The sequence below is a fragment of the Nonomuraea angiospora genome, assembly GCF_014873145.1.
In the GTDB taxonomy this organism is placed as follows: domain Bacteria; phylum Actinomycetota; class Actinomycetes; order Streptosporangiales; family Streptosporangiaceae; genus Nonomuraea; species Nonomuraea angiospora.
The window spans coordinates 7210901-7321939 of the sequence record NZ_JADBEK010000001.1; the positions used below are offsets into that span (position 1 = coordinate 7210901).

A 111039-nucleotide genomic window follows, 5' to 3' on the forward strand; every position below is an offset into this window, starting at 1 on the left:
AGTCGAGAATGGTCTCCCCGCTCGGGCCGGTCAGCACCGCCACCGGGCTCAGCGTCTCCGTCCGGCGCACGGGAGGACCGCTGGGGGCGACCAGCCGGGCCGGGTCGTGGGCGAGCACGTCGGCGGGCAGCCAGGCCGAGTCGTCGAAGCCGGGCTCGGACCAGCCGTCGGGCAGCAGCCGGGCGTCGTGCTTCTCCCCGTCGTAGAGGCTCGTGGCGGTGATCGGACCGGTGGCGCAGCGCCAGGAGCCGTCGGTGACGACCGTCTCCGCCGTGCCGTCCTCGTAGGCGATCTCGAGCTGGGCGATGATCGCCGTACGGTCGCCGTAGACGCCGGTCGTGCCGCCCAGGAACCCGATGCGGCCCCGGTACCAGCCGTCGGCCAGGGTGGCGCCGATGGCGTTGGCGCCCCGGCGCAGCAGGGTGGTGACGTCGTGGGTGCGGTAGCGCAGGCGGTGGCCGTAGCTGGTCCAGCCGGGGGCGAGCACGTCGTCGCCGACGACGTGGCCGTTGATCTCGGCCTCGTACAGGCCGTGGGCGGTGACGTAGAGGCGGGCGCGGGCGATCGGGGCGCGCAGGGTGAAGTCGCGGCGCAGCAGGAGGGCGGGGCCGTCGGGCGGGCCGAGCAGTCCGGGCGGCGGTGCGGCGGCGCCGGCCTGCCAGTCGGCGGGTTCCAGCAGGCCGGTCTCGGCCCACGACCATTCGCTCCAGTCGCTCGCCTTGCCGTCGTGGCCGTGGACCCGTACGCGGGCGCCGCGCCGTTCGCGCGAGCCCAGCGGCCCGCCGGGCCAGGGCACGAGCACCGACTCCTCCGACTCGACCCGGCCGCTCGCGGTGCCGTCGCTCAGCTCGATCTCGTAGGCGGCCTGCCGCCAGCCGGGGAGGCCGGTGGTGACGGTCCACGACAGGCGGGGCGCGTTCTCGCCGATGCCGAGCGGGTCGCGGTGGTGTTCGAAGGTGGGGGCGTGGACGTGCGGAGAGGTCATGTCATCCCTTGATGGCGCCGGCGGTCATCCCAGCGACGATCTTGCGGTTGAAGAAGATGAAAAGGAGCAGCGGCGGGATCGTGATCAGCACGATGTCCATGAACAGCAGGTTCCACTGCGTGCTGTACTGGCTCTGGAAGTTGTAGAGGGTCACCTGCACGGTCGCGTTGTCGTCGCCGGGCAGGAAGTACAGCGGGTTGACGAAGTCGTTGAAGACCGCCACCGAGCTGGTCACGATCACGGTGACGGTGACCGGCCGCAGCAGCGGGAAGATCACCCGGAAGAACAGGGCGAGCCCGGTGCAGCCGTCGATCTGGGCGGCCTCGTCCAGCTCGCGCGGGATGGCCGCCACGAACGCGCGGAAGAGCAGCACCGCGAAGGACAGGTGGAAGGCGACCTCGATGAGGATCAGCCCTGGCAGCGTCTTGAACAGGCCGATGGCCTGCAGCAGCCAGATCGTCGGCACGATCGCGGGTGGGATGATCAGCCCGGCCAGGACCAGGAAGTTCGCCAGCGACCCGATCCGGCCCGCGCGGCGTTGCAGCACGAACGCGGCCATGGCGGCGAAGAGCACGATGAGCGTGACCGACACGACGGTGAGGATGGTGCTGTTGAGGTAGGCGCGCAGCAGCACGTAGTCACGCGCCTCGATCACCTCCAGGAGGTTCTGGACGGCCCGCCACTCGTTCGGCCAGGAGAAGTCCAGGTCCGCGGACTGGAGGGGATCCTTGACCGCGGTCAGCAGCATGAACGAGAACGGGACCAGGAAGACCACGGCGGCCCCGAGCAGCGCGATCCCCTCCGCGCCGAATCTCTTGAGTGCTCTCACGAAGTCACCTGCCTCTTGGCCAGGAAGCGGTTCAGGGGGACGACGACGGCGGTCACGACCACGAAAAGGATCACGTTGCCCGCGGTGGACAGGCCGAAGAAGCCGGCCTGGTACTGCTTGTAGATGATCGAGGCGATGGTGTCGCTGGTGAAGCCGGGTCCGCCGCGGGTCATCGTCCAGATGAGGTCGAAGGAGCGCAGGCCACCGATGAGGGAGAGGATGATCACCGAGTACGTGGCCGGCCAGGACAGCGGGAGGGTGACGTGGCGGAAGCGGTGCCAGGCGCCCCCGCCGTCCACGGCGACCGCCTGGTAGTAGTCGCGCGGGATGGACATGATGCCGGCGATGTAGATCACCGTGGCCAGGCCGACGCCCTTCCACACGTCCACCAGGGCGACCGAGAGCAGGGCGGTGCCGGCGTCGCCGAGCCAGTCGGGGCCGTCGATGCCGACCACGGCCAGGGTCTTGTCGACCAGGCCGGTGTCGGGCCTGAGCAGGGCGCTGAAGGTGATGCCGACCGCGACCGTGGAGACCAGGACGGGGAAGAACACCACCGAGCGCAGGAAGCCGCGCAGCCGCAGCCGCGAGGTGAGCAGCACGCCGAGCAGCAGCCCGAACACCACCTTCAGCCCGGAGGTGAGCACGGCGTAGACCAGGGTGTTGGCGAAGCCGGCGCGCAGGTTCTGCTCGGCGAAGAAGTCGCGGAAGTTGTCCAGACCGACGAAGGTGCTGTCGAACAGGGTCCAGCGGGTCAGCGCGAAGTAGAACGCCATCGCCGTCGGCACCAGGAAGATCACCAGGTAGACGACGGCGGCCGGCAGGTACAGCCCGTACGGGTAGGCCGCGTTCCGCCTCGCGTGGGGTCGGGGCAGGGCGGGGCCGGGCACCGTTCGGGGCCCGGCCTCCTGCTGGGTCACCATCCGGGGAGCCCCAGTTGCTTGGCCTGCTTGTCCACGTCCTTGTCGTACTGCGCGGCGCCCTCGGCGGGCGGCGTCAGCCCGGAGCCGACCGCGACGGTGATCTGCTCCAGCGACGGGCCCTTGACCGGCGAGACGAACTCCAGAGCGGAGGCCGTGGCGCCCTTGTCGAGGTAGGCCTGCAGGTCCTTGGCCGCCTGGATGGCGTTGTCCGGCAGCTTGGCCCCGTTGACCCGGTACGGTCCCGCGGGCTGGACGGCCTTGCTGATCGCGTCCGTGCCGGCCGGCGAGGCGATGAAGGCGAGGAACTTCTTGGCCGCGTCGAGGTGCTCGGTGGTCTTGGCGATGTAGACGCCGGGCGGCTCCCAGACGGTGGCGCCATTCTTGGCCGCGTCGGCGCCGGGGACGCCGAAGAAGCCGACGTCGGTCGCGGCCTGCGGCATCGTGGCCACCAGCGGCGGGATCTGGGAGCTGGTCATCGCGTAGTGCGCGCCCTTGCCTTCGACCAGCAGCTTCATGCCCTGCTCCGCGGTGGCCGAGCCGAAGCCGTCGTTGAGGTAGCCCTTGGCGTGCACCTCGGCCAGGTGATCGAACCCGGCCCTGGCCGCGGGAGTGGTGGCGAACTTGGCCTTGTTGGCCGTGTAGTCCCGCGCGAAGGCCGGGACCGCGGCCTGGACGTTGTAGTAGTCGCTGAGCAGCAGCAGCTGCGAGGTCCAGGTGTCCTTGAACGTGGAGATCACCGGCGTGATCCCGGCCGCCTTGATCCTGTCGTTGTTGGCCATGAACTCGGCCCACGTCCTGGGCACCTGGAGGCCGAGCTGGTCGTAGACCTTGCGGTTGTAGAGGATGCCGCCGCCGCTCATGCTGCCGGACGGCACGCCGTACACCTTGCCGCCCTGGGTCACGGCGGGCAGGTATTCCTTCTGCACGTCGGCCAGCACCGGATCGCCGGTCAGGTCGACCATGGTCTGCGCCGGGTTGAGCGCCTGGAGCAGGGAGCCCGAGTTGTACCAGAACACGTCCGACATCTCGCCGGTCGAGAGCCTGGTCTTGATGAGGTTGTCGCCTTCGGTACCGCCCGGCCGCGTCTCGGTCTCAATCTTGATCTTGGGGTTGGCCCGCATGAAGGCGTCCGCGAGCCCCTTGGCTCTCGCCGTGGTCGACGCGCCGTTGTCGATGAGGAAGGACAGGGTGACGGTGCCGTCGGCAGCCGGCCCGGAGTCGGATCCGCAGGAGGTCAGTGCCGCCGTGGTCAGAACGGCCAGGCCCGCTGCGAGCATGCGGTGAGAGGTCTTCACAGTGCCCCTACAGGTCGTTGAATCGTTTTAACGGGCCCCCGATGCGAGTTAACGTAGCCGTTACGCCACCGGCGGTCAAGGAAAAACGTAGACCGGTCTACGGGCATGTTTCCTCTAAGAGGCTTCGTATCCCACAACGAATGTAAACCGGTCTACGCGGGCGTACAATCGGCCAGGACTCGGATTCGAGAAGGGATGCCCATGGTCGCGCCTGAGCGACGACGAAGAGTGACCATCTCCGACGTGGCGAAACTCGCCGGGGTCTCCAAGGCGGCGGTCTCGAAGGTCATCCGCAACGACTACGGGGTCAGCGAGGCCATGCGGGACCGCGTCAAGCGGGCCATCGACGAGCTGGGCTACCGCCCCCAGGCCGCCGCCCGCGCGCTGCGCGGACGGTCGTTCACCATCGGCGTGCTCATGCAGCACATCGGGATCCCGTTCTACGCCGAGATCATGAGCGGTCTGGTGGAGCAGCTCGAGGAGTCCGACTATCAAGCGATCATGATCCAGGGCGGCACCCGCGCCAAGACCGAGGAACGGGCCATCGACGCCCTGATGGACCGGCAGGTGGACGGCATTCTCATGATCGCCCCGCTCGCCGGCCGCACGCAGCTGGAGCGGGTGGCCCGCGAGATCCCCACCCTGGTGCTCGGCCGGCACGATCGCTCACCGGCGTACGACTCGATCGTCGACGACGACCGTACGGGCTCCGAGCTCGTCATGGAGCACCTGATCGCGCTCGGTCACCGTCGCATCGGGCACATCACCTTCCACGAGGACCACGGACAACCTGCCGACCACAAGCCGCACCTCAGGGCCGAGACCTACGAGCGCGTGATGCGTGACCACGGGTTCGCCGACGAGATCGCCGTCGTCGCGACCTCCTACTCCGAGGAGGGCGGCTATCGCGGCGCCCACGAGCTGCTGAGCCGGTCCCCACGTCCGACGGCGATCTTCGCGGGCTCCGACGAGTCGGCGCTCGGCGTCCTGACCGCGCTCCACGAGGCCGGGCTCTCCGTCCCGGACGACGTCTCCGTGGCCGGCTACGACAACACCCGGCTGGCCGCCCATCCCAACATCGCGCTGACCACCGTCAACCAGGACGGCGCCGTCATGGGCCGGACGGCGGGGCGGCTGCTGCTCGAACGCGTCGAGGGCCGCGCCGCCGCCGTCCACTTCTCCGTCACGCCGAGTCTGGTCGTGCGTCGCTCCACCGCGCCTCCCGGCCCGGGCGCCTGACGGCCTATGAGCAGGTGATGCCGGTCGGGCCGGCCGTGGACGGGCCGTTGGCCTGGTAGCCGAAGGTGGCCGTCGCGCCCGCCGCGAGGCTCGTGGCCCAGGTCGGCGCCTTGATCGTCCACGTGGCGCCCGACGACGTGACGGTGGACCCCCAGCCGTTGACGAGGGTCACGCCGGGCGGCGCGGTCCACGTGATCGTCCAGTTGTTCCAGGCCGTGGTGCCCGTGTTCTTCACGGTGACGTTGGCCGTGAAGCCGCCCTGCCAGGAGCTGGCGACCTGGTGGCTCACGTCGCAGGAGACGCCGGTGCCGCCCGTGGGCGTGACGGTGGGGGTCACGGTCGGGGTGACCGTCGGGGTCGGCGTGGGCGTGGAGGTCGGGCCCTGTGAGGTGGTGTAGGTGACCTTGGTGTACGCCGCGCCGCACGGGCTGCAGGCCGTCGGCAGCGAGAAGCTGTACACGCGCCCGCCGTTGATCAGCGTGTCCGTGGCGTCCCGCACCCGGATCTGGAACTGGCCGGCTCCCGACGTGGTCCCGCCGATGACGTAGGACTGGCCCATGTCGCCGTTCATCTGGGCCGGCTGCCAGGCGCCGTTGGCGTAGTACTCGACGCCGTGGATGCCGTTGGCCAGGTGCGAGACGGAGATGGCCGGCCACCAGACCTGGGCGCCCTGCATGAACCCGATGTTGATGTCGCCGCTGTAGTTGGGCGCGGGGACGAACGACCAGGTGACGTGCCGGTTGTTCCAGTGGTTGGGGTACATGTCCCCGATCGCGCCGCCGTTCTTCACGAACCGGTTGAGCGAGTCCTTGGACAGGTCCAGGTGGTAGGGGTCGTCGCGGCACCAGCCGTTGGAGTCACCGCAGCTGTCGGCGACGAGCATGGTCAGCTTCGCGCCGTTGTAGGCGTCGGAGACCCAGGAGCCGTTGCGGCAGAACGCCTGGTTCGGCGCGCCGTCGTTGGTGCCCGTGCAGTAGTCGCTGATCTCGACCTGCACGTAGCGGCCGCAGTTGAGGCCGTTGTTCCATGACCCGGCCTTGCTGAGGTTGGCTCCCGTCAGCGGCCGGGGGTAGAAGGCGTAGTCGCCGGGGGTGTTGTAGACGTTGAGCGCGACGAAGTCCTGCGAGTCGAGGTTCGCCTGGGGCAGCCCGCAGCCGCCGTACGGCGCGCCGAGTCCGTCGAAGTAGGTGGCGTTGCCGGTCACCGGGCCGGGCGGGTCGCTGACCGCGCCGGCGGACTGTTCGGTCAGGGACACGAAGGCGCAGAGCACGACCAGGAAACCGGGAAGCAGGATGGCCGGCAACCGGCGACGAACGTAACTCATCGGACTCCCAACCCAGAAAGGTTCGGATCGACTCTTTCCGCGGAGCTACGGCCGGTCAAGGGCGGGCGATCGCGACCTGGGCGAACACGCCGGTAAGCCTGTAACTTTCATCGGCCCGCTATGCCACCGCGCCGTCCACGAGCTGCTGGACCCGCGCGGGGGTGTAGATGCCGTCGACGAGCAGCTGCGCCAGGCCGAGCACGCCCGCGTGCGGGTCGAGGTCGCTGCGCACGATCTGCAGGTTGCGGGTGGCCAGCGGGAGCGAGCGCCGGTAGACGATCTCGCGGATGCCGGCGAAGAGCTGCTCGTCGGTGTGGGCGAGCTGGCCGCCGATGGCGATGACGCGCGGGTTGAACAGGTTGACCGTGTCGGCGATCGCGCCGCCGAGGATGCGGGCCGCGCGCCGGGCGAGCCGCACCGCGACGAGGTCGCCGCTGCGGATCAGGCGTACGGCGTCGTCCACGGTGGTCACGTCGCGGCCCGCCTCGCGCAGGTCGCGCACGATGGCCCAGCCCCCGGCGTACGCCTCGACGCAGCCCGCGTTGCCGCACCGGCAGATGGGCGGCTCGGCCACGTCGTCCACCGTGACCTGGATGTGGCCGACGTCGCCGGCCGCGCCGTCGGCGCCGCGGTGCACCTTGCCGCTGGCGATGAGGCCGGTGCCGACGCCGGTGCCGATCTTGAGCATGAGCAGGTGGGGCACGTCCGGGTAGCGCAGTCGCTGCTCGCCGTACGCCATGGCGTTGACGTCCTTGTCCACCAGGACGGGGCAGTCGAAGCGGGAGCGGAACCAGCCGGGGATGTCGTAGCGGTCCCAGCCGGTCATGATCGGCGGGCTGACGACCCGTCCGGTCTCGAAGTCCACCGGGCCCGGCACGTCGAGACCGATGCCGAGCACCTCGCCGGGCTTGCGCCTGGCCGCGGCGAGGACCTCGGTGAACAGCTCGTCCACGATGGTGAGGATGGCCTGCGGGCCCGCCGTCACCTCGGCGCGGACCTCGCGCTCGGCCCGCACCTCGCCGGCCAGGTCGCACACGGCGGCCCGCAGGCCGGTCGCGCCGATGTCGGCCACCAGCAGCACCCCGCGGTCGCGGTTGACCACGAACTGGCCCGCCGGGCGGCCGCGGGTGCGCGCCTCCTCCTCGGCGGGCATCAGCAGGCCGGCCGCGAGCAGGCCGTCGAGCCGCTGGTTGACGGTGGTGCGCGACAGGCCGGTGTGGCGCATCACGTCGGCCTTCGTCAGGCCGTCGGGAGCGTCGCGGAACAGGCTGAGGATCTCGCCTGAGCTGGCTCCCCGCCACACGCCGGGCAGGCTCGGTGCATCCATAGGGGTCACTCTAGCTATGTCTCCCACTAGACGGAAGTTAGCCATGTTTCGACATAAAAAGTCGAAAGGGGTGTTGCAATCTAACGGAAACACTGGTTACGGTCATGCCATCGACGCTGAAAGGGGCATCCGATGATGGCCAACACCCGAGGTCGCCGCACCGCGGCCCTCAGCGCGGCTCTCGCTGCGGGCGCGCTCGCGCTGGCCGCCTGCGGTTCCGGCGAGACCACCGGGGCCACCCCCGCGGCCGGGGAGGCGGGCACCGCGGCCCCCAAGATCGCCGCGGTGATCAAGGGGCTGGACAACCCGTTCTTCCAGACGATGAAGCAGGGCATGGACGACCAGGCCGCCACCGCCAAGGTGCCGGTCACGGTCCAGGCGGCCAACGCCATCACGGACACGACCGGCCAGGCGGACAAGCTCAACGGCCTGGCCGGGCAGGACTTCTCCTGTTACGTGGTCAACCCGATCTCCGGCACCAACTTGGTCCAGGGCCTGGCCCAGCTCTCCGCCCAGAACAAGACCGTGGTCAACATCGACAGCCCGATCGACGCGGCGGCGGCCAAGAGCGCGAACGTCAAGCTCGCGACGTACATCGGGACCGACAACGTCGAGGCCGGCAAGACGGCCGGGCAGCGCATGACCGAGCTGCTGGCCGACGGCGGCAACGTGGCGGCCATCGGCGGCATCGCGGGCGACGTGACCAGCGGCGCCCGGGTCGAGGGCTTCCAGCAGGGCCTCGGGCCCAAGGTCAAGATGGTGCAGACCGTCGCGGCCAACTGGGAGCGGCAGACCGCGCTCACCGCCGCCACCGACGTGTTGCAGGCGCACCCCGACCTGGCCGGATTCTTCGTCGCCAACGACGACATGGGGCTGGGCGTGGCGCGCGCCGTCGCCAACGCGGGCAAGGCCGGCAAGGTCAGGGTCATCAGCGTCGACGGCATCAAGGACGCGCTCAACGCGGTCAAGGCGGGCACCCTGGACGGCACCGTCGCCCAGTACCCGTACGCGATCGGGCTGATGGGCGTGGAGGCGTGCCAGGCGGCGGCGGCCGGCAAGACGCTGCCCGCCAGCGTCAAGGCCCCGGTCGAGCTGGTCACCAAGGACAACGCGGACAAGGCGCTGGCGGCCACACCCAAGCCGTTCGGCAGCTACGACGACCCGTTCGCGTCCCTCATCAAGTAGCGCCTACGCCGTCCTGCCCCGGCCGTCCGGCCCGGTGGGACGAGGAGTGACAGACATGGCAAACGCAACGCTCGCGGCCCGCGACGGAGAGCACTGGGCCGCGAAGCTGAAAGACGTCGGGTTCTGGGCGGAGTGGGCGGCCCTGGTCGGACTGGTCGTCCTGGTGATCGTGTTCCAGGCGCTCAACCCCACCTTCCTCAGCCCCGGCAACATCACCTCCATGCTGCTGGCCGCCGCGATCCTGATCGTGCTGGCCGTGGGCCAGACGTTCGTGATCGCCACCGCCGGCATCGACCTGTCGATCGCCTCGGCGATGACGCTGGGCGCGGTGGTCTTCGGCCAGGCGTACACGGCGCAGTGGGGGCTGGCGCTCTCCTGCGTGGCGGGCGTGCTCGCCGCGGCGTTGGCGGGCCTGGTCAACGGCATGCTCACCGCCTGGGGGAAGATCGCGGACTTCATCGTGACGCTGGGCATGCTCTCGGCGGCCTCCGGTCTGGCGCTGATCCTCTCCGACGGCAAGCCGGTCACGATCATCGACCCGGCGCTGCTCGCCCTGTCCACCGGGCGGGTGGGGATCTTCGGCTACTCGTTCCTGATCGCGATCGCGGTCGCGATCGTGGCGCACGTCGTGCTGTTCCACACCAGGTTCGGCACCCACGTGCTGGCCACCGGCGGCTCGCCGGAGTCGGCCAACGCGATGGGCATCAGCACCCGGCGGATCAAGATCGCCGTCTACACCATCAGCGGCGTGCTGGCCGGGGTGGGGGCGCTGCTCCTGGTCGCCCGCGTCGGCGCGGCCGAACCCGCCTCCAACACCTCCTTCCTGCTCAACTCCGTGGCCGCGGTCGTGCTCGGCGGCGTGAGCCTCTTCGGCGGGCGGGGCACCATCATCGGCCCGGTCATCGGCGCGCTGCTGCTGGTCGCGCTGGTCAACGGGCTGACCCTGCTCGGGGTCTCCCAGTTCTACCAACCGCTGGCCGTCGGCGTCGTCGTGGTGCTGGCCGCCCTGCTCACAAGGTTCCAGCGATGACCGAGAACGGCACTCCCCTGCTCGAGACCCATGACGTCTCCCTGGCCTTCGGCAGCGTCCGCGCGCTGGCCGACGTCTCCCTCACCCTGCGCCGTGGCGAGATCACCGCGCTGGTCGGCGACAACGGCGCGGGCAAGTCCACCCTCGTCCGCTGCATCTCCGGCATCCACCGGCCGCAGAGCGGGCGCATCGTCTTCGACGGCGCCGAGACCGACTTCCGCTCCCCCGAGGACGCCCGCGAGGCGGGCATCGAGACCGTTCACCAGAACCTCGCGCTGGTGGAGGACCTCACGGTGTGGCAGAACCTGTTCCTCAACCGCGAGATCGTCCGCAGGTTCGGCCCGGTCGCCCTGCTCGACCGGCGCGCCATGCAGGCCCGCGCCCGCGAGATGGTCTCCACGCTCGCCGTCAACGTGCCCGCGGTGAAGTCCCGGGTGCGCCGGCTCTCGGGCGGCCAGCGCCAGGCGGTGGCCATCTGCCGCGCCGCCGGGTTCAGCTCCAAGCTCGTGATCATGGACGAGCCCACGGCCGCGCTCGGCGTGCAGGAGACCGCCCGGGTCGAGGAGCTGATCCTCAGACTCCGCGACGAGGGCCACGCGGTCCTGCTCATCAGCCACAACTTCGCCCAGGTCATGCGGCTCAGCCAGCAGGTGTGGGTGATGCGGGCCGGGCGGTGCGTGGGCGGGCGGCGTACGGCCGAGACCACCGGCGAGGAGATCGTCGCCCTGATCACCGGCGCGCTCAGCAACTGACTCACGCCCCAGAAAGGCAACCCATCCAGATGACCACCAATCCCATCGGCGTCCACGCTCTCGTCTGGGTCGGCGACACCGGCCCGGCCTCGCTGGCGTACGCGATCGACAAGACCAAGGCGACCGGCTTCGACCTGCTGGAGATCTCGCTGCACGACTCGCCGAACCTCGACGTCGCGGCGGCGCGCGAGGCCCTGCGTACGGCGGGGCTGGGCGTGGCCTGCTCCCGCGGCCTCGCCTTCGACGCCGACGTCTCCAGCGACGACCCGGCCGTGGTCGAGCGCGGCGAGAAGCTGCTGCACGACTCCCTGGCCACCACCCGCGAGCTCGGCGGCACCCACTTCACCGGCGCGCTCTACAGCGCGCTCGGCAAGTACGGCCGCCCGCTCACCGAGGCGGGGCGGCGCAACGTGGTCGCGGTGCTGCGCCGGCTGGCCCAGGAGGCGAGCGGCCACGGCATGACGCTCGGCCTGGAGATCTGCAACCGGTACGAGACCAACGTCATCAACACCGCCCGGGACGCCCTGCGGCTCGCCGACGACATCGGCGAGGACAACGTGCTGATCCACCTCGACACCTACCACATGAACATCGAGGAGGACGACCTCGTACGCCCCGTGCGCGAGGTCGGCGACCGGCTGGGCTACGTCCACATCGGCGAGAACCACCGCGGCTACCTCGGCTCCGGCCACCTGGACTTCACCGCGTTCTTCCACGCCCTGGGCGACATCGGGTACCAGGGGCCGATCACCTTCGAGTCGTTCTCCTCGGCGGTCGTGATGGAAGGGCTCTCCAACGACCTGGCCATCTGGCGCAACCTGTGGGACGACGGCGAAGACCTCGCCCGGCACGCCCGCGCCTTCATCGCCGGCCGGCTCCACACCAGCCGAGCCCGATGAACCTGGACGACCTCCTCGCCCGCGCCCGTGCCTGGAGCGGCCGGCGGGCCCTGCTGGGCATCACCGGCGGCCCCGGCGCGGGCAAGACCACGCTCGCGGTGACCCTCACGCGCCTGCTCCGTCAGGAGCCGCCCCCCGGCCTCACCCCCGACTGGGTGGCCCACGTCCCGATGGACGGCTTCCACCTGGCCGACGTCGAGCTCGACCGGCTCGGCCGGCGCGAGCGCAAGGGCGCCCCCGACACCTTCGACGCCGCCGGCTACGCCGCGCTCCTGCGCCGCCTGCGCGAGGACGAGGAGGACGTGGTCTACGCCCCCGCCTTCGAGCGCGACCTGGAGCAGCCCATCGCCGGCAGCATCCCGGTCCCGCGCGCCGCCCGCCTGATCATCACCGAGGGCAACTACCTCCTGCTCGACGAGGGCGACTGGGGCCGCGTGCGGCCCTGGCTGGACGAGGTCTGGTACTGCGATCTGGACCACGCCGAGCGCGTGGACCGGCTGGTCACCCGGCACATCCGCTTCGGCAAGCCGCCGGAGCACGCGGTGAGCTGGGTGGCGGAGGTCGACCAGCGCAACGCCGATCTGATCGCCACCACCAAGCCGAAGGCCGACCTGATCGTCCCCGACGCCGTCATCCGGTCGATCGAGCATCCCGGGGGCATGTGAGCGGCTGATACCTCCGGCACGGGCCGGATGCTTGCCGGATAAATCTTGAAAAAACTTCCGGGCGCGTGTCGAAAACGCCTCCCCCCGTTCGCAGCCTGTCCAGAGGGCCGGACGGACCGGCCCCGCCGACGCGAGGTTGACGACCATGACCCGGCAGCTTGCCCACTCCACCGCCCGCCCCCTCTCCACCCATCGCCTGCTCCTCGGCTGCGGCGTCGTCGCCGGCCCGTTCTACGTGATCGTCGCCCTCGCCCAGGCGTTCACCCGGCAGGGCTTCGACCTGGCCCGCCACCCGTGGAGCTTTCTCGCCAACGGCGAGCTCGGCTGGATCCAGACCGCCAACTTCGTCCTCACCGCCCTGGCCACCATCGCCGCCGCCGCCGGACTGCGCCGCGCGCTGGCGCCCGGCCGGGGAGCCCGGTGGGCGCCGGTCCTGGTCGGCGCGTTCGGCGCCAGCATGATCGGCGCCGCGATCTTCCCCGCCGACCCCGCGATGGGCTTCCCCGCCGGGACCCCGGAGGGCCCGGGCGTCGTCACCCTGTCGGGTACCCTGCACCTGGCCGCCGGCGGCGTCGGGTTCCTGTGCCTGGTCGCGGCCTGCTACGTCATCGCCTCCCGGCAGGCCCGCGAGGGCCGCGCGGGCTGGGCCCTGTACTCCCGCGTCACCGGCACGCTGTTCCTCGGCTCGTTCGTCGGCATCGCGAGCGGGGGCGGCGTCGTCTGGGCCAACCTGCTGTTCGTCGCGGGCATCGTGGCGGTCTGGAGCTGGCTGTCGCTGCTGTCGCTGGACCTCTCCCGCGCCTGACCTTCCCTCCCCACCCATAGAGAAAGGAAATTTCACCATGCGCTACCTGGTCACCCTCAGAGTCGCCGCCCAGCCCGACGGGCCGCCGCCGGCCGAACTCATGGAGGCCATCTTCAAGCTCGGCCAAGAGGCCACCGAGGCCGGAGTCATGCTCGACAACAGCGGCCTGGCCCCCAGCTCCGAGGGGGCGCGGGTCGAGGTGAGCGGGGGCCGGCTGACCGTCAGCGACGGGCCGTTCGCCGAGGCCAAGGAGCTGATCAGCTACGCACTGTACGAGGTCAGGAGCAAGGAGGAAGCCGTGGAGTGGACCACCCGCTTCGTCAAGCTGCACCGTGACCTGTGGCCGGGATGGGAGGGCGAGTCGGACGTGCTGCGGCTGTTCGGGCCCGAGGACTTCGCCCCACCGGCCTGACCCTGCGCCCATCCGGCCGCGGCCGTGCGCCGCGGCCGGATGCGGTATGCAGGACGCATGACGGCAGCCGATTCGCACCGGGCGGTGGAGGCGGTGTGGCGGATCGAGTCCGCCCGGGTCATCGCCGCCCTGGCCCGCATGGTCAACGACATCGGGCTGGCCGAGGAGCTGGCGCAGGACGCGCTGGTGGCCGCGCTCGAAGAGTGGCCGCGTAAGGGCGTACCCGACAATCCGGGCGCCTGGCTGACGCTCACCGCCAAGCATCGGGCCATCGACCAGTTCCGCCGCCGCGACACCTACCAGCGCAAGCTGCAGGAGGTCGGCCGGGACATGGAGCTGCGCCAGGAGTCGGCGGAGGCCGAGCTCGACGACGCCCTCGACGACCACATCGGCGACGACCTGCTCCGCCTGATCTTCACCGCCTGCCATCCCGAGCTACCCGCCGAGGGCCGCCTCGCGCTCACCCTTCGCCTGCTCGGCGGCCTGTCCACGGCCGAGATCGCCCGCGCCTTCCTCGTTCCCGAGCCCACCGTCGGGCAGCGCATCTCGCGGGCCAAGCGCACCCTCGCCGACAAGCGGATCCCGATCGAGCTGCCGCCGCCCGCCGAGCTGCCCGCCCGGCTGGCCTCCCTCCTGGAGGTCATCTACCTGATCTTCAACGAGGGGTACGCGGCGACCGCCGGCGACGACTGGATCCGCCCGTCGCTGTGCCAGGAGGCCATGCGCCTCGGCCGCGTCCTGGCCGGGCTCATGCCTGCCGAGCCCGAGGTGCACGGGCTGCTCGCGCTCATGGAGATCCAGGCCTCGCGCATCCCGGCCAGGACCGCCCGTGACGGCTCGCCCATCCTGCTGCTCGACCAGGACCGCAGCCGCTGGGACCGGCTCCTGGTCCGCCGCGGCCTGGACGCGCTGCGCCGCGCCGAGGAGCTGGGCACGCTCGGGCCGTACGGGCTGCAGGCGGCCATCGCCGCGTGCCACGCCCGCGCGCTCACCCCGGAGGCAACCGACTGGGAACGCATGGCCGCCCTCTACCGGCTGCTGGCCCACCTCACGCCCTCACCGATCGTCGAGCTGAACCGGGCGGTGGCGGTCGGCATGGCGTACGGGCCCGAGCGCGGCCTGGAGATCGCCGACGGCCTCCGGGACGAGCGCGCCCTGCGGGAGTACGCGCATCTTCCCGCTGTCCGCGGTGACCTGCTGGCCAAGCTCGGCCGGGCCGAGGAGGCGGCCGAGGAGTTCCGGCGCGCAGCCGGGCTGACCCGGAACGCGCGCGAGCGCGACCTGTTCCTGGAGCGCGCCGCCGCGCTGTCATAGGCGCCGTGCGGAACCCGAGCCGGGTCATTTCACGGTCACGATGATGCGCTGGTAGGCGGTCAGCGCCGGGCTGCCGTCGTCCTTCACCTCGACGATGATGTGGATGGTGCTCCCCGGCCGCGCGTCCGCCGGCACGGTGAAGCTCGCCTTCGAGGAGTGGCGCCCCGGCGCCGCGCCCTCTTCGGTGGTGATCTCGACGGCGCCCTGGTGGCTGCCCGCCTCCTGGTACTGCCACCAGCGGGAGCTGAGCGCGTCTCCGTCGGGATCGGTCGCCCTGGCGGAAAGGCGCACTTTCTGCCCGGGCCGCGCGGTGAGGTCGCGGCGCCCGGCCGGCAGGGTGACCTCGGGCCGGTGGTTCGCGGCGCGGTAGTCGGGCGTCACGCTCCATCTCAGGCGCGCGGCGAAATCGAGCTGCGCGGCCTCGAACCAGCGGGCCGCCGGATAGTCGGCCGGCGCGTTGCCCTGCGGGTCGTGGTCCACGGCTCTCGAAGCGAGCCATTCGGACGGATCGTCGGGGTTCTGCTCCTGGCGGCCGCCCCATCCGCCGTAGCCGCCCTTCTCGTAACCGCGCAGACCGTTGTCCACGAGGTTCATGAAGTTGGAGGTGTCTCCTTCGGAGATCCAGGAGCCCTTTTCCTGGATGGGCATCCAGATCTTGTAGCCGCGTGCGCGTAGCTCGTCCTCGCCCAGGTAGGACAGGCCGAAGTGATCCCAGACGTCGCCCTGCACCATCTGCTTCCCGTCACCCCAGATCCGGTACAGCTCGCCGAAGGGCCCCTTGCCGGACACGTTCTCCGCCGTCCACTGGGCCGACAGGTATTTCGCGTGCTCGGGAAGGACCGTGCGGCGGGCGAAGTAGCCCCAGATCGTGGTCGCCACGTCCCGTGCCTCGATGTCCGGCCAGTTGGGGGCGATGTAGTCCTGATAGGTGGCGTCTTGTGAGCCGAACTTGGTGATGATCGCCTTTCGGGACACCTCACGGCGGACGCGGTCCCACCGGGGCGTTCCCTCGTACTGCTCCTGGATCGATTTCAGCGCGCGGGCGATGGTGCTCGTGCCTCCCCACGCCTGCAGGTAGACGGGGCCGCCCTTGCCGTCGAGCAGAACGTCCTTGATGAGGTTCGATCCCGGGGTCTCCTTGGAGATGTCCCCTTCGAACTCGACGTTGCCCACGCGGATCTTGGAGAACAGGCTGCGGGGGTCGGGGTAGTCGCGGTCATGGCGTACGAGGTTGGGATAGACCTCGGCGTACGCCTTCACCGCGGTGTGGATGAACTGCTCGTCCCGCGCCCACCGCCACGACGTCTGCGGGGTGGTGTATTCCCGGCCCGGCAGGAAGAACTCCGTCCCCTTGCCGTCGCCTTTCCAGTGGAACCGGCTGCTGGCGTAGACGAGCCCCTCGGTCGTCACCTCATTGCTGTAGAGCAGGTATCGGATCAGCGAGTTGGCGTCGTCGAGTTCGGGGTCGGCGGTGACGATGGTCCTCGGCCGGGGGCTTTGGGTGACGGCTTCGGCCGGGGTCGCCGTCAGGCCCGCCGTGACCGTGAGCAGTAAGAAGGTCCCGAGAGATCTGCGTATCCACTGACGTGCCATGCTCTCTCCTGCCGCGCAATGTCCTGTTATGAATATCTATTCACAAGCGACTGGACATTATTCACGTTACGGAGCGTGCGCATTCATGTCAATGGCGGCCGGCCTCACGCCCCGCCGGTGGACCGCGCACCTGCCCACGCCTGCCTCAGTGAGCAGTTGGCCAGGTCTGATGCCGCCATATAACGTTACGAACCCAAGCCGAAAAGGGGTCGCTAGGCGTGCCAGAGGGCGGCGAGCTGCCGGGTGGCCAGGCGGGACGGGACGGCGCGGAGCAGCGCGTCGCGCAGCCAGGCGGCGATGCCGGTCCGGGAGGTCAGCCGCGACTGCCGGGACGCCGCCCGCATGATGCGGTTGGCGCTGGGCCTGCGCTCGGCGTCGTAGCGCAGGAGCCGCCCGGCGACGTCGGCCGGCTCGGCGCCGGTCAGGTGGCGGGCCAGCGCGGCCGCGTCCTCGAAGGCCTGGCTGGCGCCCTGGCCGAGGTCGGGGGGCATGGCGTGCGCGGCGTCGCCGAGGAGCGCGATCCGGCCGGCCGCGAACGAGGGCAGGGGCCCGGCCAGGCAGGCGATCGGGTCGACGTAGACGTCGCCGGGCGGGGTGGCCTCGATCAGCGCGGTGACGAGGGGGTGCCAGTCGGCCATCAGGGCCAGCATCCGCCGGCGCGCCTCGGTCGCGTCCGGCGGCGTGCCGTCCAGGGCGGAGTCGGTGAACCAGTAGAGACGGTCCTCGCCGACGGGGAACAGCCCGAACATCGCCCCGCTGCGGCGGTCGACCAGCTGGGCGGCGAGCAGGTCCGTGGCCAGGCCGGCCGGGCGGGGCAGCATCCCGCGCAGGTCGAGCCGGCCGGTGCGCCGTAACCCGGGGTGACCGGGGAAGAGTTGTGCGCGCAGCTTGCTGCCGATGCCGTCGGCCACGATCACGGCGTCCGCTCTCACGACGGGGCCGCCGTCGCCGATCACGCTCACCCCGGTGGCGTCGGGCTCCAGACGCTCGACGGAGGTCCCGGTACGCACCAGGTCGGCGGGCAGCGGCGCGCGCAGCGCCCGGTGCAGCTCCGCCCGGTCGAGGATGGCGGGCGTCCCGACCTCCTGCTGCGCGCGGGCCAGGTCGGTGATCAGCAGCGGCCGTCCGCGCCAGTCGCGCAGCCCCCCGGTGGTCGCGTGCATGACGTGCCCGCGAACCTCGCCGGCCAGCCCCACCGCGTCCAGCGCGCGAAGCCCGTTGGGCATGACCACGATCCCGGTGCCGGCCTCCCGGAGCTCGGCGCCCCGTTCGAGAACTGTCACCTCATGACCCAGGCGGTGCAGCCCCACCGCGGCCGCGACTCCTCCGAGCCCGGCGCCGACCACCACGACCCTCATGAGACCTCCCATTCACTACGATCGTACTAGTACGGTTATTGGTATCATGGCCGCATGCCGCCCACGAATCCAGCCCGTCGCCAAGCCCTGACCGATGCGGCCATCGAGCTGCTGGCGTCGTCGGGCGCGCACGGGCTGACCCATCGCGCGGTGGAGAAGGCGGCGGGCCTCCCGCCGGGCACGGCCTCCAACTATTTCCGCAGCCGGGAAGCCCTGCTGGTGGCCGCCGCGGAGCGCATCGTCGAGCTGCATCACGCCGACACCGACCGGGCCGTCGAGCGACCGGCGACCCTGGTCGACCTGCTGGCGGAATCGCTGCTCACAGCGGCGACCACCCTGCGCCACCGCTACCTGGCGATCTTCGAACTGCGGCTGGAGGCAGCGCGCCGGCCGGTGCTCGCCTCGGCGCTCGCCGGCCTGGAGGACGCGGCGGTGCCGGTCACCGCCGGGCACCACGACCAACTCGGCCTCGCCATCCCGCGCGAGAAGATCCCCGCCATGATCGCGCTCTATGGAGGTGCGCTGTTCACCCTGGTCAGCGCGCCGCCGGGGAGCGTCAGCAGGGACGCCGTCCGGAACGTGGCGCAGGTCATCCTGTATGGTTGTACGGAGGAAAAAGGTCAATCCGGGGCAAAAACTATCGGGGGCTCCGGCCAATAAAAAAATGACTCCTCACGCTGCACCAGAAGCGTGTGATAGAGTGGCCCGAGTTGCAGTTGCGGTACCCATGAGGACTTTGTGCGCGCCCGACGGAATACAACCTTCGGGCGCGTTTTGTTTGCCGGTCATTTCCGGATGGGCTCATGGTTTCCTGCACTTATCTAAAGGAGATCTACATGGCTACCGGAACCGTGAAGTGGTTCAACTCTGAAAAGGGCTTCGGCTTCATCGCGCAGGACGGCGGCGGCGCCGACGTCTTCGCGCACTACTCCAACATCGTGTCCAACGGCGGCTACCGCGAGCTGACCGAGGGCCAGAAGGTGTCCTTCGACATCGTTCAGGGCCAGAAGGGCCCGCAGGCGGAGAACATCGTCTCGGCCTGACGTAGCGGCGCACGTCCGAAAACGGGCTCGCACCCAGCTGGGTGCGGGCCCGTTTTTTTCTCAGGGATTCTGGAACTCCACCTCGGGATCGGCGGCGGACGGGCCGTCCAGCAGCGGCTGGTGCTCGCCGCGTAGCTGCTGGTCGAAGAAGGCGCCCACATAGGCCGTGGTGATCTCGCCCGATCGTTCGCCCGAGAGCGGGGCGGTGGGGTCGACGACTCCGGCCTGCCCGCCGAGGATCGGCAGGTCGATGAAGGTGAAGTGCCCGGAGCCGGCGACCGTCAGCCAGCGCTTCCAGCCGTCCAGCCGCTGCCAGGCCAGCGGCCAGGTCGTGTCGACGGTGTCGGGCGAGTGCTGGGCCTTGGTGCCGAGCATGAGGAAGGGCCGCTTGCCGAGCCCGGACCGCGGGACCGGCGCGAAGAACGAGCCGTCCATGTCCACCCCCGCGCGGATGCGGCGGTCGGCGGCCATGGCGACGGCGGCGGCGTTGCCGCCCAGGGAGTGCCCGGCGGCGCCGATCCGCCTCGGGTCGACCATCTTCCAGCGCTTCCAGTGGGTCAGCTCGCCGAGCACGAAGGAGAGGTCCGCTCCCCGGCCTTCGGCGGCCTTGGCCATCAGTTTCTTCTCCGCCTCGTCGGAGGGGGCCCGCTCGATCGCCTCGCAGGCGAGGCAGGTCAGGGTGCGGCCGCCGGGGAAGGCGGTCCCGTACGACTCGTAGGCGTGGTCCACGAGCGCGACGACGTACCCCTTGGACGCCAGCTCCTCGGCGAGCGTCGTCAGGGTGGCGCGGTTGAGCGTGAAGCCCGGCGAGAGCAGCACCAAGGGGTGCCTGCCGCCGATCGGGCGGGCGCCGGAGCGGGCGTTCACGCGCACGCCGGCGAGCTGCTCGGCCTCGAACCTGGTGTCGAGCCTCAGCCCCTTGAGCAGGAGCCGGGCCTCGTCGAGGGTCATGTACGGGGCGGGGCTGCCGCCGGTCGAGGCGGGGTAGTACATCGACACCATCAGCTCCCGCCCGTCCGCGGTGGGCACCCACGGGTCGGGACGCTTCCTGTCGACGAGGTGCAGGGTGTCGCGCCCGACCGCGTACTGCCCGGTGGGACGGGGAATGGAGAGGGCTTCCGCGGCGGCGGAGGCCGCGGAAGCCGGAAACACGGCGCCCAGCAGGGCGACGATCGCGATCGCAAGACGGGATCTCATCATGGGCAGGAGCGTAGGAATGACGCCTCTGTCGCAGACACTCCCGAAAGGCCCGTTGACCCCCTTACTTTCGTCAACCTATTCGCCGGCGGCGCTCCGGTACTCGGCGGCGAGGGCGATCGTCTGCTGCGCGGTGTACGGGTCGAAGGTGCGCAGCGCCCGGGCGTCCAGGCCGGCCAGGAGCCGGGCGGCCCGCTCGGGGTCTCCGTCGCGGCGGACGTACTCCTCGTCCTGGAACCGGATCGACGGGCGGGCGGCGTCGAGCGCGGCGGTCCGGACGATCGCCGCCACGACCGGGTCATGGCTCCCGGTCTCGGCCTGGCGGCGCTCGCGTACCCCTTGCAGCGCCTCGCCCGCCGAGGCGAGGGCGTCGGTGCCGCCGAGGGCGAACCACGCGCCCACCTCCGACGCGTGCAGCACCTCGGCGTCGCGCTCCTCCGCCACGCCCTGCGGGGGCGTGATGCGCACGCGCAGCGGCTCGCCGGTGACCACCCACTGCACGGGCTCGCCCGCCGGGTCGCGGGCGGGGAGGCCGAGGACCGGCGTGATGTCGTATTCGCCGGGTTCGGCGAAGGTGAAGCCGGCCGAGCCGAAGGTGAGGTTGAGGTTGTTGCTGATCGCCCCGCCGGGCGGGATGGTGAGCGTCGCGGTGGAGTCCATGGCGGCCATGCACCGCTGGGCGATCGGGGTGAACGCGGTCGGGTCCGCCGGCGGGTCGCTGCGGCGGCGCACCAGGATCTCCAGCGGGCCGGCCTTCGGGTCGAGCACCCAGCGCTCCACCTCCAGCTCCGCCGCCGTGCGGTTCTCCAGGGTGACCTTGAGGAACACCGGCTGGCCGAAGGCGAAGACCGCCCCGGAGTCGGGCGCGGCGAGCGTCAGCCGGTAGCCGTCGAACGGGATCTCGGGCGCGTACGGCGAGTGCCCACCGCCCCCGTCGGCCCAGTAGCGGACCGAGTGGAAGGGCTCGCCCCCAGGGATCAGCGCCGTCAACGGCCCGTGCCGGAGAAATGTCAGCTCGTCGGCGTCGAAGGTGAAGCCGAACTCCCGCCAGTAGTCCTGCTCGTGCCCGCCGCCCAGGTATCGCCAGTCGTAGTTCATGAAGGAGGTCGAGTCGGCCCGGCCGACCACGCGCTCGAAGCGGTGCGCGAGGTTGAGCGCGTGCCCGAGCTCGTGCACGATGGTCCTGATGATCTTCTGATCCCTGGTCGCCCCCTGGAACCCGGCCGTGAAGACCGCCGCGCCCTGCCGCTGGAGCAGCCCTTCGGCGTCGAACATCACGCCGGCCAGCCCGGGGATGGCCGCCCGGGACAGCAGGAGCAGATGCAGCTCCCACGCCCTGGCACGCAGCGACGCGTCGCCCGTGATGAGCATGAGATCGCTCAGCATGGTGTAGAGCAGCGAGTCGTCCCAGGCCCCGGCGATCCCGGCGGGGATGGGGCTCTGCCGCCCGACGTCCTTGACCGCGAACCCGGCGGCCCGCAGGCAGCCGTTGACCGTGCGCTCCACGCCCTGGAAGATCACCGGGCTCGGCGCCGGGACGTTCTGCTCCAGCTCGATCTCCAGGCCCAGCTCGCGCAGCGCGTCGTCCTTGCGCTCGACGGGCACGACCACCTCGGTCTGAGTGGGCAGCCCGTTCAGCGGGGCGTCGAGGACGAACGTGACCGACCCGCCGTCGGCCTGCGCCGCCTGGGCCAGGGCCAGCGACCCCGTCGTCTTGCCGGCGGGAGCGGCCTGCCAGATCGCCGGCCACGTCCCGTCGTCGAGCGCGACCTTGGTGCCGGGCGCGGTGCGCGCCGACGCCAGGTATGCCTTCCGGCCGTCCGCCGCGACCTGGAACACGTCCGCGCTGATCACCCCCGAGCCGTCCGCGTCAACCCGCAGCGTGACCGAGATGCCGCCGCTCTGCCCCTCGTAGCGCCCGTCCCTGATCATGGGATCTCCTCGATGTCGAATGCACCGTTCCAACGATGGGGCACGACAGGCCGGGACCGCATGAGTATCCCCTACTCAACCGCCGCCTGGCCGACGGAGGCGATGGAGCGGTCGTCGTCCACCAGGAAGCCGCCGGACTGGTGCCGCCAGAGCCGGGCGTACGGGCCGTCGGCCTGGAGCAGCTCGGCGTGGGAGCCCTGCTCCACGACGCACCCCCGGTTGAGCACGACCAGCCGGTCCATCCGGACGACGGTGCTCAGGCGGTGGGCCACCACGAGCGCGGTGCGGTCGCGCATCAGGTGCCACAGGGCCTCCTGGACGAGGATCTCGCTCTCGGAGTCGAGGGCGCTGGTGGCCTCGTCCAGCAGCAGGATCGGGGCGTCGCGCAGGATGGCGCGCGCGAGCGCGAGGCGCTGCCGCTGGCCGCCGGAGAGCTTGACGCCGCGCTCGCCGACCAGGGTGTCGAAGCCGTCCGGCAGGGACTCGGCGAACTCCGTGACGTGCGCCGCCCGCGCCGCCGCGAGGATCTCGGCGTCGGTGGCGCCCGGCCGGGCGAAGGCGATGTTGTCGCGCACCGACCGGTGGAACATGGCGGGTTCCTGGGGGACGTACGCGATGAGGCTGCGCAGGTCGGCCTGGCGCAGCCGGGAGATGTCCTGGCCGCCGATCAGGATCCGGCCCGCGTCGACGTCCATGAGGCGCAGCAGCAGCCGGGTGAGGGTGGTCTTGCCGCCGCCGGACTGGCCGACCAGGCCGATCTTGGTGCCGCTGGGGATGTCCAGGTCCAGTCCCTCGAACAGGGGCGGGGCGCCGCCGTGCGAGAACCTCACGTGCTCGAAGCGCACGCCCGAGTCGGCCGGGCGCAGCGGCAGCGGGTCGGCGGGGTCGAGCACGGTCGGCGGCACGAGGAGCAGCTCGGTGAACTGGGCGGCCTCGGTGAGCACGCTCTCGATCCGCCGGTAGATCTGGTTGAACTCGAACATGATGCTGATCGCGCTCGTGTAGTAGGTGAACGTCACCACGATGGCCTCCACGCCCAGACCGCCCCGCAGCATCACGGCGAGGAGCAGGCCGACGGCGCTGGTGAGGACGGAGATCGGGGCGACGACCGTGTCCACCCGTAGATTGCCGTAGTCCCAGGACCGCAGCGCCAGCCGCTGCTGCTCGGCGATCCTGGCACGGTGCTCGGTGGCCTCGCGGTCCTCGGCGGCGAACGCGCGGACCGTCTCCATGTTGGCCAGCACGTCGGCGACGTGGCCCGACACCAGCACCCTGGCGGCCTCCCGCTCGTCGACCAGCGCCTGGCGACGGCGGATCAGCGGGGCGACGAGCACGCCGGTGACGATGATGAGACCGATGAGGACGAGGACCAGCAGCGGGTGATACTGCCACAGCACCACCGAGGCGAAGGTCAGCGGCACCAGCTTGGCCATGATCGAGAAGGTGAGCGTGTCGGCGAAGTCCTCGAACCGGGAGGAGAAGCCCAGCACCCGCTTGGTCAGCGAGCCGGCGAAGTTGTTGTGGAAGAACGCGGCGTCCTTGGTCAGCAGCTCCTCCATGCCCACCACGCCGAGCCGTTCGATGCCCCGGGCGTCGGTACGGTTGAGGAAGTGCAGCCCGATCCGCCACAGCACCTCGCCCGCCAGTAGCAGCGCGCCGAAGGCGAGCACGTACGGCAGGAGCTCGGCGACGCCGCCCTCCTCGCCCGCGGCCAGGCGCCCCACCAGCCCGGCCACCGCCAGCGGCGCCAGGTAGGACAGGCAGATGTTGCCCAGCGCCGGCATCGTCAGCGCGGTCAGCGCGACCCACCGCTGGCGGACCAGCTCACCGCCGTAGTAGCGCAGTGCCAGCAGCACCGCCGACCTTCGCCCAGACAGAGCGCCTGGGGATTCCTGAAGTGATTCGAGCACAGCCATCCGCCCCTCCCGAACGCAGACACCGCCCCGTTCATGCTGCCGTCCGGGGGTACGAGGGAGCGAACGATTTTCCGGCCGCCGCCCCCTCGTACGACGGGGGTTTACTGGATTGCCCCGGATTGGGAGAGAAGGTCCTGGTACCAGGTGTCGTACGGGCGGTTGGCCGCCGGGTAGTTGGCGAGCGGGCTGGTCGCGTCGCCGGCCGAGTCGAAGTCCCAGCCCCGTACGATCCGTCCCGCCTGCCGCGCCGCGGTGATGAACGAGGACTGCGTGGCGGGCGCGGCGTAGAACAGCGCGCCCTGCTGGAGCTCCGCGCTGTCGCCCTGCTGGAACTCGTCGAAGGCGACCTGCTGGTAGCGGATGCGGTCGCCGGTGTACCTGTCGGTGTCGATGCGCAGGGTCTGCGACGGGGTCGGGCCGTCGGCGCCGGTCCACACGCGCACGCGTGAGGTGCCGCTGGCCGAGGTGGTCTTGTCGTAGCGGGCGTCGGAGGTCTTGGCGTTGCCGCTCCACGAGACCGACATCGCGCCGGCGTCGAGCACGCCGTCCCAGTTCCAGTTCTGGCTGCTGCTCTGGCTGCGGTGGATCTCGCGCAGCCGGGTGCCCGCCGGATCGGTGAACCTGATCGTCGGCAGGACGCCGTCGTCGTACTTGCGGCTGGCCGACCAGGAGATCTCGCCGTCGGCGCCGAGGCGGCCCACGCGGTACCACAGCGTGGTCGCGGTCTGGGACTGGTGGACCTCGACCAGGTCGCCGTTGTCGTTGAGGGCGACGGCCGGGGTGACGCCGCTGTCGTACCTGCCGTGGCGCAGCCAGGTCACGCGGCCGTCGGCGCCGTACGTGCCGGACCAGTACCAGAGGGCGCCCGCACCCGAGTCGTGCACCTCCACGACCTGGCCGCGGCCGTTGATCGCGACGGCCGGGCTGGAGCCGACGTCGCGCTTGTACAGGGTGCGGGTCGTCCCGTTGCCGGAGATCAGGGGCAGCACCCGGCCGCGCAGCGCGTCCACCGTCGGCGGGGTCGCCGGGTAGTCCTTGGCCCAGAGCAGCCGCGGGCCGAAGACGGAGACGAGCTCCTGGTTGAGCGCCGCCAGGTTGCCGGCGGCGTACGAGGGGTTGTCGGTCAGGTCGTCCTTGACGTCGAGGGCGACGACGATCGGGGCGGCGGTGGGATGCTGCGCGGACCAGGTGTTGATCGCGTTGAGCCAGTCGCGCAGCAGGTTGGAGGCGGGGTTACCGGCGTGGTCGACCTGGTTGCCCGGGGAGTCGTGGCCGATGGAGTAGTCGTTCGAGGTGGCGTAGCCGTTGTCGTGTATGTCGAGTTCGATGAAGCGGATGCCGTGGTCGAGCTGGTAGGCGATCGAGTTCCTGGCGCCGGAGATGTTGCCCGAGTAGCTGTTGTGCGTGGCGCGGAAGATCGCCGAGGGTAACGGCGGGTCCGCCTGCGCCTCGGCGGGTCCGCTGATCAGCAGTGCGGCCGCGGCGATGGAGAGCGCGGACAGGACGGTTCTTGATCGGAGCATGCTCTGATCATCACGTCGCGGATCTTTCCCGACAATACGGCTGCCGAGGCGGTTCAGGTAGGGCTGGCCCTACCACGTACACGCCCGTGCGCAGGGTCGATGCGTCATGGGCCCGGCTCGTAGCGTCTTCCCCATGAGAACCCTCCAGCGCCGCCTCGCCACCGACACCCGCTACACCCTGCTCGGCCTCCCGCTCTCCGTCGCCTCCTTCGCCACCACCGTCATCGGCGTCTCGGCGGGTCTGGGCAGCGCGGTCGCCTTCGTCGGCCTGCCGGTGCTGGCCACGACCGCCGGCGCGGCCAGGCACCTCGCCGACCTCGAACGCGTCGCGCTCCCCGGCGTGCTGGGCCACCCCGTCGCCCGCCCGGCGTACGCGCCCGTCCCCGAGGGCGCGGGCTGGTTCCGCCGCGTGATGAACCCGCTGACCAGCGGGCAGGCGATGATGGACCTGCTGCACGGGATCATCGCGCTGCCGTTCGCGCTGGCCGCCTTCGTGCTCAGCGCCGTGTGGTGGGCCGGGGCCATCGCCGGCCTCACCTTCCCCGTCTACGGCTGGGCCATCGCCCGGATCCCCGGCGCCCTCGAGAACGGGCTGCCCGAGTGGCTGGGGCTGGCCGCCACCCCCACGACGTTCGTGCTCGTCACCACGGCGGTGGGCGCGCTGTTCGCGCTGACGCTGGTGCCGGTGGTCCGGATGGCCGCCCTGCTCAAGGCGGGCGTGGCGCAGACCATGCTCACCCGCGCCGTCCACCCGGAGCCCGCCCCGACCCGCGAGCCCGCCTGGGTGATCGCGCGATAGCACGCGAGCGGTCAGGCGCGCAGCACCTGGACCACGCGTACGCCGCTGAAGACCCCCATCGCCAGGTGCGCTCCGACCAGGGCGATCTGGAAGAGCCGCAGGGAGGCGGTGAGCCGGGGGTCGTCGTAGCCGCCGTCGTAGAAGCCGGAGACGAACGCGAGAACGCCCGCGATCGCGAGCAACCCGGCCGAGACGGCGGCGACGCCGCGGTTGCGGCGGGTGGTCCCGAAGGCCAGGACGGCCTGGACGATCATCATGGGGAGCGGCGCGGACAGGCGCGCCTCGGAGCCGAGCGCGTCGAGGAGGGTCGGGCTGAGGCCGGTTCCCAGTGAGATCAGCGCGCCCGTGACGTCCATGACGAGCAGCAGGGCGACGAAGGCTGGAACGGGTCGGTTCATGGTGATTCCTCCGTGTGTCGATGGATCCACCATGGGTGCCCGGCTGTCCGCGTTTCACGAGGCCACGGTCATGATCTCGACGGGACGTCCGGTCCCGGCCGGGCGGGACGTGACAGTCGGGACATCCTGTCCCGTGACCTGCGCACGCTCGGCGGGCACAATGGCGCCGTGTCACCACGCGACAGGCGGGCCAAGGCGGGCGCCGCCGCCGGCGCGGCCCTCACTCTGGGCCTCACCGCGGCCGGCATCGTGCTGCACGTCGCCGACGGGCGGACGCCCGGCAACCCCGACCTCATGGCGTGGTGGCCGATGAGCGCGACGGCCGCCTGCTCGTACGGACTGATGGGCGCCTGGCTCGCCGGCGCGCGCCCGCGGCTCGTCATCGGCTGGCTGCTGCTGGCCATCGGTCTCCTCCAGGCGATCAGCCTCGCCGGCCCGCAGTACGCCGTGCACGCGCTGGCGCTCGGGCATCCCCTGCCGGGCGCCGAGGCCGCGCTGTGGGTCGGCAACTGGACGTGGCGCACCGGGCTCGCCCTCATCGCCCTGGTGCTGCCGCTGCTGCTGCCCGACGGGCGGCTGCTGGGGCGCGGCTGGCGCCCGGTGATGTGGCTGGCGGCGGCCGGCGTGCTGGCGGCGAGCGTGGACGCGGCCAGGACCGGCTACGCCGTGGACGCGCCCAGCCTGGTCGGCACCTACCTGCGTAACCCCGTCGGCGTGGACCGGCTGCCGCCGTGGCTGGGGCTGGCGGTGAACGCGATCCCGGCGACGGCGCTGGCGTTCGCCCTCGTGTGCCTGTGGCTCAGGTGGCGCGAGGGCGGCCTGGCGCAGCGGCAGCAGCTCAAGTGGATCGGGCTGGGGTTCGCGGCCACGGTGGTGCTGTTCGGGCTCGGCTTCCCCCTCGGCCCGGTGGTGACCGCGGCGGCGATGCTGCCGCTGCCGCTCGGCTGCCTGGTGGCGGCCATGCGGTACGGGCTGTGGGACGTCGACGTGGTCGTCAGCCGGTCGCTGCGCTACACCCTGTTCCTGCTGTGCGCCCTGGTCGGATACACCGCGCTGGTGGACCTCCTGAGCGGCGTGCTCGGGCGCTCGACCGGCGCGCCGCTGGTCGCCGTGGCGGTGGTGGCGCTGGCCGGCCGCCCGTTGGAGGGCCTGCTGCGGGGCCGGGTCAACCGGCTGGTCCACGGCCGGCGCGAGGACCCGTACGCGGTGCTGGCCGGCATCGCCCGGCGCTTGGACGCCGCCCGCGACGCGCACGTGGTCGGCGCCGAGCTGCTGCCCGAGATGACCCGCACGGTGGCCTCGACGATGCGCCTGCCGTACGTGGCGATCGAGCTGGCGGACGGCGAGCGCGTCGCGCACGGGAGCCCCGTGACGGCGACCGAACGCCTCCCCCTGCGTTACGGCGGGGCCGACGTCGGCACCATGCTGGTCGGCCACCGCGCCGACGGGCTGAGCCGGGCCGAGCGCAGGCTGCTGGCCTCCCTCGCCGCGTCCGCCGGGGTGGCCGTGCACACGGTCGCCCTGACGCGGGACCTGGTGCGCTCGCGCAAGCAGCTCGTCACCGCGCGGGAGGAGGAGCGGCGGCGGCTCTACCGGGAGCTGCACGACGGCTTCGGCCCCCTGCTGGCCGCGGCGGCGCTGCAGGCCGAGACCGCCCGCGACCTCATCGGCGAGGACCGGGCGGCGGCGACGCGGCTGCTGGACAAGGTGGTGCCGCGGCTGCGCGGGGCGGTGGACGACGTCCGCGGGATCGTGCACGGCCTGCGCCCGCCCGCACTCGACGATCTCGGCCTGCCGTCGGCCGTGCGCGAGCTGGCCGGCCGGTTCGCCGGCGCGCGCCTGCGGATCGACGTCGAGATCGTCGAACCCCTGGATCCGGCGCCGGCCGCCGTCGAGGTCGCCGCGTACCGCATGGTGGCCGAGGCCCTGACCAACACCACCCGCCACGCGGGCGCGGCCACGGCCCGGGTCGAGCTGCGGCGCGAGGCGGACGACCTGCGGGTCGTGGTCGAGGACGACGGCCGTGGCATGCCGCGGGCGCCGGTGCCGGGCATGGGGGTGGCGTCCATGCGGGCCAGGGCGCGCGAACTCGGCGGTGACCTGACCATCGGCGCCGGGACCGGTGGCGCCGGGACCCGCGTCGAGGCCCGCCTGCCGCTGCACACGCGCGGCGAGATCGAGCTGACCGAGGAGGTGCCCGCGTGAGGGTGCTCGTCGTCGATGACCATCCGCTCTACCGGGAGGGACTCATCACCGCCCTGGAGTCCCTGCCGGACGTCGAGGTGGTCGGGGAGGCGCCCGACGGGCACGAGGCCGTCCGGCTCGCCGCCGAGCTGACGCCGGACATCGTGGTGATGGACCTCAACCTGCCCGCGCGCGACGGCGGGCCGGCGCTCAACGGCATCGACGCCACCCGCGAGGTCGTCCGGCACCGGCCGGAGACCGCGGTGCTGGTCCTGACGATGCTGGACGGCGACGACTCGGTGTTCGCGGCGATGCGGGCGGGCGCGCGGGGCTATCTCGTCAAGGGTGCCGACCGGCAGGAGATCGCGCGGGCGCTGCGGGCCGTCGGCAGCGGCGAGGTGGTCTTCAGCGCGGCGATCGCGGGGCGGGTGCTGTCGTGGTTCGCCTCCGGCGGCAGGGCCGCGACCACGCCGTTCCCCGAGCTGACCGAGCGCGAGCGCGAGGTGCTCGACCTCGTGGCCCGCGGGCTGACGAACGCGGCCATCGCCAAGCGGCTGTTCCTGTCGGACAAGACGGTCCGCAACCACGTGTCCAACGTCTTCACCAAGCTGCAGGTCGCCGACCGCGCCGAAGCCGTCGCCCGGGCCAGGGACGCGGGCCTGGGCACGGGCGGCTGATGTGCTGCGGCCCGCCGTCATCCGATCCCGGGCGTGTGGTCAACTGGCGGCATGACTGCGGAGAGCTGGGACGGGATGGGTGTGCGTGAGCTGGGCCGCACGGGGCTGCGGGTGACGCCCGTGGGGATCGGGCTGGCCGCGCTGGGCCGGCCGGCGTACATCACGCTCGGCCGGGAGGAGGACCTCGGCGCTGATCGCAGCGTCGCGGCGATGTGGGCCCGAAGCTGGGCGGTCCTCGACGCGGCGCTGGCGGCCGGCGTGCGGTACTTCGACGTGGCCCGCTCCTACGGCTGGGCGGAGGAGTTCCTCGGCGGCTGGCTGCGCGAGCGCGCCATCGCGCCCGGGGCGGTGACCGTGGGCTCGAAATGGGGGTACGCCTACGTCGGCGGCTGGCGGATGGACGCCGAGCGGCACGAGGTGAAAGAGCTGTCCGCCGGGCAGTTGCGACGGCAGCTCGACGAGACCCGGGAGCTGCTGGGCGAGCACCTGTCGCTGTACCAGATCCACTCGGCCACCGTGGAGAGCGGCGTGCTCGACGACCAGGACGTCCTCGCCGGGTTGCGCGACCTGCGCGCCTCCGGCGTGTCGGTCGGCCTGTCCACGACCGGCCCGCGCCAGGCGGACACCATCGACCGGGCGGTCGAGCTCGGCCTGTTCGACACGGTCCAGGCGACCTGGAACCTGCACGAACCGTCCGCCGGCCCGGCCCTGGACCGGGCCCATCGCGCCGGGCTGGGGGTGATCGTCAAGGAGGGCGTGGCGAACGGCCGCCTGACCGCCCACGCCGCCCCGGACCCGCTCGCCCGCGCCGCCCGCGAACGCGGCCTCACCCCGGACACGCTGGCCCTGGCCGCCGTCCTGGCCAGGCCGTGGGCCGGCGTGGTGCTGAGCGGGGCCGCGTCGGTGGAACAGTTCCACAGCAATCTCGCCGCGGTCCGCGTCGCCTGGGACCCGGACCTGGACGAGCGGCTCACCGTACTGGCGGAGGATCCCGAGACCTACTGGGCGACCCGGGGCTCGCTGACCTGGCAATGACCGCTGGCGGCCGGTCGGCTCGGGAGGGCGGCTGGTCGGCCGGGAGGCCGTTGCGGGTGGCGAGGGCGCGCATGGCGGCGCTGCGCCCTGCACGGCCTTACCCGACGGGCCGGCGGGCTCGCGCGGCGTCGAGGCGGCGGCGGGCCAGCTCCGTCGCGGCCCGGGCGGGGGTGACGTCGCGGTGTTCGGCCTCGCGGAGCAGCTCGGTGACGGTGTGCTCGATGGCCTCGACGCGTACGCGGGCCTCCTCGGGGCTCTCGTGACGCAGCTCCACGGCGAGCGCGTTGATGGCGCCGCCCGCGCTGACGACGTAGTCCGGCACCCAGACGATGCCGCGCTCGTGCAGCAGGTCCGCGACGGGCTCGGCGGCGAGCTGGTTGTTGGCCGGCCCGGCGATGGCGGCGCAGCGCAGCTCCGGTACGACGTCCCCGGTGAGGATGCCGCCGAGCGCCGCCGGGACGAGGATGTCGGCCTCGGCCGTGAGGGCTTCTCCCGGCGAGGTCCAGGTCGCGCCGAGCTCGCGGGCCCGGGCCCGCTTGGCCGGGTCGATGTCGCTGACCAGGAGTTCGGCCCCCTCCTCGGCGAGCAGGCCGGCCAGGCGGAGGCCCACGCTGCCGAGCCCCACCAGCGACACGCGCGCGCCCTTGAGTGCGGGGGTGCCGTGGAGGCGGTGGCGTACGGCGCGCAGGGCCGCCAGCGTGCCCAGCGCCGTGGCCGGTGAGGAGTCGCCGCTGCCGCCCTGCTCCACCGGCCGGCAGAAGACATGGGCGGTACGTTCGCCGATGACCGCCATGTCCTCGGGGCTCGTCCCGACGTCCGGGCCGGTCGCGTACGTGCCGTCCAGGGACGCGACGGCGTCCGCCACGTCCTCCAGCACCCTTCGGCGCAGCCCCGGATCCAGCTCGGTGCCCTCGGGAACGGCGACGACGGTCTTGCCGCCGCCGTTGGCCAGCCCGGCCACGGCGCACTTGGCGGTCATGCCGGCCGACAGGCGCAGCGCGTCGGTTAGCCCGTCGCGCCAGTCGGCGTAGCGCCAGACGCGGCATCCGCCCACCGCCTGGCCGAGCGCCGTCGAGTGGACGGCGACGATCACCGGCAGCCCGGAGCGCGGGCCGGTGCGGATGGCGACGTGTTCGTGGTCGAGTTCGGGCACGGCCCCGGTCCTTCCGGTCGAACGGCATCAGGGCTCAAGCGTCCGCCACAAGCCGGCACGCGGGCCCCTCGGCCCGAACGAACGGCCGGAAATCGGCGCGACCACGCGAACGAGACGAACTTCGTTTGGCGATCGGGCGGCTTCGCCGACCGAATGGCGAGACATCGGATGAACGATCCCGCCGGGCGCCCCCAGGCCCGGAAAGATTCCGGAAATCGGCGATATAGCTCCGATCTAAGGCATTGACGTCCGACACCTCGCAGGGTCATATCGGTTGTAACACCCTACGGAAGGCAGGTACGCATATGTCCCAGCCGAAAGAGCAGGGCAAGAAGCAACCTCGCAGGATCCACGAGAAGAAGGTCAGGACCCGCGGCGAGGAGACGACCTGGCACAAGCCGGACTACCAGGTCGTCGAGGCCTCCATGGAGATGACCGCGTACTTCCTGGCCACCCGGTAACCGGGCGCCGCCATGCGACTGCAGGTGCTCGGCACCGCGGCCGGTGGCGGCGTGCCCCAGTGGAACTGCGCGTGCCCCGGCTGCTCCGGGGCGCGCGCCCATCCGGGCCGCCGCCGACGTCACGCCAGCCTGGCCGTCCAGCTCGACGACGGCGCCTACGTGGTCAACGCCACGCCCGACATCGCCGAGCAGATCGAGTCGTGCGCCTGGCTGCGCCCGGGGCCGGGCCCCCGCGAGTCGCCGCTGAAGGGCGTGATCCTCACCGACGCCGAGCTCGACCACACGATCGGCCTGCTCAGGCTCAGGGAGGCCGACGCGCTGGAAGTGCGCTCCACCCCGGTCGTACGGCACGCGCTGCGGCCCTTCGCCGAGCTCCTGCGCCCCTACCTCCAGCTGACCTGGGCCGAGGCCGCCGCCATCCCGGTGTCGGGCAAGCGCCCCCGGTACGCCGCCGACTCTCCCGAGGTCGAGGCCACGGGCTGGGTGTCGGCGCTGCGCCTCGGGCCGCTGGTGTACGCGCCCGCCATGGGGGTGTGGCCGGACGAACTGGACGAGGCGTTCCGGCAGGCCGAGTGCGTGATCGTGGACGGCACGTTCTGGGACGACGAGGAGCCCCGCCGTACCGGGATCTCCGCCAGGACCGCCACCCAGATGGGCCACCTGCCGATCGAGGCGACCATGGAGCGGCTCTCCAAGCTGCCCGGCCGCCGCCTCTACACCCACCTCAACAACACCAACCCCCTCGTGGACCCGGCGGCCGAGCAGCACGAGGTGCTCGCCGAGCTGGGGATCGAGGTGGCCGCCGACGGGATGGTGATCGACCTTTGAACGGCTTCGAGGCCGAGCTGCGCGCCGTAGCGGAGAAGCGCTACCACCACCTGCACCCGTTCAACCAGCGCATGCACGCGGGCGAGCTGACCCGCGACGAGCTGCGGGGCTGGATACTCAACCGCTTCCACTACCAGCGGCACATCCCGGTCAAGGACGCGTTCGTCCTGGCCAAGCTGGGCACGCCCGAGCTGCGCAGGATGTGGTTGCGCAGAATCCAGGACCACGACGGCGCCGCGCCCGGCGAGGGCGGCATCGAGCGGTGGCTGCGCCTGGGCGAGGCGGCCGGGCTGGAGCGGTCGCTGCTGCTGTCGGGCGAGGGCGTGCTGCCCGGCGTGCGGCTGGCCGTCGACGGCTACGTGAACCTGTGCCGCAACGGCTCCGCGCTGGAGGCCGTCGCGGCGTCGCTGACCGAGCTGTTCGCCCCGGACCTCATGCGTACGAGGATCGCCGCCTTTGAACGGCACTACCAGTGGATAGACCCGGACGGGCTGCGATATTTCCAGGTACGCGTCTCCCAGGGCCGCCAGGACAGCGGCGAGGCCCTGGCCCTGGTGCTCGACTGGGCGCGCACGCGCGCCGACCAGGACAAGGCCGTCGCGGCGCTCGCCTACAAGTGCGACCTCCTGTGGTCCCTGCTCGACGCCGTGAACGGGGCGTACCGATGACCTGGCGCCCGGTGCTTTCCCGCTCGGCCATGCTCCGCCATGACCCGGTACGCGGGGCGGACCTGCTGATCGTGCCCGAGCGGATCGTCGTGCTCAACGCGGAGGCGGCGGCCATCGTCGCCCTGTGCGACGGCGCGCGGACCGTGGCGGACATCGTCGCCGAGCTGCCCGAGGGCCCGGAGTCCGACATCGTGGAGTTCCTGGAACGGGTCCGGGCCGAGGGCTGGCTCCGGTGAACGCCCCCTGGGCCATGCTGGCCGAGCTCACGCACGCGTGCCCGCTGCGCTGCCCGTACTGCTCGAACCCGACCGAGCTGGCGGCCAGGTCGAGCGAGCTGGGCACCGGCGAGTGGCGGCGGATCTTCGGCGAGGCGGCGGCGCTGGGCGTCGTGCACGCGCACCTGTCCGGCGGCGAACCGCTGCTGAGGCGGGACCTGGCGGAGATCGTGGCGGCGGCCGACCGCGCGGGCGTCTACACGCAGCTGGTCACCAGCGGCGTCGGGCTGAGCGAGCGCAGGACGGGCGAGCTGGCGGCGGCGGGGTTGCGCAGCGTGCAGCTGTCGGTCCAGTCGGCCACGGCGGAGGAGTCGGACCGGATCGCCGGGGTCGCGTCGTTCGCGAGGAAGGAGCGGGCCGCCGCGGCGGTGGTCGCGAGCGGGCTGCCGCTCGGGCTCAACGTGGTGCTGCACCGGGCCAACCTGGACGCCGTGGGCGAGATCATCGAGCTCGGGCTGGCGTGGGGCGTGGAGCGCATCGAGCTGGCCAACACGCAGTTCTACGGGTGGGGGCTGCTCAACAGGTCCGCGCTGCTGCCAACCAGGGAGCAGCTCGCCCGCGCCGAGGCCGTAGTCCAGAAATATCGGGAAAAGACGGATGTTGAGCTGATCTGGGTGATTCCTGATTACTTCGACGGCGTGCCCAAGCCCTGCATGGGCGGCTGGGGCGCGATCTCGCTCACCGTCGCGCCCGACGGCCGCGTGCTGCCCTGCCCGGCGGCGTACGACCTGCCGCTGGACGTCCCCAACGCCCGCGATCACTCGCTCGGCTGGATCTGGGAGCACTCGCCCGCCTTCAACGCCTACCGGGGCACCGGCTGGATGCGCGAGCCGTGCGCGAGCTGCCCGCGCAAGACGCTCGACTTCGGTGGCTGCCGCTGCCAGGCGTACGCGCTGACCGGGGACGCGAGCCGTACCGATCCGGCCTGCGGGCTCTCCCCCGACCACCACCTCGTCACGGAGCTGACGGCGGGCGGCACGTTCACCTACAGGCGGCCGGCGCGCCGGTAGCCCCGCGCGTATGCGCGGCGTCAATCCGCTGTGAACGACCGCGCCCTACGGTCGGCGTCATTCACCTTTGCCGCCGACCGAGGAAGGCAGCCATGTTCCGCACCCCTTTCCGCCGAGGTCTCGCCGCCGCCGCGGCCTGCATCGCCCTCTCCGGATCCGCGAGCGCCTGCGGTGGCGGCGGGAACGCCGAAGTGTGCACCGAGACCTTCAAGCTCTACGAGGACTACACGACGCAGGCGCAGACCGCGGCCGGCGACGCCGCGAGCATGAACAAGCTGAACGCCGACATCGGCGCCAAGGTCAAGGAGCTCGCCGGAAAGGCCGAAGGCGACCTCGCGGCGGCCCTGAACGGCATGGCCGGCACCTTCACGAACGCCCAGATCGACCCCTCCGACAAGGACGCGGCCCTGGCCGAGCTGCAGGAGGTGCGGACCAACATGAAGACCGCCCTGGACAAGGTCAACGCGATCTGCACCTGATAGGCGGAGAAAGGGGGTGACCTCTCCTGACCGAGCGGATGTGGTTCACGCTGCTGGGCCCGGTGCGGGTGCTGCGGGAGGAGCGCGAGGTCCGGCTGGGCGGGCCGCAGCAGCGGGCCTTCCTGGCCCTGCTGCTGGCCGCCGCGGGGCAGCCGGTCGGCGTCGATGACCTGGTCGACGGCCTGTGGGGGCAGGACCCGCCGCCCACCGCGCTCAACGTGCTGCATCGGAACGTGGGGAAGCTGCGCCGGGCGCTGGAGCCGGGGCTGCCGGCGCGGGAGGCGGGCCGGTGGCTGCTGCCCGCGGCGGGAGGTTACCGGCTCGCGGTGGACGCCGCCTGCGCGGACCTCCTCCGGTTCCGGGAGCAGGTGGCGCGGGCCCGCGCGGCCGCCGCCGAGGACCGGCCCGCCGAAGCGGTGGACCACTACGTGCGGGCGCTGGGGTTGTGGCAGGGGGCCGTGGGCGCCGGGATCCCGCCCGAGGTCCGTGCCCGGCCGGTCTTCGTCGCCCTGGACCGGGAGTACGCGGCGGCGGTCGGCGTGGCCGCCGGCTACGCGCTGGCCGCCGGCCGGCCCGCGCCGCTGCTGCCGGCCGTGCGGGCGGCAGCCGAGCGGGAGCCGCTGGACGAGCTGCTGCAGGCCCGGCTGGTCCAGCTCCTGGCCGCGACCGGCCGCCAGGGCGCGGCCCGCGACCACTATCTCCAGGTCCGCGCCCGGCTGGCCGAGGACCTGGGCATCGACCCCGGGCCCGAGCTGACGGCCGCGGGAGAGAGCGTGCTACGCCGCCCGGCCGCCCAGCAGGGGACGCGGACGAGCAAGAGCGGCCACGGCCTGCCCGGGACACCGGCGAGCATGACCGGACCTGCCCGGCAGGGGGCGCGGGCGAGCATGACCGGACCTGCCCAGCCCGGGGCGTGGGCGAGCGTGGCCAGGCCCGCTCAGCTGCCCGCCGATCCGCCGGTCTTCGAGGGGCGCCAAGCGGAGCTGGCGCAGCTGCCGGCGCCGGAGGAGGACCAGGCCGGGGCGGGCGGCGCGGAGGTCAGGGTCATCTGCGGCATGGGCGGCATCGGCAAGACCACCCTGGCCGTGCGCTGGGCGCATCAGGTCGCCCACCACTACGCCGACGGCCAGCTGTTCCTGAACCTGCGCGGCTTCCACCCCAGCGACCGGGCGATGAGCGCCGGTGAGGCGCTGGACGCGCTGCTGGCCGGCCTGGGCGTGGCCGCGGAGGAGATCCCGGTCGACGTGGAGGCGCGGGCCGCCCTGTTCCGCGACCGCGTCGACGGACGGCGGCTGCTCCTGCTGCTCGACAACGCCCGCGACGCCCGGCAGGTACGCCCGCTGCTGCCCGCCTCCCCCGGCTGCCTGGTGATCGTGACCAGCCGTAACCGGCTCGACGGGCTCGCCGGCGCCCGCCCGCTGGCCCTGGAGCCGCTGCCGGCCCGCGAAGCCGCCGATCTGCTGCGCGCCCGGCTGGGCGCGGCGCGGGTGGAGGCCGAGCCGGACGCGACCGCCCAGATCCTGTCCTTATGCGGCGGACTGCCGCTCGCGCTGGTCGCCGTCGCCGCCCACGCCCTGACCCACCCGTCCTTCACGCTGGCGTCCATCGCGGCCGAGCTGCGCCAGGCGCGCGGCAACCTGGACGGCTTCGCCGGCTTCGACGCGACGGCGGCCCCGCAGGCGGTGTTCTCCTGGTCCTACCGCGCGCTCACCCCGGCGGCGGCCCGGCTGTTCCGGCTGCTGGGCACCGTGCCGGGGCCCGACCTCAGCGCGTCGGCCGCGGCCGGCCTGGCCGGCCTGAGCCTTTCCGACGCGCTCCCGCCGCTGCTGGAGCTCACCGCCGCCCACCTGCTCACCGAGCACGTGCCGGGCCGCTTCACGTTCCACGACCTGATCCGCGCGTACGCCGCCGAGACGGCCGCCGAGGAGGAGGCGGATCACGAGGTCACGGCCGCCCTGCACCGGCTGCTGGACCACTACCTCCGTACGGCCCACCGCTGCTCGGAGCTGATCAAACCGGGCCAGAACGCGATCCCCTTCCCCGACCCACAGGACGGCGTCACCCCGGACCCGGTGGACGACACGGTCCAGGCGCTGGCCTGGTTCGGGGCCGAGGAGGAGGCCGTGCTCGCCGCCGTCGAGCACGCGGCCCGGCTCGGGCTCGACCACCATGTCGCGCATCTGGCCTGGTCGGCGCACACGTACCTGATCCTGATGCGCCCGGCGGAGCGGGTGCTGGCGCTGGCGCGGACCGCGGTGCGGGCCACCGAACGGCTCGGTGACGCGCGCATGCACGCCCACGCCCTGCACGCCCTGGCGTCGGCGTGCACGCGTGCCGGGCTCCCAGGGGAGGCGCACGACGCCTACCGGCGCGCGTTGAGCCTGTTCACCGAGCTGGGGGATGTGAAGGGACAGTCCGTCGCCCATCTCGAGCTGACCCGCCTGCACGACCGGCAGGGCCGTTACCAGGAGGCGCTGCGCCACGCGCGGCGCTGCCTCGTGCTGTCCCGCCAGGAGGGGGCGACCCCGTTCGAGGAGGCCGGCGCGCTGAACGCGGTGGGCTGGGTGCTGATCCGGCTGGGCGAGCCGCGCGCGGGCCTGGCGTACAGCCGGCGGTCGCTGAAGCTGCAGACCAACGTGGTCGGCCAGAGCTTCGTCCTCTACACCATCGGATGGGCGCATCACCTCCTGGGAGAGCACGGTGCGGCGATCGACAACTACCGCAGGTCCCTGGCGCTGGGCGACGGCCAGAGCTGGCACGGTCGTGACCACGACGCCCTGGTGCTGGAGCGGCTCGGGGACGCCCTGCACGCCGCCGGCGATCTCGACGCGGCCAGGTCGAGCTGGCGGGCCGCCCTGGAACGCCTCTACGACTCCCGGACCGAGGCCAGGGCGACCCTCGCCGCCAAACTCGGCGCTGAACTCGGCGCCGAACTCGGCGACGCGTCAGCCCATGGGCAGGGCCGCCGGTCGCCGTGAGTGGAATCGCAGCAGCCGGCTCAGCGCGGCGTCGCACTGTTCGACGCCCTCGCACGCCCATGCCTGCCGCCTCGCGAACGCCTTGACCAGACCGTGGTACCGGTAGGTCCCGCCCGGCCCGGCCAGCAGCAGGTGCGCGTCCACCAGCGACTCCAGCAGCCCGTGCGCCCGCCGTCGCGGCAGGCCGAGCAGCGCCGCGACCGACTCCGCCGTCAGCTCGCCGTAGTCGGGCAGCGCGGCGAGCCGGAAGGCCGTGGCCTGCTGCGGATCGAGCCGGCTCTGGGCCAGCAGCAAGGGCGCCTCGATCAGCGCGCAGCCGTCGTTCGCGCCCGCCGGCCGGTACAGGTCGTCCTCCAGGCGCATGCGGACCTGCCGCACCGTCCAGTGCGGCCTGGCCTGCAGCAGGTCCGCGGCCACGCGTACGGCCAGCGGCTGGTGCGAGCACAGGCCGACCAGCTCGACCGCCTCCTGCCGGTGCCCGAGGACGCGCCCGTGGCCGGCCAGCCGGGCCAGCAGCTCCAGCGCGTCCGCCGGGGAGAGGACGTCGAGCCCGATCCAGCGGGCGCCGGGCAGGTCGATCAGGTGCCGCCAGGTGGTGACGATCGCGGCGCAGCCGGGCGCCGCCGGCAGCAGGTGGCGTACCTGGTCCGCGTCGCGGGCGTCGTCCAGCAGCATCAGCACCCGCCGGTCGGCGAGCACGGTTCGCCACAGCGCCGCCCGCTCCTCCAGCCGGTCGGGCAGCCGATCCCCCGGCACGCCGAAGGCGCGCAGGAAGGAGCCCAGGACCTCGGCCGGATCCGCCGGGCGGCCGGCGGACGTTCCGAGATCGGCGTAGACCTGGCCGTCCGGGAAGCGCTCCCGCATCGCGTGCGCCGCCTGGACGGCCAGCGCGGTCTTCCCCACGCCGCCGAGCCCGGTGATCGCCACCACCGGCGTCCACCCGGCGGGACCGAGCGTGTCGTGGACGGCGGCCAGCTCCGCCTCCCTGCCCACGAAGCCGGGTGGCGCGGCGGGCAACTGGGCGGGCGGCCGCCCGGCCGCGACGGCCGGCGCCGGGTGGGCGAGCCCCGGGTCCGCGCGCAGGATGCGCTGATGCAGCTCGCGCAGGCCGGCGCCGGGGTCGATGCCGAGCTCCGCCGCGAGCAACCGCCGCACCTCGTCGTACGCGCCCAGCGCCTCCGCCTGCCGGCCCGACCGGTAGAGGGCGACCATCTGCAGCTCGCGCAGCCGCTCGCGCATGGGCTCGGCGGCGACGGCCTCGGCCAGCTCCTCGCTCGCCTCGGCGTGCCGGCCGAGCTCCAGGTCGAGCGACAGCCGCTCCTCCAGCGCGGCGACCCGGCGCTGGACCAGGCGGGTGCGCTCCTGGTCGACGTAGTCGCCGCGGGCCCCGCCCAGCGGCGGGCCCTGCCACAGCCGCAGGGCGCCGCGCAGCAGGCCGGCCGCCTCGGCCGCGTTCCCCCGAGCGCGTACGGCCTGCGCCTCGCGCACCTGCCCGAGGAAGGTGTGCCAGTCCACGGACGCCGCGCCGGCGGAGATGACGTAGCCGCAACCGGACGACCTGATCACCCGGTCGTCGTCCTCGCCGGACGACACGACGCGGCGCAGCCGGCACACGTAGGTGCGTACGACGGCCCGCGCGCTCTCCGGTGGCCGCTCCCCCCACAGCGCGTCCACGATCTCGTCGATCGACGCCGCCTCGCCCTCGCGTAACAGCAGGAAGGCGAGCAACGCCCGCTGCTGGGGTGCGCCGAGGTCGAGCTCCACGTCACCGCGCCATCCCCTGACCGGCCCCAGCAGGGCGAACCGCAACCCAGTCCCCATGATCGATCGTTCCTCCCCCATTGGTAAGACCCCTGGTCAGACCGCGTGAAATCGTAGGCCGCCCTTTGTGACCAAGGACTGACCGAAGTGTGATCGCGGCTCACCCTCGACGAGCCGCCACCAGTTCGGCGATCGTCTCCAGGGCGTCGAAGCCGGCGATCTCCTCGCGCAGCTCCCGTGCGCGGGCGCGGTAGGACGGCGTCGACAGGACGGTGTTCACGGCCGAGCGGAGTGCGGCGTCGTCGGGGCGCGCGGTGGCCAGGTTGACGCCCGTACCGCTCCACTCGACCCGGGCGGCGATCAACGGTTTGTCCTCCGTGACGCCCCCGACGACGAGCGGGACACCGTGCCGCAGGGCGGTGTGCACCCCGCCGTAGCCACCGTTGGTGACCAGGAGGTCGGCATGGGGCAGCAGCAGGTCGAAGGGGATGAAGTCGGCCACCCGGGCGTTGCCGGGCACGGTCCCCATGAGGTTCCGCACGTCCTCGACCCCGCCCGGCCGCGCGGTGGCGGCGACGACGAGGACGTCGGAGTCGGCGAGGACGCGCAGCGTGGGGACGACCAGCTCCTCCAGGTCCACGTTGGCGAACGTCCCCTGCGTCGTCACCACGACCGGGCGGCCGTCCGACAGGTCCTTCCACCACGACGGCCGCTCGAAGGCCCCGGCGGGCGCCGACGGCAGGGGGCCGACGAAGCGGAAGGAGCTCGGGAGGTCGTCACGGGGGAACTCGAACCCGGGGACGGTCAGCTGCAGGTAGTGGTCGGGGACGGTGATCAGGCTGGTGAGCACGAACTCGGGAAGGCTCACCCCGACCGACTCGAACAGCTTCTCCAGATGCCGCTGCGCGTCCATGTGGACCTCCGGGCCCCAGCCGGTCGCCGGGGGCGGCGGCGAGACGCCCACGCTGACGGTGATCGGACGGGTGTCCGGCCCGGAGGCCAGGGAGAGCGGCAGGGCCCCGAGGAACAGGTTGTCGGTGATCACGGCGGTGGCCGGGACGTCGGCCAGCAGCCGCCGCAGCGCCTCGTACTGGGCCGGGACCGGGTCGCCGAAGACGTGCTTGACGTCGAACCCGAGCTGGACGGGACCGGGAGGGAGCTGGCCGCGTTCGGGGAACTCCAGGTCCATCCGCCGGTCGTCGTAGTCGGCCTCCTCGGGGAGCGCCGTGAAGTACGCGCCGACGGCCTCCGCGCGTTCCTTGAACCTCGTGCCCGTGAGGAAGGTGACCTCGTGACCGCGCCGCACCAGATCGGCGGCGACGGTGAGGAGGGGCGCCACGTGCCCGTTGGCGGGCGTGGCGGCGATGATGATCTCGGACATGGACCTCTCCGCTGTCAGAACGTGAGAAACAAGCGGAGATCGTATGTTCGCCCTTGTGCATAACTAGTGATCGGATTCAACACGCGCGAACGGCCGCCGCCGGAGCCCGACACTCCGGCGACGGCCGCGTCCATCACCTCAGGATCTGCTTTTCCTGCCCAGCAAGCTCGTGGCGGCCGCCACGCAGGCGACGGCGAGGCCGAGCTGCACGACGATCACCAGCCAGGTCTTCTCGCTGAAGCCGAACAGGTAGGCGATCCCGGTGCCGGCCCCGGCGGCGACGATGCCCGCGGCGATGGTGGCGAACCAGCCGATGTCCTGGCGTCCGGGCAGGAGCAGTCGGCCCAGGCCGCCGACGACGGCCCCGCCGATCACGGCGCCGAGCAGGATGGTGAGCATTTCGTTCTCCTCGTGTGGGTGTTTTCCGATGGGTCGGAGCTAGTTGCCGCTGTCCTGCTGGGCGAGGTCGCCGCAGGTGAAGCCCTCTCTGCGCTCGGGATCGAGCTGGATCCGGCTGAGGTTGGTGGTCTCCATGGGCCTGCGGAAGGTCTCGAGCTTGTCGCAGTCGTACAGGACGTACGTGCCGTCGCTCTCGCCGAGCAGCATCATCCAGCGGCCGTCGTAGAGCGGCTTGTCGTCCTCGGCGCTCTTCACCACCGTCCACTGGTCCTGGAAGCCGACCGCGTTCAGCAGTTCGCTGGCCTGGCCGGTCTCCTGGACGTCGACCGCGCCCTCGACGAGGCTCAGGATGAGCAGGAAGCCCAGGCCGACGCCGGTCAGGCCGCCGACGATCACCTTCGTCCCGGCGCGGCCGACGGGCTTGCGGCGCATCAGCCGGAACGGGATCAGGAAGGCCAGCACGCCCAGCCCCACCGCGACGACGACCATGACGAACAGGTCCAGCGTGCCGAAGATGCGGAAGATGCCCCAGTACGTCGCCCCGCACCACAGCGCCGCCGCCGTGGCGGCGATCCAGGGCCGCTTCCTGATCCCCTGGAGGAGCCTGTTCGCCGCGCCGCCGGTCAGCCTGTCGATCAGCCATCCCAGGCCGGCGATGACGCCGAGCAGCGGGAGCGCGACCAGCAGGAGCAGGACCAGGGTGCTCGTCAGCCGGCCGAGCAGGACCGACTGGTCGACGCCCACCTGCTGCGGGTTGACGCCGAAGACGGCGTACATCTGCTCGACGCCGATGTAGAGGACCGCATAGAGCGCCACCGTGATCGGCACGACGACGGATCCGATGCGTTCGAGCAGCGCCATGACGCCGCCGCCGTCCTCCTGCTCCGTGGCGACGGCGCTCTCCGGAGCTTCGGGAGGGTACGGGCGCTCCGGCGATATCCGATGACTCGACATGGCCCACGACCGTAGGACCCGCCCGCATGCGGAACGTTGACGGCGCGTATACGCGCCGGTGGAGGGCTGCCTACTGCGCGCCGCCCGGCTCGACGAGGTGATCGAGGAGGACCTGGCTGATGTCCTCCAGTTGCCGCAGCTGCTCCGGGGTGAGCAGGTCGATCAGGTGCTCGCGAACGCTGGCGACGTGGCGGGGAGCCGTGGCCCGCAGGGCCGCCAGGCCGTCGTCGGTCAGGACGGCGAGCCAGCCACGCCGGTCGTCCACGCAGTGCTCCCTGCGCACCCATCCCTTCTCTTCGAGCTTGTTGACCGCGTGGGAGATGCGGCTGGGCTTGGAGTTGGTCCAGTGCGCCAGCTCGCTCATGCGCATGGTCCGCTCGGGCGCCTCGGAGAGCAGGACCAGGAGCTCGTAGTAGGTCGGCGGCATGCCGGCCCCGGCCAGCAGATCGCGCTCCAGGCGGTCGGTCAGCAGGCGGCTGGCCAGCCCGAAGGCCCGCCAGGCCCGCTGTTCGTCGTCGTTGAGCCATCGCGTCACGAAGCCATCGTACTCAATGGTTTCGCGCTGAAATAAGCTCGGGACGGCGCCGGGCCCGGCGGGTCCGAGGCGGTCAGAACCTGAGCTTGCGCAGGTAGCGGTAGCCGACCTCCGCGGTCTGGCGGGGGGTCACGTCGGGGGTGTCGTTCTCGACGATGTACTCCTTCACCTGGTGCTTGTCGAAGATCCGCCGGAAGTCGATGGTCCCGGTGCCGAGGTCGGCCATGTCGCCGTCTAGGTGCCGGTCCTTGACGTGGAACTGCAGCACGCGCTGCGGCGCCCTGCGGATGACGTCGAGGGCGAAGCCCACCGGGTCGGCGGCGCCGCGCCCGACGCCGCCGGTGACCGCCCAGTAGATGTCGATCTCCAGGTGGACCAGGCGGGGGTCGAGCTCGGAGGTGAGCACGTCCCAGGGGGTCTTCCCGCCTCCGAGGTCGGTCGTGAACTCGTGGGCGTGGTTGTGGTAGCCGTAGCGCAGGCCCGCCGCGCGGGCGGCCCGCGCCTCGACGTTCATGCGCTCCGCCCACGCCTTCCACTCGTCCAGGCTGGTGGAGTTGAGGTAGGGGACGACCATGAAGGACTGGCCGAGGGTCAGCGCGTTCTCGATCTTCGTGTCCAGGGCGGCCTGGTCGGCGGTGAGGCCGTCGTGGCTGGAGCTGGCCCGGATGCCGAGCCCGTCGAGGAACGCACGGAGCTGCTTGGCCGTGCGGCCGAAGTAGCCGAGCGCGACCTCGATCTTCGGGTAACCGGCCGCGGCCAGGTAGGCGAGGGTGGCGTCGTAGTCCTTGGCGAGGTCGTCGCGTACCGTCCAGAGCTGGATGCTGATCTGGTCCCGGGGGACGCGGTTCCTGCCGGGGTGGTGTGAGGTGGCCGCGGCGGCGGCCGGGGAGGCGGCGGCGACGGCGGCCGCCCCGAGTCCGAGGCCCGCGGCGAGCAGCGAGCGCCTGCTGGGGCCGTATCCGTAGCACATGGGGGGGTTCTCCTAACGGGTGGGCTGGAGGATGACCTCGTCGGTGCCGGTCAGCGAGGGCAGGTCCGCGCCGCCGGGGTCGGTGTAGGTCGCGACGAAGACGCCGGTGAGGTGGTCGGTTCCCGGATCGTGCCCGCTCGGCACGGTGGTCTGGATGGAGCCCGTGCAGCCGCGGGCGGTGGTCTGCGGGTGGCCGTGCTCGTCGTGGCCGAGGATGTAGTCGACGGTCACCTTGGAGCAGTCCACCGGCTGGTCGTCGGTGACCCGCACCTCGAACTCGACGGCGTCGCCGAACGTGAACGTCTGCCCGTCGGCCGGCCGGACCAGCTCGACGACCGGCGCGGCGTTGCCGACCACGATCCGCACCGACGTCGCCGCCGACCTGCCGGCGTCGTCGGTGACGCGCAGCGTGGCGTTGTAGAGGCCGTTCTGCCGGTAGGTGTACGACGCCTGCGGGCTGCGGGAGTCGACCCGGCCGTCGGCGTCGAAGTCCCAGGCGTAGCGGATCCGGTCCCCGTCGGCGTCGGTCGTGCCGGCGCTGGTGAAGTTGACGGTGAGCGGCGCGTGGCCGGCGGTCACCGACGCGGCGGCGGCCGGGACGGGAGTGTGGTTGCCGGTGTTGCCGATGTAGTCGAAGCGGGAGAGCTGGGCGTCCGGGTTCTCCCGGAAGTAGCCGTCGCCGTACTCCAGCACGTAGAGCGCGCCGTCGGGGCCGAACTCCATGTCCATCGGGTTGTCGAACACGAGCGACGGCAGCACGTCCTCGATCCGCCCGTCCCGGTGGAACGCCTTGACGTAGTCGCGGGTCCACTCGTAGAAGAGCGGGACGCCGTCGTAGTACCTGGGCCAGGCCACGGAAGTACGGCCCTGCGCGGCGCGCGGGTCGTAGTCGTACGCGGGCCCGGCCATCGGGCCGATGCCGCCGGTGCCCAGCTGCGGGAACTCCTGCGACGGCCCGTACGAGTACCACACGTCCGGTTGGACCACCGGTGGCAGCCTGCGCAGGCCGGTGTTGTGCGGCGAGTCGTTGACGGGCGCGGCGCAGGCGAACGCGTCGCCGGACGCGCCGGTCGCGAAGTCGTAGTCGACGTACGGGAGCCGCGCCGTCGCGCAGTACGGCCAGCCGTAGTTGCCCGCCTTGCGGATCTTCGTCCACTTGCCGTTCCCCGCCGGACCCCGCCGCGGATCGGCCTGCCCCGCGTCGGGCGAGTAGTCGGCGACGTAGAGGTCACCGTTGGACCGGTTGACCTCGATGCGGAACGGGTTGCGCAGGCCCATCGCGTAGATCTCCGGCCGGGTGCCCGCGGTCCCCGGCGGGAAGAGGTTGCCGCGCGGGATCGTGTAGGAGCCGTCCGGGCGGACCTTGACGCGCAGGATCTTGCCGCGCAGGTCGTTGGTGTTGCCGGCGCTGCGCTGGGCGTCGAACGCCGGGTTCCGGTCGGAGCGCTCATCGAGCGGGGCGTAGCCGTCGGAGGAGAAGGGGTTGGTGTCGTCGCCGGTCGACAGGTAGAGGTTGCCGGCGGCGTCGAAGACGATGTCCCCGCCGACGTGGCAGCAGATGCCGCGGTCCACGGGCACGTCGAGGATGCGCTGCTCGGTGCGCAGGTCGATGGTGGCGCCGGTGAAGCGGAACCGGGACAGCCGGATCAGCCCCTTGAAGGGCGCGAAGTCCGCCGGCGTGCCGGTGACCGGGGCGTCGCCCTCGTTGACGTCCGGCGTCGCCGGGTCGTCGACCGGGGTGTCGAGCGGCGGGGAGTAGTAGAGGTAGACCCAGTCGTCCTTCTTCGAGCCGGTGCCGAAGCCGGGGCCGAGGGCGATGCTCTGCAGCCCCTCCTCGTCGTGGCGGTAGACGTCGAGCCGGGCGGCCAGCGTGTTGAGGCCGGTCTTCGGGTCGTGTAACCAGACCTCGCCGCCCCGGGTGGTGTGCAGCACCCTCGAATCCGGTAACACCGCCAGGTCCATCGGCTCGCCCGGATTGTCGTTGAGCGTCACCTTCTGGAAGTCGCTGTCGGGCGGCGGGGCCGCGGCACTCCCGGAGGCGTGGGCGGCGGCGGGCAGGAGGATCACCGCGGCAGAGATGGCCGCGATCGCGGTTCTCACTCTCATCGCCTCTCCCTTCGGTCTACTCGGGGGGATAAGAGAGGGCAAATCACCGTGAATGTAACCCGAGTTACGCCGATAGAGGAGGGGGTAATCGCGGATGATCGAGCAACTTTCGCCTTCTGCCCGGACTAAGTGGCGCGCGCTGGGCGGGGCACGCCCGCGGCGGTGCCGGCCCGGCCGCCGGTCGCGCGGGGTCACCTCAGCGGCTCGCCGCCCGGGAGTCAGCTCAGCGGGCCGCCGCCCGGGAGTCAGCTCAGCGGGCCGCCGCCCGGGGTCAGCTCAGCAGCTCGCGGGCCAGCGCCTCGCTCCACCAGCGCTCGACCCGGTCGGGTGACCAGCCGCGCTCGGCGGTGAGCGTGGTGTAGACGTCGATGCTGCACATGCCCGCATAGACGTCCACGGCCGCCGGCACGTCCAGGCCCGGGCGGAGCGCGCCGGCGGGCCAGGAGGAGAACACCGCCGTGCGGGTCTCGTCGGCCCGCCTGCGGCCGTCGCGGTAGACCGTCGCCAGCTCGGGCTCGACGCGGCCGGCTTCGCGCAGCAGCGTGATGACGTCCCCGGCGCGCTCGTACAGGCGCCGGTCGAAGGCGGCCATCGCGGCCAGTTGGCGCGCGGGATCCGTCCCGGGGGCCTCCAGGTCCGCGAGCTGCCGGGACGGGTCGGCCGACAGGTCGGCGGCGTCGGCCAGGGCTCGGGTCAGGCCGGTCTTGTTGCCGTACACCGAGTAGACCGTCGGCACGGAGACCCCCGCCTCGCGGGCCACGTCGCGCACGGTCGTCGCCGCCCAGCCCCGCTCGACGAACAGCCGCCGCGCGGCCCGGGCGATCTCGGCCCGCGTCTCCAGCGCCTGCGTCGTACGGCGCAGCGAGTCGTAACGGCGCGGCCCCACCTCTGCCTCCATGACTTGCACCCTAAGGCTTTACGGTACTTATATTGAATATAACTAGCGAAAGGACCTGCGGATGCGCTTCTCCCGGATCGGCGGCATCGCCGCCATCGGCTTCGCCACCTCGATCGTGACCGCCAACGTGATCATGGCCCCGGCCGGCCTGCCGCTCACGGGCGCCGGGCTCGCCGAGGTCAACGCGTTCTTCGGCGCGAACGGCCACGTCGTCGGCCTCGGAGCCGCGTTCGGCCCCGTCGCCTGGGTGCTGGCCACCGTGTTCGGCGCGGGCGCGGTCTCCGCCCTGTGGGCGTCCGAGCGGGAGCGGGGCGAGGCGTGGTCCCTGGTCGGCTTCGCCGGCATCGCCCTGCAGAACGTCACCTTCGTCGGCATCATGGCGGCCCGCCTCGCGCTGGCCAGGACGGCTCCGGCCGACCCCGCCGCGACCCCGGGCCTGTGGGCGTGGCACGACGCGGTGTTCACGCTCAACGGCACGTTCCTGGCCATCGCGCTCGTCGGCCTGTCCGTGGCGGGCCTGCGCGCGAAGCTGCTGCGCCCCTGGGAGGGGACGCTGGGGTTCGCGGCGGCGGTGCTCCAGTTCACCTCCGCCTGCCTGGCCTTCCTGGTCATGAAGGGGGAGGGCCCCCTCGGGCTCATCGGCCTCGCCGGCTGGCTGATCTGGGTGGTCTGGCTGGTGATGTACGGCATCCGCCTGATCCGCCTGCGCGCGGCGTAGCAGCCCACCTGGAGCTCCTGGTCGCTCTCCCCCGGCGCTCCCGCGAGCCCCACGAGCGGCGTCCGGCTCACACTGTCCCCATGGCCACGGCGATCGTGCTGTTCAACAGGGACCTGCGCGTCCACGACCACCCCGCCCTCGCCGCCGCCTGCGAGCGGGCCGAGCGGGTGGTCCCGCTGTTCGTGCTGGACCCGGCCGTGCCGGAGGGGAACCGGCGCGGTTTCCTCCTGGAGTGCCTGGCCGAGCTGCGGGCCGCGCTGCGCGCCCGCGACGGCGACCTGGTCGTCCGGCAGGGCGACGTCGTCCGCGAGACGATGAAGCTGGCCGCCGAGGTGGGCGTGACGACGATCTGCGCCAGCGCCGACGTCAGCTCGCTCGCCAGGCGGCGCGAGGAGCGCTTCGCCGGGGAGCGGATCGAGTACCTGCTCTTCCCCGGCGTCACCGTCGTGCCCCCGGACGCGCTGCGGCCCTCGGGCGGCGGCGACCACTACCGGGTCTTCACCCCCTACTGGCGCGCGTGGACCCGCCACCCCCGCCGTCCGGTCCTGCCGCCGCCGCGCGCGGTGCGGACGCCCTCGGGCCTGGCCGCCGGTCGGCTGCCCCGGCCCCAGCCGCCCGGGCCGGCGCCCGGCGGCGAGCCGGCCGCCCGCGAGCGCGCCGACCGCTGGCTGCGCCACGGGCTGGACGGGTACGCCGACGGGCACGACGACCTGGCCGGCGACCGCACCTCGCGGCTCAGCCCGTACCTCCGCTTCGGCTGCCTGTCGCCGCTGGAGCTGGCCTGCCGCGCCGAGCGCAGCGAGTCCTTCGTCCGCCAGCTCTGCTGGCGGGACTTCCACCACCAGGTGACGTACGCGTTCCCGCGGATCGGCCGCGAGAACTACCGCCACCCCGAACGGCGCTGGCGGCAGGACCCGGACGCGCTGCAGGCGTGGCAGGCCGGGATGACCGGGCTGCCCATCGTGGACGCCGGGATGCGGCAGTTGCTCGCCGAGGGCTGGATGCACAACCGGGCGCGCCTGATCACGGCCGCCTATCTCGTCAGGCATCTCGGACTCGACTGGCGGGACGGCGTACGGCACTTCTTCCAGCACTTGCTGGACGGCGATGTGGCCGACAATTCGGGTAACTGGCAATGGGTCGCGGGCACGGGGAACGACACCCGCCCCAATCGCACCTTCAATCCCCTACGTCAGGCCAAGCGCTACGACCCCGATGGCCACTATGTCCGGCGCTATGTGCCCGAACTCGCCGGCGTGCCGGCCCCGTACGTCCACGAGCCCTGGCGACTTCCCTCGCCGCCCGCCGGGTACCCCGCGCGGCTTGACAGTGCTGCTGACCAGGGATGACTTGCGGACGATCTATTACGCGGGCCACGTCACGGAGAATCTGGTCACAAACATTTCCCGAAATAACCGGTCTATCGTATTGTCATTGACTGGAATTGTTGGAACATATGGTCAGAGTCATCGAGTGAAGTCCAAAGATCGCTTACCGCAAAAAGGTCAGCGGCGAGGGGAAAGGGGCAACGCTCATGCACCGACGTGCTGTCCGAAACCTGGCCAGGCTCGACACGACGCAAGCCAGAATCACTCGGATATTCGACGCTGCCGCAGGTGGGAAGGACAACTTCCAGGCGGACAAAGACGTGGTGCGCCATTTTGATCAAGTTACACCTGCCCTCACGACCGCGGCCCGCGCCGTTCTGCAATTCCTGTCCCGGGTGGTGACCCACCTGGCGGCCGAGGGCGTGGACCAGTTCATGATCGTGGGCAGCGGCGTCCCCAGCGGCCTCTCCGCCGGGAACCGGTTACACGACATAGCCCGCCGCGCCTCGCCCGGCTCCGCCGTACGCGTGGTCTACGTCGAGAACAACCCGATGGTGGTGGCCACGGCCCAGGCCACCATCGAGCCCTTCACCGACCTGGTGCGCGTGGTGGACGGTGACGTGCGGGAGATCGACGAGATGCTCCAGGACCACGTGATCCAGACGTTCATCGACTGGGACAGGCCCCTGGCCGTGCTCCTGCTGTCGTCGCACAGCCTCGACGACGACGAGTACGCCCACTACGTCGTCAAGCGGCTCCAGCACGCGGCGCCCAAGGGCAGCTTCCTCGGCCTGCTGCACACCACGTTCGACGCCGTCCCGGCGGAGCTGCTGCCGGCCGTCCGCGACATGGTCGCCATGACGCTGCCCCGCCTCGCGATCCGCTCGCGGGAGGAGGTCGCGGCCCTGCTCGACGGGCTCGACCTGGTGGAGCCCGGGCTGGTGTGGGTGCCCGAGTGGCGTCCCGGCGGGCGTGACCTCGCCTGCGCCGACGAGCCGAGCGCGTCGGGCAACTACGGCGCCGTCGCCCACATCCCCTGACGCGTCTCTCCGAGCCCGGAATCGTAACAAAATCGCATTCACATAAGTGAGGGCAAGAGCTTATCGTGGAGTTGGGAGCGCTCCCAAACCGAGAGACGTGATGCGTATGTCCCCCCGCCCCAGCTCCTTGCCCGCCGCTCCGATCCGCGCGGTCGCGTACCTGCTGCCGTCGGTGCCGGCGGGTGTCTGCGAGGCGCGCTCCCTGGTCCGGGCCGAACTGACCGGCTGGGGCCTGGAGAGACTGATCGACGACTGCGTGCTCATCGTCAGCGAACTGGTGACCAACGCCGTCCGGTACGGCGGGTCGGCGTACGCGTTACGCCTGGAAGACCGTGCGGACCGGCTGTACGGGGAGGTCTTCGATCCGGGCGACGGCGAGCCCCTCCCGTGCTCGCCCGACGCCGACGCGATCTCGGGACGGGGGCTGCAGATCGTCTCGGCGATCGCCGACGACTGGGGGGTCACCGCGACGGACGGCGGCAAGGTCGTCTGGTTCTCGGTCCTGAACACCGTCTGACCGCCCTGGTCGGCGCGGCGGGCTGGGGCGTCAGCGGGCGAGGACGCGGGCCAGGGCGTGCAGGGTCTCCACGGGCGTGCCGGGCGGCGGGGAGACGCGGAGCACGGGTTCGCGCAGGTCCAGCGGTGCGCGGGCGGTCGGTACGACGCTGACCAGCAGCGACGCCTCGGCGGCCCGGACGGCGGCGCTCTGCGCGCTGTCTCCCGGCGGTGGCCGGAGCGTGACCAGGGCGGACGGCTCGTCGAGCGGCTCGACCACGCGCCACCCGCCGGCCCCGTCGAGCACGCCGCGCGCCGTGCGGCCGAGGCCGGCCAGGTGCGCGTGGACCGCGAACGGTCCGAGCTCGTGATGCTCCAGCACGGCCACCCCGAGCCCGACCCGCGCCGCGACCGCCGCCTCCGAGCTCTCGTACCGCACCACGCCGGGCAACGGCACCGGGCCGTCACGCTCGGGGCCCTCGTACCGTGCCACCGGGCCGTCGCCTTCAGTAGTCCACTGGTGGCCGCCCAGGGTGGGGACCGCGGCGTCCATGGCCGGCGTGAGCCCGGGGACGATCAGGAAGCCGACACCGCGCGGACCGGCCAGCCACTTGCGCGAGGTCCCCACGTACGCGCTCGCCCCCGCCCCCCGTACCTCGACCTGCCCGAGCGACTGGCAGACGTCGAGCACGAACGGCACCCCCGCCGCGCGGCACAGCGCCCCGATCTCCTCGGCGGGCTGGACGACGCCGCGGTGGGAGGCCACGTGGGAGACGATCACCAGGTCGAGCCGGGCCGCCAGCAGGGCCCGCAGCCGTTCGAGGTCGAGGCGGGCGTCGCCGTCCACCGGGAGCTCGACCGGCTGCCAGCCCCGCTGGGCGGCCAGGCGGTGCAGCAGCATCAGCGTGCCGCCGTACTCGGTGCGCGCGTGACCGACGCGGCTGCCCGGCGGGAGCCGCCAGCCGCCCAGGAGGGCCGCCATCGCCGCCGTCCCGCTCTCCAGGAACGCCACGTCCGCCGGGCCGCCCCCGACCAACCCGGCCAGGGCCGATCTGGCCGGGGTGAGGTCGGGGACGGCCGCGTAGCCGCCGCGTTCCCGTTCGAGCCGCAGATGGGCCACGACCGCGTCGAGCACCCGGTCGCTGGGCACGTTGCAACCGGCCGCGTCGAGATGTCCGGGCGGCACGACGCCGCGCGCCGCCCGCCACAGCTCACCGGCCCGCGCCGCCCATCCGACCCGATCGGCCGGCCCGCCTGGCGCGTCCGGCCCGACTCCGGCCGGCCCGCCTGGCGCGTCCGGCCCGACTCCGGCCGGCCCGCCTGGCGCGTCCGGCCCGACTCCGGCCGGCCCGCCCGATCCGACTCCGGCGGCCGGCGCGTCCTGCCCGGCCCCGGCGGGCGGCGCCGCCTGCCCCGTTCCGGGGATCATGCCTCGGCCAGGATCAGGGTGAAGTCACCGTCCGGGTCGGTGTAACCGCGGCGCACCAGGAAGCCCGCCGCGGCCAGCTCGGCCCGCAGCCCCTCCGGCCGGAACTTGGCGCTGATCTCGGTACGCACCTCCTCCCCCGCGGCGAAGTCCACCTCGATCCCGAGCTGCGCGACCCGCACCCGCAGGTCCCGGACGGCCCGCAGCCGCATCTCGATCCATTCGTGCCGATCGTCGTAGAGCGCCACGTGCTCGAACGCCTCCGGCTCGAAGTCGGCCCGCAGCTCCCGGTTGATCACGTGGAGCACGTTGCGGTTGAAGGCGGCCGTCACCCCGGCCGCGTCGTCGTAGGCGGCCACCAGCCGCTCGGTGTCCTTCACCAGATCGGCCCCGAGCAGGAACGTGTCCCCCCGCCGGAGCGTGGCCCGCACCTCCTTCAGGAACGCCCTGCGGGCGACGGGTTCGAGGTTGCCGATCGTGCCGCCGAGAAAGGCCACCATCCGCCGCCCGGTACGCGGCAGCAGCCCCAGGTGGCGCTCGAAGTCGGCGCACACCGCCCGCACCTCGAGCCCGGGGAAGCGCCCGGCGACCCGGCGCGCCGCCGCTTCGAGGGTGACGGCGTCCACGTCCACCGGCGTGTACGCGCGCAGCGTGCCCGCCGCGGAGAGCGCCTCCAGCAGCAGCTCCGTCTTCTCGCTGGTGCCGGACCCCAGCTCGACCAGCGTGTCCGCGCGGGAGGCGGCGGCCAGGTCGGCGGCCCGGGACCGCAGGATCGCCAGCTCGCGCCGGGTCGGGTAGTACTCGGGCAGCCGGGTGATGCGGGAGAACAGCTCGCTGCCCGCCGTGTCGTAGAACCACTTGGGCGGCAGCCACTTGGGCGAGGACGTCAGACCGAGCCGGACGTCACGTTCGAGCGCCTGCCGCAGGTAGTCACGGTCGAGATGGTTGATCACATGCACGGTCGACTGGCTGACGGCCATGAGGCCTCCTATGGTGAGATCACAACGGCTGCACGGCAACGCGGTCGGGGGTGACGGTCAGCAGGCTGCGCTCGGGAACGGGCTGCCAGCCCGGCAGGTCGTCGAGCGGTTCGCTGGCCACGCGCACGCCGTCGTGGCTTCGGTGGTGAAAGAGCGTGTCGCCCCAGACGGTCGCGGCGATCGACGCGCCGTCGCAGGCGAGCAGGTTGAGGCGGGCGCCGGGGTCCTTCTTCCCGGCGTGGACGACGACTTCGGCCAGCGCCTCGCCCAGCCCCAGCCCGGCGCGCCCGCGCAGGAACACGGCGCTCGCGACCCAGGCGGCGTCGCACGCGCTCTCCGCGCGGCCGGCCAGGTCGTCGGCGAGGTCGCGCAGCGCGTCCTTGCTGACGCGCCCGTTGTGGCTGAGCAGCCACCCCTTGTCGGTGAACGGCGCGGTGGCGCTCTCCTCGATCGGCATGCCCGCGGTGGCCGAGCGCACGGCCGCGAGCAGGCAGGCGGAGCGGGCGACCTGGGCGAGCGCGGGCAGGTTGGCGTCGGACCAGATGGGCACGGTACGGCGGTAGCGCACGGGCTCGGGGCGCGTGGAGTCGTACCAGCCCATGCCGTAACCGTCGGCGTTGATCATGCCGTGGCGCTGGTGCCGGGGCGCGTACGACTGCTTGAACAGGCCGTGCTCGGGTTCGTGGATGAGCCAGGTGAGCGGGCGGGGCTCGCCCAGCCAGGCCGCGTGCCTGCACACCTAGACCAGCTCCGAACGCGCGCAGCGGAACCCGGTGAAGATCTGCCGCCTGATCGGGTAGTCCCAGTTCCTGAACGTGGTGCGGACCGCCGCCGGATCGGCCGCCCAGGAGCCGCCGCGCAGCACCCGGTATTCCTGGCCGAAGAACACCTCGCTGTACTCCTTGTAGGGAAACGCCCGGAAGCCCGGGTAGGGCTGGAACCAGGAACCGGTCCACTCCCACACGTCTCCGACCATCTGCTCGGCCCCGTACGCGCTGGCCCCGGCCGGGTAGGCGCCCAGCGGCGCGGGGTGGGCGGCGCGGTGGCCGAGGTTGGCCCTGGTGGGGTCGGGGGCCTCCTCCCCCCACGGGTAGCGGCGGGCGCGGCGGGCCCGCGGGTCCCAGCCGCAGGCCTTCTCCCACTCGGCCTCGGTGGGCAGCCGCTTGCCGGCCCAGCGGGCGTAGGCGTCGGCCTCGTACCAGCTCACGTGCTGGACGGGCTCGTCCATCGGGACCGGCTCGGTCCGGCCGAAGCGCCTGCGCCACCAGGCGTCGCCGTCCCTGACCCAGAACAGGGGGGCGACCACCCCGCTGCGCTGCCGCCACTGCCAGCCCTCGGCGGACCACCAGCGCGGGTCGTCGTAGCCGCCCTCCTCGATGAACGCCGCGTACGCGCGGTTGCCGACGGGGAGCCGGTCGATCCAGTACGCGGGCAGGTCCACCTGGTGGGCGGGGCGTTCGTTGTCGTAGGCCCAGGGGAGGGTGGCGGTGCCCATCATGAAGGAGCCCGCGGGGACGTACACCTCCTCGGGGCCGCCGCCGCGGCCCTGGGGCAGGTCGCCCTCGCGTACCAGGCCGGGCTGCCCGGACAGCTGCAGGGTGGCGAGCATGGTCTCGTCGTGCTGGTGCTCGTGCTGGATCACCAGGCCGAACACGAAGCCGTCGCGGTGCAGCGGGTCGGCGCCCTCCAGGTCGATCGCGTCGAGGACGTCGAGCACGCGCCCGCGTACGCCCTCGATGTAGCGGCGGGCCTCGGCCGGCCCCAGGAGGGGCAGGGTGGGGCGGTCCTTGCGCGGATGTTTGAACGCGTCGTAGATGTCGTCGATCTCGGGGCGGATCGGCTCGATGCCGCCGGCCGCGCGCAGCACCCACAGCTCCTCGTAGTTGCCGACGTGCGCGAGGTCCCACACCAGCGGCGACATCAGCGGGGAGTGCTGACGCACCAGCAGGTCGTCGTCCGCCTCGGTGTAGGCGAGCGACCGGTCGCGCACGGCGAGGAGCTCGGCCGCGATGCGTTCCTTGGAGTCGTTCATGGCCGTCCTTCTCCGTTCAGCCAGGCCGGGACGCGCCGTCCCGGCACCGGATCCATCAGGTCGGCCGCCGGTGAGCGGCCCGGTGTCACGTGCCGGTCGGCGAACGCGGCCACCTCGCCGACCAGGCCGGAGTCCGCGCCGAGGCGGGGCAGCGCCTCCAGCGCGGCGCGGAAGCACGCCTCGGCGGCCCGGGCCAGGCGCGGCTCGCTCAGCCCGCACCGCGCCGCTTCCCGCCACAGCTCACGGCTCGGCGTCCGGCCGGGCCCCAGGTACGGCTCCACGGCGGCCAGCGCGGCGTCGGCGGCCCGGTCGTCGGCGACGAGGGCGTGGGTCACCGCCACGCACACCGGCCAGGCCGCCGGGTGCTGGGCGTCGAGGTAGCGGATCTCCAGCCAGCCCCTGGGCCGCACCGGGGGGAAGACCGTCGTGGCGTGATAGGCCAGGTCGTCGGCGGTGGGGCGGCGCTCGCCCGCGCCGTTCAGCCAGTCGCGGAACGTCGAGCCGTCGCGGACCGGGCGGCAGCGCTCGCCGTCCTCGCGCACCAGCATGAGCCGGGCGTCCAGCAGGTAGTCGGCCCAATCCGCGGCAGGGTCGGCGGCGGGGCGGCCCGGGGCGGGCACGGGCGCGGTCCGGGTGCGGTCGAGGCGGTCCCAGACGGCCTGGCGGCCCGACATCCAGCCGCACGGCCGGCCGCCGCTGAGCGGCGAGTTGGCGAAGGCCGCCATCAGCACGGGGCCGAGCGCGTGCGCCCGCTCCCAGCGGGCCTGCGGCCGCTCCCCCAGGTCCAGGTTGACCTGGACGGAGGCGGTCGAGCACATCATCAGCGCCCCGTACGGCTCGCCGAGGAACTCGGCCATGGCGTCGTACCTGGGCAGGCGGAGCTGGCGGCGGGCCGGGCGCACCGGGTCGAGGCCCACCCCGGCCAGCACCAGCCCCGCCGGGCGCAGGGCGGCGCGCACGGCGGAGACGTCGGCGGCCAGGCGGTCCAGCGCGTCCCGCAGCGGGGCCGCGGGGCCGGAGAGCTCGAGCTGCCCGCCCGGCTCGAACGTCACCCGGCTGCCGCCCGGCAGCGCCGGGACCGCCCGCTCGACCTCGGCCATCGGCACCTGCGCGGCCGCCGCCGCGCGGTCGAAGACCAGGAACTCCAGCTCGACGCCCACCCGCTCCCCGGCGTCCGGACCCTGCGCGGCCGGCTGGAAGCATCGGCGCGCGAAATCCGCCACCTCGGAGGCGTCCCGCAGCGGCGTGCTCTCGGACGTCAGCCCGATCATCGTCGTCCCCTTCGCGTGGCGCACAGGTCTACAGACCCGCGAGGCGCGCGAACGTTACAGGCGGATTTTCGTGTAACGGATGGGGCGTGACCGGCACTAGGTCACATGGAGCGGGCAGCGGACGGCCTCGGGTGCGACGACGTGCTGGGGCTGCTCACGGACTATCTGGAGGCCGCGCTCCCGGCGGGGCGACGGCGGCTGGTCGCGGACCATCTGGGCGCCTGCCCCGCGTGTTGGGAGCGGCTGGCGCAGCTGATCGCGACGATCGCGGCGCTCGGCTGCCTGCGCGACGACGTCATGCCGGCGCCGGTGCTCGCCGCGCTGCGGGCGAGCTTCCGCACGGGCCCCAGCTCATGACGCGGCCCGCCCCGCGGCCCACGGTGGGGCCCACGACGCGGCCCACCACGCGGCCCACAACGCGGCTCATAACCGGCGACGCTCGCGGAAGGCGGACATGAGCCGGTCGCGCATGTCGGCGGGCAGCTTCTCCGGGGGCGGGTCGCCGAGGGCGCCGATGGTCGCCCGGAACTGCTCGACGTAGCGCTCGCACCCCTCGCAGCAGGCCAGATGCGCCCGCACGCCGTCGCGGGCCGGCCGGTCGAGGGCGTCCTCAAGGTAGGCGGTGATGAGCCCCGCCAGCTCGTCGCAGGTGAACCGCTTCACGACGTCGACCGCCCTTGCCTCTGGATATGAACCGTTTCACTTATTGTCGCCGCTTCGCCGCCCAGGAGAAGCCCACCGGCTACTCCGGCTGCTTCACGGACTCGAAATAGTCGGCGAGCCAGCCGCGCACGGCCATGCGGGCGCGATGCAGCAGCACCCGCTGGTTGGCCTCGGAGATCTCCAGGATCTCGCACACCTCGTCGGACGTGCACCCTTCGACGTCCCGCAAGGTGATCACGATCCGCTGCCGGGGAGGCAGCCGCGCCAGCCCCTCGGCGATCAGCCCGCGCACCTCCGAGGCGAGCGCCTCGCTCTCCGGCGTCGGCCAGGCCGCGGGCAGCTCCTTCCAGCCGCCCGGCAGCACCGCGTCGAAGCCCTGGTCCGCCACCGAGACGCCGTCGTGCTCGAAGGAGCTCCACGGCAGCGTGCGGCTCTCGCGGGCGCCGCGCTTCTTCGCGGTGTTGATCAGGATGCGGTAGACCCACGTCTTGACCGACGACCGGCTCTGGAACGCGTCGATCCCGCCGATCACCGCCAGCCACGTGTCCTGGACGACCTCCTCCGCGGAGTGATCGGTGGACACGTAGGACCTGGCCACCCGCAACATGCCCCCGGACCAGGTGTCGAGCAGCGCCGCGAACATCGCCTCGTCCCCGGCGCGCAGGGCCGTGACGACGACGTCATCCGGAGGCAGCTCACCGCCCGCGAGAGACCCCACGATCGCTTCCCTCCGCTCGAACGCTGAGACATCCACGGCGTCCGGACCGATCGCCGGCCCTAGCCCGGGACGTACCGCCCCACGCTAATCCTTCCCACTGACGTTCTTCCGTCTCGGCGAAATGCCACAAGATGCGTATTTTTCGGATAAACAGGTCAGAAGCTAGCCAAAGCCGCAGTTCACGACGTTACGCCGCCCGCCCCGGGCCCGCGATCCCGTGCCCTCAGGACCAGACTCCCAAGGTTCCGGACATGCCCGGCGCCATGTTCTGGCGGAGTCCCGTTCTCGCGGCGATAGTCGCCTCATGTCTGATTTCTCCTTCGACCGCGGTGTCCATCTCGCCGTCCAGGGGGCCTGGGCATGTTGATGCCGGCCTGAACCGTACGGCTCCGGCGGTCGCGGAGGCGGCCGCCGGAGGAGGCATGACGCCCGCGCTGGGCCACGGGTTCACTTGCGGTTGATCAAAAAAGCTTGAGCGTCGCCTTCCGGGGTGGCTCGCGTCGCAATCCCCCTCCCCTAATTACTTTCTGTCGTGGCATACATCTGTCTGTAACCGAGGGGGACTTCATGCTCCGTCGTATCCTGGCGGGCGGGCTCGCTCTGACCGCCACCGGTCTCGTCCTGGCCACCGGCCCCGCCGTGTACGCCGACGAACTCAAGGCCCCGTACGCGCGGGCCGGCGCGGTCGTCGACGCGGACGGCAGGCTCAACCTGGGCAAGAACATCGTCGCGACCTGGCGGGCGGCCACCGGCAAATACTGCGTGCAGGTCGACCAAGACGTCGACGTGACCGAGGCAGTCATCCAGATCACCGCGCGCCACGCGCTGCGACTGCCGCACATCGCCTTCAGGAACCCCTCGGCGACCTGCCACCGGGACAACACCATCACGGTCAACGTCTTCAACCCCCACACGGCGCGGCTCGCCGACTCCGGTTTCGACCTCTCCATCTCCTGATCTGGCCCGAAGGGACAACCAATGAAGAACATCAGGCGCATAGCCGCAGGGGTGCTCGCCGCAGTCGCCGTCCTGACACCGGTCGCCGCCTACGCGGACACGCCGTACGCCCAGGCGTCGGCCGAGGTGGACCAGGACGGCTCCCTGATCCAGGGCAGCCACATCACCGACGTCTGGCACCCGTACCGGGGCGTCTACTGCGTGACCGTCGATGAGAGCGTCGACCTCACCGGCCCGGTGGCGATCCACGCCACGCCCATCGGCGAATACTCCGCTCCGCGCGCGCTGTCCGTCGAGCTCAACCCGCAGGCGTGCGGCGAGCAGCGGCTGGACACCATCGCCGTCTACAGCCAGGTCTCCTTCAGGGTCCGGGCCGACGCGGCGTTCTACCTGACCGTCTCCTGACACCGCCGGGGCCGCGCGCGATGAACGCGATGCGCGCGGCCTTGCCGCCTGGGCCTCCAGCAGGGGAGTTACGCCGCATTTCCCGGCAAAAGCGCTGATCAGCGACCTGCAGTCGGAGCGAATCCCCTCCGGAGCACCGGTGAATACAGCATCCTGGGCATGCCATCACGCTCACCCCGCCCCCTTCAGCCGAGGAGGTCGCGTGACCCGGTACGCCATAGATCACAACCGCAACATGCTCATAGCCCAATGGAGCACCGGCATCGGCGACACCGCCACCACCGTGGCCGAGCTGCCCCGGGCCCGCTCCCCCTGGGACGCCCTGCGCCTGGCCACCTCCCTGACCGACCTGTCGCAGGCCTGCTGGCGCTGCTACACCCATCCGGCCAGCACCGCGGAGCGGCACGGGCCCAACAGCCTGGGCTGGTACCGGCAGTGCGAACGCGACGCCTTCGCCGCCATCGTCCCCGCGCTGACCAGCCCTGGCCCTTCCATCGGCAGCCCGTTCCCCACCTCGACCACCAGGGTCGAGGACAGCGCCCACCGCGTCGGCCGTTCCCTGCGCGCCTTCGACATCTCGCAGCTCACGGTCCGCATCATCACCGAGGTCACCGACGAGCTGGCCGCCATCGAGCAGGCCGAGCTCGGCGACCTGTCCGACCGCGCCCAGCAGGCCGTCGTCCTCAGCCGCGAGGACGCCTCCCCTCTCCAGGTCGCCCAGGCCGACGGCCTGCTGCACCGGCACCCCTTCGGCCCCGAGGAGCTGTTCACCCACGTGGACCCGGCCGCGGCCGCCATCGCCGCCGCGCACTGGCTCTACGCGGCGGCCTCCACCACCGCGCGCCGCGCCCGCCTGCACCCGGCGCAGGTCGTGGCCCGGGTCGACGGCATCAGGCCGCTCGTCCAGGAGAGCCTCACCGAGATCGTGACCGCGATAGGGGCGGGCACGTCCCCGCGGCAGGCCGTCATGCCGATGATCCGCCACGCGCTGCACATCGCCGAGGGCCACCTCAGCGGCGTCACGGAGGCCAGATACCGCATCACCGCGGCCGAGGAGCTCGCCGAGCGGGCCCACGCCGACCACCCCGAGCTCGGGCTCGACTTCGACGCGGTCTACCTGCCGATCACCCCGCTCGACCCGGCCCGCCCGGCCCTCGACCTGCTCGAGAACCTGCTGGAGGCCATCCACGGCTGCTGGCTGCTGGACGTGCACCGCGTACACCCGCTGGGCACCCTCGTCGACGAGAGCACCGACCCATTGCGGCGGGGCCCGGTCGAGGCGTTCCTGGCCGAGGTCAGGCAGGAGGCGGCCGTCCGCCGCGAGGACCTGCTGTAGCGGGCCGACAGTTTCAGGCCTTTCGAAATGAGCCGCCCCCGTAGCGGCCGCTGATTAGTGTCGCTCTCCTTGATCACCTCACTGGGGAGCAACATGCGAAAGATGTCGGCATACATCGGGGCGCTGGCGCTGGCGAGCGCGGTGGTCGTGGGCTCGGTCGCGCACTCCGCGTCGGCGGCGACGGCCCACAGCGCCACGGCGGGCGTCGAGCGTACGACGTGGCTGAACCCGGGCCAGTTGCTCAAGGCGGGTGACTCCGTACGGTCGTCCGGCGGCGACTACGTCCTGCAGCAGCAGGCCGACGGCAACCTGGTCATGTACCGGGGCACCACGGCGCTGTGGAGCAGCCAGACCGGCGACAGCCCCGGTGCGTTCGCCGCCATGCAGGAGGACGGGAACCTGGTCGTCTACCGCGGCAAGACCGCGCTGTGGGCCTCGAACACCGACACTCCCGGCGCCCGCCTGGCCGTGCAGGACGACGGGAACCTGGTCATCTACGCCGGCAAGACCCCGCTGTGGACCCGCCACGCCACGATCAGCGTGCTCAAGCCCGGCTACGGGCTCAAGCCCAACCAGTACGTACGCTCCCGCAACGGCGACTACCAGTTCACCATGCAGGAGGACGGCAACCTCGTGCTCTACAGGGCCGGCAAGGCCCTGTGGGACTCGAAGACCGGCGGGAACCCGGGCGCGCGGCTGGAGATGCAGAAGGACGGCAACCTGGTCGTCTACAAGGGCACGACGCCGCTCTGGAACTCCAAGACCGGCAAGAACCCCGGCGCGCGGCTGGAGGTGCAGGACGACGGCAACGTCGTCATCTACGACGGCAGGAGCCCGCTCTGGTCCACCGAGACGGGCCGCTAGTCCGGGGTGAACCTCCTCGGCGATGACGGCCAGATCGCCGAGGAGGCCGTCAACCGCTCGCGCCGGCGCGACGGCCCGAGACATGGGTGCGGCCATCGCTTGCTCCTCCAAGCGTCTATGACCTGGACCGCCGAAGGGCGATGGCCGCAGGTAACAGTGTGACGCCTCTGCGTGAACGGCGCAGCTCGTCACCGCAAATGGCGACGGCGGCGGTCACTCCCGGTATCGGCAGCAGTTCGTCCGGCAACGGCGCCATATCAATATGTGCATGCCTTGAGGAAGATAGTTAGCGCCATACGTACCTCCATGCGGCAGATTCCGCGTTTCGGGAGGTACGTATGCATCGCAGAGTCGTCCTGCTCTCCACCGTCGCGCTCGCCCTGGCGGGCGCGCTGGTACCGGCGGGCGCCGCCCAGGCGAGCGCCCCGAGCGGGCTCGGCCCCAGGCCCGTCGGCTGGTCCGGCGCGGACTCCTGGTCGGAAGCCAGGAGCGTCCAGCAGTACTGGACCCCACAGCGCATGCTGGCGGCGCAGCCGCTGGGGACCCCGCCGCCGCGCCGCAGCCAGTCGAGCGGGCCGACCGAGGGCAGCCCGTGGGCCAGCCGGAACGGCTCGGTCCAGCGCTCTTCCTGGTCGACCGGCGGCGGCGTCGCCACGCAGGGCGCGGCCTGGTCGACCCCTGGCACCCCGGCCGCCAACGCGCGGTTGCAGGCCGTGGTGCCCAACAGCCCCGGCCTGCGGTGGACCGACGGCGGCGCCGTCGTCCGCACCACCGGGCGCGTTTTCTTCACCACCGCCGAAGGCGGCAACGCCTCCTGCTCGGGCTCGGCAGTGACCAGCGCCAATGAGAGCGTCGTGATGACCGCGGGGCACTGCGTGAAGCTGAACGGGGCCGCGCACCGCAACTGGGTGTTCGTGCCCGGGTTCGACAACGGGCGGCGCCCGTTCGGCACCTGGGTCGCGACCAGGTTGCTCACCACGCAGCAGTGGAACGCCAACGAGGACATCAACTTCGACGTCGCCGCCGCCGTGGTCGCGCCGCTGCAGGGTCGGACCCTGACCGACGTGGTCGGCGGGCAGGGGGTCGCGTTCAACCAGCCCAGGGGGCGGCAGATGTTCTCCTTCGGCTATCCGGCGGCCGAGCCCTTCGACGGCTCCCGGTTGATCTACTGCAGCGGGCGCACGTTCAACGACACCGTCCAGACCAGGGACCAGGGCCTGCGCTGCAACATGACCGGCGGGTCGAGCGGCGGGCCGTGGTTCCAGGGGTTCAACGAGTCCACCGGGCTGGGCTGGCTGAACTCGGTCAACAGCTTCAAGTACGACTTCGCCCCCCAGTTCATGTTCGGGCCCTTCTTCGGGAACGAGGCAATGGCCGTCTACCAGTCCGCCCAGCGCACCAACACGCTCTGAGCCCGCGTCGCGCGGGTTTCAAGGCGATTGCCTTAATAAGGCGGCCGACTTATATTCGGAGTGTCAGGCTTCCGAGCTGGAGGACACATGACCGCTGACGCGATCCCCGATTTCCCGTTCGACCGCCCCACCGCCCTGGAGCCGCCGCCGCAGCTCGCGGAGCTGCGGGACAAGTGCCCGGTGTCGCACGTACGGCTGCCGAGCGGGGACGTGGCCACCCTGGTGACCAGGTACGACGATGCCCGCGCCGTCATGGCGGACCCGCGCTTCAGCCGCAACCTCGCCAGGGAGGGCGCCGCCCGGCTGTCCACCACCAAGGACGGCGGCCTGTTCAACCGGCGCAACGAAGGCACCATGGACATCAGGGAGGGGCAGGGCCACATGCGGTGGCGACGCCTGCTCAGCCGCTGGTTCACGGCGCGGAAGATGGAGGTGTGGCGGCCCAGGGTCCAGGCGATGACCGACGACCTGCTGGACGCGATGCTGGCCAAGGGCTCCCCCGGCAACCTGTCGGCCGGGCTGGCCCTGCCGCTCCCGGTGCGGGTCATCTGCGCGCTGGTCGGCGCGCCGAGCGAGGACCAGGACAAGTTCGCGCACTGGTCCAGGACCATGCTCACGCTGACGCGCAACACCCAGGAGGAGGTCGACCAGGCGTACCAGGAGTTCACCTCGTACGTGTCCGACCTGGTCGACCGCAACCGGGAGAACCCGGGCGACGACCTGCTCAGCGAGCTGACCCAGATCACCGACGCCGAGGACGGCCGGCTCAGCCAGGACGAGCTCATCTCCACCGTGCGCGGCCTGCTGCTGGCCGGCCACGAGACGACCTCGAACATGATCGCGATCATGGTGGCGATGCTGCTCGCCGACCGGGAGCGCTACGAAGCCGTGGTCGACGACCCCGACCTGATCCCGGGCACCGTCGAGGAGGTGCTGCGCCTCGACAGCACGCTGTCGGTCATCGGCGGGGTGCCCCGGTTCATCACCGAGGACGTCGAGCTCGGCGAGTTCACGGTGCCCGCGGGCAGCACGCTGATCCCCAACATCCCCGCCGCCAACCGCGACCCGGCCAAGTTCGCCGACCCCGAGCGGTTCGACGCGCGGCGGCAGAACAGCAACCAGCACCTCACCTTCGGCGCGGGATCGCACTACTGCCTCGGCCAGCCGCTGGCCAGGCAAGAGCTCCAGGTCGTGCTGAGCACCCTGACGCGCAGGCTGCCCGGCCTGCGGTTGCGGGACGCCCCGGACGAGCTGCGCCTTCGCACCGGAGGGCTGTCGGGAGGGCTCCAGGACGTATGGGTCACCTGGTGACCTCCTGAGCACGGCGCCGGCGGGCCGCGCGGCGGGCCGCCGGCGTCATCCGTGCTCGTGGCGAGGGCGATAATCGATCGGGGGACGGCACAGCAGGACGAGCTCAAGGATCGATCATGAAAGTCAGCACGGCGGTCGCCACGCCGTCACCCCGCTCGCTGCGCTCCCGCGACAAGCTCATGCACACCGCGGAGCGGCTCTACGCGGAGCACGGGTTCGCCAACGTCTCGATCAGGATGATCCGCGAGGCGGCGGGCCAGCGCAACAAGTCCGCCGTCCAATACCACTTCAGCACCCGCGACGAGCTGATCCAGGCGATCCTCGCGCGCCACGCGGCCGAGATCGACCGGCTCCGCGCCCCGATGGTGGCCGAGCTGGAGTCCTCGGGCGAGGTGTCGCGCCGCGACCGGATCACCTGCGTCATCGCCCCGAGCATCGAGCACCACATCGAGCTGGGCACCCCGTCCTGGTACGGGCGCTTCCTCGCCCAGGCCATCGTGGAGCCCTCCCTGCGCGACTTCACCACCGAGGCGAGCGTGAGCACGCCCTCGTTCCAGCGCCTGGAGCAGCTGCGGCCCCCGCGCGGGCAGGAGCGCGACCCCGGGCTGTTCGAGCGGTACGCGTCCATGACGCGGCTGCTCATCGTGCACATGTGCGCCGAGCTCGAAGGCGACCTGGCCACCGGGCGGGTCGATCCGGCCGCCGCCGAACGGTCATGGCGCGAGCTGGGCGAGACCCTGGTCACAGCGGTCTGCGGCCTCAGCTCCGCCCTCCTCGACCAGGAGGGCGACCCCGCGGCGGGCTGAGGGGCGGTCAGCGGTGGCGGCGCGGGCGGGCCAGGAGGATGATCATCGCCCCGGCGCCGATCGCGAACAGCGCCGCGGCGGTGACGAGCCAGGGCAGGCTGGTATACCCGGTGAGCCGGTACTCGGTCGCCGGCCCGGGCTGGGCGCCCGCGCCGGCAGCCGCCGCGGCGGCGGGGGCGGTGTTGCGGAAGACGACGTCCGAGCAGGAGTAATAGGTGTCCGGCGTGTCGGAGTTCTGCCAGATCGTGTAGATCAGGTGGCGACCGGTCCGGCCCGAGGGCAGGCGGCCCTTGATCACGTACGAGCCGTCCGTCAGCTTCGGGTCGGTGGCCTGGAGGAAGGGCTTGCGCTCCAGGTCGGACCACTTCAGCGGCCTGGTCGGGTCGTAGCCCTTCTTCGTGACGTACAGCCGGAACGTGCCCTGGTGCGGGATCGTGCCGCGGTAGCGGAAGGTGAAGCGCGCCCCCGGCTTGAGCGTGGTCGCGGGCCAGTCGGCGCGCGCCAGGTCGAGCCCCTTGAACTCCGGGATGCCGCCGCTGCACAGCTTGCCGTCCGGGATCGTCTCGCGGTCCCTGCCGGCGACGTTCGCCACCCGCAGGTTGTCCCATTCCGCGGTCGCGGTCTTGCCTCCGGCCGCCACGGCGGCGCGGCAGGCGGCCGGCCGCGTCTTCAGCGGGCTGTCGGCGCCGCAGGCCGCCGCCCGGCTGAGCGGGCTCTCCAATGCTCCGTGCGCGCCCGCCGGGGCGGTGATCAGGCCCAGCGACAGCAGCGCTCCGACGCCTACGCTCGTGATCCGGTGCCGCACGTGGCCGACCTCCTCGCATAGTCCTGCAACGAGGTACGGCCTCCCGGCCCCACAGGTTCATGAAGACCTGGTAGAAAAGGCAAAAACCGCAGATGCGACATATGAGGTGAAGCTCTCGTGACAGATCATTCACCCCTGGATCCCGCACTCCTGTCCAGGATCGACATCAGCAAGCCGCATCAGGCCAGGGTCTGGAACTTTTGGCTGGGTGGAAAGGACAACTATCCGGCCGACCGCCAGCTGGCCGAGAAACTGCGGGACATCTATCCGGGCATGGAGGACATCGCCCGCCATTCTCGGGTCTTCTTGGGACGCGCCGTTCGATATCTCGCCGGAACGGCAGGAATCCGGCAGTTTTTGGATATCGGTACGGGCTTGCCGACCGTTGACCACACCCACGAGGTGGCCCAACGGGTGGATCCCACCAGCCGAGTGGTCTACGTGGACAACGACCCCCTTGTCCTGGTTCACGCGCAGGCCCTGCTCACCAGCGACCCCCGCGGCGCCTGCGACTACATCGAGGCCGACGTGCGCGACCCCGCCACCATCCTGGAGTTCGCCTCCAAGACACTCGATTTGAGCCGCCCGACCGCGCTCATGCTCCTCGGCGTGATGGGCACGGTCTTCGACGACGACGAGGCGTACCGGCTGGTCGGGCACCTGCTCGGCGCGCTGCCCCCGGGCAGCTACCTGGTGTTCGAGGACGGCACGAACATCGTCAAGCCCGACGCCGCCGCCGAGGCCGAGCGGCTGCGCGACAAGGGCGAGGTCTACGAGTACCGGCTGCGGACCCCCGAGGAGATCGCGCGGTTCTTCGACGGGCTGGAGCTGGTGGAGCCGGGCCTGGTGTCCGTCTCCCGCTGGCAGGTGGAGTCCGACGTGTTCGGGCTGCCCCCGGAGGTCGACGCGTTCTGCGGGGTCGCGCGCAAGCCGTGACGGTCAGAGCTCGGCGATGATCTCGCGCAGCAGCGCCGGGGTGGCGCTCGCGGGCGAGGCGTGCACGCCGAGCTCGTCCATCAGCCGCTGGTACGGCAGGACGTCCGTCTCCTTGGTGAGGTATTGGGCGTTGGTCAGCTGTTCGAGGTAGACGACGTCGTGCAGCTCGGACTGCGGGAAGCGCAGGATGGTGACGGGGCCGACGCCGCCCATGACCCAGCCCGAGCCGAACGGGACCACCTGCACGGTGATGTGGGGCCGCGCGGCCATCCGGCCGAGGTGTTCGAGCTGGCCGCGCATGATCTCTGGGCCGCCGACCTGGCGCCGGAGCGCCGCCTCGTCCAGCACCACCCAGAGCTTGCGCGGCGCGGGCGGCTCGAGGATGAGCCGGCGGCGCATCCGCACCTCGACCCGGCGCTCGATCTGCTCCTCGGACTCGCCCTTGTTGCCCATGGTGAAGATCGCGCGGGCGTAGTCCTCGGTCTGCAGCAGGCCGGGCACGAACTGCACCTCGTGGGCGCGGATCAACGAGGCGTCCTGCTCCAGCCCCAGGTAGGCCTCGAACCAGTCGGGGATCACGTCGCGGTAGTCGTGCCACCAGCTGGGCTCGTTGGCCTGCTTGGCCAGGGCGAGCAGGGCCGCGCGCTCGGCCTCGTCGGCGACGCCGTACATGATGAGCAGGTCGGAGACGTCACGCGGCTTGAAGCTCGTGCGCCCGCCCTCCATGCGGCTGATCTTGGAGTGTGAGCTGCGGATGGCGTAGCCGGCGTCCTCCCGGGAGATCCCGGCGGACTCGCGCAGCCGTCGCAGTTGCGCACCCACGAGAATACGCAGCGCGGTCGGCCCGGAGTGGACGGCATCACCACCGAGCGTTTCCGCCAGGTCATCCATACCGTGAGCAGTCGACATCCACATCCTCAATCGGCAACTCGCCACAGTCCGGTCCCGCCGTTCAATATTGCCACGGGAGTCGCGACAGAGCGGATATTTCCTTGTGGCGCCGGAGGTGTGGTGCGACGGCTCCCTGGACGGCTCCCTAGATGGCGACGTCCCCGCACACGTGCACCTCCACGCCGAGCCGCTGGAAGAACGCCGCCTTCGCCACCAGCGCCTTGTCGGCCGTGGCGGCGTCGGGGGCGTAGGCGACCTGGACATGGTTGGCCTTGTGGCGGGCCATGAACTGGTCGCGGTCGACCCCGTGGTGCACGACGTGCGCGATCGGCCACTCGGGGTTGGTGGCCGCCCACCGCCGCTCGGTCTCCTCCTCCGGCAGCTCCACGACGGAGGCGCGGCCGAGGTCGAGCTGGAGCCGGGCGTCGGCGATGTAGAGCCGGGACCAGACGATCTCGCCCGGCTTGCTCACGCCCTTGATGGTGCCGCCGCCGGCGGGGAAGTACATCGGGTTCTGCCGCCAGCTCACCGCGCCCGCGTACCCGCCGGTCAGGTGGGAGGGCGGCACGGAGCCGGAGATCTCGTAGACCCAGACGAAGTCGTCGCCGTACTGCTCGCCCCAGCGCACGTCGTGCAGCGTGGTCGCGGGGTCGAGGCCCATGGCGGTCCACACCCGGTTGGTCACCAGCGCGTCCACGGCCACGCCCTCGTCGGCCTCGTTGAAGTGCGGCAGCGGGGCGCCGTCGTAGAGCACGCGGGCGCCGTCGCGGCTGGTCACCGGCGGGCGTACGGCGTTGTTGAGCAGGCCCTCCGCCAGGTCGGATGCGGGGGTCAGGTCCTTCAGGCCCTGCTGGTACTGGATCCCGACGGCGTCGAGGCCGAAGTCGTCGGCGATCCGCAGCGCGGCGACGTACATCTTGAACTGCTCGCGCAGCTGCCGGTCGGTGAGCTCCGTGGCCTCGTCGGCGCCGGTGGCGAAGCGCATCCCGGCGGCGTCGAGCCACTCGCGCACGGCCGTCGCCTCGGCGTCCGGCACCTTGAGCATCTCGGCGTACAGGGCGCTCTGCGACAGCCGCTCCTTGTAGATCCCGAGGGGGTTGAGCAGCTCGTCGTCGATGATCGCGTTGTACATGCCCATGCAGCCCTCGTCGAACACGCCGATGATGGCCTTGTCGCGCAGCAGCTCCTCGGCCAGCGCGCGGCCGAGCTCGGACTCCGGGCCGGGCGGCAGCGGGGGCAGCGGGCGGACGTGCGAGGAGTCGTGCGCGATGTGACCGGTCCGCACCCAGCTCGCCAGGCCGTCCAGGAAGTAGCGGTCGGTGAAGTCGACCGACCAGATCGTCGAGTACGCGCGGCCCATCTTGGTCAGGCCGGCGTTGAGCCCGAGCAGGCCGACCAGGCCGGGCCAGGTGCCGTCGAAGTTGGCGACGGTGAGGATCGGGCCCCGGTGGGTGCGCAGCCCGGCCAGCACGTGGTGGCTGTACTGCCACACGGCCTCGGCGACGATCAGCGGCGCGTCGGCGGGGATGGTCTTGAAGACCTCCAGGCCCATCCGCTGGCTGTCGATGAAGCCGTGCCCCTTCGCGGCATCGACCTCGTGCGCGCGGATCACCGTCCAGCCGAGGTCGCCGAACGCCGCGGAGACGGCCTTCTCCAGGCTCTCCTGGGCGGCCCAGCCGGCGACGTTGGCCGACAGGCGCAGGTCCCCGCTGGCGATCAGGTACGCGGTGCGCGGCGCCACGGGCTGCTCGGCGCGGGGAACGGGCATACGGTACGGACCGGTCATGGCTGCTCCAGATCTGCGAGGGGCAGCCGGGCGAGGACGATCGCCCTGCGCTGCCAGGTGTAGGTGACAAGGAGGTCGTCGGGGGTGACGACGGCGGAGGGATAGCTGTATTCGGCGACGCCGCTGGTCACGACGCCGTCGTCACCGGGCGCGAACCCGGGGGCGGCGGCGCCGGACGGCAGCAGCCGGGGCACGGCCGGGTCGATGGCGAGCACGCCGTCGTCCAGGACCGGCCCGGCCTGCCAGGTCAGCCCGTCGTCGTCCGACAGCGAGACGACCAGCGGGCAGCGGCTGCCCCATGACTCGGCGGCCGGGTTGTGCACGCAGGCCACCCGCCCGGACGGCAGCGCGACCACCGTGAGGCCGCTGTTGTTGTTCGGCAGGCCGGTGGGCTCGGCTGGCGTCCAGGTGCGCCCGCCGTCGGGGGAGGTCGAGCGGTAGGCCCGCCCCTCGGTGCTGCGCATCAACGCGACCGGGCCGCTCGCCCCCCACCACAGCGCGGGCTGGATGTGCCCGGCGCCGGCGAGCGCCTCGTGGTCCACGGGGATCGGGGCACGCGTCCAGCTCAGCCCGCCGTCGTCGGAGACGTCCACGAACGGGTCCCACCGGGGCGGCTCGCCCCACCGCTCCGTCGAGCCGGGCGCCAGCCAGGGGCCGCCCCCAGGAGGGAGCAGCGGAGGGTTCTTGACGGGGCCGCGGCCGCCGGACCGGTCTCCCGGGACGAGCTCGCGTACCGGCTCCCACGTGAGGCCGCCGTCGTGCGAGCGGGTGACCAGCGTGATCCACTCGGAGATGCGCGCGCCGGCCTTGCAGAACAGCCACAGGGCGCCGTCGGGGCCGCTCGCCAGCACCGGGTTCCAGTGGGCGACGTCCCGGCCCGTCTCCAGGGTGCGCACCTCGCCGCCGCGGGCCACGCGGATGCGGTTGTCGGGCGTGCCCTCTCTGGTGCCCGCGAACCACGCGACGACGGGGGTTCCGTCCACCACCGCGAGCGTGGACGCGTGGCACTGCCTCCAGCGGGGGTCGTCGACGGTCACGAACTCCCGGTGGACGCGCTCGGCCCGGCTCATCCGGTCACCCCCGCCGCGATCGTCATGCCTGAGCGGTCTCGGCCGGCCGCGACCGCGATCATCGCGCCTGAGCGGTCTCGGCCAGCCGCGCGATGCGCCGCCGCTGCTCCGGGCCGATCTCGGGAGCCGGCATGCGGAGGGCGCCCGTACCGCGGCCCAGGTGGCTCAGCGCCAGCTTGATGCCCTCCACGGTGCCGCAGAGCGCGGCCAGCACCTCGTCCACCCGAGCCTGGCTGGAACGTTCCGCGTCGGCGTCCCCGGCGGCGACGGCGTCGGCCAGCCGCGCGAACGGGTCGGGGAACGCCGACGAGAGACCCGAGACGACCCCGTTGCCGCCGCCGCGGACGACCTCGGCGAGCCTGGTGTCCGAGCCCGACCACAGCCCGGCCGAGGCGGGCAGCGCCGCGCGGTACTCGGCGAACCGGTCGGCGGCCAGGCCGCTCAGCTTGGCCCCGGCCAGCCCGGTCTCGGCGGCCATCGCGGCGAAGTCGGCGGGCTCGACGACCACGCCGGAGCGCTCGCTGAACAGGTAGCCGTAGACGGCGGCCGGACCGGCCGCCCGCGTCACCGCGGCGAAGTGCCGCAGCACGGCGCCATTGTCGGCGGGCAGATAGTACGGGGTCAGCGTGGCCAGCCTGCGCGCCCCCATCGCGACGGCGTCGCGGGTCAGCGCCACCGCCTCCCGGGTGGCCGCGGCGCCGACGTGCACCACGACCCGGTCGGGGCCGAACACGGCCAGCGCGGCCTCGGTCACCGCCCGGCGCTCGGCCCGGTCCAACGCGGGGAACTCGCCGGTGGTGCCGCACACGAAGACACCGTCGACGCGACTGGCGAGATCCGTGAAGTGCGCCTTGGTGGTGGCGTGGTCGAGCTCGCCCGCCTCGTCGAAGAAGGTCGGGACGGCGGAGAGGATCTCGGCGCGGCGCCGGGTGTTCTCTGGCATGGCAAGACCTCGGTTCGTCAGTGGTTTTCCGTTGGTGAGGCGCGGCGGGCCTCGGCTGGTGATGAGGGGGTGGCAGGCGAAAGACGGCCCCGGACCCCGGGACGGTCCGGCGCGGGCGGTGGGACGAGGTGGCTAGCGGGCGGGCTGGGCGCGCTCCCGCTCGATCAGCGTCGCGCGGATCCGGTCGCAGGAGCCGTCGAGGTGCGACACGAGCGCGACGAGCGCGGCGTCGACGTCGCCCGAGCGGACGATGTCCCGCAGGTCGGCGTGGTCCTGCGCGACGGGGACCAGGTCACGGGCGGTGTTGGTGATCTCCAGCACCGCCGCGAACAGCGGCCGGTGCAGCGCCCACGTGGCGGTGAGCCAGCGGTTGTCGCCGATCAGGTAGAAGCCGCTGTGGAAGTCGAGGTCCGCCGCGGCGAACTTGGCGGCGTCGCGGTCGTCCGCGGCGGCCCGCATCTGCTCGACGGCCTCGTCGATCGGGGCCCAGTCGGCGGCGTCGAGGCGGGCGATGGTCTCCTTGATGGCCAGGCTCTCCAGAGCGCCGCGCAGCGAGTAAAGCTCCTGGAGATCTTTGTCGGACAACCCGCGGACGAAGACCCCCCGCTTGCGCGTCTCGACCAGCCCTTCGATCTCCAGCTGGCGAAGCGCGTCGCGGACCGGCCCGCGACTCACCCCGAACTGCTCCGCGATCCGGCCCTCGACCAGGTGCGTCCCCACGATCAGCTCGCCACGCACGATGAGCGAGCGGAGCTGGATGAGCAGCTGGTCTCCGAGCGGTGGATTACGCAGCGGATTGGTGATCGTCACCAGCTCTCCTCTCGTCTTCCCGCCCGAAGGTTCTTCGCCGAACGGAGACTATCCCGCACCACTCCATACGGTCAACGTTAACCGCTGACCGTTGACGGTTAACCGTCTCCCAAGTAATAGTGTGCGACAACTGAACCACTGCGGAAACCTCGAAGCCGCCAGCAGAAAGGGAGGCGCCATGGTCGCGACCCTTCCGAAGCCCGATCTTCGCTACACCTGGAAGGTCACGGCCTCCAGCTTCCTCGGCAACACGCTGGAGTACTACGACTTCCTCGTCTACGGGACAGCGGCCGCGGTCGTCTTCCCCAAAGTCTTCTTCCCCGACGCCAGCGGCTTCGTGGCCACGCTGTCCGCCTTCGGCACGTTCGCCGTCGGCTTCCTCGCCAGACCCCTGGGCGGCCTCTTCTTCGGCAGCCGCGGCGACCGGCACGGCCGCAAGTCCACCCTGATGGTGACGCTCGTCGTGATGGGCCTCAGCACCATCCTCATCGGGCTGCTGCCGAGCTACGGGACGATCGGGCTCTGGGCCCCGGTCCTGCTGGTGGTGCTGCGGCTGATGCAGGGGTTCGCGGTCGGCGGTGAGTGGGGCGGCTCCATGATCATCGTATTGGAGTCGGCGCCGCCGAACCGCCGCGGCTTCTTCAGCGCCTGGCCCAACACCGGCGGCTTCTCCGCGCAGATCCTCATCACCGGCGTCTTCGCCTACATCTACACGCTCCCCGACGACCAGTTGCTGAGCTGGGGATGGCGGATCCCGTTCCTGCTGTCGGCCGTCGTCCTCGTCGTGACGTTCTGGATGCGCCGCAGCCTGCACGAGACCCCCGTCTTCACCGAGGCCGTGGCCGGTGACAAGGCGGGCGAGCCGGACGCGGTGGAGACCGAGCGCCCCAAGCACGGCCCGATCCGGACGATCTTCGTGGACGACTGGCGCAACCTGCTGCTGATCGTCGGCCTGCGCTTCGCCGAGGCGCTGCCGTACTTCCTGCTCACGGTGTTCGCCCTGTCCTACGGCAGCAGCGCGCTCGGCCTGGAGAAGAGCCAGCTGAACAACGCGATCCTCATCGCCGCCGTGCTCTCCTTCGTCAGCCACGGCGTCTTCTCCGCGATCTCCGACAGGATCGGGCGGCGTCCGGTCTACTTCTTCGGCGCGGTCGTGGTGTTCGTGATGGCCTTCCCGTTCTTCGCGATGCTGCACAGCGGGTCGATGGTGCTGATCGTGCTCGGTTACGTGCTGGTGCTGAACCTCGGGCACAACGCCATCAACGCCATTCAGCCCGCGTTCTTCGCCGAGCTGTTCCCCGCCGAGCGCCGCTACACCGGCGCCGCGGCCGGCCGCGAGATCGCCTCCATCTTCGCGGGCGGCCTGACCCCGTTCGTCGCCACCGCCCTGGCCGGCGCGGACGGCGCCCGCTGGCCGCTGGTCGCCGGGTACGTCATGCTCGGCGCCCTGATCACCATGTTCGCGGTGTGGAAGGCGCCGGAGTCCTTCCGCCGCGACCTCAGCGCCACGGGCGAGACCGTCCGCTGATCAGATCCGCCAGTCCTCGACCGGCCCCTGACCGACGGGGCCGGTCGGGCTGAACCCGACGGGCAGAGCCTCCAGGCCGCGCATCCACACCGACGCCCGCCAGCGCAGCTCCTCCGGCGCCCCGAGGAGATGGACGTCGGGCAGCCGGTCCAGCAGCACCTCGATGGCCGTCTTGACGATGATCTCCCCCAGCTCCGGCGCGGGGAACGGGCAGCCGTACTCGCCGTGGCTGAACGACATGTGCGCCCGGTTGGCGCCCACGTGGGCGTGCGCGGCCGGTCGCACCTGCGGATCGGCGTTGGCCGCCGCGAACCCGAGCAGCAGCAGGTCTCCCCTGCGCACGCGCTTGCCGCCCAGGTCGCAGTCCCGTACGGCGAAGCGCGAGGGCATGTTCTGCACGGGCGGGTCCATCCACAGCACCCTGATCAGCGCCTCGCCGACGCTGCTGCGACCGCCCTGGAGCGTCATCGAGAAGTCGTCGTCGATCAGCATGAGCCGCAGCGTGTTGCCGATCCAGTTGGCGGTGCCGGTGTGGGAGGCCGCTATCAGCACCAGCAGGTCCTGGATGACCTCCAGGTCGGCCAGCCCGGCCGGGTGCTCCAGCAGGTAGGAAGTGAGGTCGTGCCCCGGCCGGTCGCGCTTGGCGGCCATCAGCCCGCCCATGCGGTCCTGCACGCGGAGGAACCCGGCGAAGGACTCCTCACCCCCGTCCAGCATGAAGCCCAGGTCCTCGACCAGCTCCGGCAGCTCCGACTCCGCCAGGCCGTAGAGCCGGGCGATGACCTGGGCCGGAATCCGGTAGGCGTACTGGGCGATCAGGTCGGCCCGGCCGTTCCCGGCGAACTCGTCGATCAGGAGGTCGGCGACCTGCTCGCAGATCGCGGTCAGCTCGGTGCGGTCGATGGTGTCCAGCGCGTCGCCGATGGCGCCGCCGCGCCGCTTGCGCTCGGCGCCCTCGGTGAACATCAGGGACGGCGTCCACTCCAGGTACGCCCGCGACGGCCAGTCCTCGGGGATCCGGTCCTTCAGGTTCCAGCGCCTGGGGTCGCGGCCGAAGAGCTGCGGCTGGCTGGTCACGTGGTGCAGCTCGCGGTAGCCGGCCACGAGCCAGGCCGGCACGTCGTCGTCGAGCAGGATCGGCACGACCGGGCCGTGCTTGCGGCGCATCTCCTCGTACGCCGCCGCCGGGTCGGCGAGGACGTCCGGCCCGTACATCCGCACGGCGTCGGCGTGGCCGGCGTAGCCGTCCAGGAGGGGGTTGGTCACGACGTGCTCTCCGGGGCCGAAAGGGCGTTCTTGCGGGTGATGTGCTCCACGAGCGTGATGAGCACGTGCTTGGACGAGGACCGCTTCCGCGCGTCGCACTCGATGAGCGGCACGTCGGGCGACAGCGCGAGCGCGTCGCGCACCGCGTCCAGCGAGGGCCCGTCGGCGAAGCGGTTGACGGCCACGACGAACGGCATCCGGTGGTGCTCCAGCCGGTCGATGGAGTACCACGAGTCCTCCACGCGCCTGGTGTCCACCAGGACGACCGCGCCCAGGCTGCCCGCGAAGAGCTGGTCCCACACGAACCAGAAGCGTTCCTGCCCCGGCGCCCCGAACAGGTACAGGACCTTGTCCGGCGTCACCGTGATCCGGCCGAAGTCGAAGGCCACCGTGGTGGTGGTCTTCTCCCGCACCCGGCTGGCGTCGTCGATGCCCACGCTGGCCTGGGTCATGACCTCCTCGGTGCTCAGCGGGCGGATCTCGCTCACCGAGCCGACCATGGTCGTCTTGCCCACGCCGAACCCGCCGACGACCACGATCTTCAGTGCGTCCAGGGCGGTTTCGCGCAGCGGTGCGCGTACGTCGTCAGAGGTCGTGGAGGGCACTGAGCACCTGCCTCAGAGTTTCGGGATCCGGCCGCCCGGACTGGAGGGCGGCCGAAGGGTGGCGGACGGTGATGCGGCCGGTGTCCAGCAGGTCGCGCAGCAGGATCTTCACCACGCTCACCGGCAGCCGCAGCTCGGCGGAGATCTCCACCACGGCCGTCGGCTGGCGGGTCAGCTGGAGGATCCTGACGTGCTCCGACTGCATGCCGGGGGCCGGCTCGCACTCGCTGACGATCAGGGAGACCGAGTCGAACGCGTTCTCGTCGGCGCGGGTGCGGCCGCCGGTGACCGTGTAGAGGCGGTCCGGGCTCTCCCGGTCGATCGGGCGCGGTGTCATGGGCGATCGCCGCTCGGCTGCGCTCGCCGCGGCGCCGCGGAGAGGAAGACCCCGATCTGCTCGACCATCTCGTTCATGTTGTGCGCGATCAGGCCCACGTCGCCGTCCTCGTCGGCCACCACGGCGAGGTGGGCGCCCTCGCCGGCCGGCACGATGAGCAGCAGCCCGCCGGCGAACTCCACCATCGCCTGCCCCGCGCCGATGCCGTCGCCGAACTCGGCGGAGGCGCTCAGCGACAGGCTCTGGATGCCCGCGGCCAGGGCCGCGAGCTGGTCGGCGCGGTCCCGCTCCAGGCCCGCGGTGACGCACATCTTGAGTCCATCCCTGGTCAGGACGAGGACGTACCTGACTCCGGGGGTCTTCTCCTTGAGGTTCTCAAGCAGCCAGTCGAGCTCGCGATCGGTGGTGCCTGCAGCGTCGATAGTGCTCATCGAAACGACGGGGCGGGCGTCCGGCGCGGGCGCCGGAGGGGCTGCCCCTGCCTCCTTACTGTGATCCGATAAGTTCCGGTGACCGACGGCGCGTGCTCACGCATCGTCCGCGGCTGGAGAGGCGGCCGGGGAAGCGGCCGGAGAGGCAGGCGGCGGAGACGTCCGGTTGCGGCCGCCCGCCTGGCGGAACGCGGCGAACCTGGCCGCCGAGTCGCGCCCCTCGCGCGCCACCGGCCGGGCCGCCGGCGCCTGTCGCGCCTTCATCGCCTCGGCCAGCGTCTGCCCGCGCTGCCGCCTGGGCAGCAGTTCCTCGCCGGTCGGCTGCTCCTGCGCGGGCACGGGCTCCGCGGGCGGCGCGGCCTGCGCGGGCACGGCCGGCGGCTGCGCGGCCGCCGTCCTGGGCTGCGTGATCAGTACGCGCGGGATCAGCATCACGACCCCGGTGCCGCCGCGGGCCGACGGCCGGAAGCTCACCGTGAGGCCGTACTTGTCGACCAGGCGCCCCACCACCGCGAGGCCCAGCCTGGTGCCGGAGAGCGTGCGCAGGTCGAGCGGCTCGGACACGAGCTTGGTCGCGTGGTGCCGCTCGCGCGGCCGCATCCCGAGGCCGCTGTCGTCGATCGTGATCACCACGCCGGCGTCCTCCTCGTCGGCGTACACGTGCACCTCCGTGCCGTGCGCCGAGAACGTGGCGGCGTTGTCCATCAGCTCGGCCAGCGCGTGCATCACGCCTTCCGCGGCGTACCCGGCCACGGCGACGGTGCTCGTGGAGTGGAGCCGGATGCGGCGGTAGGCGCCGATGCGGCCCATGGCGCCGCGCAGGATGCTCTCCATGACGATCGGCCGCGTCCACCGCCGCCCGGACCGGCCGCCGCTCAGCAGGGCGATGTTGTCGGCCAGGCGGCTCAGCTGGGAGACCCGGTGGTCGAGGTCGAGCAGGTCGCTGAGGATCTCCTCGTGCTCGCCGTACTGCTCCTCCAGGCCGCGCAGCTGGGCGAGCAGGCTGGTCGCCTGGGCCTGCACCCGGGCCGCGGCGCCGGCGCAGGCGGCCATGACCGCGGCTCCCCCGCGCTCGCTCTCGCCGAGCTGCTCCGCCGTCTCGCCGAGCAGGTCGCCCAGTGGGCCGTACGCGGGCCGGCCCACTTCGGCCAGCGCCGCGCGGACCGACATCCGGTCCGTCCGGATCCGGCGTACGAGCTCCGGCAGCGTCTCGGCGGACAGCCGCGCGATCTCGTCCTCGATCGCCTGGCGGGCCGCGCGGGCGTTGGTCTCCGCCACCGCGCGTCCCTTCTGGGCGGCGGCGCGGTCGCGCTGGAGCAGGTCCAGCTCAGTGCCGATCGCCTGGACGAGCGGCTGCACCGAGGCCTCCACGATCCGCGACACGCCGGCGAGCGCGTCGGCGAGCGGCACGCCCTCGCGTACCTGGCGGCCGAGCGCGGGCAGCGCCTCCTCGGCCACCCGCGCGTTCTCGCGGCGCAGCCACAGGTAGCGCGCCTCCGCCCACCTGGCCTGCTCGCGCAGCTGGCGGGCGGTGGCGGCGTAGTGCGCGGCCGCGCCGGCGGCGCCGGCCAGCAGCAGGGCAGAGCCTCCGCCGACGGCCGCCATCAACCCCATGGCGCCGGCCGGGGCGGCCAGCAGCGCCCACAGCCACAGGCCGGCGGTGACGATCAACGTGCCCAGGCAGGCCGCGACCGCCAGCTCCTTCGGGGAGAGCCTTCGCTGTGTCGTCCGTTGAGGTACGTCTGCTTGCATGTTCTGGGAGTCCTCAGAGCGGGGGGTGGTGTGCCCTTTTCACGCATGCGATCGGGAACGGCACACACCGTAGCACCATGGGTTTCGCAAGAACAGACAAGCACTCCTTAACCAATCGCTTCAGCAGCAACCGGGACAGGACCGGCTAGACCTCCTCGGCGACTCCCAGGTACATCACTCCGGGGTTCGACGGGTTGAACGCGATGGAGGTGACCCGGTCGTAGGTGTTGTGGTTGACGGTGACCCGGTTGCGGCGGGCGTCGTACTTGTAGAGGTCGGTGCCGGTGGCCGCCCATCCCGTGCCGAAGTCGAAGTACAGCACCCCCGGGTCCGTCGGGTGGGGCGCGAGCAGCGGGCCGTTGGCGATCGTGACCCCGTCGCCCTGGTCCACGACCGGGACGAAGCGCCGGCCGCCGTCGAACGAGCGGTAGATGTGCCGCCCGCCGGACGGCGCGCCCCCGTCGGCCTCGCCGATGTCGAGGCCCATCGCGTACACGACGTTGGGGGCGGCCGGGGAGATCGCGGCGCTGAACACGTTGACCTTGCCGCCGCTCGCGCTCAGGCCGGTGGCGGCGGTCCAGGTCCGGCCGCCGTCGAAGGTGACGCGGGCGCCGGTGTCGGAGCCGCCCACCACCACGTGGTCGAGGTCGTACGGGTCGAACACCGCCGTGTAGACCAGCACGAGATCGCCCTGCGCCCAGGCGGGCACCCCGACGGGCCGCCAGGTGCGCCCGCCGTCCCGCGACTCGTGCAGCTGCCCGCGGCCGTCGGAGACGCGCAGGCGGTCGCCGCGGTAGCGGTCGACGCCGAGCCCGGCCACCTCGCCGGCGGGTGAGGCGAGCGGGGTGACGGCCCCGGACGTGGCGAGGGCGAGGTTGCCGTCGCGGTCCCAGGCGTAGGCCCGGCCGCCTCGGGCCGCGACCAGCTCGGTGTTCCTGCCGTTCACCTTGCCCGCCGTCGCCCAGGTGCAGCCGGCGTCCTTCGAGGTCAGCAGCGCGTTGTTCGACATGGCGAGCAGCTCGTCAGGACGGTCGAGGGCGACGAGCCCAGTGGTGTAGACGACCGGCCGCAGCACCTGGCTGGTCGGCGCGATCGTCCTGCCGTCGTTGCGCGTGTACGTCACCGAGCCGTCGCCGTTGACGGTCCCGCAGGACGGCTGACGCCAGCGGCCGAAGGGCTCGTCCACCGCGGCGGCGGGCCCGGCGGCCGACAGGACCACGAGCGCGGTCGTGACTCCGATGGTGAATGCCTTCTTCAACACTGCCTCCCCGAACAGGCCGGACTTACGGATCCGTCCTATCGGGGACGGGAGCGCACGGGCCAGCCTGTACGAAGGCGGATTTGTGACATGGCAGGTATCTGACACACTTGCCGATCATGGACACGGACGACAACGCGCTCGCCGCCGTCGGAGTGGACGCCGAGGACGAGCGGATCTACCGCGACCTGCTGCGCCGGCCCCGCGCCACGCTGCCCGAGCTGGCCGCGCACACCGGCCGCACCACGGTGGCCCTGCGCCGGGCCTGCTCCCGGCTGGAGGCGCTGGGCCTGGTCAGCCGCATGGCGGGCCGTCCGGTCCGGTTCCTGCCGACCCGGCCCGACGTCGCGGTGGCCGCCCTCATCTCGCGCCGGGAGGAGGGGCTGGCCCAGGCGCGGCTGGCCGCCCTCGCGCTGCTCGCCGAGACGCCGCGTACGGAGAACCAGTCCCCCGAGGAGCTGGTCGAGGTCGTGCAGGGCCAGGCGGCGGTGGTGCAGCGGTTCACGCAGTTGCAGCAGACCGCGACCGAGGAGCTCCTGGTGCTGGACCGGCCCCCGTACGCGCAGGACCCCGGCCGGCAGAACGCCGCCGAGATGGACCGCCTCGCGCGCGGCCTCCTGGTGCGCGGCATCTACGACGCCGCGGCCCTGGAGATCCCCGGCAAGCTGCGCCTCGCCCAGGAGGCCGTGGCCGCCGGCGAGCAGGCCAGGATCAGCCCCGAGGTCCCCATGAAGCTGGCCATCGCCGACCGGAAGACGGCCATCCTGCCGCTGAGCACGGCCGCGAGCTCGCACGCCGACAGCGCGGTCATCGTGCACTCCTCGACGCTGCTCGACGCGCTGGTCACGCTGTTCGAGGTGCTGTGGCGGGCGGCGCTGCCGCTGCCCGCCAAGCCGCTCTCGACGCTCCCCTCCGGTCCGGCCGAGCTGCCCGATCCGGAGCTGTTCACGCTGCTCGCGGCCGGGCTCAAGGACGAGGCGGTCGCGCGCCAGCTCGGCGTGAGCCTGCGGACCGTGCACCGGCGGGTCAGCGAGCTGATGGACCGGCTCGGCGCGCGCACCCGCTTCCAGGCCGGCCTCCTCGCCGCCCGCCGGGGCTGGTGGGGTGCCGACTAGCGAGGGTGGGACGCGGGCAGGGCGCCTGGCTGGAGCGCATCCGCGTGGGCCATCAGGTGGGCCGCCGCCAGCGAGCGCCAGGGGCGCCACCGTTCCGGGGAGGCGGCGGGGTCGAGGCCGAGATCGTCCAGCGCGGCGCGGAGAGAGGGGTCGGCCGACGGGAACGCGTCGGAGTACCCGAGCCGGAAGGCCAGGTCGTGGCGTAGGGCGAGGTCCGCGTACGGCAGGGCCGCCATCGTGTCCGGGCCCGTGCCGTGACCGAGCGCCTCGTGCTCACCGGCCACGTCGGCCGCGAGCGCCCCGATCACGGGCTCCTCCACCGCGATCTTGGCTGCCTCGGGGAAGGTGTGCGTGAGGCCACCGGGCAGTCCGGGCACCCTCGTCCCCAGCGTGGTCACGAAGGACCCGAGCCGCTCCGCCGTCTCCCCCGGCGTCCTGCCGCGCCCGAGCACGGCCCGTACCCCTACCTCCAAGGCGCTCCAGGCCCCCGGCACGACGAGCCCGGGGCGGACCCGTACCAGCGGTCCGAGCACCGGATCGGCCGACAGCGCCGCCACCCCCGCCCCATGGTCGGCCTCCACACCGAGCAACCGCGTGACCTGCCCCACCACGTGGATCAGACCCTCCCAGTACGGCAGATGGGCCCGCAGCAGCAGGTGCCCCTCGCCGCCCGGCGACACCTCCAGCACCCCGGGCGCGCCGTCCACGGCGATCGTGCGCCGGTAGGTGTCGCCGTCCACCTCCTCGACCCCCGGCACGGCGCGCACGGAAAGGAAACCCCGCACGGCGGCCCAGTCGTAGCCGGGCACGAACGGCAGCCGCAGCACCAGCCCGCCGTCGGCCACCAGCCGGTCGGCGCGCCGCCGCCGCTCACGCAGGTCGGACGGCGCGGCGCGGAACACCTCCCGCATGGTCCGGTTGAACTGCCGCAGGCTCCCGAACCCCGAGGCGAAGGCCACGTCGAGCACCGTCAGGTCGGAGTCGTCCAGGAGCCGCCGGGCGAAGTGCGCCCGCCGCGAACGTGCGAGCTGGTCGGGCGTCGCGCCCAGGTGCTTGAGGAACAGCCGGCGCAGGTGCCGCGGCGACAGGCCGATGCGCGCCGCCAGCGCCGCCTCGGTGCCGCCGTCCAGCACGCCGTCGATGATCAGCTGCCACGCCCGGCACACCAGCTCGGGCGCGCCGGCCTCGATCGAGGCCGCCACCCGGTACGGCCGGCAGCGCAGGCACGCCCGGAACCCCGCGGCCTCGGCGGCGGCCGGGTGCTCGTACGTGCGCGTGTTGCGGAGCAACGGCTTGGCTCCGCAACCGGGCCGGCAGTAGATGCCGGTGGTGACGACGGCGGAGTAGGTGGTCATGTCCTAGATGTACGTCAGGCGCGGGTGGCCTGGAGGCGGCTGGAGAAGTTGACGCTGATCCGGACCCCGGCCGGAGCCGCCTGCTTGGGCACGCAGTGCCGCCAGTCGCGCTGGCAGCGCCCGCCCATCACCACCAGATCCCCGCCGGCCGGCGTCAGCGCGACGCTGCGCCCGCCGGTCCTCGGCTTGAGCAGGAACCGCCGGGTCGCCCCGAGGCTGAGCACCGGGACCACGCACTCGTCGCGCCTGCACGTCTGCCGGTCGCCGTGCCACCCGGTGCTGTCGCGGTGGTCGCGGTAGAGGTTCACCCAGAGCCCGTCGTACGGGACCCCGTAATGCTCCGACAGCGCGGCGGTGATCGCGAGGAGCAGGGGCTCGGGCACCTGGGCCAGGTCGGTGTACTCGGCGGTGAGCCGCGGCTCGACGTACTTCCTGTCGAACATCCACCGGTCGCGCTGCTCCCAGCCGGCCTTCGCCAGCAAAGAGTCGAGCAGTCGCCGGCTGCCGCGCAGCCAGCCGGGGACGTGCTCGACCCACGAGGTGGCGTCGAGCCGGACGCGGCGCGCGGCGGCGAACGCGGGGTCGAACCCCGGCTCCTCCACGGCCGGGTCCGTCTCCAGGAAGAGCGGCGGTTGCAAGGTGGACCTCCCGATGTCGCGTACCCGCACCATGGTGCGCGCGAGCCTGGAGGCGGGTCCGGCCACATCCGGACAACCCGGGGCCGGCCTTTAGCTGCCGAACCCCGTGCGCCAGGTGGCGTGCCGCGGCCGCCACCCGAGCGAGCGGGCGAGGCCGTTGTCGGCGCCGCGCTGCCAGCCGGCCCGTCCGTCGGTGGGAGCGGGGGCGGGAGCCCCGACGGCGGCGGCCAGGGCGGGCAGCCACTCGCGGGCGGGGGCGGGCTCGTCGTCCACGATGTTGACGGTCCCGCTCGGCCAGCGCAGCGCGGCGACGGTGGCCTCGGCCGCGTCCTCGACGTGCACGAACGAGCTGACCGCGGCGTCGGCGGCCAGGCCGCTGAGGAAGACCGAGGCCGGGTCGTCGGTGGGGCCGCCGTTGCGCAGCACGTCGGCCACGAGGCCGCCGGGCCGGTACCACGTGCCGGGTCCGTAGAAGAGGCCGTAGCGCAGCACGACGTGCTCGTCCAGCTCCGCGACGGCCTCTTCGAGCGCCTGGACGCCGCCGACCACGCCCGAGCGCGGCGCGGGCGCGGTCACGTCCAGCGGCGTGTCCTCCGTGGCCGGGGCGTCGCCCGCCTCGTACGCCCAGGCGATGGACTGGGCGACGACGCGGCGCACGCCGGCCCGCTTGGCGGCGTCGACCAGGTTGCGGGTGCCGATCCTGCGGATGCGGCCGTTGTCGGCGGAGGTGCCGCCGTTCAGCGCGGTCAGCTGGTGGACGATCGCGTCGGGCGCGGCCTCGGCCACCGCGCGGGCGACCGCCTCGGCGTCGAAGGCGTCCAGCCGTACGGCGCCGGCGCCCTGGGCGCGCAGCCGGTCGAGGCCGGAGTCGGTACGGGAGGTGCCCGTGACCTGGTGACCGGCCTCGACCAGCAGGGGGACGAGACAACAGCCGATGGCGCCTGCGGCACCGGCGACGAAGACGTGCATGCGGGAGTTTCCTTGCGTTGGGCGGCGTGGGCGGTCGGGCGGATCGACGCTCGCACGGCCAGGCTAGGAGGCAACTGTCTCAGTATTATGGTCCAGTCATCGGCCGGAAAATTGGACCATTCGCATGACCGACGCGCTCGGGCCCGAGCTCCTGCTGGAGCTGCCCGGCTGGGGTTCTCGTGGCAGGGCGCTGGAGGAGGCGCTGCGGTCCGCGATCCGCGGCGGGCGGCTCGTGGCCGGCACGCGCCTGCCGTCGAGCCGCGATCTCGCCTCCCAGCTGGGGCTGTCGCGGGGGACGGTGACGCAGGCGTACGAGCAGCTGGTGGCCGAGGGCTGGCTGACGGCGCGGCAGGGCTCGGGCACCCGCGTGGCGGCGGGCACCGCGGAGGCCCCGGCGCGTTCCGGGAGGTCGGCAGGCTCGGCGGAGAGCGCCGCGTCGGCGCGCTACGACCTGCGGTCCGGGCGGCCGGACGGATCGGCGCACGCCCGCTCGCCGCGTCATGACCTGCGGCCCGGGCGGCCGGACGGATCGGCGCACGCCCGCTCGCCGCATCATGACCTGCGGCCCGGGCGGCCGGACGCGTACGCGTTCCCCCGCGAGGCGTGGGCCCGGGCGATGCGGCACGTGCTGCGGGAGGCGCCGACCGAGGTGTTCGGGTTCGGGGACCCGCGGGGGCGCATCGAGCTGCGCACGGCGCTGGCGTCGTATCTCGGCCGGACCCGCGGCGTCCGGGTCGACCCCGCGAACCTGATCGTCTGCTCCGGCTACACGCAGGCCCTCGGCCTGCTGGCGGAGGTCTTCACCGAGCTGGGCGTGCGTACCGCGGGCATGGAGGACCCGGCCATCGGCGACCACGTCCGCCTCCTGGCCGGCCGGCTGCGCGTCGCCGCCGTCCCCGTGGACGCCTCGGGCCTGCGCGTGGACGCGCTGCGCGACTCGGGCGCCGAGGTGGCCGTCTGCACGCCGGCCCACCAGTTCCCGCTGGGCGTGAGCATGGCGCCGGAGCGCCGCTCCGAGCTGCTGGAATGGGCCGACGACAGCCTCGGGTGGATCGTCGAGGACGACTACGACGGCGAGTTTCGCTATGACCGCCATCCGATCGCCGCGCTCCAGTCCCGCCGCCCGTCGAGGATCGTGTACGCGGGCTCGACCAGCAAGACCATCGGCCCCGCCGTCCGGCTGGGTTGGATCGCCTGCCCGCCCCTGCTGCTGGAGCCGCTCACGGAGGCCAAGCGGCGGGCGCGCGAGACCCGGCCCCTGGAGCAACTGGCCCTCGCGCGCATGATCGAGCTGGGCGACTACGACCGCCACCTGCGCACGATGCGCCGCGGTTACCAGCGGCGCCGGGACACGCTGGTCGCGGCCGTGCGGTCGGGGCTGCCGGACGTCCGCGTACGCGGCATCGACGCCGGCCTGCACGCCCTGCTCGAACTGCCCGCCGCGCCGTCGGAGCGGGCCATCGTGGAGGCGGCGCGGGCGGCCTCGGTCGACGTGCACCCGCTGGGCGAGTACGTGCGCGGCGAGCGCGACCGGCACCCGCCGTCGCTGGTCGTCGGGTACGCCACGCCGCCCGCCCACTCCTACCCGGCCGCGCTCGACGCGCTGATCAGCGGCCTACGCCGGCTCTGACCGGAACCCCGCGCTCGCCTGATTCGTTCTCTCATCAGCACGGGCCCCCGGGGGAAAGGCGGACATGGGCACGAGCAGAACGAGTGAGCGGCGGCTGAGAAGGCGCGCCCGGCGGCAGGCGGGCAAGTTCGTGTCGGTGCCTCCGGAGAAGCGCCGGCGCCTGACCCAACGGCAGCGGCGGCGGATGGCGCGGCAGGCCAGGGCGGACGCCGCGCAGCGCCGCTCGGTGTGGCGGGAGTGGGGACCGGTCACGGCGATCACGCTGGTCGTCTTCGAGCTGATCTACTTCTTCCTGGTCGCCGACATGGTCGGGGGGACGAGCATCACCGGTGTGATCGTGACGGGCGCCATCGGCTGCGTCACGGTCTGCTCCAGATTCGTGCAGGAATATGCGGGGTCGAACAGCGCCGATTCAAGGGCCGTTCCGTTTCTCGTCGTGGGCGTGGTCTCGGTGGCCGTGACGCTGGCCGCCATGGGCGCCGAGACGCTGTCGAAGACGATCTGATCGCGTCTCGTACGAACGTGTTTTCGAGTAAACTGCCGGCATGCCCAACCCGCTGGCCCTCAGCCTGGAGAGCGCGCGACGCCTGGCCGTGACGTGCCAGCACCTGGCCGGGCCGCGCCCCGGCGGCGGCCTCGACGGGCTGCGGCAGGTGCTGCGCACGCTGCGGTGCCTGCAGCTCGACCCGATCGACGCGGTGGCCCGCAGCCACTTCCTGGTGCTCTGGAGCAGGCTCGGCGACTACGACCGCGCCGGCCTCGACACGCTGCTGTGGCAGGAGCGCTGGCTGTTCGAATACTGGGCGCACGCCGCGTCGATCGTGCTGGCGGAGGACTATCCGATCCACCACGTCATGATGCGCGGCCACGCGAAGGGCGAGTCCCCCTACGCGCAGCGGGTCCGCGGCTGGATGGAGGCCAACGACGGGCTGCGGCAGCACGTCCTCGACCGCTTACGCACGGCCGGGCCGCTGCCGCCGGGAGCGTTCGAGGACCTCGCGAGCGTGCCCTGGCAGTCGAGCGGGTGGACCAACGGCCGCAGCGTCGAGCGGATGCTCGACTTCCTGTGGTTCCAGGGCAGCATCATGGTCGCCGGCCGGGCGGGCCGCACGCGCCACTGGGACCTGGCCGAGCGCTGGCTGCCCGCATGGGCCGGCGCCCCGCCGCTGCCCCGGCGGGAGGCGGTGTCGCTGGCGGCCGAGCATGCCCTGCGCGCCCTCGGCGTGGCCCGCGTGGCCGACATCGAGCGCCACTTCATCCGCGACCGCTATCCCGAGCTCCCCGAGATCCTGGAGGAGCTCCAGCGCTCCGGCCGCGTGGTGCCCGCCGAGGTCGAGGGCGGCACCGAGCGCTGGCACGTGCACCGTGACGTCCTCGGGCTGCTGGAGCGCGAGTGGCAGCCGCGCACCACGCTGCTGTCGCCGTTCGACAACCTCATCTGCGATCGGGCGCGCACCGAGCGGCTGTGGGGCTTCGAGTTCCGTACGGAGATGTACGTGCCCAAGCACAAGCGGCGCTACGGCTACTACATCATGCCGATCCTGCACGGCGAGCGGCTCGTCGGCCGGCTCGTGCCCCGCTTCGACCGGCGCAAGCAGGTGCTGGAGATCGAGGGCCTGTTCCCGGAGCCCGGCTTCCCGGGCGACGAGGTCTCCGTCCGGGCCGTCGGGCAGGCGGTGAGCGGGCTGGCCGCGTTCGCGGGGGCGCGGGAGGTCGCCTACGCGGCCACCGTACCGGCGCCCTGGCGGGCCGTCTCGGGCTGAGCTCTTCCCCGTTCGATTCCCTCGATCGAGGGCAAGTAGGGCATGCTAATGATCCGTCAGCATCCGCCCTCACCTCACCATGAAAGCCGTAGTCATCCACCCCGTCACCGCCCGCAGCACCCGGCGATGGATCCCGACTGGACGTCTGACCAGCGACGACGTCTCCCAGCCCATCGCCCGCGCGACGGTGTCGTGTCGCCCCGAAACTCCGCTCAGCGCGACGATCAGCCCTTTACCCTGCTGTGATCACATATAGCAATCACATGACTACTTATCGTTGATCGGCGGTTGCGAGACTCATCGAAAAGCTTGAGGGAGGTCCCCCATGCCGTACCTGACACAGCTGGCCGACGTCGCCCGCCGCACAGGGTTCCCCGTGACCGAGGTGGCCGGGTGGCAGACCCGCGGCCACGGGCCGCAGCCCCAGGTGCAGGGCATCGTGTGCCACCACACCGCAGGCCCCGCCGGCGGCGGCGACTACCCGTCGCTCGCGGTGGTCCGCGACGGCCGCCCCGGCCTCGGCGGGCCGCTGTCCCAGTTCGGGCTCGGCAGATCGGGCCACATCTACGTCATCGCCGCCGGACGCTGCTGGCACAACGCCCCCTCGACGTCGACGATGCACACCAACTCCGCCTCCCTCGGCATCGAGGCCGAGAACGACGGCACCCAGCCCTGGCCCGACGTCCAGAAGGACGCCTACATCCGGCTGTGCGCGGAGCTGTGCCGCGAGTTCGGGCTGCCGGCCTCGCGCGTGAAGGCGCACCGGGAGGTCAACGCCTCCAAGCCGGACCCCCACTCCATCGACATGAACGAGTTCAGGGCGGCCGTCGCCGCCCTCATCCAAGGCGCACCCGCGCCTGAGCCATCCTGGACGGAGGAGATCGTGAACCAACTGCCCATGATCCGGCCGGGCGACGACAACTTTGACGTCAAGACCGTCAGAGGCTGCCTGTTCGCCCGGGGCCGGGTTCCCGTGTCCGCCTACGCGCAGGTCGGGCTGGAGGACTGGCTCAAGTCCACCCGCTGCGACCCGGGGCTCGTCGAGCTGGTCCGCGGCTTCCAGCAGGCGGAGGGCATCGGCGCGGACGGCGTCGTCGGCCCGAAGACCTGGCCGTCACTGCTCCGCGTCTGACCGTCGCCCGCTCCCCGACCCCGCCGCATGGGCCCGGCGGCCGGGGGCCGGTGACAGACGGCCCGGTGGAGGTGCCTAAGCGGCGAGGAGCCCCGAGGGCGGGCCGCCCGGCGCTGGGCAGTTCTTCCGTTTGCGCGGTCGGGCCGGCCTCAGCCGGACACCTTGGGCGTGGCGCGCATCCCGACGTAGCACACCGAGGTCCCGTCGGGCAGGGTCGAGAAGACGACGGGCATGTAGTCCTCGCTGAACGAAGCGCCGATGCCCGAGGCGGCGAACACCGTCTCCGAGACCGGGGTCAGATCGGCCTCCAGCGGCGGGGACAGGTCCTTCATGCCGTCGACGAACTCGTACCGGATCCGGCTCGGGCTGATCGTGATGACGACGCCCTCGCGCTTGTAGGTGCCCACGAACGGCGCCATGTCCACCGCGATCGGCTCCGCCGGCGGCCCGAACGGGTCCGGCATGCGCACCCCGGCCAGCTCGGCCAGCAGCTCGCGGAACAGGGCGGCGTACACCTGCCGGGCCCCGCCCCCGTTGGTCATGAGCGCGACGGCCACGCCGGCCTGCGGGACGACGCGCAGGTAGGCGTACTGGCCGATGGCGGCGCCGTCGTGGCCGTAGCCGAAGACGCCGTCCCAGTCGTAGAGAGTCCAGCCCAGGCCCCAGCCGTCCGCGCTGACGGTCCACTTGTCCGGGACGTCCACCTCGCGCCGCTGCATGGCCGCCACCGCGTCGGCGGGCATCACGCGCGTGCCGTCGGGGGCCAGGCCGCCGGCCAGGTGCATCTGAGCGAAGCGGACGAGGTCGCCGGACGAGGTGATGATCCGGCCGGCCGGCCCCGCCGAGCGCGGCATCATGTCCCAGACGGGCGCCGGGTCGGGGTCCTGGCCCGGCTCGCCCAGGTGGCTCATCGCCGCGCGGAACCGCAGTGCCTCCTCCGGCAGCGTCATGGAGCGTTCGAGCCCGAGCGGCGTGAACACCAGGTCCCGCAGAGCCTGGTCCCAGGTCGTGCCGGTCAGCACCTCGACGAGGCGGCCGAGCACGACGTAACCGAGGCCGCCGTAGGAGACGGCCATGCCGGGCCGGCAGTCCAGGGCCACGTCCCGGGCCGCCTCGACGTACCTGGCCAGGCAGTCGTCGCCCCGGCCGGAGTCGTGGTTGAAGTCGTTGGTGACCCCGCCGGTGTGGCTGAGCAGCTGCCGGACGGTGATCACCTTGGTGGCCTCCTCGTCGGGAGTGGCGAACTCCGGCAGCACGTCCACCACCCGGGCGTCCAGGTCCAGCCGGCCCTCGCCGACGAGCCGCATGACCAGCGTCGCGGTGTGGACCTTGGCGATCGAGCCGGACAGGAACACCGAGTCGGGGGTCGTCGGCACGCCGGTCGCGCGGTTCAGCACGCCGGTGGCCAGCTCGTGGATGTTTCCGCCGGCCAGCACGGCCAGGGTCGCGCCGGGCACGTGGTGGGCGGCGCACAGCTCGTCGAGCCGCCGCTGCCAGTGCTCGACGTAGAAGGCGCGGCCGGTCGAGTCGAGCGTGCCCCAGTCGCCCGTGGCGTTCCAGTTCAGGTTCATGATCTCTCCTTAGATAGAGGCGGTCTTCTTGGGCATCACCAGCAGGGCCAGTACGGCGGCCGCCACGACGCCGGCGGCGCTGATGAGGAAGGCGGACGACATGGCCGTGGTGAAGGCGTCGCGGGCGGCGGCCGCGATCCCGGCGTCGCCGAGGCCGAGCGCGCTCCCGATCGAGAGGCGAGCCGCCGCCGGCGCGGTCGCGGGCATGGCCGCGGTGTAGGCACTGGCGAGCACGCTGCCCAGGACGGCGATGCCGAGGGCGGCGCCGGCCTGCTGGATGGTGTCGTTCAGCGCCGAGCCGACGCCGGCGTGCTCGGCGGGGATCGTGCCCATGAGGGCGGAGACGGCGGCGGGCATGGCCAGGCCGCCGCCGGCGCCCATGAGGAGCAGCGACACGGCCGCGGTGGCCAGGCCGCTCGACGCGTCGAGGGTGCTCAGCAGGGCGAACCCGGTCGCGCTCACGGCGAACCCGGTGACGATCAGCCGGCGGTTGCCGATCCGCGCGCCGAGGGTCGCGCCGAGGGTGTTGCAGGCCAGCGAGGCAACGGCCATCGGGATGAAGGCCAGGCCCGACTCGGTGGGCGTGTAGCCGAGGACGTACTGCAGGTACTGGGTGAGCACCAGCAGCAGGCCGCCGTTGCCGATCTGGACCAGGGTGAGCGAGAAGCTGCCGCCGCTGAAGGTGCGGTTGCGGAACAGGCGGAGCGGGACCATGGGGTGCGGCGTACGCAGCTCCCAGACCACGAACCCGGCGAGCGCGACGACCGCCACGGCCAGCGCCGGCACGGACAGGCCGTGCGGCAGCTCGATGATCGTCCAGACCAGCGCCGACATGCCGGCCACGGACAGCACCGCGCCGATCGGGTCCGGCCTGGTCTGCGGGCCCTTGGACTCGGGCATGAGCACCAGTGAGGCGACGATGGCCAGCACCGCGATCGGCACGTTGATCAGGAAGACGGCGCCCCACCAGAACCAGGCGATCAGCGCGCCGCCCAGCACCGGCCCGCCGACCAGGCCGAGCATGGCGACCGCGCTCCAGGCGGCCATCGCCTTGCGCCTCTCCTGCTCGTCGAACACGGTGATCAGGATCGACAGGGTGCTCGGCATGATGAGCGCGCCGCCGATGCCCATCACCGTGCGGGCGGCGATCAGCGTCACCGGATCGGCGGCGTAGGCGGCCGCCAGCGAGGCCACCCCGAACAGGGCCAGCCCGATCACCATGACCCTGCGCCTGCCGAACCGGTCGGACAGGCTGCCCGCCGTCAGCAGCAATCCGGCGAAGACCAGGATGTACGAGTCCAGGATCCACTGGATGTCCTGCGCGCTCGCGCCCAGGTCGGCGGTCAGCGGCGGGATCGCCACCGAGAGCACCATGTTGTCGATCACCAGCACGAGCGTGCTGAGACACAGCACCACCAGGATCAGCCAGCGGCGCGAATCACGTGCTTGCATCAGACCCTCCCAGGCCCCGAGTACGTTGTCCTCGTTGTGCGAACACTGTACGCAGAAGGGAAGGGCGTACGCAACTGGGGCCGGGCCCGCGACGAACGCGGGCCCGGCCCTTGCCGGATCAGTCCTGGTTGCGGGTGAAGTGGAACGGGCAGTGGCTGCCGCCCAGGCCGATGGTGGTGCGGCGCTCGAAGACGAACCCCTTGCCGAACGCGTGCTCCTCGCGCGACTTGGACACCGCCACCAGGGCCAGGAAGGGATCGGGAGCGGCGTCCAGCATGGCCAGGGTGCCCTGCCGGGTGGCCTCGCCGAGCGGCTCGACGAACGCCGTGCGCACGGCCTCGATCGTCGCCGGCCGGCCCAGCCTGGGCAGGAGCAGCTCGTACGCGGCCACGAGGGCCAGGGTCATGCGCAGGTTGTGGCGGGCGGGCTCGTCGACGATCAGGTGCCGGTTCGCCGGTTCGCCGCTTCGAGCTCCTCGTGACGGGCCCGCATGGCGGCGACGAGGTCGCCGTGCTCGCGACCGAGCGAGCACGCCAGCGCGCTCCACCGACCTACCAGGCGCTGACAAGCTTGAGTTGATGTTGTCCCGGCCAGTGTGGACCTCGCGGGAAGGTCCGGGGCCGATCGCTCAGGCGACGCTCATCCTAGATTTTTCCGGCTGTCGCGCCCGTGGCGGGGGCGTCCCGGCCTGCGGCGATAAGGCGCGCGTCAGGGTGCGCCGGACACGGGGATCTTGGGCTTAAGCAGGACTTACCCGCCGTTCGTCACGCTGGTGTCATCGGGACTCTAGGAGATGACATGGACGCGAACGCCCCTCGCGAGGACAGTGCCGGCGGCTGGAGCCAGTTCGGCGACAAGCCGCCCACCACCGGGACCTTCACCCGGCCCGGTCCGGTGCTGCCGCCTCCTCCGCCGCCGCAGCGGCAACGGGCCGGGTTCGTGCTCACGCGCAAGGCCGTCGCCGGGCTGGCGCTGGCGGCGTTCGCGGCGCTGACGGCGACCGCGCTCGGGGGCGGCGCCGTCGGCGCCTATGTCGCCGGCGCCGGCCAGCCGGTCCCGACGGTCACCAAGACCGTGGCGAGCCCGGTCTTCCGTACGGCCTCCGGCCAGCTCACGGTCGCGCAGGTGGCGGAGAAGGTGCAGCCGTCGGTCGTGATGATCCAGGGGCAGTCCGCCGAGGGCTCCGGCGTGGTGCTGTCGGAGGACGGGCTGATCCTCACCAACAACCACGTGGTGAGCGGCCAGGGCAGGCAGCTCACGGTGAAGTTCAGCGACGGCAAGACGGCCAAGGCCACCGTGGTCGGCACCGACCCGGCCACCGACCTCGCCGTCATCCGGGCCGAGGGCGTCTCGGGGCTGGCCAAGGTCACGCTGGGCGACAGCGACCAGCTCAAGGTGGGCGACGACGTGCTGGCCCTCGGCAGCCCGCTCGGCCTGGACGGGACGGTGACGTCGGGCATCATCAGCGCGCTCGACCGTACCGTGACCGCCGGCGGCGGCCGGGGCGACCAGCAGCTCCCGCCGGGCCTGGGCGGGCAGGGGCAGACCCAGGCGGAGGAGCCGACCACGCTCGGCGGCATGATCCAGACTGACGCGGCGATCAACCCGGGCAACTCCGGCGGCGCCCTGGTGAACGCGGTAGGCGAGCTGGTCGGCATCAACAGCGCGGTCGCCGCCGACGGCGTCAACCTCGGCTTCGCGATCCCCGTGAACACCGCCAAGCAGGTCTCCGAGCAGCTCATCAGCAAGGGCAAGGTGACCCACGCCTTCCTCGGGGTGAGCGTCACCGACGCCACCGGCGACGTGCCCGGCGCGCTGATCCGCCAGGTGAGCGCCGGCAGCCCGGCCGAGAAGGCGGGGCTGAAGCAGGGGGACCTGATCACCAAGATCGGTGCCACGGCGGTCTCCGGCGGCGACACGGTGGTGGGTCAGGTCCGCGGGTTCAAGGTGGGCCAGCAGGTGCCGGTCACGTACCAGCGGGGCGGCAAGACCGACACCGTGACCGTGACCATGGAGGAGAAGAAGTAACCCGTCTCCCGCGCCTCCGCAGCGGCCCGGAGCAGGTCCGGGTCGGAGTCGGCCGGTCGTCGATGCGGGCTTCAGCGGAGGGAGATGTAGAGGGCCTCGCCGACCTTGCGGTAGCCGACGCGGGCATAGACCCGCGCGGCGCCGTCGTCGGCCGGGGTGAGGAACGGGGTCGTGACCCCGGCGCCCGCGCCCTCGCGGGTCAGCAGCGCCGTGACCGCTCCCGCGATGCCGCGCCGCCGGTGCGAGGGCAGCACCGCGATGCCCGCGACCTCGGCGACCCCGTCGTGCGGGCGGCCGAGCTGCCCGGCTCCGACGGCCTCCCCGGCGTCGAAGGCGGCGGCGATCAGGCCGCCGCCGTCGAGGACCCGCCGGAAGCGCGCGATGTCGTGCTCGGTGGGATCCGGCGCGTCGAACGCCTCGTTCATCACCTGCGCGACCTGCCAGAGGTCGGCGTCCTCGGTCACGAGCGCGACCCGCACGTCCACCGGCCGCTCCACCACCTCGTCCGGCGGGCACACCAGCAGCGGGTAGCGCCCCTCCTGGGTGAACCCGGCCGCGAGCAGGGCGTCCTCCACCTTCGGGGACACCTGCGGCACGTATTCCAGGCGAGGCGTCCTGGCCCGCGCGCGGAACGCCCCGATCAGCGCGGCGACCTCATCCGCCGTGGGCGCGGCGTCGTCGTCGGGAACGGCGTAGTTGAACGGGAGCGCGTCGTCGTGCTCGTCGAACTTGATCGTGAACGGCCCGCACCGGACCGCCCGGTCCCCCGCCATCGACCTGATATAGGCATGCACGTGAGCGCCCAGCAAATGCGTTCGCCTTTCCCTGCGGATCCGACTTCCCTTGCGGATCCGACTTCCCCTGCGGATCCGACGCATACGCTATAGCCGCCGCCGCATGGCCGCCGCCCGATCAGCCCGCCCCGGGGACGATCAGGCCGCCCTCGTAGGCGGCGATCACCGCCTGCACCCGGTCCCGCAGCCCCAGCTTGGTCAGCACGTTGCTGACATGGGTCTTCACGGTGTGCTCGCTGACCACCATGGCCTGCGCGATCTCCGCGTTGGACAGGCCACGGGCGATCATGCGCAGCGTCTCCTGCTCGCGGGCCGTGAGCGCGGCCAGCCGTTCCGAGGGCGGCGCGGCCGGACGGGCGGCCGTTCTGGCGGTGAACTCGGCGATCAGCTTCGTGGTGACCGACGGCGCGAGCAGCGACTCGCCGGCCGCCACCACCCGTACGGCGTGGATGAGGTCGTCGCGGCGGACGTCCTTCAGCAGGAACCCGCTCGCCCCCGCGCGCAGCGCGTCGTAGACGTAGTCGTCCAGGTCGAACGTGGTCAGCATGAGCACGCGGCAGCCGCTCTCCGCGCACACGATCCTGGCCGCCTCGATGCCGTCCATGACGGGCATGCGGATGTCGAGGAGCAGCAGGTCGGGACGGTGCTCGCGGACGGCCGCGACGGCCTGCTGCCCGTCCCCCGCCTCGGCGACGACCTCGATGTCCGGCTGGGCGTCGAGGATCATGCTGAACCCGGCGCGTACCAGCTCCTGGTCGTCCGCGACCACCACGCGCACGCTCACGCCGCCACCGCCCGGCCGGCCATCGGGAGCCGTACGAGGACCCGGAAGCCCGGCCCGTCGGCGCGCCGGCCGAAGTCGGCGGTGCCGCCGCAGGCCGCGGCCCGCTCGCGGATGCCGATCAGGCCGTTGCCGCCCGAGGGGAGCGAGGTTCCGGAGCCGCGGCCGTCGTCGGCGATGTCGATCATGAGGGTGTCGTCCTGCCAGGTGAGTCTGATGTCGGCGCGGGACGCGCCCGCGTGCTTGACGATATTGGTGAGGGCTTCCTGGGTGATCCGGTAAGCGGCGATCTCCGTGTCGGGGGTCAGCGGCCCCGGCTCGCCGGAGGCGGAGTAGGTCACGTCGAGGCCGGTGGCCCTGACCTGTTCGGCCAGGGTGGTGAGCGCGGCGATCGTCGGCTGCGGCGCGCGCGGGCCCTCTTCCTCCTTGAGCACGCTCAGCATGCGGCGGAGCTGGACCATGGCGTCGCGGCCAGCGGCGGCGATCGCGTCGAAGACGGCCTCTGCCCTGGCCGGGTCGCTCCTGACCACCACCGGTCCGGCCTCGGCCTGGACGACCATGAGGCTGACCGCGTGAGCCAGGATGTCGTGCATGTCGCGGGCGATCCTGGCCCGCTCGCGTTCGGCGGCCCGCTCGGCCTCGGCCTGGCGCTCGCGGGCCAGCTGAACGGCGCGTTCCTCAAGCGCGGCGGCGTGGGCGCGGGAGGCGGCGGCGGCCCGGCCGATGGCGTAGGCGGCGGTGAAGAGCACGACGCCGCGCATGGCGGTCTCGGAAGAGCCGACCATGAGCAGGCCGCCGGCGATCGTGAGCACCATCGTGATCAGGCGGGGCCACCTGGCGGAGTAGGCGGCCACGGTGTAGAGCGCCATGAGGGAGCCGTACCAGATGGGCTGCGCGGCCACCTCGTCGACGACGTCGTAGAGCGCGGTCGCGACGAGGCCGGACAGCAGGACGGTCACCGGCGCGCGGCGCCGCCAGATGAGCGGCACCGTGGCGGCGACCACGACCACGTAGCCCCACCAGTGCCAGGGCCCGCCGTACGGGTTCTCGCGGGAGAACAGCGGCCACAGCTGCACGACCAGCACCAGCAGCGCGAGCACGGCGTCCACCCAGATCTGCGGCAGCGAGCTCGACCACCGGCGAAGCTGCGCGAAGAACCGTATATCGGACATGGCGTCCCATCTTGCCTCGTGCGTCATGCGAGCGCGGCGGCGGGCCTGCCCATGACGGGAACCTGGCGGGCGAGGGGGACGAACGAGACCAGCAGGCAGAGGGCGCCGAGCGGGATGAGGTCCTTCTCGACGAACGGCAGGACGAGGTCGGCCAGGACCAGGACGGGCGCCCACATCTTCACCCGGCGCAGCGCCGCGAGCTGCACCACGAGGGCGAGCTGCCCGGCGAAGAACAGCAGGGGTACGACGTCGTAGACGACGGCCGAGACGCCGGGGACGCTCTTGACCTGGTCGAACAGCCCACCCATCGCCTCGTGGTCGGCGGACATGAACCCGACCGCGATGTCGATGCCGAACTGTGCGAGCAACGCCACGACGCCGACGGTCCCGGCCGCCGCGCTCGCGGTGGCCAGGGCGTTCCCGCCGGCCATTCGCCGCATCTGCCAGAAGATGGGGACGTACAGGACGAGCGCCGCCATGAAGGCGAGGTGGCCGGTGGTCCACGCGATGCCGGGACCCCGGCTGCCGTCGAGGCCGTCGAGGATGCGGATCACGCCGTAGGCGAGCACGAGCAGGGGCGCGGCGATGAAGGGGATACGGGAGTTCATGGAGACGATCCTCGGCGTCGCGGGGGTCCTCGGGCATCGCCGGTGAGGGCGATTCCGCGGCTCCCTCTCAAGAGCGAGGACGAATCCGTCGTTCAGCCGCGCCGTGCGTAGTGCTGCTGGATCAGCGCGGCCGCGCAGGCCAGCGCGGCCAGGCCGAACCCGATGCCGACGAACATGTTGAGATCGGAGGTGGAGGTGACCATGTTGGCGACCGCGAAGATCGCCAGCAGCAGCCACAGGACGGGGCGGGGGATTCGGACGGGGGCCATGGTGCGCTCCTCACGAGATCGGGTGACACCCCAAGACGCTACGGATCGCCGTCGCCACGGGCGATCCCACCAGTGAGACAGCCCGAGGTACAGCAGGCTGTACTGTTCGTCCGGCATCAGCCCTTCGCCCTGGGAGATGTCCTAGGGTCGGAGAATGCCGACTCCCGACGCGGGGACCTTACGCCGGTGGGACATGGTGGCCCGGACCCGCGCCACCCTCGACGCCCTCGAACACCTCGTCGGCGGCGTCGGCACCGCCATCCTGGCGATCCTGGCCGTGTTCGTCGTGGCCATCACCGCGCTGGCCTGCCTCGTCGGCGTCGGCCTGTTCCTGGTGCCCACCGCCCTGCACGTGCTGCGCATCGTCGCCGACCGGGAGCGGGGGCGGCTGTCCCGCTGGGGTCCGGACGTCGTCATCAGCCCCGACCCGGTCCCGTCCGAGATGCGGGCGGCGATCAGGAACCCGGCGAGCCGGCGCGAGCTGTGCTGGGCGCTGGTCCACGGGTCCGTCGGACTGATGCTCGGGGCGCTCGGCATGACGCTGCCGCTCAGCGCGGTACGCGACCTCACGTTCCCGCTGTGGTGGCGGCTGCTGCCGGACGGGGCGGGCGTGGACCTCTGGGTGGTGGACGACCTCCCGAGCGCCCTCGCGGTCGGCGCGCTGAGCGTGGGCTGGATCGCGCTGACCCTGGCCCTCGTCCCCGGCATGGCGCGCCTGCAGGCGTGGCCGGGACGGCGGCTGCTGGCCGCCGATCCCAGCACCGACCTGGCGCTGCGGGTCGCCCAGCTCACCGCGACCCGCGCGGAGGCGCTCGACGCGCACGCCGCCGAGCTGCGGCGGATCGAGAGGTCGCTGCACGACGGCACGCAGAACCGGCTCGTCGCCGTCAACGTCATGCTCGGCGCGGCCCGCCGCGCGCTGGCCCGCGACCCTGCCACCGCCGACGCCATGCTCGAACGCGCGCAGGACGCCGCCGAGCAGGCGCTGGCCGAGCTGCGCGCGGTCTCGCGCAGCATCCTGCCCCCGGTGCTGACGGACCGGAGCCTCGCCGACGCGCTGAGCGGCCTGGCCGCCAGCTGCCCCGTCCCCTGCCGGATCGACGTCGACCTGCCCGGCAGGTGCGCCGCGTCCGTCGAGGCCACGGCCTACTTCGTGGTGGCCGAGGGGCTCACCAACATCGCCAAGTACAGCCAGGCGCGGCACGCCACCGTCACGATCCGGCGGCACGACGACCGGCTGGACCTCCGGATCACCGACGACGGCCGCGGCGGGGCGGACGAGCGACGCGGGTCGGGGCTGGCCGGGATCCGCCGCCGGGCCGAGGCCCTCGACGGGACCTTCGCGCTGACCAGCCCAGAAGGCGGACCTACCACCATGAATGTGAGCCTCCCATGCGGATTGTGATCGCCGAGGACGACCCGCTCCTGCGCGAGGGCCTCGCGCTGCTGCTGCGGGCGGAGTCGCTGGACGTCGTGGCCACCGCGCCCGACCCGGACGGCTTCCTGACCGCGATCGACGCCCACAGGCCGGACGTCGCCATCGTGGACGTCCGGATGCCCCCGACCCACACCGACGAGGGCATCGTCGCGGCCGTCGAGGCCCGGCGGCGTCAGCCGGAGCTGGCCGTGCTCGTGCTGTCGGCGTACGTGGAGCAGGCGTTCGCCACCGACCTGCTCGCCCACGGCAGCGCCCGGCTGGGCTACCTGCTCAAGGAGCGGGTGGGGCGGGTCGAGGAGTTCATGGGCGCGCTGCACCGGGTGGCGGAGGGGGGCACGGCCATCGATCCGGAGGTCGTCGCGCAGCTGCTGGCCCGCAGCAGGCCCGACAGCCGGCTCGACCGGCTCAGCCCGCGCGAGCGCGACGTGCTGGCCCTGATGGCCGAGGGCCTGGGCAACGCCGCGATCGCCGAGCGGCTGTTCGTCACCGACGGCGCCGTGCACAAGCACATCCGCAGCATCTTCTCCAAGCTCGACCTGGCGCCGACCGACCGGACCGACCGGCGCGTGGCGGCCGTCCTGCACTACCTGGAGAACGGGAAATAGGGAGCTAGGCGCCCAGGTCGCGGGCGATGTTGTCCAGCCTGGTCGCCAGGTCCTCCAGAGCCTCGTCGCTCAGGCCGCCCTCCGGCAGCCGGGCCGCGAGCTCGTCGCGGTGCGCGATGACCAGGCCCTTGTGCGCGTCATCCACCTCATCGGCCGGCAGGACCACGCAGTCACCCCGCACGAACACCAACGTGGCGTCGGGTTGCTCCGACTGCAGCAACTGGCGGACGCATTCAAGATCTATCAGAGACATCTCGGCTCCTCTGCCCCGACTGGCTTCAAGCTGGGCGCTTACCCAGAGGGCACTCATCCGAACGTCGGAGGGCCGCCGTCGGCGTGCGAGCGCCGTACGCCGAACGTCACCAGATACACCGCTGCCCCCAGCGCCACCAGGGCGGGCGGCACGGCGAGCAGCGGCCGCGCGGCCAGCAGGGCCAGCACGGTCAGGACCACCCCCACCAGCAGCCCGAGCGCGCCCGCCAGCAGGCGCACGCCGAGCCAGCTCGACGGCGGCGGCGACGCCGGCCACTCCCCATGGCCGCCTCCGTGCACGTCGGGCACGCCGGTGTCGCTCACCACGCCGGAGGAGGTGATCTCCTCGGGAGGCGGCGGCTCGCGCAGCACGGGAGCGAAGAACTCGTCCTCCGGGTCCTTGTCGTGCCTGTTCATCCTGGATCACCTCGCCGGATCGGCTTCCTCCAGCTCCTGCAGGAACGGGTTGACCACGGCGTTCAGCTCGGCCAGGAGCGCTTCGAGCGAAGCCTGGGCGTCGTCGAGGTTCGGCAGGCCCGCGGCCCGCGCGTGGGTGGGCGTGGGCAGGCGCTCGACCGGCAGGGGCACGCGGAGCTCCAGCGTGCTCAGCGCGGTCGGCCGCTCGTACGGCGGCGGCACGTAGGTGGGCTCCTGGCGCTGCCAGCTCGACCAGCCCTGCGGCAGCCGGACCGCGGGCGGGGCGGCCAGCTCGACCACCGCCAGCAGGCCCGGCGCCTCCTCCGGACGGTGACAGGTCGCGTCCAGCACCCGCGGGTGGCGGCGTACGTAGGCGTGCTCCGCCACCGGGCGCGTGGCCACCTCCCACGCGCCCAGTGCGAAGTGCAGCGGGTCCAGCGTGACGCCGCCCGCGGCCGGTTCGCCGTGCATGGCTTCGAAAGCATGCCGCCATCTGCGCAGCTCCTCGCCATAGCGCTCCTGCGCGCTGCCCGGCTCCGCGCCGTCGCGCCCTCGCGCGGCGCCGATCCAGAACGCCTGCGTGCCGGCCATGCGCCTCCCCCGGTGTCAGCCCTTGATCTCGATGCGTCGAGCGCGGCCCTTCTCGGTCTTGGGAACGCGCACGATCAGGATCCCGTCCGCCAGCTCGCCGCCGATGTGCTCGGTGTCGGCGTCGCTCGGCAGGATCGTCCGGTAGACGAACCGCCCGGTGCGCCGGCGCAGCATCTGGCCCTTGTCCTCCTCGTTGACCTCCCCGGACACGCACAGCTCGCTGTCGTTGACCTCGACGTTGATGTCCTGCCGCTTCAGGCCGGGAAGCTCCGCCCGTACGATGTAGGCGTCCGGGGTCTCCTCGGTCTCCGCCACCGGCCGCCAGGCGGCCAGATCGCTCTCCGCGCCCTGCTCGAAGAGCCGTCCCATCTGGTCCCACAGCTGCTCGAACTCGGTGAAGGGATCCCAGGACCGCCTCTGCCAGGGGACACCCGCCTGCATCGCTCCGCGATTGCGCCTTATCGGCAAAGCCACTGCTTTCTCACCTCCGTGACGTGAGGGACACCGTCGCCCCCCTCCTCCAAATTCATCCCGTACCCGCAATTGCCCGTCGTGAACGGTTTAGTCGCAGGTCAGAGGGTGTGTCGAAGCCATCGGACGGGGAAGCGGAGTGGACATGACCGAGGAAACGGGGAGCACGCCGGGCGCCGGGGAATCCGCCCTCCCCACGGTCACGCTGGCGCTCGCGGGCGACACCATGCTCGGCCGCGGCGTGGCCGAGCGGCTGAGGCTGACCGCCGATCCGGCCGACTTCTTCGACACCGGCGTGCGCTCGGTGCTCTCCCGGGCCGACCTGGTCCTGTTCAACCTCGAATGCTGCGTCTCGGACCGCGGCCGACGCTGGGACCCGCTGCGCAAGGCGTTCCACTTCCGCGCCCCGCCCCAGGCCGCGGCGATGCTGGCGGAGCTGGGGGTGCACGCGGTCACGCTGGCCAACAACCACGCCCTGGACTACGGCCACGAGGCCCTCCTCGACACCCTCGACCACCTGGCGGCGGCCGGGATCCGCACCGTGGGCGCGGGCGCCGACCTGGCCCGGGCCTGGGAGCCCGCCGAGCTGAAGGTGGGGGATCTCCGCCTGGCGGTGCTGGGCGTCACGGACCATCCTCCCGAGTTCGAGGCCACCGAGCGCCGGCCCGGCGTCGCGTACGCCGACCTGGGCTTCGGGGTGCCGGACCGGCTCACGAGCACGATCGGGGGCCTGGACGCCGACCTCGTCCTGGTCTGCGTCCACTGGGGTCCGAACATGACCTCCAAGCCCGTCACGCACGTCCGCCGCGCCGCCCGGGCCCTGGTGAAGGCCGGGGCGTCCCTGGTGGCCGGGCACTCAGCGCACGTCTTCCACGGGGTGGCCGGACCGGTCCTGTACGACCTGGGCGACCTCATCGACGACTACATCGTGGACCCCGAGCTCCGCAACGACCTCGGGCTGATCTTCCTGGTCACCCTGGACGAGCGGGGCCCGGTACGGCTGCGGGCCGTCCCCATCGCGCTGGACTACTGCCGTACCAGGATCGCGAACGACATGGAGGCCCGCTGGGTCCGGGCCCGGTTCACCGCCGCCTGCGCCGACCTCGGCACCGAGGTCCGGTGGGAGGCCGGCACGCTCACCGTCGATCTCCGGTCACGGGTGGATTGACCGGACGCGCCACCCACTTCGGGTACGCGGTCAATCACCCAGAGTGACCATATGGTGTTGGTCAGTGGCCCCATGGGGGTCCGGCACCTAGCGAGAGGATCGACATGGCGCACGAACCGAGAATCGACGTCGAGAGCAGAGCCCAGTCGGTCAGGAACAGCCTGACAGAGGAGCAGTCCGAGCGGATCGTGGACGCGCTCGGCGAGCAGGGGATCTGGTTCGCGACCCCGCATCCCCGGGTGAGCGAGGCGCCCAGGCCCGACCGCGTCTGGGAGCTGGTGGGCGACAAGCCGCACCTGGGGCGCACGGCCACCGGGCGGGCCGCGATCTACCTGGCCGACGGGCACAGCGCGCTGACCCGGCCGCTGATCTTCGCCGACGGCTTCGGTTACGGGCCCAGCGACCTGGACGCGCTGTGGGCCCACTTCAACAGCGAGCGCAGCCCCGGCTTCCTGGACCAGCTCCGGAGCATGGGCATCGACGTCATCCTCCTGGGCTTCGACCAGCGCCAGACGTACATCCAGGCCAACGCCGCCGTGGCGGTCACCTGCGTCCAGCGCGCCATCCGGGAGCGGCAGGGCGACCTGCCGCTGGTCGTCGGCGGCGTCAGCATGGGCGGCATGGTCACCAGGTACGCGCTGGCGCGCATGGAGACCGAGGGCGCCGACCACCAGACCGACAAGTACTTCTCCTACGACACGCCGCACCTCGGCGCCTGGATCCCGCTGGTGCTCCAGCAGCTCGCCTACCTGCACGAATCGCTGGAGCCGAACGCGAACGGCCCCGGGCAGGCCGAGCTGATCCGCAGCCCGGCCGCCCAGCAGCTCCTGTGGGCCTGGGTCGAGAACGAGGACTACTCGGGCCCCGTGACCACCGCCAGCCCGCTGCGCACGGACTTCCTGGACGACCTGCGCCGAGTGGGCTGGTTCCCGATCCGCCCGTACAAGCTGGGGCTGGCCAACGGGGTCGGCGACGGCACGGGGCGCGACCTGCCGCCGGGCACGCCGGTGTTCGACCTGCACTACGATCCACTGCAGCTCACCGCCAAGATCCAGCCGGACATGGGCCAGCTGCAGAACGTCGGCACGGTCAAGTTCGGGGCTCCGACGTGGACGAGCGCCACCTCGCACGTGGCCGCGTTCGACGGGGCGCCGGGCGGCACGCTCGACTCGTGGGGCAGGGTGGCCGACGCGATCGGGCTGCCCGTCCAGGAGCGGTTCCGCCACAGCTGCTTCGTGCCCGCGGTCAGCGCCATCGCCCTGGCCAGGGACCCGTACCACTGGCAGACCGACCTCTACAGGGACCTCACCGAGCTGCCGAAGGACGAGACGTTCCTGGACGCGTTCTGCTGCGACACGGCCGACACCGAGCACGGCAACGTCTCCGAGGTGCTGATCGACTGGTTCCTGGAGCAGCTCGCCGGCTGGTAGCGGCGAGGCAACGGCGGCGAGGCGCCGGCTCGCACGCGAGCCGGCGCCTCTTCGTGTCCAGCGGGTGCCGCTTCGTGTCCAGCGGGTGCCGCTTCGTGTCTAGCGGGTGCCGCGGTGCACGACCAGGAGCTGGTCGCGGGTGGCGTTCCGGTCGCGGTAGGCGATGGCGGCCGGGGCCTCGGCGCTGTGGTGGCCGGGCAGCCGCTCGTCGGCGCTCCAGGAGGAGCCGTCGAAGACGGTCCACCACAGGCGCTGGTCACTGGCGCCACGGTGGACGCAGTAGAGGCGGTCCTTGTAGACGGTCAGGGCGGGGCCCTCGGCGGCCGAGTGCATGGCCAGCTTCTGGTCGCGCGTCCAGGCGGTGCCGTCCCAGCGCGTCCACCACAGGCTGGAGTCCTTGCCGGTGTGCACGCAGTAGAGGTGGCCCCGCCAGACGGCCAGCGCCGGGGTGGACCGGCAGGCGTGGCCGGGCAGCTGCGTGCAGGGGCTCCACGAGGAGCCGTCCCATCGCGTCCACCACAGGGTGGAGTCGGTGCCGGCGTGCACGCAGTAGAGCTGCCCGTCGAACGTGGCCAGCGCGGGGGCCGAGGCGCTTGGGTGCTCGGGCAGCCTGGCGTCGGGGCTCCAGGCGGAGCCGTCCCACCGCGTCCACCACAGGTTGTCGTCGCCGTCGCCGCGGTGCACGCAGTAGAGCTGCCCGTCGTACGCCGCCAGCGCCGGGGCCGAGTCGCTGACGTGCCCTGGCAGTCTCCGATCCGCGCTCCACCCTTCCTGGGCGTCGTAGACCGTCCACCACAGGCTGGGATCGTCGACCTTGCCGCGGTGGACGAGGACCAGCCCGTCCTGGAACTCCGCCAGCGCCGGGCTCGACACGCTGAAGTGCTCGACGAACGTCTGGTCCGGGGTCCACCCCTCGCCGGGCTCGTACACCGTCCAGTACAGCCGCTCGCCGTCGCGCCGGTCCTCCCTGGCCGGCACCAGCATGGCGGGCGCGACCCACGGCGAGACCAGCTTCACGCCGTACGGCCGGGCGACCGAGGTGATCCAGTCGGCCTTGGCGCGCACCTGCCGCTCGATGAGCGGGGCGAGCCAGGAGCCCAGCACGGTGGCCGCGGTCTCGCCGACGAGCTGCGGGATCTCGGCGGCCAGCAACGCGGCGCTCTCGTTGAGGTGGATCTCGAAACCCCACCCCCTGGAGACCGGCCAGACCTCCGCGCCCATGGTGCCGAGCTCGCTCTGGAGCCGCCGTACGCGGTCCTGGGCCTGGGGCGACAGTCCGGCGATCTGGCGCCCGCTCTCCCGCTTGGCCGCCGACCACTCGACCTCGACGGCCTCCCCCACGGACGGCTCGTCCAGCAGCTCGCTCTCGACGGCCGCGTCCACGGCGGCGGCGGCCACCGGGTCGTCCTGGCTGTGCAGCAGCGCCTCCTCCCCGTCCACCGCCGCCGTGTCGAGCCCCGCTCTGTCGGTCCGGGTGTCATCAGTCATTTCCAGCCCCCCTGGAGTGATCCGCACCATTCGATGCGCATATGTCCCATCCATGGTAACCAGACGTAGTTGTCCGATTACTCTCCAGGGGGCTCGGGGACTACCTCTCGATGTCCACCGTGAACGCGTCGAAAACCGCTTGTCCGGTGCCCTCCCCCGCCGCGAACAGGCCCAGCACCGCCCCCACCCACCGGCTCTGCGTGGCCTGGAAGGGAGCGCCGACCTCGCGCAGCCCGTCGCCGGTGTCGGCCAGGAACGTGACGAGCGCGTCCGCCCCGATCCGCGCGCCGACGGTGACGGGCGCGCCGTCCTTCACGGGCACGGGTTCCATGTCGCCGCACACCAGGACGGTCCCGGCCGCCGTGCGCTCCAGCCCGACGTAGGCGTAGGTGAACCCGAGCACGACCAGTCCCGCCCGGCCCTCGCCGTCCAGGGTGAGGCCGGCGGTGACCGTACACGGGTCGCCGGGCAGCCGCTGCCCGAGCACGGACGGGCGCTCCCTGAGGTCCTCCGGCCCCGGCGCGCAGGCCAGGCGGAGGGTGCCGTCCCGCAGCTCCCACCAGGAGGGGTCGGGGTTGGCCTGCCAGCTCCACTGCAGCCCCAGCTCGGGCCCGGCGAAGTCGTCGGAGGTGGCGGGCTCGGCCGGCGTGCCGCCGGGGACGGGCACGGGGCCGCCGGGCACCGGCTCGCCGTCCGCGCCCATGACCGGCCAGCCGTCCTCCCAGGTCATGGGCTGCAGGTGGACGACCCTGCCGTAGGCGCCGCGGTCCTGGAAGTGCATGAACCAGTGCTCGCCCGACGGGGTGTCCACCCAGCCGCCCTGGTGCGGCCCGTTCACGTCGGTGCCGCCCTGCTCCAGCACGATCCGGTCCTCGTACGGACCGAAGATCGAGCTCGCCCGGAACACCGACTGCCAGCCCTGCTCCACTCCGCCCGCCGGGGCGAAGATCCAGTACGTGCCGTCGCGCTTGTAGAGCTTGGGCCCCTCCAGCGTCCGGTATCCGGGCAGCAGGTCGGCGTCGATGATCAGCGTGCCCTCGTCCAGCACCTCGCGGGCGTCCGGCGACATGCGGTGCAGGGTGAGCCGGTTGTTGACGCCGGCGCGGCTCTTGGCCCAGCCGTGCACCAGGTACGCCTGGCCGTCGTCGTCCCACAGCGGGCACGGGTCGATGAGCCCCGCGCCCGGCTTGACCACGTGCGGCGCGGTCCACGGACCCCGCGGGTCCTGCGCGCTCACCACGTGGATCCCCACGTCGGGGTCGCCGTAGAAGATCCAGAACCGGCCGTCGTGGTGGCGCAGCGAGGGCGCCCAGACGCCGCACCCCGGTCGCACGTCGTCATAGCCGCTCGTCACGGCGTGCCCGATGATCGTCCAGTTGACCAGGTCGCGCGAGTGCAGGATCGGCAGGCCCGGGACCTTGGTGAACGTGGAGGCGGTCAGGTAGAAGTCCGCGCCGACGCGGATCACGTCGGGGTCGGACCAGTCGGCGTTCAGCACGGGGTTGCGGTAGGTCGTCATCCCTCACTCCTTGGCGGCACCTGCTGCAATCGGTTGCAGGAAACGTCGCACCCGCACGTACGTGCCGTCAAATGGCCCGGGTGCCCGCAGGCGGCCGGGAGCAGGCCGTCCTGGCTGAAATTCGAAATTTTCGGGGCGCTGGCCTGGCGATTCCCAGGCGCGGCGGGGAGAGTGGGGGTCATGACGGTCGAGGACCAGCCCCCGCAGTTGCCCAAACTGGCCGTGATCGCCCGCGAGGCCGGTGTATCCGTTGCAACCGTTTCCAAAGCCCTCAACGGCCGCTCCGACGTCTCCGCCCACACCCGCCGGCTCGTCGCCGAGGTGCTGGAGCGGCGCGGCTACCCCCGGCAGCGGGTCCGGCCCGCGCGGGGCAGCATGGTGGACGTCATGCTGCAGGCCCTCGACTCGCCGTACGCGCTGGCGATCCTGGGCGGGGTGGAGGACGCGGCCTGGCGGGCGGGCGTGGACCTGGTGGTCTCGGCCGTCTGCGACCGCACCAGGCACGGCCAGCCCCCGCCCGCGTGGCTGGACCGGATCGGCGCCCGCGACAGCGCCGGCGTCCTGCTCGTGCGCACGTCGCCGACCGCCGCGCAGCGGGCCTGGCTGGCCGACCGGGGGATCCCCGCGGTGATCGTCGACCCGCGCCGCAAGCCGCCGTCCGGCCTGCCCGCCGTCGCCTCGGCCAACCGGGACGGCGCGCGGGCGGCCACCGAGCACCTGATCGCCCTCGGTCACTCGCGGATCGCCGTCGTCGCGGGCCGTCCCGGGGTCCCGTGCGCGACCGAACGGCTGGCCGGTTACCGCCAGGCCATGGCCGCCGCCGGGCTCCGGGCCGACCCCCGGTGGGAGGTGTGCGGCTACTTCCAGCAGGGCGACGCCCTGCGAGCCACCCGCCGCCTGCTCGCCTCCCTCCCCCATCCGCCGACCGCCGTCCTCGCCTGCTCGGACTCCATGGCCGTCGGGGTGTACCAGGCGCTGGGCGAGCACGGGCTGCGCGTGCCCGACGACGTGAGCGTGGTCGGCTTCGACGACTCCTGGGCCGCCGCGCACGTCGCGCCGGCCCTCACCACGGTCCGCCAGCCCTGGCCCGAGCTGGGCGCGGCGGCGCTGACGGCGTTGCTCACCGACGGCGCCCCGGCCCGGATCGAACTGCCCACGGAGCTGGTCATCCGCTTGAGCACCGCTCCACCCCGGCCGTCCTGACCACTTTGTGGGGACCAGGGACCGATGCGGTTCTGTACACAAAGATCGCTGCGGATCGGCGGATCATCCTGACCGTTTCCACAAAACGCGAATCTGGAGGTGCGAATCATTCCACGTGCTCCCGCAGCCTGAGCCTGATTTATCCCGCGAGATGAAGTGCGACCACCAGCAGCATCAGACGGGTCCACCACCCGGCAGGCCCGATCTTTATCTCGTGAATTCTTACGCTGCTCGGGTCAAAGCTGAGGCCGTAATGACGGGTGCCGCGCCCTATGCGTGACGCTTATTCATGAGGGCGACCGAGAGGTCCCAGCGTCGGCTCTGCGCCGATGCAGGCGTGCTGCGCCGCCAGAATGGCGGACCGCAGGGGCGCAGCGAGGGCACCCACACGCCGCGACCCGGCCGCCTGTCGTCATAGCCGCTCGTCACGGTGTGCTCGGTGATCGGCGCGGCTCTGTACAGAAAGATGTACAGTTGATGTATGACTGGCCTGCACCACGCTACCGAGTTGAGCGTCACAGAGGCGGCCCAGCGAGGTGTTGCCCGCCTGGTAGCTGAGGCGGAGCAAGGGACCGATCTGGTGGTCACCCGCCGGCATCAGCCGGTGGCGGCCGTGGTGAGCATCCGCCGGCTCAACGAGTTGGAGGAGGCGGCGGCTGATCTGCGCGATCTGGCGCTTGTGCTCGCTCGGTCGGTCACGGACACGGGGGCGCGGGTCTCGCTCGATGAGGTGGTGGCCGCTTTCGGGCACACTCGCGAGTCGCTGGCCGCCATCCCAGACGACGAGTGAGCCGTGTCCGACGTCGTCTTCACGGCGCCGGCGGTCGATGACCTCCGGCGCATCGGCCCAGACGCGGTGCCCAAGGTGCTCAAGAAGATCCTTCTCCTGTTGGACTACCCTGAGGCTGGTTACCCGCTCGGTGGGGGACTGACCGGTTTTCGGAAGCTTGTGGTCGGTCGCAACACGTGGCGTGTCGTCTACCGCATCACCGACGACAAGTCGGTGGAGATCTGCGAGGTGTGGGCTGTCGGTGAGCGAGCCGACGCGGAAGTCTACGCCGAGGCGGCGGCGAGGGTTCGCGAGGCGGGTACCGACCGTCCGGAGATCATCCAGCTCGGCCAGGTGATCGAGCGTCTTGGCACGCTGGCCGATCACATTCGGGTGAAGAAGGCGCCGTCTAGAGAACCGGTTCCAGATTGGCTCGCGGACCGGTTGATCTACACGGTCGGGATGGCCCGCGAGGATGTTGCCGCTCTGGATCTCCAAGAGGCGGTCGACTTGTGGGCTGAGCACCGGTCCAAGCCCCATTAGGTCGCATATCGGCAGCGGTTTCTGAAAGCCGATATCCCCCTGCTCCCCGGCCCAGGAATTCTCCGAAGGCGAGCCGGTCCGGGGTGGGCAGCAGGCGGCCCACTGTCCAACCGGTCAACGGGCGGGGCCCGATGGCGCCGGAGGCGCGGGGGTGCGCCGGAGGCGCGGGGGTGCGCCGGAGGCGCCTGAATAAGGGCGTCTGAGCCCTTGCGCGAAGCGCCTCCGGCGAAGCCCTTTGTCTGGGGCGGGTGTCAGCAGGCCCACCATCCAGACGGGTAACGGGCGGGTGGCCCCGGCCCACCTACTACTTGCCGTCGTGGTCGTGGTGGCGCTGCGAGCGGGGGGCCACCACGTCGAAAGAGGCCGTGGCGGTCTGGTTGCCGACCTTGACGGTCACGGTCTCGCTGCCGGGCTTGGCCTTGGACGGCACGGTCAGCGTCTTGGTGGCCTTGCCGCCGGAGAGCGCCACGCGGTAGCTCTTGCCCTCGGGGCCGGTCACGATCGCCGTGCCGGAGCGCAGGCCCTTGGCGGTGATCGTCACGTCGTACGAGTCGCCGGCGCGCACCCGGTCAGGGTCCACAGAGACCTTCAGCTCGACCTTGCGGACGTCGTCGCGGCCCTTGGCGAGCTGGTCCTGGGACACGGTGGGCGTGACGGGGTTCGAGCGCGTCGGCCGCGGGGCCGTGACAGTGGCCGCCGGCCGCGGGGCCGTGACGGTGGCGGCCGGCCGCGGGGCCGTGACGGTGGCGGCCGGCCGCGGGGCCGTGACGGTGGCCGCCGGCTGCGGCCGGGCGTCGGCGAAGGCGGTGCCCGACAGGGGCAGCGTCAGCAGGGCGGCGCCGGCGAGGGTCATGGCGAAAGGCTTGGAGAAGCGCACTGGATATGAGTCCAATCCGGGACGGACCTGGCCGAACATCTGAATTCAGCCCCCGAAGGTCCTCCCTCGCCGATCACCCTGCCGAGCCGATCTGAGAAACGCCTGTACGCATCTTTTGTATTGGATAAGCACAGGTAGCGGCCTCGACCGGGATCGTTCGGAGCGGCTCACAGGCGATTCACAAGCAGGAATCATCAAACCTTCATAGAGGGAGGCCATCGTCACGGATATGCAGACGACCAGCCGATCGGACGGCAGCTCGATCAACGTCCTCGTGGTGGATGGCGGGCCCTCGCTGACCACGCTCCTTTCCACGGTCATGCGCAAGGAGTCCTGGGACGTCCGCGGTGCGCACAACGGCAGCGAGGCCATCCGCGCGGCGCGGGGGTTCCGCCCTGACGCGATCGTCCTGGACGTCATGCTGCCCGATCTGGACGGGATCCGGCTCCTTCCCCGGCTGCGCGCGGTGCTGCCGGGCGTGCCGATCCTGTTCCTGACCGCTCTGGACTCGCTCCAGGACCGGCTCGTCGGCCTGCGGACCGGCGCCGACGACTACGTCACCAAGCCGTTCAGCCTGGAGGAGGTCGTCATCAGGCTGCGGGGCCTGCTGCGCCGCCCGGGCGCGGCCCGGGCGCGGGCGGACGCCGGCCTCATGGTCGGGGACCTCACGCTGGACCAGCAGAACCACAAGGTACGGCGGGCCGGCAAGGAGATCAGGCTCACGCCCACGGAGTTCGAGCTGCTGCGCTTCCTCATGCACCACCCGGGCCGGGTGCTCAGCAAGTCGCAGATCCTCGACCGGGTGTGGGCCTACGACTTCGGCGGCCAGAGCAACGTCGTCGAGCTGTACATCTCCTACCTCCGGCGCAAGATCGACGCGCAGCGGCAGCCGATGATCCACACTGTGCGCGGGGTGGGCTACACGCTCCGGCCCTCCGGATGACGATGTCGCCGGGCCGGACCCGGAAGTAGTTTTTGCGCCGAGTTATCGCGACCCTTTCGAGGGCTTTCCGTGACAGGCCGTCCACCGATGCTACGTTTCAGTGGATCATGTCGCGTGAAATGGCAGGCAGCGCATTGATGGCATTCGTACGGATTATTACGGGCGTCGTGCTGGGGTGCGGTGTGCTGCTGTCCCCGGCCGCCGCGTCGGCCGAGCCGCCACCCAGCGGGAGTTCCCTGCTCACCGAGCTGGTCGGCGCGGATCTCGGCACGGTGCTCAGGGCGCTTCCCGGAGTTTTCTGTGGAAATCGGCTGGTCGCCTACAACTCGCCGTCGCCCAATTCTCCGACCAAGTGCGTGAACGGCGCGGAGAACAG

The 111039-nt window shown here is 72.2% G+C and carries 110 protein-coding genes (2 of these 110 only partly in view); 51 read left to right on the plus strand and 59 right to left on the minus strand.

The genetic code is table 11. The annotated features are described in order from the left end of the window. The 4 genes in view from H4W80_RS32715 to H4W80_RS32730 are tightly spaced (at most 1 nt apart) and all read right to left on the minus strand, a layout consistent with a single transcriptional unit that may run on beyond the window. Window positions 1–985, minus strand: partial view of an alpha-L-rhamnosidase gene (locus H4W80_RS32715; protein WP_192788597.1) — the beginning only. Its footprint begins 1607 nt before the window's first position; 985 of the gene's 2592 nt are visible here — the first part of the coding sequence; it begins with the start codon at window positions 983–985; the stop codon falls past the left edge of the window. Between the two features lies 1 nt (window position 986). Next, complete coding sequence (locus H4W80_RS32720) at window positions 987–1814, minus strand: carbohydrate ABC transporter permease (protein WP_318787171.1); 828 nt, start codon at window positions 1812–1814, stop codon at window positions 987–989. Beyond that, the gene (locus tag H4W80_RS32725; RefSeq protein WP_192788598.1) at window positions 1811–2734 is read right to left on the minus strand and encodes a carbohydrate ABC transporter permease; all 924 of its coding nucleotides are present in this window, start codon (window positions 2732–2734) and stop codon (window positions 1811–1813) included. The genes H4W80_RS32720 and H4W80_RS32725 overlap by 4 nt, the downstream gene beginning before the upstream one ends. Next, complete coding sequence (locus tag H4W80_RS32730) at window positions 2728–4029, minus strand: ABC transporter substrate-binding protein (protein WP_318787172.1); 1302 nt, start codon at window positions 4027–4029, stop codon at window positions 2728–2730. Before H4W80_RS32730 ends, H4W80_RS32725 begins: the two co-directional genes overlap by 7 nt. A 228-nt stretch (window positions 4030–4257) precedes the next feature. Between H4W80_RS32730 and H4W80_RS32735 the strand changes: the two genes are divergently transcribed. Then, a complete protein-coding gene (locus H4W80_RS32735; RefSeq protein WP_318787173.1) occupies window positions 4258–5268 on the plus strand; it encodes a LacI family DNA-binding transcriptional regulator in 1011 nt (336 codons plus the stop codon). A gap of 4 nt (window positions 5269–5272) precedes the next feature. Here the strand turns inward: H4W80_RS32735 and H4W80_RS32740 are convergent, their stop codons facing one another. Further along, window positions 5273–6592 (minus strand): cellulose binding domain-containing protein, encoded by a 1320-nt coding sequence (locus tag H4W80_RS32740; RefSeq protein WP_192788600.1) that lies wholly within the window; start codon window positions 6590–6592, stop codon window positions 5273–5275. A gap of 118 nt (window positions 6593–6710) precedes the next feature. Further along, a complete protein-coding gene (locus H4W80_RS32745; RefSeq protein WP_192788601.1) occupies window positions 6711–7919 on the minus strand; it encodes an ROK family protein in 1209 nt (402 codons plus the stop codon). A gap of 132 nt (window positions 7920–8051) precedes the next feature. Here H4W80_RS32745 and H4W80_RS32750 point away from each other — a divergent pair, with 132 nt between their 5' ends. The 8 genes from H4W80_RS32750 (at window position 8052) to H4W80_RS32785 (ending at window position 14981) form a co-directional block, all read left to right on the plus strand. After that, on the plus strand, window positions 8052–9104 hold the full coding sequence (locus tag H4W80_RS32750; protein ID WP_225963804.1) for a sugar ABC transporter substrate-binding protein: 1053 nt from the start codon (window positions 8052–8054) through the stop codon (window positions 9102–9104). A gap of 55 nt (window positions 9105–9159) precedes the next feature. After that, a complete protein-coding gene (locus tag H4W80_RS32755; RefSeq protein WP_192788602.1) occupies window positions 9160–10134 on the plus strand; it encodes an ABC transporter permease in 975 nt (324 codons plus the stop codon). Further along, entirely contained in the window at window positions 10131–10886 is a 756-nt protein-coding gene (locus tag H4W80_RS32760) for an ATP-binding cassette domain-containing protein (RefSeq protein ID WP_185069121.1), read from the plus strand. Before H4W80_RS32755 ends, H4W80_RS32760 begins: the two co-directional genes overlap by 4 nt. Window positions 10887–10915: 29 nt before the next feature. Then, window positions 10916–11785: a sugar phosphate isomerase/epimerase family protein gene (locus H4W80_RS32765; protein WP_192788603.1), complete on the plus strand. Its 870-nt coding sequence runs from the start codon at window positions 10916–10918 to the stop codon at window positions 11783–11785. Continuing rightward, complete coding sequence (locus H4W80_RS32770) at window positions 11782–12450, plus strand: nucleoside/nucleotide kinase family protein (RefSeq protein WP_192788604.1); 669 nt, start codon at window positions 11782–11784, stop codon at window positions 12448–12450. Before H4W80_RS32765 ends, H4W80_RS32770 begins: the two co-directional genes overlap by 4 nt. 145 nt (window positions 12451–12595) lie before the next feature. Then, the gene (locus tag H4W80_RS32775; RefSeq protein WP_192788605.1) at window positions 12596–13255 is read left to right on the plus strand and encodes a DUF998 domain-containing protein; all 660 of its coding nucleotides are present in this window, start codon (window positions 12596–12598) and stop codon (window positions 13253–13255) included. A gap of 37 nt (window positions 13256–13292) precedes the next feature. Next, a complete protein-coding gene (locus H4W80_RS32780; RefSeq protein ID WP_192788606.1) occupies window positions 13293–13667 on the plus strand; it encodes a YciI family protein in 375 nt (124 codons plus the stop codon). Window positions 13668–13724: 57 nt separating this feature from the next. Further along, window positions 13725–14981 carry an RNA polymerase sigma factor gene (locus tag H4W80_RS32785; RefSeq protein WP_192788607.1) on the plus strand — a complete coding sequence of 419 codons (1257 nt, stop codon included), beginning with the start codon at window positions 13725–13727 and terminating at the stop codon, window positions 14979–14981. Window positions 14982–15005: 24 nt separating this feature from the next. Here H4W80_RS32785 and H4W80_RS32790 read toward each other — a convergent pair whose 3' ends face one another. Both H4W80_RS32790 and H4W80_RS32795 read right to left on the minus strand, forming a co-directional pair. Next, on the minus strand, window positions 15006–16574 hold the full coding sequence (locus tag H4W80_RS32790; protein WP_192788608.1) for a DUF1593 domain-containing protein: 1569 nt from the start codon (window positions 16572–16574) through the stop codon (window positions 15006–15008). 212 nt (window positions 16575–16786) lie between these two features. Then, the gene (locus H4W80_RS32795; protein ID WP_192788609.1) at window positions 16787–17932 is read right to left on the minus strand and encodes an FAD-dependent oxidoreductase; all 1146 of its coding nucleotides are present in this window, start codon (window positions 17930–17932) and stop codon (window positions 16787–16789) included. Between the two features lie 54 nt (window positions 17933–17986). On the opposite strand from H4W80_RS32795, the gene H4W80_RS32800 reads away from it, so the two are divergent. Then, window positions 17987–18592 carry a TetR/AcrR family transcriptional regulator gene (locus H4W80_RS32800; protein WP_192788610.1) on the plus strand — a complete coding sequence of 202 codons (606 nt, stop codon included), beginning with the start codon at window positions 17987–17989 and terminating at the stop codon, window positions 18590–18592. Window positions 18593–18768: 176 nt separating this feature from the next. Continuing rightward, the gene (locus H4W80_RS32805) at window positions 18769–18975 is read left to right on the plus strand and encodes a cold-shock protein (RefSeq protein ID WP_192788611.1); all 207 of its coding nucleotides are present in this window, start codon (window positions 18769–18771) and stop codon (window positions 18973–18975) included. Between the two features lie 60 nt (window positions 18976–19035). On the opposite strand, the gene H4W80_RS32810 is transcribed toward H4W80_RS32805, so the two are convergent. From H4W80_RS32810 to H4W80_RS32825, 4 genes are all read right to left on the minus strand, one after another. Next, on the minus strand, window positions 19036–20175 hold the full coding sequence (locus H4W80_RS32810) for an alpha/beta hydrolase family protein (protein ID WP_225963805.1): 1140 nt from the start codon (window positions 20173–20175) through the stop codon (window positions 19036–19038). A 75-nt stretch (window positions 20176–20250) separates the two neighbouring features. After that, on the minus strand, window positions 20251–22104 hold the full coding sequence (locus H4W80_RS32815; RefSeq protein WP_192788612.1) for a zinc metalloprotease: 1854 nt from the start codon (window positions 22102–22104) through the stop codon (window positions 20251–20253). Between the two features lie 71 nt (window positions 22105–22175). Beyond that, on the minus strand, window positions 22176–23960 hold the full coding sequence (locus H4W80_RS32820) for an ABC transporter ATP-binding protein (RefSeq protein WP_318787174.1): 1785 nt from the start codon (window positions 23958–23960) through the stop codon (window positions 22176–22178). A 161-nt stretch (window positions 23961–24121) separates the two neighbouring features. Then, entirely contained in the window at window positions 24122–25543 is a 1422-nt protein-coding gene (locus H4W80_RS32825) for a PI-PLC domain-containing protein (RefSeq protein WP_192788614.1), read from the minus strand. 133 nt (window positions 25544–25676) lie between these two features. Between H4W80_RS32825 and H4W80_RS32830 the strand changes: the two genes are divergently transcribed. Beyond that, on the plus strand, window positions 25677–26342 hold the full coding sequence (locus tag H4W80_RS32830; protein ID WP_192788615.1) for a sensor domain-containing protein: 666 nt from the start codon (window positions 25677–25679) through the stop codon (window positions 26340–26342). Between the two features lie 11 nt (window positions 26343–26353). On the opposite strand, the gene H4W80_RS32835 is transcribed toward H4W80_RS32830, so the two are convergent. Continuing rightward, complete coding sequence (locus H4W80_RS32835; protein WP_192788616.1) at window positions 26354–26740, minus strand: hypothetical protein; 387 nt, start codon at window positions 26738–26740, stop codon at window positions 26354–26356. Between the two features lie 168 nt (window positions 26741–26908). Here H4W80_RS32835 and H4W80_RS63870 point away from each other — a divergent pair, with 168 nt between their 5' ends. Genes H4W80_RS63870 through H4W80_RS32850 form a run of 3 tightly spaced genes read left to right on the plus strand, consistent with a single transcriptional unit; the run spans window position 26909 to window position 30636 of the window. Next, window positions 26909–28945: a sensor histidine kinase gene (locus H4W80_RS63870; protein ID WP_192788617.1), complete on the plus strand. Its 2037-nt coding sequence runs from the start codon at window positions 26909–26911 to the stop codon at window positions 28943–28945. Beyond that, window positions 28942–29601, plus strand: coding sequence for a response regulator (locus tag H4W80_RS32845; RefSeq protein WP_192788618.1), 660 nt, complete (start codon window positions 28942–28944; stop codon window positions 29599–29601). The genes H4W80_RS63870 and H4W80_RS32845 overlap by 4 nt, the downstream gene beginning before the upstream one ends. A gap of 51 nt (window positions 29602–29652) precedes the next feature. After that, window positions 29653–30636: an aldo/keto reductase gene (locus H4W80_RS32850; RefSeq protein WP_225963806.1), complete on the plus strand. Its 984-nt coding sequence runs from the start codon at window positions 29653–29655 to the stop codon at window positions 30634–30636. Window positions 30637–30733: 97 nt separating this feature from the next. Here the strand turns inward: H4W80_RS32850 and H4W80_RS32855 are convergent, their stop codons facing one another. Beyond that, complete coding sequence (locus H4W80_RS32855) at window positions 30734–31789, minus strand: Glu/Leu/Phe/Val dehydrogenase dimerization domain-containing protein (RefSeq protein ID WP_192788619.1); 1056 nt, start codon at window positions 31787–31789, stop codon at window positions 30734–30736. A gap of 305 nt (window positions 31790–32094) precedes the next feature. Between H4W80_RS32855 and pqqA the strand changes: the two genes are divergently transcribed. The 7 genes from pqqA to H4W80_RS32890 all read left to right on the plus strand — a co-directional run bounded on the left by pqqA (window position 32095) and on the right by H4W80_RS32890 (window position 38488). Continuing rightward, complete coding sequence (gene pqqA / locus H4W80_RS32860) at window positions 32095–32250, plus strand: pyrroloquinoline quinone precursor peptide PqqA (RefSeq protein WP_225963807.1); 156 nt, start codon at window positions 32095–32097, stop codon at window positions 32248–32250. Window positions 32251–32262: 12 nt separating this feature from the next. Continuing rightward, window positions 32263–33078: a pyrroloquinoline quinone biosynthesis protein PqqB gene (pqqB, locus tag H4W80_RS32865; RefSeq protein ID WP_192788620.1), complete on the plus strand. Its 816-nt coding sequence runs from the start codon at window positions 32263–32265 to the stop codon at window positions 33076–33078. Next, window positions 33075–33746 carry a pyrroloquinoline-quinone synthase PqqC gene (gene pqqC, locus H4W80_RS32870; RefSeq protein WP_192788621.1) on the plus strand — a complete coding sequence of 224 codons (672 nt, stop codon included), beginning with the start codon at window positions 33075–33077 and terminating at the stop codon, window positions 33744–33746. The genes pqqB and pqqC overlap by 4 nt, the downstream gene beginning before the upstream one ends. Then, complete coding sequence (pqqD, locus tag H4W80_RS32875; protein WP_185069146.1) at window positions 33743–33982, plus strand: pyrroloquinoline quinone biosynthesis peptide chaperone PqqD; 240 nt, start codon at window positions 33743–33745, stop codon at window positions 33980–33982. Before pqqC ends, pqqD begins: the two co-directional genes overlap by 4 nt. After that, the gene (gene pqqE, locus H4W80_RS32880) at window positions 33979–35031 is read left to right on the plus strand and encodes a pyrroloquinoline quinone biosynthesis protein PqqE (RefSeq protein WP_318787175.1); all 1053 of its coding nucleotides are present in this window, start codon (window positions 33979–33981) and stop codon (window positions 35029–35031) included. Before pqqD ends, pqqE begins: the two co-directional genes overlap by 4 nt. A gap of 92 nt (window positions 35032–35123) precedes the next feature. After that, the gene (locus tag H4W80_RS32885; RefSeq protein ID WP_192788622.1) at window positions 35124–35510 is read left to right on the plus strand and encodes a hypothetical protein; all 387 of its coding nucleotides are present in this window, start codon (window positions 35124–35126) and stop codon (window positions 35508–35510) included. A gap of 38 nt (window positions 35511–35548) precedes the next feature. After that, entirely contained in the window at window positions 35549–38488 is a 2940-nt protein-coding gene (locus H4W80_RS32890) for an AfsR/SARP family transcriptional regulator (protein WP_192788623.1), read from the plus strand. Here H4W80_RS32890 and H4W80_RS32895 read toward each other — a convergent pair. From H4W80_RS32895 to H4W80_RS32930, 8 genes are all read right to left on the minus strand, one after another. Further along, window positions 38456–40309 carry an AfsR/SARP family transcriptional regulator gene (locus H4W80_RS32895; protein WP_192788624.1) on the minus strand — a complete coding sequence of 618 codons (1854 nt, stop codon included), beginning with the start codon at window positions 40307–40309 and terminating at the stop codon, window positions 38456–38458. The genes H4W80_RS32890 and H4W80_RS32895 overlap by 33 nt on opposite strands. 100 nt (window positions 40310–40409) lie before the next feature. After that, window positions 40410–41630, minus strand: coding sequence for a glycosyltransferase (locus tag H4W80_RS32900; RefSeq protein WP_192788625.1), 1221 nt, complete (start codon window positions 41628–41630; stop codon window positions 40410–40412). Between the two features lie 138 nt (window positions 41631–41768). Further along, window positions 41769–42029 (minus strand): GlsB/YeaQ/YmgE family stress response membrane protein, encoded by a 261-nt coding sequence (locus H4W80_RS32905; RefSeq protein ID WP_192788626.1) that lies wholly within the window; start codon window positions 42027–42029, stop codon window positions 41769–41771. A 39-nt stretch (window positions 42030–42068) separates the two neighbouring features. Then, window positions 42069–42983: a hypothetical protein gene (locus H4W80_RS32910; RefSeq protein ID WP_192788627.1), complete on the minus strand. Its 915-nt coding sequence runs from the start codon at window positions 42981–42983 to the stop codon at window positions 42069–42071. Window positions 42984–43053: 70 nt separating this feature from the next. Next, entirely contained in the window at window positions 43054–43518 is a 465-nt protein-coding gene (locus tag H4W80_RS32915) for a MarR family winged helix-turn-helix transcriptional regulator (protein WP_192788628.1), read from the minus strand. A 73-nt stretch (window positions 43519–43591) separates the two neighbouring features. Continuing rightward, on the minus strand, window positions 43592–44488 hold the full coding sequence (locus H4W80_RS32920) for a sugar phosphate isomerase/epimerase family protein (protein ID WP_192788629.1): 897 nt from the start codon (window positions 44486–44488) through the stop codon (window positions 43592–43594). Between the two features lie 12 nt (window positions 44489–44500). Further along, a complete protein-coding gene (locus H4W80_RS32925) occupies window positions 44501–46594 on the minus strand; it encodes a PQQ-dependent sugar dehydrogenase (protein WP_192788630.1) in 2094 nt (697 codons plus the stop codon). A gap of 271 nt (window positions 46595–46865) precedes the next feature. Further along, window positions 46866–47492 carry a TetR/AcrR family transcriptional regulator gene (locus tag H4W80_RS32930; protein ID WP_192788631.1) on the minus strand — a complete coding sequence of 209 codons (627 nt, stop codon included), beginning with the start codon at window positions 47490–47492 and terminating at the stop codon, window positions 46866–46868. A gap of 61 nt (window positions 47493–47553) precedes the next feature. On the opposite strand from H4W80_RS32930, the gene H4W80_RS32935 reads away from it, so the two are divergent. From H4W80_RS32935 to H4W80_RS32950, 4 genes are all read left to right on the plus strand, one after another. Beyond that, window positions 47554–48210: a hypothetical protein gene (locus H4W80_RS32935; RefSeq protein WP_192788632.1), complete on the plus strand. Its 657-nt coding sequence runs from the start codon at window positions 47554–47556 to the stop codon at window positions 48208–48210. A gap of 80 nt (window positions 48211–48290) precedes the next feature. After that, complete coding sequence (locus tag H4W80_RS32940) at window positions 48291–49559, plus strand: cryptochrome/photolyase family protein (protein ID WP_192788633.1); 1269 nt, start codon at window positions 48291–48293, stop codon at window positions 49557–49559. A 185-nt stretch (window positions 49560–49744) separates the two neighbouring features. Beyond that, window positions 49745–50578, plus strand: a complete 834-nt coding sequence (locus H4W80_RS32945) for an SAM-dependent methyltransferase (protein ID WP_192788634.1) — start codon at window positions 49745–49747, stop codon at window positions 50576–50578. Between the two features lie 106 nt (window positions 50579–50684). Then, on the plus strand, window positions 50685–51095 hold the full coding sequence (locus tag H4W80_RS32950) for an ATP-binding protein (protein WP_192788635.1): 411 nt from the start codon (window positions 50685–50687) through the stop codon (window positions 51093–51095). A 30-nt stretch (window positions 51096–51125) separates the two neighbouring features. Here H4W80_RS32950 and egtE read toward each other — a convergent pair whose 3' ends face one another. Genes egtE through egtA form a run of 5 tightly spaced genes read right to left on the minus strand, consistent with a single transcriptional unit; the run spans window position 51126 to window position 56782 of the window. After that, window positions 51126–52502, minus strand: coding sequence for an ergothioneine biosynthesis PLP-dependent enzyme EgtE (egtE, locus tag H4W80_RS32955; RefSeq protein WP_192788636.1), 1377 nt, complete (start codon window positions 52500–52502; stop codon window positions 51126–51128). Beyond that, window positions 52499–53479, minus strand: coding sequence for an L-histidine N(alpha)-methyltransferase (egtD, locus tag H4W80_RS32960; RefSeq protein WP_192788637.1), 981 nt, complete (start codon window positions 53477–53479; stop codon window positions 52499–52501). Before egtD ends, egtE begins: the two co-directional genes overlap by 4 nt. A 19-nt stretch (window positions 53480–53498) precedes the next feature. After that, complete coding sequence (egtC, locus tag H4W80_RS32965; protein ID WP_192788638.1) at window positions 53499–54218, minus strand: ergothioneine biosynthesis protein EgtC; 720 nt, start codon at window positions 54216–54218, stop codon at window positions 53499–53501. Continuing rightward, window positions 54219–55511, minus strand: a complete 1293-nt coding sequence (egtB, locus tag H4W80_RS32970) for an ergothioneine biosynthesis protein EgtB (protein WP_192788639.1) — start codon at window positions 55509–55511, stop codon at window positions 54219–54221. It abuts the gene before it with no gap. Next, window positions 55508–56782, minus strand: coding sequence for an ergothioneine biosynthesis glutamate--cysteine ligase EgtA (gene egtA / locus H4W80_RS32975; RefSeq protein WP_192788640.1), 1275 nt, complete (start codon window positions 56780–56782; stop codon window positions 55508–55510). The genes egtB and egtA overlap by 4 nt, the downstream gene beginning before the upstream one ends. Before the next feature lie 105 nt (window positions 56783–56887). Here egtA and H4W80_RS32980 point away from each other — a divergent pair, with 105 nt between their 5' ends. After that, window positions 56888–57139, plus strand: a complete 252-nt coding sequence (locus tag H4W80_RS32980; RefSeq protein WP_192788641.1) for an anti-sigma factor family protein — start codon at window positions 56888–56890, stop codon at window positions 57137–57139. Between the two features lie 66 nt (window positions 57140–57205). Here H4W80_RS32980 and H4W80_RS32985 read toward each other — a convergent pair whose 3' ends face one another. Then, window positions 57206–57445, minus strand: coding sequence for an anti-sigma factor family protein (locus H4W80_RS32985; RefSeq protein ID WP_192788642.1), 240 nt, complete (start codon window positions 57443–57445; stop codon window positions 57206–57208). A 79-nt stretch (window positions 57446–57524) separates the two neighbouring features. Further along, complete coding sequence (locus H4W80_RS32990) at window positions 57525–58163, minus strand: sigma-70 family RNA polymerase sigma factor (protein ID WP_318787176.1); 639 nt, start codon at window positions 58161–58163, stop codon at window positions 57525–57527. Window positions 58164–58730: 567 nt separating this feature from the next. On the opposite strand from H4W80_RS32990, the gene H4W80_RS32995 reads away from it, so the two are divergent. From H4W80_RS32995 to H4W80_RS33025, 7 genes are all read left to right on the plus strand, one after another. Next, window positions 58731–59120: a hypothetical protein gene (locus H4W80_RS32995; RefSeq protein ID WP_192788643.1), complete on the plus strand. Its 390-nt coding sequence runs from the start codon at window positions 58731–58733 to the stop codon at window positions 59118–59120. 21 nt (window positions 59121–59141) lie between these two features. Further along, window positions 59142–59525, plus strand: a complete 384-nt coding sequence (locus tag H4W80_RS33000; protein ID WP_192788644.1) for a hypothetical protein — start codon at window positions 59142–59144, stop codon at window positions 59523–59525. 202 nt (window positions 59526–59727) lie between these two features. Then, window positions 59728–60861 carry a hypothetical protein gene (locus H4W80_RS33005; RefSeq protein ID WP_192788645.1) on the plus strand — a complete coding sequence of 378 codons (1134 nt, stop codon included), beginning with the start codon at window positions 59728–59730 and terminating at the stop codon, window positions 60859–60861. 102 nt (window positions 60862–60963) lie between these two features. Continuing rightward, window positions 60964–61725, plus strand: a complete 762-nt coding sequence (locus H4W80_RS33010; RefSeq protein WP_192788646.1) for a curculin domain-containing protein — start codon at window positions 60964–60966, stop codon at window positions 61723–61725. A gap of 338 nt (window positions 61726–62063) precedes the next feature. Next, window positions 62064–63137: a trypsin-like serine peptidase gene (locus H4W80_RS33015; RefSeq protein ID WP_192788647.1), complete on the plus strand. Its 1074-nt coding sequence runs from the start codon at window positions 62064–62066 to the stop codon at window positions 63135–63137. 87 nt (window positions 63138–63224) lie between these two features. Further along, on the plus strand, window positions 63225–64448 hold the full coding sequence (locus H4W80_RS33020) for a cytochrome P450 (RefSeq protein ID WP_192788648.1): 1224 nt from the start codon (window positions 63225–63227) through the stop codon (window positions 64446–64448). 116 nt (window positions 64449–64564) lie between these two features. After that, complete coding sequence (locus H4W80_RS33025; RefSeq protein ID WP_192788649.1) at window positions 64565–65254, plus strand: TetR/AcrR family transcriptional regulator; 690 nt, start codon at window positions 64565–64567, stop codon at window positions 65252–65254. Between the two features lie 7 nt (window positions 65255–65261). Here H4W80_RS33025 and H4W80_RS33030 read toward each other — a convergent pair whose 3' ends face one another. Next, the gene (locus H4W80_RS33030) at window positions 65262–66059 is read right to left on the minus strand and encodes a lytic polysaccharide monooxygenase auxiliary activity family 9 protein (protein WP_192788650.1); all 798 of its coding nucleotides are present in this window, start codon (window positions 66057–66059) and stop codon (window positions 65262–65264) included. 117 nt (window positions 66060–66176) lie between these two features. Between H4W80_RS33030 and H4W80_RS33035 the strand changes: the two genes are divergently transcribed. Further along, on the plus strand, window positions 66177–66995 hold the full coding sequence (locus H4W80_RS33035) for an SAM-dependent methyltransferase (protein ID WP_192788651.1): 819 nt from the start codon (window positions 66177–66179) through the stop codon (window positions 66993–66995). A gap of 3 nt (window positions 66996–66998) precedes the next feature. Here H4W80_RS33035 and H4W80_RS33040 read toward each other — a convergent pair whose 3' ends face one another. From H4W80_RS33040 to H4W80_RS33060, 5 genes are all read right to left on the minus strand, one after another. Next, on the minus strand, window positions 66999–67886 hold the full coding sequence (locus tag H4W80_RS33040) for a helix-turn-helix domain-containing protein (RefSeq protein ID WP_192788652.1): 888 nt from the start codon (window positions 67884–67886) through the stop codon (window positions 66999–67001). Between the two features lie 145 nt (window positions 67887–68031). Continuing rightward, window positions 68032–69672: a fucose isomerase gene (locus tag H4W80_RS33045; protein WP_192788653.1), complete on the minus strand. Its 1641-nt coding sequence runs from the start codon at window positions 69670–69672 to the stop codon at window positions 68032–68034. Next, the gene (locus H4W80_RS33050; RefSeq protein ID WP_192788654.1) at window positions 69669–70742 is read right to left on the minus strand and encodes an exo-alpha-sialidase; all 1074 of its coding nucleotides are present in this window, start codon (window positions 70740–70742) and stop codon (window positions 69669–69671) included. The genes H4W80_RS33045 and H4W80_RS33050 overlap by 4 nt, the downstream gene beginning before the upstream one ends. A gap of 58 nt (window positions 70743–70800) precedes the next feature. Next, window positions 70801–71685, minus strand: a complete 885-nt coding sequence (locus H4W80_RS33055; RefSeq protein ID WP_192788655.1) for a dihydrodipicolinate synthase family protein — start codon at window positions 71683–71685, stop codon at window positions 70801–70803. A 132-nt stretch (window positions 71686–71817) separates the two neighbouring features. Beyond that, window positions 71818–72495 (minus strand): GntR family transcriptional regulator, encoded by a 678-nt coding sequence (locus tag H4W80_RS33060; RefSeq protein ID WP_192788656.1) that lies wholly within the window; start codon window positions 72493–72495, stop codon window positions 71818–71820. 178 nt (window positions 72496–72673) lie between these two features. Here H4W80_RS33060 and H4W80_RS33065 point away from each other — a divergent pair, with 178 nt between their 5' ends. Then, a complete protein-coding gene (locus H4W80_RS33065; protein ID WP_192788657.1) occupies window positions 72674–74023 on the plus strand; it encodes an MFS transporter in 1350 nt (449 codons plus the stop codon). On the opposite strand, the gene H4W80_RS33070 is transcribed toward H4W80_RS33065, so the two are convergent. From H4W80_RS33070 to H4W80_RS33095, 6 genes are all read right to left on the minus strand, one after another. Further along, window positions 74024–75289 carry a cytochrome P450 gene (locus H4W80_RS33070; RefSeq protein WP_192788658.1) on the minus strand — a complete coding sequence of 422 codons (1266 nt, stop codon included), beginning with the start codon at window positions 75287–75289 and terminating at the stop codon, window positions 74024–74026. Continuing rightward, window positions 75286–75894: a GTP-binding protein gene (locus tag H4W80_RS33075; protein ID WP_192788659.1), complete on the minus strand. Its 609-nt coding sequence runs from the start codon at window positions 75892–75894 to the stop codon at window positions 75286–75288. Before H4W80_RS33075 ends, H4W80_RS33070 begins: the two co-directional genes overlap by 4 nt. After that, window positions 75875–76231, minus strand: coding sequence for a DUF742 domain-containing protein (locus tag H4W80_RS33080; RefSeq protein WP_192788660.1), 357 nt, complete (start codon window positions 76229–76231; stop codon window positions 75875–75877). Before H4W80_RS33080 ends, H4W80_RS33075 begins: the two co-directional genes overlap by 20 nt. After that, window positions 76228–76662: a roadblock/LC7 domain-containing protein gene (locus H4W80_RS33085; protein ID WP_192788661.1), complete on the minus strand. Its 435-nt coding sequence runs from the start codon at window positions 76660–76662 to the stop codon at window positions 76228–76230. The genes H4W80_RS33080 and H4W80_RS33085 overlap by 4 nt, the downstream gene beginning before the upstream one ends. A gap of 96 nt (window positions 76663–76758) precedes the next feature. Then, window positions 76759–78414: a sensor histidine kinase gene (locus tag H4W80_RS33090; protein WP_225963808.1), complete on the minus strand. Its 1656-nt coding sequence runs from the start codon at window positions 78412–78414 to the stop codon at window positions 76759–76761. Window positions 78415–78559: 145 nt separating this feature from the next. Beyond that, window positions 78560–79672 carry a WD40/YVTN/BNR-like repeat-containing protein gene (locus H4W80_RS33095; RefSeq protein WP_192788662.1) on the minus strand — a complete coding sequence of 371 codons (1113 nt, stop codon included), beginning with the start codon at window positions 79670–79672 and terminating at the stop codon, window positions 78560–78562. Between the two features lie 119 nt (window positions 79673–79791). Here H4W80_RS33095 and H4W80_RS33100 point away from each other — a divergent pair, with 119 nt between their 5' ends. After that, window positions 79792–80787, plus strand: a complete 996-nt coding sequence (locus tag H4W80_RS33100; protein WP_192788663.1) for a helix-turn-helix transcriptional regulator — start codon at window positions 79792–79794, stop codon at window positions 80785–80787. On the opposite strand, the gene H4W80_RS33105 is transcribed toward H4W80_RS33100, so the two are convergent. The 3 genes from H4W80_RS33105 to H4W80_RS33115 are packed head-to-tail and all read right to left on the minus strand — an operon-like array spanning window position 80784 to window position 83749. After that, window positions 80784–82142, minus strand: a complete 1359-nt coding sequence (locus tag H4W80_RS33105) for an AlkA N-terminal domain-containing protein (RefSeq protein ID WP_192788664.1) — start codon at window positions 82140–82142, stop codon at window positions 80784–80786. The two genes, H4W80_RS33100 and H4W80_RS33105, sit on opposite strands and share 4 nt — an antisense overlap. A gap of 14 nt (window positions 82143–82156) precedes the next feature. Next, on the minus strand, window positions 82157–82846 hold the full coding sequence (locus H4W80_RS63875; RefSeq protein ID WP_192788665.1) for an alpha-ketoglutarate-dependent dioxygenase AlkB: 690 nt from the start codon (window positions 82844–82846) through the stop codon (window positions 82157–82159). Window positions 82847–82870: 24 nt separating this feature from the next. Beyond that, window positions 82871–83749 carry an NAD-dependent epimerase/dehydratase family protein gene (locus H4W80_RS33115; RefSeq protein WP_192788666.1) on the minus strand — a complete coding sequence of 293 codons (879 nt, stop codon included), beginning with the start codon at window positions 83747–83749 and terminating at the stop codon, window positions 82871–82873. Window positions 83750–83873: 124 nt separating this feature from the next. Between H4W80_RS33115 and pdxR the strand changes: the two genes are divergently transcribed. From pdxR to H4W80_RS33135, 4 genes are all read left to right on the plus strand, one after another. Beyond that, entirely contained in the window at window positions 83874–85379 is a 1506-nt protein-coding gene (gene pdxR, locus H4W80_RS33120) for a MocR-like pyridoxine biosynthesis transcription factor PdxR (RefSeq protein ID WP_192788667.1), read from the plus strand. 64 nt (window positions 85380–85443) lie between these two features. Then, window positions 85444–85884, plus strand: coding sequence for a hypothetical protein (locus H4W80_RS33125; protein ID WP_192788668.1), 441 nt, complete (start codon window positions 85444–85446; stop codon window positions 85882–85884). Between the two features lie 40 nt (window positions 85885–85924). Then, the gene (locus H4W80_RS33130) at window positions 85925–87142 is read left to right on the plus strand and encodes a winged helix-turn-helix domain-containing protein (RefSeq protein WP_192788669.1); all 1218 of its coding nucleotides are present in this window, start codon (window positions 85925–85927) and stop codon (window positions 87140–87142) included. Between the two features lie 325 nt (window positions 87143–87467). Then, window positions 87468–88274 carry a peptidoglycan recognition protein family protein gene (locus H4W80_RS33135; RefSeq protein ID WP_192793881.1) on the plus strand — a complete coding sequence of 269 codons (807 nt, stop codon included), beginning with the start codon at window positions 87468–87470 and terminating at the stop codon, window positions 88272–88274. A gap of 149 nt (window positions 88275–88423) precedes the next feature. On the opposite strand, the gene H4W80_RS33140 is transcribed toward H4W80_RS33135, so the two are convergent. The 3 genes from H4W80_RS33140 to H4W80_RS33150 all read right to left on the minus strand — a co-directional run bounded on the left by H4W80_RS33140 (window position 88424) and on the right by H4W80_RS33150 (window position 91703). Further along, a complete protein-coding gene (locus H4W80_RS33140; RefSeq protein WP_192788670.1) occupies window positions 88424–89845 on the minus strand; it encodes a serine hydrolase domain-containing protein in 1422 nt (473 codons plus the stop codon). Between the two features lie 9 nt (window positions 89846–89854). Beyond that, window positions 89855–91297, minus strand: coding sequence for an MFS transporter (locus tag H4W80_RS33145; RefSeq protein WP_192788671.1), 1443 nt, complete (start codon window positions 91295–91297; stop codon window positions 89855–89857). Window positions 91298–91415: 118 nt separating this feature from the next. Beyond that, window positions 91416–91703, minus strand: a complete 288-nt coding sequence (locus tag H4W80_RS33150; RefSeq protein ID WP_192788672.1) for a hypothetical protein — start codon at window positions 91701–91703, stop codon at window positions 91416–91418. A gap of 392 nt (window positions 91704–92095) precedes the next feature. On the opposite strand from H4W80_RS33150, the gene H4W80_RS33155 reads away from it, so the two are divergent. After that, a complete protein-coding gene (locus H4W80_RS33155) occupies window positions 92096–93325 on the plus strand; it encodes a S1C family serine protease (protein ID WP_192788673.1) in 1230 nt (409 codons plus the stop codon). Window positions 93326–93396: 71 nt separating this feature from the next. Here H4W80_RS33155 and H4W80_RS33160 read toward each other — a convergent pair whose 3' ends face one another. The 5 genes from H4W80_RS33160 to H4W80_RS33180 form a co-directional block, all read right to left on the minus strand. Next, window positions 93397–94098: a GNAT family N-acetyltransferase gene (locus H4W80_RS33160; protein ID WP_192788674.1), complete on the minus strand. Its 702-nt coding sequence runs from the start codon at window positions 94096–94098 to the stop codon at window positions 93397–93399. 139 nt (window positions 94099–94237) lie between these two features. Beyond that, window positions 94238–94903, minus strand: a complete 666-nt coding sequence (locus H4W80_RS33165; RefSeq protein ID WP_192788675.1) for a response regulator — start codon at window positions 94901–94903, stop codon at window positions 94238–94240. Then, window positions 94900–96072 carry a sensor histidine kinase gene (locus H4W80_RS33170; protein WP_192788676.1) on the minus strand — a complete coding sequence of 391 codons (1173 nt, stop codon included), beginning with the start codon at window positions 96070–96072 and terminating at the stop codon, window positions 94900–94902. The genes H4W80_RS33165 and H4W80_RS33170 overlap by 4 nt, the downstream gene beginning before the upstream one ends. Window positions 96073–96095: 23 nt before the next feature. Next, the gene (locus H4W80_RS33175; protein WP_192788677.1) at window positions 96096–96680 is read right to left on the minus strand and encodes a hypothetical protein; all 585 of its coding nucleotides are present in this window, start codon (window positions 96678–96680) and stop codon (window positions 96096–96098) included. 92 nt (window positions 96681–96772) lie between these two features. Then, entirely contained in the window at window positions 96773–96949 is a 177-nt protein-coding gene (locus H4W80_RS33180) for a hypothetical protein (RefSeq protein WP_192788678.1), read from the minus strand. Window positions 96950–97103: 154 nt separating this feature from the next. Between H4W80_RS33180 and H4W80_RS33185 the strand changes: the two genes are divergently transcribed. Then, window positions 97104–98354 (plus strand): sensor histidine kinase, encoded by a 1251-nt coding sequence (locus tag H4W80_RS33185; RefSeq protein WP_192788679.1) that lies wholly within the window; start codon window positions 97104–97106, stop codon window positions 98352–98354. Then, on the plus strand, window positions 98342–98992 hold the full coding sequence (locus H4W80_RS33190) for a response regulator (RefSeq protein ID WP_192788680.1): 651 nt from the start codon (window positions 98342–98344) through the stop codon (window positions 98990–98992). The genes H4W80_RS33185 and H4W80_RS33190 overlap by 13 nt, the downstream gene beginning before the upstream one ends. A 4-nt stretch (window positions 98993–98996) precedes the next feature. Here H4W80_RS33190 and H4W80_RS33195 read toward each other — a convergent pair whose 3' ends face one another. From H4W80_RS33195 to H4W80_RS33210, 4 genes are read right to left on the minus strand one after another with little or no spacing between them, the layout of a single operon-like run. Next, window positions 98997–99245 (minus strand): hypothetical protein, encoded by a 249-nt coding sequence (locus tag H4W80_RS33195; protein WP_192788681.1) that lies wholly within the window; start codon window positions 99243–99245, stop codon window positions 98997–98999. Between the two features lie 53 nt (window positions 99246–99298). After that, window positions 99299–99661, minus strand: a complete 363-nt coding sequence (locus H4W80_RS33200; protein WP_192788682.1) for a hypothetical protein — start codon at window positions 99659–99661, stop codon at window positions 99299–99301. A gap of 6 nt (window positions 99662–99667) precedes the next feature. Next, on the minus strand, window positions 99668–100252 hold the full coding sequence (locus H4W80_RS33205) for a hypothetical protein (RefSeq protein ID WP_192788683.1): 585 nt from the start codon (window positions 100250–100252) through the stop codon (window positions 99668–99670). A 15-nt stretch (window positions 100253–100267) separates the two neighbouring features. Further along, window positions 100268–100693, minus strand: a complete 426-nt coding sequence (locus H4W80_RS33210; RefSeq protein WP_192788684.1) for an Hsp20/alpha crystallin family protein — start codon at window positions 100691–100693, stop codon at window positions 100268–100270. Between the two features lie 175 nt (window positions 100694–100868). Between H4W80_RS33210 and H4W80_RS33215 the strand changes: the two genes are divergently transcribed. Next, entirely contained in the window at window positions 100869–101891 is a 1023-nt protein-coding gene (locus H4W80_RS33215; protein WP_192788685.1) for a CapA family protein, read from the plus strand. Window positions 101892–101995: 104 nt separating this feature from the next. Beyond that, window positions 101996–103321, plus strand: a complete 1326-nt coding sequence (locus H4W80_RS33220) for an esterase/lipase family protein (RefSeq protein ID WP_192788686.1) — start codon at window positions 101996–101998, stop codon at window positions 103319–103321. Window positions 103322–103420: 99 nt separating this feature from the next. Here the strand turns inward: H4W80_RS33220 and H4W80_RS33225 are convergent, their stop codons facing one another. Then, on the minus strand, window positions 103421–104809 hold the full coding sequence (locus tag H4W80_RS33225; protein ID WP_192788687.1) for a PLL family lectin: 1389 nt from the start codon (window positions 104807–104809) through the stop codon (window positions 103421–103423). 100 nt (window positions 104810–104909) lie between these two features. Next, window positions 104910–106328, minus strand: coding sequence for a glycoside hydrolase family 43 protein (locus tag H4W80_RS33230; RefSeq protein ID WP_192788688.1), 1419 nt, complete (start codon window positions 106326–106328; stop codon window positions 104910–104912). A gap of 180 nt (window positions 106329–106508) precedes the next feature. Here H4W80_RS33230 and H4W80_RS33235 point away from each other — a divergent pair, with 180 nt between their 5' ends. From H4W80_RS33235 to H4W80_RS33245, 3 genes are all read left to right on the plus strand, one after another. Beyond that, window positions 106509–107531, plus strand: coding sequence for a LacI family DNA-binding transcriptional regulator (locus H4W80_RS33235; protein WP_192788689.1), 1023 nt, complete (start codon window positions 106509–106511; stop codon window positions 107529–107531). Between the two features lie 481 nt (window positions 107532–108012). Next, the gene (locus H4W80_RS33240; protein WP_192788690.1) at window positions 108013–108321 is read left to right on the plus strand and encodes a type II toxin-antitoxin system prevent-host-death family antitoxin; all 309 of its coding nucleotides are present in this window, start codon (window positions 108013–108015) and stop codon (window positions 108319–108321) included. Between the two features lie 3 nt (window positions 108322–108324). Continuing rightward, complete coding sequence (locus H4W80_RS33245; protein WP_192788691.1) at window positions 108325–108843, plus strand: type II toxin-antitoxin system RelE family toxin; 519 nt, start codon at window positions 108325–108327, stop codon at window positions 108841–108843. Between the two features lie 304 nt (window positions 108844–109147). Here the strand turns inward: H4W80_RS33245 and H4W80_RS33250 are convergent, their stop codons facing one another. Beyond that, a complete protein-coding gene (locus H4W80_RS33250; protein ID WP_192788692.1) occupies window positions 109148–109696 on the minus strand; it encodes a superantigen-like protein SSL4 in 549 nt (182 codons plus the stop codon). A gap of 253 nt (window positions 109697–109949) precedes the next feature. Here H4W80_RS33250 and H4W80_RS33255 point away from each other — a divergent pair, with 253 nt between their 5' ends. Beyond that, a complete protein-coding gene (locus tag H4W80_RS33255; protein WP_192788693.1) occupies window positions 109950–110663 on the plus strand; it encodes a response regulator transcription factor in 714 nt (237 codons plus the stop codon). A 137-nt stretch (window positions 110664–110800) separates the two neighbouring features. Continuing rightward, window positions 110801–111039 carry the 5' portion of a hypothetical protein gene (locus H4W80_RS33260; RefSeq protein WP_225963809.1) on the plus strand. It continues 148 nt past the right edge of the window, so only the first 239 of its 387 coding nucleotides appear in the window; its start codon is at window positions 110801–110803; the stop codon falls past the right edge of the window.

Coding starts and splice junctions, on each gene's coding strand:
- H4W80_RS32725 (WP_192788598.1), bottom strand. CDS start 2,734: ATGGTGACCCAGCAGGAGGCCGGGCCCCGAACGGTGCCCGGCCCCGCC.
- H4W80_RS32740 (WP_192788600.1), bottom strand. CDS start 6,592: ATGAGTTACGTTCGTCGCCGGTTGCCGGCCATCCTGCTTCCCGGTTTC.
- H4W80_RS32745 (WP_192788601.1), bottom strand. CDS start 7,919: ATGGATGCACCGAGCCTGCCCGGCGTGTGGCGGGGAGCCAGCTCAGGC.
- H4W80_RS32750 (WP_225963804.1), top strand. CDS start 8,052: ATGATGGCCAACACCCGAGGTCGCCGCACCGCGGCCCTCAGCGCGGCT.
- H4W80_RS32755 (WP_192788602.1), top strand. CDS start 9,160: ATGGCAAACGCAACGCTCGCGGCCCGCGACGGAGAGCACTGGGCCGCG.
- H4W80_RS32760 (WP_185069121.1), top strand. CDS start 10,131: ATGACCGAGAACGGCACTCCCCTGCTCGAGACCCATGACGTCTCCCTG.
- H4W80_RS32765 (WP_192788603.1), top strand. CDS start 10,916: ATGACCACCAATCCCATCGGCGTCCACGCTCTCGTCTGGGTCGGCGAC.
- H4W80_RS32770 (WP_192788604.1), top strand. CDS start 11,782: ATGAACCTGGACGACCTCCTCGCCCGCGCCCGTGCCTGGAGCGGCCGG.
- H4W80_RS32775 (WP_192788605.1), top strand. CDS start 12,596: ATGACCCGGCAGCTTGCCCACTCCACCGCCCGCCCCCTCTCCACCCAT.
- H4W80_RS32780 (WP_192788606.1), top strand. CDS start 13,293: ATGCGCTACCTGGTCACCCTCAGAGTCGCCGCCCAGCCCGACGGGCCG.
- H4W80_RS32785 (WP_192788607.1), top strand. CDS start 13,725: ATGACGGCAGCCGATTCGCACCGGGCGGTGGAGGCGGTGTGGCGGATC.
- H4W80_RS32790 (WP_192788608.1), bottom strand. CDS start 16,574: ATGGCACGTCAGTGGATACGCAGATCTCTCGGGACCTTCTTACTGCTC.
- H4W80_RS32795 (WP_192788609.1), bottom strand. CDS start 17,932: ATGAGGGTCGTGGTGGTCGGCGCCGGGCTCGGAGGAGTCGCGGCCGCG.
- H4W80_RS32800 (WP_192788610.1), top strand. CDS start 17,987: ATGCCGCCCACGAATCCAGCCCGTCGCCAAGCCCTGACCGATGCGGCC.
- H4W80_RS32805 (WP_192788611.1), top strand. CDS start 18,769: ATGGCTACCGGAACCGTGAAGTGGTTCAACTCTGAAAAGGGCTTCGGC.
- H4W80_RS32810 (WP_225963805.1), bottom strand. CDS start 20,175: ATGATGAGATCCCGTCTTGCGATCGCGATCGTCGCCCTGCTGGGCGCC.
- H4W80_RS32815 (WP_192788612.1), bottom strand. CDS start 22,104: ATGATCAGGGACGGGCGCTACGAGGGGCAGAGCGGCGGCATCTCGGTC.
- H4W80_RS32825 (WP_192788614.1), bottom strand. CDS start 25,543: ATGCTCCGATCAAGAACCGTCCTGTCCGCGCTCTCCATCGCCGCGGCC.
- H4W80_RS32830 (WP_192788615.1), top strand. CDS start 25,677: ATGAGAACCCTCCAGCGCCGCCTCGCCACCGACACCCGCTACACCCTG.
- H4W80_RS32835 (WP_192788616.1), bottom strand. CDS start 26,740: ATGAACCGACCCGTTCCAGCCTTCGTCGCCCTGCTGCTCGTCATGGAC.
- H4W80_RS32850 (WP_225963806.1), top strand. CDS start 29,653: ATGACTGCGGAGAGCTGGGACGGGATGGGTGTGCGTGAGCTGGGCCGC.
- pqqA (WP_225963807.1), top strand. CDS start 32,095: ATGTCCCAGCCGAAAGAGCAGGGCAAGAAGCAACCTCGCAGGATCCAC.
- pqqB (WP_192788620.1), top strand. CDS start 32,263: ATGCGACTGCAGGTGCTCGGCACCGCGGCCGGTGGCGGCGTGCCCCAG.
- pqqD (WP_185069146.1), top strand. CDS start 33,743: ATGACCTGGCGCCCGGTGCTTTCCCGCTCGGCCATGCTCCGCCATGAC.
- H4W80_RS32885 (WP_192788622.1), top strand. CDS start 35,124: ATGTTCCGCACCCCTTTCCGCCGAGGTCTCGCCGCCGCCGCGGCCTGC.
- H4W80_RS32890 (WP_192788623.1), top strand. CDS start 35,549: ATGTGGTTCACGCTGCTGGGCCCGGTGCGGGTGCTGCGGGAGGAGCGC.
- H4W80_RS32895 (WP_192788624.1), bottom strand. CDS start 40,309: ATGGGGACTGGGTTGCGGTTCGCCCTGCTGGGGCCGGTCAGGGGATGG.
- H4W80_RS32900 (WP_192788625.1), bottom strand. CDS start 41,630: ATGTCCGAGATCATCATCGCCGCCACGCCCGCCAACGGGCACGTGGCG.
- H4W80_RS32905 (WP_192788626.1), bottom strand. CDS start 42,029: ATGCTCACCATCCTGCTCGGCGCCGTGATCGGCGGGGCCGTCGTCGGC.
- H4W80_RS32910 (WP_192788627.1), bottom strand. CDS start 42,983: ATGTCGAGTCATCGGATATCGCCGGAGCGCCCGTACCCTCCCGAAGCT.
- H4W80_RS32920 (WP_192788629.1), bottom strand. CDS start 44,488: ATGTGCTACGGATACGGCCCCAGCAGGCGCTCGCTGCTCGCCGCGGGC.
- H4W80_RS32925 (WP_192788630.1), bottom strand. CDS start 46,594: ATGAGAGTGAGAACCGCGATCGCGGCCATCTCTGCCGCGGTGATCCTC.
- H4W80_RS32930 (WP_192788631.1), bottom strand. CDS start 47,492: ATGGAGGCAGAGGTGGGGCCGCGCCGTTACGACTCGCTGCGCCGTACG.
- H4W80_RS32935 (WP_192788632.1), top strand. CDS start 47,554: ATGCGCTTCTCCCGGATCGGCGGCATCGCCGCCATCGGCTTCGCCACC.
- H4W80_RS32940 (WP_192788633.1), top strand. CDS start 48,291: ATGGCCACGGCGATCGTGCTGTTCAACAGGGACCTGCGCGTCCACGAC.
- H4W80_RS32945 (WP_192788634.1), top strand. CDS start 49,745: ATGCACCGACGTGCTGTCCGAAACCTGGCCAGGCTCGACACGACGCAA.
- H4W80_RS32950 (WP_192788635.1), top strand. CDS start 50,685: ATGTCCCCCCGCCCCAGCTCCTTGCCCGCCGCTCCGATCCGCGCGGTC.
- egtE (WP_192788636.1), bottom strand. CDS start 52,502: ATGATCCCCGGAACGGGGCAGGCGGCGCCGCCCGCCGGGGCCGGGCAG.
- egtD (WP_192788637.1), bottom strand. CDS start 53,479: ATGGCCGTCAGCCAGTCGACCGTGCATGTGATCAACCATCTCGACCGT.
- egtB (WP_192788639.1), bottom strand. CDS start 55,511: ATGAACGACTCCAAGGAACGCATCGCGGCCGAGCTCCTCGCCGTGCGC.
- egtA (WP_192788640.1), bottom strand. CDS start 56,782: ATGATCGGGCTGACGTCCGAGAGCACGCCGCTGCGGGACGCCTCCGAG.
- H4W80_RS32980 (WP_192788641.1), top strand. CDS start 56,888: ATGGAGCGGGCAGCGGACGGCCTCGGGTGCGACGACGTGCTGGGGCTG.
- H4W80_RS32995 (WP_192788643.1), top strand. CDS start 58,731: ATGCTCCGTCGTATCCTGGCGGGCGGGCTCGCTCTGACCGCCACCGGT.
- H4W80_RS33000 (WP_192788644.1), top strand. CDS start 59,142: ATGAAGAACATCAGGCGCATAGCCGCAGGGGTGCTCGCCGCAGTCGCC.
- H4W80_RS33010 (WP_192788646.1), top strand. CDS start 60,964: ATGTCGGCATACATCGGGGCGCTGGCGCTGGCGAGCGCGGTGGTCGTG.
- H4W80_RS33015 (WP_192788647.1), top strand. CDS start 62,064: ATGCATCGCAGAGTCGTCCTGCTCTCCACCGTCGCGCTCGCCCTGGCG.
- H4W80_RS33020 (WP_192788648.1), top strand. CDS start 63,225: ATGACCGCTGACGCGATCCCCGATTTCCCGTTCGACCGCCCCACCGCC.
- H4W80_RS33025 (WP_192788649.1), top strand. CDS start 64,565: ATGAAAGTCAGCACGGCGGTCGCCACGCCGTCACCCCGCTCGCTGCGC.
- H4W80_RS33040 (WP_192788652.1), bottom strand. CDS start 67,886: ATGGATGACCTGGCGGAAACGCTCGGTGGTGATGCCGTCCACTCCGGG.
- H4W80_RS33045 (WP_192788653.1), bottom strand. CDS start 69,672: ATGACCGGTCCGTACCGTATGCCCGTTCCCCGCGCCGAGCAGCCCGTG.
- H4W80_RS33050 (WP_192788654.1), bottom strand. CDS start 70,742: ATGAGCCGGGCCGAGCGCGTCCACCGGGAGTTCGTGACCGTCGACGAC.
- H4W80_RS33055 (WP_192788655.1), bottom strand. CDS start 71,685: ATGCCAGAGAACACCCGGCGCCGCGCCGAGATCCTCTCCGCCGTCCCG.
- H4W80_RS33065 (WP_192788657.1), top strand. CDS start 72,674: ATGGTCGCGACCCTTCCGAAGCCCGATCTTCGCTACACCTGGAAGGTC.
- H4W80_RS33080 (WP_192788660.1), bottom strand. CDS start 76,231: ATGACACCGCGCCCGATCGACCGGGAGAGCCCGGACCGCCTCTACACG.
- H4W80_RS33085 (WP_192788661.1), bottom strand. CDS start 76,662: ATGAGCACTATCGACGCTGCAGGCACCACCGATCGCGAGCTCGACTGG.
- H4W80_RS33090 (WP_225963808.1), bottom strand. CDS start 78,414: ATGCAAGCAGACGTACCTCAACGGACGACACAGCGAAGGCTCTCCCCG.
- H4W80_RS33100 (WP_192788663.1), top strand. CDS start 79,792: ATGGACACGGACGACAACGCGCTCGCCGCCGTCGGAGTGGACGCCGAG.
- H4W80_RS33105 (WP_192788664.1), bottom strand. CDS start 82,142: ATGACCACCTACTCCGCCGTCGTCACCACCGGCATCTACTGCCGGCCC.
- H4W80_RS33115 (WP_192788666.1), bottom strand. CDS start 83,749: ATGCACGTCTTCGTCGCCGGTGCCGCAGGCGCCATCGGCTGTTGTCTC.
- pdxR (WP_192788667.1), top strand. CDS start 83,874: ATGACCGACGCGCTCGGGCCCGAGCTCCTGCTGGAGCTGCCCGGCTGG.
- H4W80_RS33125 (WP_192788668.1), top strand. CDS start 85,444: ATGGGCACGAGCAGAACGAGTGAGCGGCGGCTGAGAAGGCGCGCCCGG.
- H4W80_RS33130 (WP_192788669.1), top strand. CDS start 85,925: ATGCCCAACCCGCTGGCCCTCAGCCTGGAGAGCGCGCGACGCCTGGCC.
- H4W80_RS33135 (WP_192793881.1), top strand. CDS start 87,468: ATGCCGTACCTGACACAGCTGGCCGACGTCGCCCGCCGCACAGGGTTC.
- H4W80_RS33140 (WP_192788670.1), bottom strand. CDS start 89,845: ATGAACCTGAACTGGAACGCCACGGGCGACTGGGGCACGCTCGACTCG.
- H4W80_RS33145 (WP_192788671.1), bottom strand. CDS start 91,297: ATGCAAGCACGTGATTCGCGCCGCTGGCTGATCCTGGTGGTGCTGTGT.
- H4W80_RS33150 (WP_192788672.1), bottom strand. CDS start 91,703: ATGACCCTGGCCCTCGTGGCCGCGTACGAGCTGCTCCTGCCCAGGCTG.
- H4W80_RS33155 (WP_192788673.1), top strand. CDS start 92,096: ATGGACGCGAACGCCCCTCGCGAGGACAGTGCCGGCGGCTGGAGCCAG.
- H4W80_RS33160 (WP_192788674.1), bottom strand. CDS start 94,098: ATGGCGGGGGACCGGGCGGTCCGGTGCGGGCCGTTCACGATCAAGTTC.
- H4W80_RS33170 (WP_192788676.1), bottom strand. CDS start 96,072: ATGTCCGATATACGGTTCTTCGCGCAGCTTCGCCGGTGGTCGAGCTCG.
- H4W80_RS33175 (WP_192788677.1), bottom strand. CDS start 96,680: ATGAACTCCCGTATCCCCTTCATCGCCGCGCCCCTGCTCGTGCTCGCC.
- H4W80_RS33180 (WP_192788678.1), bottom strand. CDS start 96,949: ATGGCCCCCGTCCGAATCCCCCGCCCCGTCCTGTGGCTGCTGCTGGCG.
- H4W80_RS33185 (WP_192788679.1), top strand. CDS start 97,104: ATGCCGACTCCCGACGCGGGGACCTTACGCCGGTGGGACATGGTGGCC.
- H4W80_RS33190 (WP_192788680.1), top strand. CDS start 98,342: ATGCGGATTGTGATCGCCGAGGACGACCCGCTCCTGCGCGAGGGCCTC.
- H4W80_RS33195 (WP_192788681.1), bottom strand. CDS start 99,245: ATGTCTCTGATAGATCTTGAATGCGTCCGCCAGTTGCTGCAGTCGGAG.
- H4W80_RS33200 (WP_192788682.1), bottom strand. CDS start 99,661: ATGAACAGGCACGACAAGGACCCGGAGGACGAGTTCTTCGCTCCCGTG.
- H4W80_RS33205 (WP_192788683.1), bottom strand. CDS start 100,252: ATGGCCGGCACGCAGGCGTTCTGGATCGGCGCCGCGCGAGGGCGCGAC.
- H4W80_RS33210 (WP_192788684.1), bottom strand. CDS start 100,693: ATGCAGGCGGGTGTCCCCTGGCAGAGGCGGTCCTGGGATCCCTTCACC.
- H4W80_RS33215 (WP_192788685.1), top strand. CDS start 100,869: ATGACCGAGGAAACGGGGAGCACGCCGGGCGCCGGGGAATCCGCCCTC.
- H4W80_RS33220 (WP_192788686.1), top strand. CDS start 101,996: ATGGCGCACGAACCGAGAATCGACGTCGAGAGCAGAGCCCAGTCGGTC.
- H4W80_RS33225 (WP_192788687.1), bottom strand. CDS start 104,809: ATGACTGATGACACCCGGACCGACAGAGCGGGGCTCGACACGGCGGCG.
- H4W80_RS33230 (WP_192788688.1), bottom strand. CDS start 106,328: ATGACGACCTACCGCAACCCCGTGCTGAACGCCGACTGGTCCGACCCC.
- H4W80_RS33235 (WP_192788689.1), top strand. CDS start 106,509: ATGACGGTCGAGGACCAGCCCCCGCAGTTGCCCAAACTGGCCGTGATC.
- H4W80_RS33240 (WP_192788690.1), top strand. CDS start 108,013: ATGACTGGCCTGCACCACGCTACCGAGTTGAGCGTCACAGAGGCGGCC.
- H4W80_RS33250 (WP_192788692.1), bottom strand. CDS start 109,696: ATGACCCTCGCCGGCGCCGCCCTGCTGACGCTGCCCCTGTCGGGCACC.
- H4W80_RS33255 (WP_192788693.1), top strand. CDS start 109,950: ATGCAGACGACCAGCCGATCGGACGGCAGCTCGATCAACGTCCTCGTG.